The following is a 115,343-nucleotide window of genomic DNA, read 5'->3' as shown; positions in this document are numbered from 1 at the left end:
TTCAGCAACAGCCAGGACGCGGTACGGCGGCTGTTCAACCAGAACCTGGACGTCTTCCGCCCGGTGTTCCGGCACTTCCACTACGACCTCGACCACTCCCCGGTCGTCGGCTCCATCCAGAAGGCCTTCGGCTACAAGCACTCCACGCTGCTGCTGGTCGCCGCCCTGCTCCTGGCCTACGCCCTGATCGAGCTGATCGAGGCGGTCGGCCTCTGGTACGCCAAGCGCTGGGCGGAGTATCTGACGGTGGTCGCCACCGCCGCCTTCCTCCCGCTGGAGATCTACGAACTGACCGAGAAGGTCAGCTATCTGAAGATCGCCACCCTGGTCCTCAACATCCTCGCCGTCCTCTATATCGCCGTCGCCAAACGCCTCTTCGGCCTCCGCGGCGGCCGCAAGGCCTTCGAGGAGGAACGCCACAGCGCCTCCCTGCTGGAGGTCCAGGAGTCGGCGGGGCTGCCCGTCTGACGCCTCGGCGCGCGGGCGACGGTCCCGCGTTGGCGTGCTGTTGGTGATCGGTTGGCGGCAGCTGTGACCCTTGAACCACGGCGGTCACCACTGCCGCCGACCGCACCGCTCAGTTCATACGGGGGTAAGTCTCATGTTCCAGCGCATCACCGCACGCACCGGCGCGCTCGCCGCCGCGTCCCTGGCCGCCGCCACGCTGCTCACCTGCTCGGGCACGGCGGTGGCCGGCACCAACGGCCAGCAGATCGTCTACACCGACGCGTCCAACAGCCTCACCCACTCCATCCAGATCGAGGGCTACAACCAGAACGGCCAGTACCTCGACCAGTGCTTCCAGGTCAACGCCGGCGGCAAGACGTACATCTCGGGCTGGTGGTGGAAGGGCAGCGAGTACGTCAAGGCGTTCGGCAACAGCGGCTGCACCGGCTCCAGCTGGCGCTACGGCACCACGGTGAACGTCCCGGCGTACCAGTCCTCCTCCGACTGGTTCCCCGTCTGGGGTTACTGACCCGCGGGCGCGCCCAGCGTCTCGGTGAGCGCCTTCGGCAGCCACTCCCTTACGGCGCCGAAGGCGAAACCCAGCTCCGTCGCCCGGGAGTTGTCCATGCCGTAGGCGCGGCGGAAGGCGAAGGGGGAGAGGGGGCCGGAGCCGGTGATCTCGAACACCGGCTCCTTGGCGTCGAGGTGCCGCGCCAGCGCCGAGCCCAGCTCCTCCAGGGTCAGCAGGCCGTGCGAGGCCGCGTTCACCGGGCCCGTGAAGTCCTGGCCGGCCGTCCAGTGCAGGAAGTCCGCGATCTCCTCGACGTGGATGTAGGTGGCCGGCCGGGTGACCGGCGGTACGGCGAGGGGCGCGCCGGCGGCGATCCGGTCCGCGTAGTGCTGGAGCCGGCCCGTGAAGTCGTCGTCACCGCCCAGCACATGGGCCACCCGCACGGACACGAACGGCAGGCCGGAGCGGGTGAAGACCGCCTCCGCCTGGCGCTTGCCCTCGCCGTAGTGCCCCTCCAGGAACTCCGGATCGTCCCAGGGCAGCGCCGGGTCCACGGCCACCCCGCCCAGGTCCACCGCACTCTCCGCAACGAGTGCGGGCGAGTCCTCGTGCTCGTACACCTCCACCGTGGAGGTCATGACATAGCGCCCGGTGCGCCCCGCGAGGACCCGGGCGGCGATCTCCGCCTGACGCGGGGTGTAGCAGACCTGGTCGATGACGACATCGAAGGTACGGCCCGCCAGCGCCGAGGCCAGGGCCGCCTCGTCGGAGCGGTCGCAGACCAGGTGCAGCGCCCCGGCCGGCGGCGCCGACGAGCCCCGGTTCAGGACCGTGACCCGGTCGCCGGCCGCCAGCAGACGGGCGATCAGCCGCTTGCCGAAATAGCGGCTGCCGCCGATGACCAGTACCTCTCGTGCCTTTGTCATGACCATAATTCTCCGGGGCCGACCGCCCGCTCTGAAGGGGGAGACATGGGAGATACCGTCGCCGCACCGAAGGAACAGCGGCATCTGCGGGCCGTCGCCGACGAAACGCCGGTGGCCTTCGACGGCGTGGACCGGCAGATCATCCGGCTGCTCCAGACCGACGGGCGGATCAAGCTGAGCGAGCTGGGCCGGCAGGTCAGCCTCAGCCCGGCGGCCGTCGCCGAGCGGGTGCGCCGGCTGGAGGCGGCCGGAGTGGTCGAGGGATACGGCGCCCGGGTGGCCCCCGCCCGGCTCGGCTACGGCCTCCAGGCCTTCGTCCGGGTCAACCCGCACGGCGGATACACCCTCAAGCACCCGCGGACCCTGGAGCTGATCGAGCGCCCGGAGATCACCGAGGTGCACCATGTGGTCGGCGAGGACTGCTGGATCCTCAAGGTCGCCGTCACCGGCACCGGGCATCTGGAGGAGATCCTGGAGCAGATCTCGGCGCTGGGCCGTACGACGACCTCGATCGTGCTGTCGTCCCCGGTGCCCCGCAAGCCGCTGCTGCCGCCGGCCTTGCCTTGACGTCGACGTCAACACCTACGGTCGTACGCATGCGAATCGGCGAGCTGGCCGCACGGGCCGGAACCACCACCCGCACCCTGCGCTACTACGAGGCGCGGGGGCTGCTGCCCGCCCGGCGCGACGACAAGGGACACCGCGCCTACGACGAGGGCGACCTCAGGCTGCTGGAGCAGATCAGGACGCTTCAGGACTTCGGGTTCGACCTGGAGGAGACGCGGCCGTTCGTGGAGTGTCTGCGGGCCGGGCATCCCGAGGGCGACTCCTGCCCGGCCTCGCTCGTGGTCTACCGGCGCAAGCTGGCGGAGCTGGACGCGCTCATCGGGCAGCTGACGGCGGTGCGGGAGACGGTCGCGGAACAGCTGGTGCGGGCCGAGCAGGCGCGCGACGAGCTGGCCGCCGAGGCGCTGGTTCCGGGGGGCCCGGAACCCGTGTGCGAACTGGGAGGACCGACGCGATGACTGTGGTGAGCGGACTGGATCAGGTGACGGACGCCGATTTCGCGGCCGAGGTGCTCGGCGCGGAGCTGCCGGTACTGGTGCAGTTCACCGCCGACTGGTGCGGACCGTGCCGGCAGCTGGCACCGGTGCTGAAGGACATCGCCTTCGAGGAGGGCGACCGGCTGCGGGTCGTACAGATCGACGTGGACCGCAATCCGGAGACGACCATCGCCTACGGGGTGCTGGCCACACCGACCCTCATGGTCTTCAAGGGCGGTGAGCCGGTGCGGTCGATGGTGGGTGCGCGGCCCAAGCGGCGGCTGGTGGAGGAGCTGGCCGACGTGCTGTAAGACGTGCTGTAAAAAGGCCCGGGCCCCGGCCCCGGCACAACAAAATCCCCCGAGCAATTGCGCTCGGGGGATTTTGCTGCGTATATTCGGTGGTTCGCGACTTCATTTCGGACAGGTCGCGAAGAAGCTTGATGAGCAGAGTATATCCGGGCGGGAGCGGAATTGTCAAACAGGAAGCCAAACAGCGAATTTCCCGACGATGAATTGCGCCACGAACAGGAATTCATCGACGGACTGTACGCACGCGTGGACGCGCTCCGCGGCGAGACCGAGACCTCGGTCGCGGACGCGCTCGCCCAGGGCGACAAGCCCATGCAGGCCCGGCTGGAGCGGGACATCCTGGTCGCCGAGCGCTCCGGACTGCTCGCCGCGCTGAACGCCGTCGACGGCTCGCTCTGCTTCGGCCGGATCGACCTGGCCGACGGCTCGGCCCACCACATCGGCCGGATCGGGCTGCGCGAGGACGACGCCGCGCGCACCCCGGTCCTCATCGACTGGCGCGCCGAGATCGCCCGCCCCTTCTACCTGGCCACCGGGCACACCCCGATGGGGCTCAGGCGGCGCCGGCACATCACCAGCGAGGGCCGGACCGTCACCTCCCTGCACGACGAGATCCTCGACCTCGGCGACACCACCCGCACCGGCCACGAGGACCCGGGCGGTGACGCCGTGCTGCTCGCCGCGCTGAACTCGGCCCGCACCGGCCGGATGAGCGACATCGTGCAGACCATCCAGGCCGAGCAGGACCGGATCATCCGCGCCCCGCACCGGGGCGTCCTGGTGGTCGAGGGCGGCCCCGGCACCGGCAAGACCGCGGTCGCCCTGCACCGCGCCGCCTACCTGCTCTACGAACACCGGGAGCTGCTCGCCCGCCGGGCCGTCCTGATCGTCGGCCCCAACCCCGCCTTCCTCGGCTACATCGGCGAGGTGCTGCCCGCCCTCGGCGAGACCGGGGTGCTGCTGGCCACGGTCGGCGAGCTGTTCCCCGGGGTGAAGGCCACCGCCGGCGACACCCCGCGGGCGGCGGCCGTCAAGGGCCGCGCGGACATGGCCGAGGTGCTCGCCGCCGTCGTCGCCGACCGGCAGGCGCTGCCCGACCCGGTCATCGCGATCGAGCACGACCGCGAGGTGCTGATGCTGGACGACGGCCTGGTGAACGTCGCCCGCGAGCGCACCCGGGCCGCACGGCTGCCGCACAACGTGGCCCGTGAGCACTTCGAGGGCCATATCCTCAATGCGCTCACCGAGCTGTACGCCGAACGCGTGGGCACCGACCCGTACGACGGCAGCAGCCTGCTCGACGCCTCCGACATCACCCAGATCCGCGACGAACTCGCCGAGAACCCCGAAGTCTGGGACACCATCGACCGGTTGTGGCCCCGGCTCACCCCGCAGCGGCTCGTCGCCGACTTCCTCGCCGAACCGGACGGCTACCTCGGCCAGGAGGACGCCGACGCGGTGCGCCGCCCGGTGACCCGCGCCTGGACCGTCGCCGACGTCCCGCTGCTGGACGAGGCCGCCGAACTCCTCGGCGAGGACGACCGGATCGTGCGGGCCCGCGCCGAACGGGAACGCGAGACCGCGGTCGCCTACGCGCAGAGCGTGCTCGACGTGTCGTACGCCTCCCGGACCTTCGAGTTCGAGGACAAGGAGGACAGCGACCCGGAGGCGTCCGAGGTGCTGTCCGCGCACGACATCATCGACGCCGAGCGGTTCGCCGAGCGGCAGGAGGAGGCCGACCACCGCAGCGCCGCCGAGCGCGCAGCCGCCGACCGCACCTGGGCGTTCGGCCACATCATCGTGGACGAGGCGCAGGAGCTGTCGCCGATGGCCTGGCGGCTGCTGATGCGGCGCTGTCCTACCCGCTCGATGACGCTGGTCGGCGACCCCGCGCAGACCGCCGAGGCGGCCGGCGTCGGCTCCTGGGCGGACATCCTCGCCCCCTATGTCGAGGACCGCTGGGAGTACACCCGGCTCGGCGTGAACTACCGCACCCCGGCCGAGATCATGGAGCTGGCCGCGGCCGTGGTGCGCGCCGGACGGCCGGACTTCGAGCCGCCGTCCTCGGTCCGCTCCACGGGCGTACCGCCCTGGGTGCGGCAGGTCTCGGGGGACCTGCCCGGGGCGGTCGCCGAGGCGGTCGCCGAACTCACCCCGGCCGAGGGCCGCCTCGCGGTCATCGCCCCGCGCGAGCTGCACCGCTCGCTGGCCGCCCGGCTCGACGGGGTCACGGCCGGCGCCGAACCCGACCTCACCCGGACCGTCGTCCTCCTCGACCCCCGCCAGTCCAAGGGCCTGGAGTTCGACTCGGTCCTGGTGGTCGAACCGGGCCGGTACGGCACCAGCGACCTCTATGTGGCGCTGACCCGGGCCACCCAGCGGCTCGGCGTGCTGTACACCGGTGAGCCGCCCGCGGCCCTCACCGCCGTGCGCTCCAGCGGCTGAGGCTGCCGTCGACCGGACCCGGGGGATACGTGAGCGTCCCGCGTGTCCCCCGGGTCCGGGCGTCGGGCCGCCAGGGGAAAACCCTCAGGCGGGTCGCAGCCACACCGTCGCCAGCGGCGGCAGGGTCAGCCGGACGCTCGCCGGCCGGCCGTGCCAGGGCCGCGGCTCCGGCTTGACCGCCTCCGGCGTGGTGACATCGCCGCCGCCGTACCCCGCGGCGTCGGTGTTGAGCACCTCCACCCAGGCGGGTATGTCGTCCGGGACACCCAGGCGGTAGTCCCGGCGGACCACCGGGGCCAGATGGGAGACCGCGAGCAGCGGGCTGCCCTCGGCGTCGTACCGCAGGAACGCGAAGACGTTGTCGTCCGCCGCGTCCCCGACCACCCACTCGAAGCCCGCCGGATCGGTGTCCCGCCGCCACAGCGCCGGCGTCGCCCGGTACAGCGTGTTGAGGTCGCGGACGAGATCCCGCACGCCCCGGTGGTCCGCGGCGGCGCCGTACGACGGGTCGAGCAGCCACCAGTCCGGCCCGCGCGCCTCGGACCACTCGGAGCCCTGCGCGAACTCCTGCCCCATGAACAGCAGTTGCTTGCCGGGGTGGGCCCACATGAAGCCCAGATAGGCACGCAGGTTCGCCCGCTGCTGCCACCAGTCGCCCGGCATCTTCGACACCAGCGACCGCTTGCCGTGCACCACCTCGTCGTGCGAGATCGGCAGCACGTAGTTCTCGCTGTACGCGTACACCATCGAGAAGGTCAGCTCGTGGTGGTGGTACCTGCGATGCACCGGCTCGTGGCTCATGTACTGGAGCGAGTCGTGCATCCAGCCCATGTTCCACTTCAGCCCGAAACCCAGGCCGCCGAAGCCGCTCGGACCCTGGTGGTGGGTGGGCCGGGTCACCCCGTCCCAGGCCGTCGACTCCTCGGCGACGGTCACCACGCCCGGGCAGCGCCGGTAGACCGTGGCGTTCATCTCCTGGAGGAACGCCACCGCGTCCAGGTTCTCCCGGCCGCCATGCTCGTTCGGCGCCCACTGCCCCGGCTCGCGCGAGTAGTCCAGGTAGAGCATCGAGGCGACGGCGTCCACCCGCAGCCCGTCGATGTGGAACTCCTCGCACCAGTACACGGCGTTCGCCACCAGGAAGTTGCGCACCTCGCGCCGGCCGAAGTCGAACTCCAGGGTGCCCCAGTCCGGATGCGCGGCCCGGCGCGGATCATGGTGCTCGTACAGCGGACGCCCGTCGAACTCGGCCAGCGCCCAGTCGTCCCGCGGGAAGTGTGCCGGCACCCAGTCCATCAGCACCCCGATCCCGGCCTGGTGCAGCCGGTCCACCAGGTACCGGAAGTCGTCGGGCGTGCCGAGGCGGGCCGTCGGCGCGTAGAAACCGGTGACCTGGTAGCCCCACGAGCCGCCGAAGGGATGCTCGGCGACCGGCATCAGCTCCACATGGGTGAACCCCAACTCGCTGACGTACTCGGTGAGTTGGTCGGCCAGCTCGCGGTAGCCCAGCCGGGGCCGCCAGGACGGCAGATGGACCTCGTACACGGAGAACGGCGCCTCGTGCACCGGGATCTCCCCGCGGCGCGCCATCCACTCCGCGTCGCCCCACTCGTAGTGCGAGGCGTGCACGACCGAGGAGGTGGCGGGCGGGGTCTCGGTCCGCCGGGCCAGCGGGTCCGCGCGCAGGGTGTGCGAACCGTCCGGGCGGGTGATGTCGAACTTGTACAGCTCGCCCTCGCCGACCCCGGGCACGAACAGCTCCCAGACCCCGGAGGAACCGAGCGAGCGCAGCGGATGACCGGTGCCGTCCCAGAGGTTGAAGCTCCCCGCGAGCCGCACCCCGCGCGCGTTCGGCGCCCACACCGCGAACCGGGTGCCGGTCACCCCCTGGTGGGTCATGACATGCGCGCCGAGCACCTGCCACAGCTGCTCGTGCCGGCCCTCACCGATCAGGTGCAGGTCCAGCTCGCCGAGCGTGGGCACAAAGCGGTAGGCGTCCTCCGTCTCCACGGCGGCGTCGTCGTACGCGACCAGGAACCGGTACTCCGGGACGTCCCGCAGCGGCAGCACCCCGGAGAAGAACCCGTCCCCGTCGTCGTGCAGTTCGGCGTGCACTTCGTCGCCGACGACCGTGACCGAGCGCGCGTACGGCCGCAGCGCCCGGAAGGCGACACCTCCGGGCACCGGGTGCGCGCCCAGCACGGAGTGCGGGTCGTGGTGGGTGCCGTGCAGCAGCCGGTCCCGGTCCTCGGGCGGGACACCGGCCGGACGGATCGGCTTGTCGGCCTTCGGGATCACGGACGGGCCTCCTGGTCGGACGTGATGGCGAGCCGGCGGACCGCCGACAGCGGTACCGGCAGCCAGTCGGGGCGGTGGCGGGCCTCGTAGACCACCTCGTAGACCGCCTTGTCGGTCTCGAAGGCCCGCAGCAGCAGCGGATCGGAGCGCGGGTCGCGGCCGGCCACCTCCGCGTACCCCGAGCAGTAGGCGGCCCGGCAGGCCCGCGCCCAGTCCGGCGCGGGCGCGCTCGCGGAGTGGGCCGCGTAGTCGAAGGAGCGGAGCATCCCCGCGATGTCCCGCACCACCGGCTGCGGCATCCGGCGCTCGGCCGACGGCCGGGCCGGCTCGCCCTCGAAGTCGATCAGCGACCACTGCCCGGACGGCGAGCGCAGACACTGCCCGAGGTGCAGATCGCCGTGCACGCGCTGGGCGGTCCAGGTGTGGCCCTCGGCGGCGAGCGAGGCCAGCGCCGTGTAGGCGGAGCGCAGCCCGCTCTCGTACGGCCGCAGGACCGGCACCGCCTGGACGGCCGCCGCCAGCCGCTCCGTCATCGCCTCGACCATCGCCCGCATCTGCACCTGGCCCAGGGTGACCGTGGGCAGCGCGCGGGCGAGCGCGGTGTGCACCTCGGCGGTGGCCCGGCCCAGCGACCGTGCCTCGGCGAGGAAGTCCTCGCCCTTGGCCAGCTCGCGCAGCGCCAGCTCCCAGCCGTCACTGGCACCGGCCACGAACGGCTGGAGCACGGCCAGCACATACGGGTCCCCGCCCAGCTCCGCCCGCATCCAGGCGGTCGGCGCGGGCACCCGGGGGCAGCCCTCGCGGGCCAGCGCCAGCGGCAGCTCCAGGTCGGGGTTGATGCCGGGCTCCACCCGGCGCAGCAGCTTCAGGATGAACGTATCGCCGTACACCACCGAGGAGTTGGACTGCTCGGCGGTCATCAGCCGGGCCACCAGACCCTCCCGGATCTCCTGGCCGGGGTCCCGCTCGAAACAGAGCCCGCCGATGCGGGCCTGGGTGCGCAGCGCCTCCAGGAGCACCTCGGCGGGCCGGGGGTCGTACAGGGCGTCGTACACCGTGCGTCCGGCGAGCGGACCCTGTTCCACATGTCCGATCAGCGCGGGCGCCAGCCGGGGCGGCAGCGCCTCGCGCACGCCTATCAGCAGCTGGTAGCAGTCCCCGGGGTGCGCGGGCGCGCCCGGCACGGGCGGCTGGTGGACGCGCAACAGCAGGTGGTACAGGCCGAGCCGGCCGTCCGGCGGCAGCAGTTCGGTGGCGGCCACGGGGGTGAACCCGGTGACCGGACGGCCCTTGCCCGCGAACCAGCGCTGCCGGGGCAGCCAGGTGCGGAGCAGCGGTTCGAGCGAGGCGAGGAGGGGGTCGAGACCGGTGGTGCCAGAAGAGGAACTGAAGGGGGTGACCGTTTCCGCCATGGGCGTCACGTCCTTTCCCCGGTCGTCGGGGTGTTACTGATGCGTGCCCCGGGCGGGGCGGTGGAAACGCACCGCCCCGCGAGGCGGCACTACGCCGTTTCGCGGCGCAGCCGGAACCAGTAGAAGCCGTGCCCTGCGAGGGTGAGCAGATACGGCAGCTCGCCGATGGCGGGGAAGCGCACCCCGCCGAACAGCTCCACCGGGTGCCGCCCGCCGAACCGGCTCAGGTCCAGCTCGGTCGGCTGGGCGAAGCGGGAGAAGTTGTGCACGCACAGCACCAGGTCGTCCTCGTACTCGCGCAGGAACGCGAGCACCGCCGGGTTGGAGGACTGGAGCTCGTTGTAGGTCCCCAGGCCGAAGGCGGGGTTCTGCTTGCGGATCTCGATCATGCGGCGCGTCCAGTGCAGCAGGCTGGACGGGGAGGACATGGCGGCCTCGACGTTGGTGACCTGGTAGCCGTAGACCGGGTCCATGATCGTGGGGAGGAAGAGGCGCCCCGGGTCACAGGACGAGAAGCCCGCGTTGCGGTCGGGGGTCCACTGCATCGGGGTGCGCACGGCGTCGCGGTCGCCGAGCCAGATGTTGTCGCCCATCCCGATCTCGTCGCCGTAGTACAGGATCGGCGAGCCGGGCAGGGACAGCAGCAGGGCGGTGAACAGCTCGATCTGGTTGCGGTCGTTGTCGAGCAGGGGCGCGAGGCGGCGGCGGATGCCGATGTTGGCGCGCATCCGCGGGTCCTTGGCGTACTCGGCCCACATGTAGTCGCGTTCCTCGTCGGTGACCATCTCCAGGGTCAGCTCGTCGTGGTTGCGCAGGAAGATGCCCCACTGGCAGCCGGAGGGGATGGCCGGGGTCTTGGCGAGGATCTCGGAGACCGGGTAGCGGGACTCCCGCCGTACGGCCATGAAGATGCGCGGCATGACCGGGAAGTGGAAGGCCATGTGGCACTCGTCGCCGCCGCGGTGGAAGTCCCCGAAGTAGTCGACGACGTCCTCCGGCCACTGGTTGGCCTCGGCGAGCAGCACCTTGTCGGGGTACTGGGCGTCGATCTCCTCGCGCACCCGCCGCAGGAACGCGTGGGTCGCGGGCAGGTTCTCGCAGTTGGTGCCCTCCTGCTGGTACAGGTACGGCACGGCGTCCAGCCGGAACCCGTCGATGCCGAGATCCAGCCAGAACTTCAGCGCCGAGATCATCTCCTCCTGCACGGCCGGGTTCTCGTAGTTCAGGTCCGGCTGGTGCGAGAAGAAGCGGTGCCAGTAGTACTGCTTGCGTACCGGGTCGTACGTCCAGTTGGAGGCCTCGGTGTCGACGAAGATGATCCGGGCGTCCTGGAACTGCTTGTCGTCGTCGGCCCAGACGTAGTAGTCGCCGTACGGGCCGTCCGGATCCCGCCTGGACTCCTGGAACCACGGATGCTGGTCACTGGTGTGGTTCATGACGAAGTCGATGATCACCCGCATGCCGCGCTGGTGGGAGGCGTCCACGAACTCCACGAAGTCGGCGAGGTCACCGAACTCCGGCAGTACGGCGGTGTAGTCGGAGACGTCGTAACCACCGTCTCTGAGCGGTGACTTGAAGAACGGCGGCAGCCACAGACAGTCGACCCCCAGCCACTGGAGATAGTCGAGCTTGGCGGTCAGGCCCTTCAGGTCGCCGACGCCGTCGCCGTTGCTGTCCTGGAAGGAGCGGACCAGTACCTCGTAGAACACGGCGCGCTTGAACCACTCCGGGTCCCGGTCCTTGGCGGGCGTGCTCTCGAACGTGTCCGGAACGGGCTCGTTGACGATCATATGGTGGGTGACCCTCCGATCTGCGGGTTGGACGGTCGCAGGACGGTGAAGACATGCGCGGGCCTGTGACCCGGTTCGAGGCGCACATAGTTGGCCCTGCCCCAGTGATAGGTCTCGCCGGTGAGCTCGTCGCGCACCGGCACGGACTCGTGCCAGTCCAGGCCGAGTTGCGGCATGTCCAACGAGACCGTGGCCTCCTGGGTGTGGTGGGGGTCGAGGTTGGCGACGACCAGGACCGTGTTCGCTCCGCTGCGCTTCGAGTAGGCGATCACCTGGTCCTTGTCGGTGTGGTGGAAGTGCAGATCGCGCAGCTGGCGCAGGGCCGGGCTGCGCCGCCGGACGGTGTTGAGCCGGGTGATGAGGGGCGCGATGGTCCGTCCCTCGCGCTCGGCGGCCGCCCAGTCGCGCGGTCGCAGCTGGTACTTCTCGGAGTCGAGGTACTCCTCGCTGCCCGGGTGCAGCGGGGTGTTCTCGCACAGTTCGTAGCCGCTGTAGATGCCCCAGGTGGGGGAGAGGGTCGCGGCGAGGACGGCGCGGACCTCGAAGGCGGGCCGGCCGCCCTGCTGGAGGAAGGCGTGCAGGATGTCCGGGGTGTTGGCGAAGAAGTTGGGCCGCATGTAGGCGGCCGCCTCGCCGGACAGCTCGGTGAGGTACTCGGTGAGTTCCTGCTTGCTGTTGCGCCAGGTGAAGTAGGTGTACGACTGCTGGAAGCCGATCTGCGCCAGAGTGTGCATCATCGCGGGCCGGGTGAAGGCCTCGGCCAGGAAGATCACGTCCGGGTCCTTGCGGTTGATCTCGCCGATCACCCGCTCCCAGAACACCACGGGCTTGGTGTGCGGGTTGTCCACCCGGAAGATCCGCACCCCGTGCCCCATCCAGTGCCGCAGCACCCGGACGGTCTCGGTGACCAGGCCGTCCATGTCGGCGTCGAAGGCGATCGGGTAGATGTCCTGGTACTTCTTCGGCGGGTTCTCGGCGTAGGCGATGGTGCCGTCCGGCCGGTGGTGGAACCACTCCGGGTGCTTCTGCACCCAGGGGTGGTCGGGGGAGCACTGGAGGGCGAAGTCGAGCGCGATCTCCAGACCCAGGCGCTGCGCCTCGCGCACGAAGAAGTCGAAGTCCTCCAGGGTGCCCAGCTGCGGGTGCACGGCGTCGTGCCCGCCCTCGGGCGACCCGATCGCCCAGGGCACCCCCACGTCCTGCGGGCCGGCGGTCAGGGTGTTGTTGGGGCCCTTGCGGAAGGTCGTGCCGATCGGGTGGATCGGCGGGAGGTAGACGACGTCGAAGCCCATGTCGGCGATCGGCTTCAGCCGCCGGGCGGCCGTGCGGAAGGTGCCGTGCGGCTGCTCGGCGGTGCCCTCCGAGCGCGGGAAGAACTCGTACCAGGAGCCGAACAGGGCGCGTTCGCGCTCCACCAGCAGCGGCATCCGGTCCGACGCGGTGACCAGCTCCCGCAGCGGATACCGGGCCAGCACCTCCAGGGTCCCCGGCGCCAGCGCGGCCGCGAGCCGCCAGGCGGCCGGCCGGTCCTCGTCCCGCAGGGCCGCCACCGCGTCCAGGACCCGCTGCCGCTCCGGGCCCTTGGGCACCCCGGCGGCGGCACGCTCGTACAGCAGGGCGCCCTCCGCCAGGACCAGTTCCGTGTCGATCCCGGCCGGGATCTTGATCTCCGCGTGCCGCCGCCAGGTGGTGAGCGGGTCGGACCAGGCCTCCACCGTGTAGCTCCAGCGGCCCGGCGCACCGGCGGTGACCGTGGCGCCCCAGCGGTCGGTGCCGGGGGCCAGCTCCCGCATCGGAGTCCAGGGCCCGGGCCGGCCGGCGGGATCGCGGAGTACGACATTGGCGGCCACGGCGTCGTGTCCCTCCCGGAACACGGTGGCCGTCACCTGGAACGCCTCCCCGGTCACCGCTTTGGCGGGCCGGCGCCCGTGCTGCACCACGGGCCGGACGTCGAGGACGGGGATACGGCCGACGGCCGGGGCCGTGGGCGAGGGACGTGGCTTCCTGCTGTTCCGGCCGGCGGGCTTGTCGCTTGCCGGGGGCGCTGACGAGTGCTGCGTGGCGGGCATGACCGCTCCTGTCCGCTTCAACTGGGTGTGGGCGGATGGCTGTGGGGAGGTGGGTCCTGCGGGGTGCTGTGGTACGCCTGTGGGGTCGTACCGGAGGAGCCTTCCCACCCTGTTCGGGTGAGCAATCCGGAACTTTGTTAACTACTCACGCGTATGTCTACGCATACCGCAGCCCCTTTTACGGTCCCTTGTGCGACCTCTTCTTCCGGGTGCCCGGCGACCGGGACCTGACGCCCCGACACCCCCGGTCGGCAGGTCCCCACCGACGCTCCGGTAACCACTACCGTCAAGGGTGACGACGAGACGTACAGCGCCGTGCGTCTCACCCCGCGACGCGTCGAGGTGGAATGTGAAGGCGATCCGTCGGTTCACCGTCCGTCCCGTGCTCCCCGAACCCCTCCGGCCGCTGAGCGACCTGGCGCGCAATCTGCGCTGGTCCTGGCATGCGGAAACGCGCGACCTGTTCCAGTCCGTCGACCCCGAGCGATGGCCCGAGGGCGGCGGCGACCCGGTGCGGCTCCTCGGCGGGGTACGGCCCGCACGGCTGGCCGAGCTGGCCGGGGACCGCCGGTTCCTGCGCCGCCTGCGCGCGGTCGCGGACGACCTCGACGACTACCTCACCGGCGACCGCTGGTACCAGGCCCAGGCCGACGGCCTGCCCGCCGCCGTCGCCTACTTCTCCCCGGAGTTCGGCATCACGGCCGCGCTGCCCCAGTACTCCGGCGGTCTCGGCATCCTCGCCGGCGACCATCTCAAGGCCGCCAGCGACCTCGGCGTCCCGCTGATCGGTGTCGGCCTGCTCTACCGGCACGGGTACTTCCGGCAGACCCTCTCCCGTGACGGCTGGCAGCAGGAGCACTATCCGGTGCTCGACCCCAACGAACTGCCCGTCACCCCGCTCAAGGAGCCCGACGGCAGCCATGCGCGGATCTCCCTGGCGCTGCCCGGCGGCAGGGCCCTGCACGCCCGGATCTGGCTGGCGCAGGTGGGCCGGGTGCCGCTGCTGATGCTCGACTCGGACGTGGAGGAGAACGGCCCCGGCGAACGCGGGGTGACCGACCGGCTCTACGGCGGCGGCGGCGAGCACCGGCTGCTCCAGGAGATGCTGCTCGGCATAGGAGGGGTCCGGGCGGTACGGACGTACTGCCGCCTCACCGGCCACCCGGAACCCGAGGTCTTCCACACCAACGAGGGCCACGCGGGCTTCCTCGGCCTGGAACGCATCGCCGAACTCGCCGCGTCCGGGCTGGACTTCGACTCCTCCCTGGAGGCGGTCCGCGCGGGCACGGTCTTCACCACCCACACCCCCGTCCCGGCCGGCATCGACCGCTTCGACCGGGAGCTGGTCGCCCGGCACTTCGGCCCGGACGCCGAACTCCCCGGCCTCGACGTCCAGCGCGTCCTCGAGCTGGGCATGGAGACGTACCAGGGCGGCGAGCCGAACCTGTTCAACATGGCCGTGATGGGCCTCCGGCTAGCCCAGCGCGCGAACGGGGTGTCGCTGCTGCACGGCCAGGTCAGCCGGCAGATGTTCGCCGGCCTGTGGCCGGGATTCGACCCCGAGGAGGTGCCGATCACCTCCGTCACCAACGGAGTGCACGCGCCCACCTGGGTCGCCCCGGAGGTGCTGCGCCTCGGCGCCCGGCAGATCGGCGCCCAGCGCGCCGAGGACGCGCTCACCGTCGGCGGCTCCGACCGCTGGGACTCGGTCGCGCAGATCCCGGACGACGAGATCTGGGAGCTGCGCCGCACCCTGCGCGAACAGCTGGTGCAGGAAGTACGCGACCGGCTGCGCGCCTCCTGGCGGCAACGCGGCGCGGGCGACGCCGAACTGGGCTGGATCGACGGCGTCCTCGACCCCGACGTCCTGACCATCGGCTTCGCCCGCCGCGTCCCCTCCTACAAACGCCTCACCCTCATGCTCCGCGACCGCGACCGCCTCACCCGCCTCCTCCTCCACCCGGAGCGGCCGGTGCAGCTCGTGGTGGCCGGAAAGGCACACCCCGCGGACGACAGCGGCAAGCGGCTCGTCCAGGAACTGGTCCGCTTCGCCGACGACCCGCGCGTCCGCCACCGCATCGTCTTCCTGCCCGACTACGGCATGGCGATGGCGCAGAAGCTCTACCCCGGCTGCGACGTCTGGCTGAACAACCCCCTGCGCCCGCTGGAGGCCTGCGGCACATCCGGCATGAAGGCGGCCCTCAACGGCTGCCTCAACCTCTCCGTCCTGGACGGCTGGTGGGACGAATGGTTCCGCCCCGACTTCGGCTGGGCCATCCCGACGGCGGACGGCGCGGGCACGGACACGGACCCGGACCGCCGCGACGACATCGAGGCGGCGGCCCTCTACGACCTCCTGGAACAGCGGGTCACCCCCCGCTTCTACGAACGCGGCCGGGCCGGCCTCCCCGACCGCTGGATCCAGATGGTCCGCCAGACACTCACCCTGCTCGGCCCGAAGGTCCTGGCGGGCCGCATGGTCCGCGAATACGTCGACCGCCTCTACGCCCCCGCCGCGCAGTCCCACCGCGCCCTCACCCCCGACGTGGCGCGCGACCTGGCCGACTGGAAGTCCCGGGTGCGCTCGGCGTGGCCCGGCGTCAGCGTCGACCACGTCGAAACGACGGCGACCAGCCCCACGGCGGAACTGGGCACCACGGTGGGCCTCCGCGTCCGCGTCGCCCTCGGCGCCCTGACCCCGGACTACGTCGAGGTCCAGGCGGTGTCCGGCCGGGTGGACGCGGAGGACCGCATCACGGACGCGACGGTGATGCCGCTGAAGCCGACGGGCACGCCGGACCTGGAGGGCCGCGTCGTCTACGAAGGCCCCCTGGCCCTGGACCGCACCGGCCCCTACGGCTACACGGTCCGCATCCTCCCGACCCACCGCCTGCTGGCCGCCTCCGCGGAGATGGGCCTGATGACGGTGCCGTCGGAGGAGGTGGTGGAGGGGGCGGGGGTGGTGCTGCGCTGAGCGGCGCCCAGGTCTTCTTCTTCCTCAGCTCCTCTTCAAGGCCCTGATGAAGAGGTCGAAGGACCCGGCCGGGACGGTGAGGATGCCGAGGGCCGGGTCCTTGGAGTCGCGGATGGATATGTGGGTGGGGGTGGGGGCGATTTCCACGCAGTTGTTGCCGTCTCCGCCACCGGAGTAGGACGACTTCCGCCAGTTGCCGGGGATGGTCATGGTAGGTCTCACAGTTCCTTGGCCAGTCTGTGGATGAAGTCACGCGAAGGGGTGGGGGCGAGCGATGCCGCCTCCACTCTATGGAAGACCGTCCGCAGGACTTCGAGCTGAGCCTCGGAATCGATGAAGCCCGTGCCGTGTGGGGCGTCACGAGCGGCTGTGTCCAACCGTGGTACGGCACCGCCCGCCAGCATCATGGGACTCCAGGTCCCCCCGAAGCCGTCGACGTCGAAGGGGATGACCCGGACGGTGATGTGCTCTGCCTCCGACAGTTCCAGGATGCGGCTGAGCTGGGCTCTTGACGTCCTGCGATCAGCGACCCGAATGCGGAGCGCCGCCTCGTGGACGACCGCCTCGTACGGGACGGGGACCGTGCGTTCGAGGATGACTCTCCGCTGCATCCGGTGCCGGACGCGCAGCTCCAGCTCCTCTGCCGGGAGTACCGGGACTCTGGAGGAGAAGGCCGCCCGGGCGTAGTCCTCCGTCTGGAGGAGACCAGGGACGAAGAGGAACTCCACGTCGCGTCGGTATGTCGAGTGATGTTCCAACTCGGCGAGATCGAGAAAGGCGGTGGGCAGCAGCTCCCGGTACTCCTCCCACCAGCCACGGGTGCGGTCGGTTGCCATGGCCACCAGGGCGTCGATCAACCCGTCATCCGTGCACGAGTAGTTCGCGGCCATACGACGCAGCCGCTTCTCACTCACACCGGCGAGCCCGGACTCGATCTGACTGATCTGCGGAGCGGTCACCCCGAGCAGGGCCGCAGCCTCCCTCGATGCGAGGCCGGCCGCGTCACGGAGCCTGCGTAGCTCGGTGGCCAGACGCATCTGACGTGCCGTCGGCTCGGTTCTCTTCGCCATCGACTGGTCCTCTCAACGCGCCGTGCCCGGCGACCCGTTCGGGGTCAGATTACGCGACCAGCTTGCGGGATCTAAATATTGCCCCCTACCGTCAGTGACGTACTGATTGCGCTGCGGAAGTGCACCGCGCCGTCCTGCCATGACGGCTGCGGCAATGCCACCGCGCGCGAAATCCCCACTGAACGACTGGAGTTGCTGACGCATGTCCGAAAGCGCGCCCACCGAGACCTGGGACTACACGATCTACATCCCCAACGACCTCAGAGCGGTGACCGTCTGCCGCCGCACCCTGCGCCTGATCCTCACCCTGCACGGTCTGATCGGCCTGGTGGACACCGCCGAGCTGCTCGCGACGGAGCTGGTGTCGAACGCCGTACAGCACACCAAGGGCCCGGCGGCGCTGAGGGTCCGCCGCATGCCGGAGGGTACGGTCTGGATCGGCGCCTGGGACACCGACCCCGCCCCGCCGGACCCGCCCCGCCCCCTGGACCAGGCGGCCGGCCTGGAGCTGGAGGAGGGACGGGGCCTGGGCCTGGTGAAGGCGTGCGCCCGCTACTGGGGCTGGCAGCCGACGGCACGCTTCGGCGACCGGGGGAAGTACGTGTGGTGCGAACTTGCGGCGGCATGACGCGCTGACAGAACGCAGACGTGCCTGTTCAAGCGAGCCCACACCAAAACGACGGGACCGATGAGCTGCTGGTGCGCGGCATCCGGCATGCCTTGGCGGAAGCACGGTTGAGGTGGATGCGCTGGATCAACCGGGCTGGAGACTGGCCCTGATGCAGACCAGCGCTGGGCTCCGCCGGCAGCACTACGGGGCAGCAGGCAGGTGTGCGGTCTGTTCACGGGTGGCGCACGTGGATGTCAGGGTCCCAGCACTTGCTTAACCCTTCCGCCGAGCGACGGCCGTCACGTCCCGCCGAGCATCTCGTCTTCGTCGAAGCCGAGCTCCTCCTCAATGCCGAGTTCCTCGGCCGCGTGCCACTTCAGCGGCTTGGGCCAATCACCCGAGGCCACGGACCTCAGAACATCTTGCGCTTCCGGCGTATCGATATCACCGAGGGATTGGATGATCTTGATGCACAAGCTGAAGTACGGCGCATCAGATTCCATTCTTTCCTGGAGGAGCAGACCGAGTGCACCGACTGCCTCTTGGGCGTGCAGTTCTCCGAGAAACTCGACGAGGTCCTCCTCGTTCACTCGTCGCGCTTCCTTCTGGTGGGCCAGTGAGTTCTGGGAAGATCGACCAACATGCTTGCCCGATGTGAGAGCGTTCAGGAGAATTTCGGCGAGCCCGTCCGGGTGGAGGTGTAGGGCGACTGCCGCAAAGCGCTCGAACCTATGCCAGTCGCCGGTGCTGGCCATGGCCCGAAGCCAGTTAAGGATTTTCGTCCCGGATTCGGGCACCTCGACTGCTATGCGTGCGGCCTTCTCTTCGCCTATGTAGCCATTGCCGATGAGGGCGTCGACACGATCGATAAGCGGGTCCGTGCCTCCATGGTCGATGCCGAACGTCTCTTTCAGGGATACGGCACTCACCTCACTTCACGCGGCTCGCAAAGATCCAGAAGGAACTGCTCGATCACGGCTCTCCTTGGTGCTCAGATTTAGGCGAGACCATTGATAAGGCTAATCGACTCGTTTCATCACCGCCTCTATGAACTCAACCGGTGGCAGATAGTCGTGATCGATTACATAGTGGATGATCAATGTGGGGGCAGCGTAAATTTCTCCACCGGCTGCCGTGACGATGATTTCTCCGTTTCCAAGATAGGCAGTACTTCCTGATTCTTTATTCCTTACTTGCAGGGGGGATCGCCGATCGCAGAACTCGCAATGATGTACACCCCGCGTGAGATTTGCTGGGTTGCTGGCTCGGTCGATGAGGTGGTCGACAAACCCTGCTGGATAATCCCCCGTAGGGAAATCCCTGTCAGCGCTCAGCCAACCGACGTTGAGGAGCCTTTCCGAATTCTCAGGCGGATTCGGTGGCCATACAGTCTTCCAGTACTCGTGCGGAGATAGGTCTCTGTAGTATGTCATCAGTGATCCCATATTGAAGGTCCGTTGCGAAACAGCAGACCATCGTCGTCGGTGGGCGCCTTATGGCTCGGCGCACTGGGGCTGCTCTCTATCGGGTCAACTTTCCGGGGTCGCAACCTGCTGTAGGTGCTGGACAATGACATCGAGATCAGAAATTGTCGTGAGACAGAATTCCTGGTCCTGAATGGCGGTGGTGCGAATGACGTCGGAGAAAGCCGGGTCGGAGAGCCCCTGTGCCTCTTGTAGGACTCTGGTTGGCACGAGTACCCAGTTCCTCCTTGTCCGGTCGAGTGTCCATTCTGTTTGGGTGGGTGACTCTTGAATCACATTATCGATGACCTGTGCGATCTCTTCGCTAGGTGCTTTAAAGCGCCAGCCCATATATGCCACCTGATGGTAGCCGAAATTGTCGTTGTATTCCGCGGGCAGCTTGAACCAAGCTAGTTCCCCGAACCTGCTGAGTGCGCGGGTTGCTTGCGTGCTTCGAGTCGACATATCGGATCCGATCATCTCACCAGAGGGGCCCGGAGTATCCCCCGTTTTGAACAACGAGCTTCTTTCTGGGGTTTGACAGGCGAATGGCTCGCTCATAGTCGCCGTATGGGAGGGGATTCGAGCTCATTGCAGGGTCGTACACGTACCTGCCGTCAGTGTAAACGTCGTGATACCGATATCCTTGAATTTCGTCACCCATTTTCTCGGGTATCATTATTTCGGAATCATTGTGTGAAGTGAAATTGATGATCTTGCCCTCTCCTCCCGTCTCGCGGAGGATGTATTCGGCTATCTCTGAGCAGTCGATATTTCCGCCGATTGGAGCGGCTCTCATGACCTCTGTCGCCGCTTCATTCGGGGGAAAATTCGGATTTGACTTTCTGAAGTCGAAAGGCCCGCGGGGGATCTCTCCCTCAGGGTAATCCGGTGCGAGTCCGAGCGAATCAGAGTGGGTGTACGGGTTGCGGACATAGGTGACAGGGTTGGGTGCCGGAGTCAGGCCGAGAGGGTCCGGTGTGAGGTATCTGGCCGTCTCTGGGTCGTAGTGGCGGAAGTAGTTGTAATGCAGTCCCGTTTCGGGGTCGAAGTATTGGCCTGGGAAGCGTAGGGGTGTGTAGGTCGTGCTGTTTGTTGTCCAGGCCGTTGTGCCCCAGAGGGTGCTTCGGGTGCGCCAGGCTATGTTGCCCTGTTCGTCCACCAGTTCGCTCGGGGTGCCGACCAGGTCGGTGATGATGGCGAAGAAGCGGGAGTCGATCTCCGACTGGGGGGTGATGATGCGTTCCGTTTGGGAGAGGGGGCGTAGGCCCTGGTGGTCCCAGGTGAGGGTGACCGGGTGGGGGTAGTTCCCCGAGGTTGTGGTCTGTTCGCAGAGGGTTGTGCCGTCCCAGGTGAAGGTCACTCGCTCCAGGACTGTTTCGCCGTCGGCCGCCATGCGGAGTTTCGCCGTGCGGCGGCCCAGCGGGTCGTAGGTGTAGCGCCAGAGGGTGCCGTCGGGGGTTATTGCCGAGGTCAGGCGGTCTTCGGTGTCCCACTCGTAGCGCCAGGTGTCCGGCTTGCGGGACAGGCGGGTCTTCTGGCGCAGGGTGATGCGGCCCAGCGCGTCGTGTTCGTAGCGGACGTTGCCGGCTCGGGTGATGCGGGTGCCCGCATAGGAGCGGGTGCCGGTGGCCTCCGTGCCCGGGTGGTTCGCCGGCCAGGAGGCGTAGGTCTGGTTGCCTGCCTCGTCGTAGGCGTAGCGTTCGGTCCAGTTCGCCGCGTGGACCGCCGTTACCCGGCCTGTGGCGTCCAGGTCGAAGTGGCGGGCGCCGTTGAGCTGGTCCTGGATGCCGATGATGTTGCCGTCGGCTCGGTAGGTGTAGGTGCGGTGCTGGATCGTGCGGCCTGCGGTGCCGGTCACCGACTGGGTGGTCAGGCGGCCCATCGGGTCGAAGGTGTGGTCCAGGGTGACCGTGCCGGCGATCTGGCGGGTCAGTTCGCGGCCTGACTCGTCATAGGTGAAGTCGATCGAGCGGCCCGAGGCCACCATGCCGGTGCGGCGGCCCGCCGCGTCGTACGACCAGGTGGTGACCGCGCCCGTCGGCGTCGTGCGGCCCGTGCGGCGGCCCAGACTGTCGTAGGTGTAGGTCACCGTGCGGCCGTCGACCGTCTCCGAGCGCAGCCGGCCGAGGTGGTCGCGCAGGAGGGTCAGGGTCGTGCCGTCGGGGCCGGTCGCCTGGGCGAGTTGGTCGGTGAGGTCGTAGGAGTAGGTGGTGGTTCCGTCCGCCGTGTGCTTGCGGAGGATCTGGCCGAGGGCGTCGCGTTCGTACGACGTCGTCCGGCCGAGGGCGTTCCGTCTGCTGACCAGGCGGCCGGCCGCGTCGTAGGCGTAGGTGAGTGTGCGGTCGTCGAAGTCCGTCTCCGCGAGCAGGCGGCCCGCGGGGTCGTAGGTGTACTCCCAGGTCAGGCCCTGCGGGTTGGTGACCTTTGTGAGGCGGAGTTCGGAGTCGTGGGTGAACTCGTAGCGGACGCCGTCCGGGCCCGTGCGGGCCGTCAGCAGGTCGAAGTGGGTGTACTCGAAGTGCGAGACGCCGCCCAGGGGGTCCGTGTGGGTGGTGCAGTTGCCCTCGCCGTCGTAGGTCCAGGTCTCCGTCGTACCGTCGGGGGCCGTACGGCGGGTCAGGTGGCCTTCGACCGACCATTCCAGACGGGTTCGGGCGCCCGTCGGGTCCGTGATCGTGATCGGGCGGCCCTGGGCGTCTCGCTCGTAGGCGGTCACCGCTCCCAGGGGGTCCGTCACGCGCAAGGGCAGGCCCGCGCGGTCGCAGACGACCGTGGTGGTGTGGCCCAGGGGGTCCGTGACCGACATCAGGTGGCCGGACTCGTTGTAGGTGAATCGGGTGGTCCCTCCCGACGGGTCCGTGACCGATGTGCGGTTGCCCCGGTCGTCGTAGGTCTGGCGGATGACCGTGCCGTCGGGGTTGACCAGCTTCACTGGGAGGCCGAGCGCGTTGTACTCCGCCCTCGCCTCGCGGCCGTCCGGGCGGACGACCGAGGTGAGGTTGCCCTCGTCGTCGTAGTGGAAGGCCGTCGTGTGGCCGAGCGGGTCGGTGGTGGAGAGGAGGCGGTTGTGGCGGTCGCGGACGTAGCGCGTGGTCGCGCCCAGCGCGTCGGTCTCCGCCACCACCTGCCAGGCCGCGTCGATGAGGTAGCTGCGGGTGTGGCCCGCGCCCGTCGTCGCCGTTGTGGTGCGCAGCCCTGTCGTGGGGTCCGGGTCGGTGTAGGTCAGGCGCAGGGCCATGTGGCCGGCCGAGCCGCCCTCGGCGATGCAGCGGTCCTGGTCGTCGTACGCGTAGGTGTAGCTGCGGTCGTTGGTGTCCGTCCAGGAGGTGACGCGGCCCCGGTCGTCGTAGGTGAAGCGGAGGGGGAGGCCGGAGGAGTTGATGACCTCGGTGAGGTTGCCGTCCGTGTAGCGGAAGCGTTTCAGCTCCTCGCCGGTGGCGGACAGGTGGTACGCCGTGATGCGGCCGGAGTCCGTGGTGATGCGGACGCCCTGGCCGGCGCTGGTGTGGACGGCGAGGGGGGTGCCCTCCGCGTCGTACTCGAAGGTGAGGCGGTTGCCGTTGCGGTCGTCCATCTGTTGAAGGACGGCCAGGCTGTCGCCCCGGTCGGCGAAGTGCCAGGTGCGGAGGGTTTCCGGGTCGGTGATGGTGTAGCCGCCGGCCACGCGGTCCAGGGGGCGGCGGGGGCCGTGGGCCGGGAGGGTGGGCAGGCCTGGGGCCGGGTGGGGGTAGGACAGGAGGAGGCCGTCCTCCGTGACGTGGATGACGCCCTCGGCGTCTATCTCCAGGCGCTGGTCCAGCGTCGAGGACCAGGAGGGACCGAACCAGCGGCCCAGGTGGTAGCCCGATTCCACGCGCCGGGTCAGGGCGAGGGGCAGCGCGCCGGGGAGGGTGACGTCCGTCTGCGGCAGGTACATCTTGCCGGTGGCGAGGTCGACGGGGTCGGTGCCTTCGCTGCACCGTGATGCGTCGGGGCGGGAGGGCTCGTGCGGGTCCTCGGAGACCTGGTCCCGGGGAGTTTTCGCGTCCGAGTCCTCCAGGCCCTCCGGGTCCTCCAGGCCCTCCGGGGCCTCCGGGTCCTCCGGGTCCTCCGAGCCCTCTGCGCCCTCGGGAGACGCCGGGTCCGGAGCTTCGTCTTCGTGCTCGGTGCCGGTGTCGGAGGCGTCTTCGGGGCCGGTTTCGGAGTCTGCGTCCGCTGCGTTCGCGGGTTCCGGGGCGTCATCGGCGTCGGTCTGTTCGGCCTCCGGCTCCGCAGCGCCGGGTTCTTCTGCGTCCGCCGGTTCGGGAGCGTCGGCGTCGATCTGTTCAGCCTCCGGCTCCGCAGCGCCGGGTTCTTCTGCGTCCGCCGGTTCGGGAGCCTCGGCGCCAGGATGCTCGGCCTCCGGCTCCGGAGCCTCGGCTTCCTCCGCCTCCGTCGGCTCCGGAGCCTCGGCGCCGGTCTGTTCGACTCCCGGCTCCGGGGCGGCGGTCTCCTCCGGTGCGCTGTCGGCTTCCTCCGCGCCCGTCGGCTCCGGGGCATCGGCACCCTGCTCGGTGCCCGCGTCGCGCGTGTCGGTCGGCTCCGGGGCATCCACCGGCTCCGGAGCATCAACGGGCTCTGCTGACGGGGCCTCTTGAGGTGTCTCGGGCTGCTCGTGCCGACGGTCGCTCATGATCGAGATTCTGGCATTGCCACGTCAAGCAGATGGCCGACCGTCAACTCTCTCTCCCGTTCCGAGCGTCAGCAACCGTCACACCAGGGACAGGTGCGCTCAGGCCTCCGACTCCGACCCCGCGCACAGGCGCTTGAGGACCACCCCGCACCGCCGCGCATACGCGTGCTGGAGGGTGCGGGTCGCCGGGCCGCCCGCACGGGCGTACCACTTGGCGCCCTTGCTGAAGGCCGCGATCGTCAGCCAGACCGTGCCGTCACCGGTGCGTTCGACCAGGAAGGCCTCTTCGCCGCACTCGGGGTGGCCTTGGAGGGTGCCGTAGGCCCAGCCCGCGCGGCGGGGTTCCTCGGCGGTCCATATGATGCGGCAGGGGGCTTTTATGAGGCCGGCCAGGGTGACGGTGACGTCGACGCCGGGGGCCGCGCGGTCGGCGGTGGCGTCGATGCCGACGCCCATGGCGCGGTGCATCTCCCAGGTGAGGACCGCCTCGGCGGCCCGGCGGAAGAGCTCGGTGCCCTCGCCGAGGCGGGTGCGGACGAGCATCGGGTGGAAGCCGGGCGGGCAGTGGGTCAGGTCGTCGCGGGTCGCACCGACCGGCTCGTAGGTGAAAGGCGCCGAGGACATGGGTCACAAGGGTAGGGCGGTACCCGGAAGGCTCTTCTTCCGGGTACCGCCCTGGAGCAACTAGCCGTTCACTACTTCACGTTGACGCCGGTCCAGGCCGCCGCCACCGCGTTGTACTCGGTGCTGCCGGAGCCGTACAGGTCCGCCGCCGCGCTCAGGGTCGCCGCGCGGGCGTCCGAGTAGTCGGTCGTGGAGGTCATGTACTCGGTCAGCGCCTTGTACCAGATCTGAAGCGCCTTGGCGCGGCCGATGCCGGTGACCGTGGAGCCGTTGTAGGTCGGGGAGTTGTACGACACTCCGTTGACCGTCTTCGCGCCGCTGCCCTCCGACAGCAGGTAGAAGAAGTGGTTCGCGACACCGGACGAGTAGTGGACGTCCAGGTTGCCGACGGAGGAGGACCAGTAGTCCGCCGAGCCGCCGTCCTTGCTGGGCTTGTCCATGTAGCGCAGCGGGGTGCCGTCGCCGTTGATGTTGATCTTCTCGCCGATGAGGTAGTCACCGGGGTCCTTGGCGTTGTTGGCGAAGAACTCCACGCCGGTGCCGAAGATGTCGGAGGTCGCCTCGTTCAGGCCGCCGGACTCGCCCGAGTAGTCGAGGCCCGCGGTGTTGGAGGTGACGCCGTGGCTCATCTCGTGGCCGGCCACGTCCAGCGAGGTCAGCGGGTCGGCGTTGCCCGAGCCGTCGCCGTAGGTCATGCAGAAGCAGCTGTCGTCCCAGAAGGCGTTGACGTAGCTGCTGCCGTAGTGGACGCGGGAGTAGGCGCCGACACCGTCGTTCTTGATGCCGCTGCGGCCGAACGTGGACTTGTAGAAGTCCCAGGTCTCCTGCGCGCCGTAGGCGGCGTCGGCGGCCGCGGTCTGGTCGGAGGAGGAGGTGGAGGCGGTGCCGGTGCCGAAGGAGTTGGTCGAGCTGCTGACCAGCGTGCCCTTGCCGGACGTCTTGCGGGCCAGGTTGTACGTCTTGTGGCCGCCGCGCGTGGCGTCGGTCAGGTTGTACGTCCCGCTCGCCTGCGTGGTGGTGAGGCTGACGGTGCCGGAGTACAGGGTCTTGCCGGTGCCGGTGGCGTTCTCGATGCCCTGGTACTCGAAGAGCTTCTTGCCGGTGGCCGCGTCGGTGATGACGTGCAGCTGGTTCGGGGTGCCGTCGTCCTGGAGGCCGCCGACGATCGTCTCGTAGGCGAGGACGGGCTTGCCGGAGCCGGCCCAGATCACCTTGCGGGCGCCGTCCGCGGTGGACTTGGCGGAGCCGAGGGTTCTGGCGGCGGACACCGCCTGCTTCTCGGCCTTCGCGGCGCTGATCTGCGGCGTGAGCGAGGCCACCTTGATGGCCGACTTGTTCGCCTTGGTGATGCCCTTGGTCTTGCCGGACTTGGCGGTGTGCACCACCAGGTCGCCGCCGAGCACCGGCAGGCCCGCGTAGGTGCGCTCGTAGCGCGTGTGGACCGTGCCGTCGACGTCCTTGACGACGTCCTTGACGATCAGCTTCTCCTTGGCGCCGAGGCCTATCTTCCGCGCCGTCTCGGCGGCGCCGGCCTGGGCCTGCTGGATCAGGGAGGCGTGGGCGGCGACGGAGACCGCGGCCGGGGCGCCGGCCAGCGGCTTGGCCGTGGGCTGGGCGGAGGCGGTGGTGGTCACACCGGTGGAGAGCAGGGCTCCGGCGGCGACAGCGGTGGCGATGGCCAGAGTGGTGCGCTTGTGACGCGCGTAGAGGGGGCTCACTCAAAGCTCCTTCTCGTGGGGAGTCCGGTCAGCGTGGGGTCACTGGACCGGCAGTGTGGGGTTGTGAAGTTGCGGTGCTGCTGCGGCGGGTGGAGAGAGAGTGACATCAAGGGCGCGTACATGTCAGGACCCTGAAGTGATGTTGGCTGGAAATCGACGTTCAGATGAATGTTGCGGCCGTGTGAACCGGGTACCGCCCGAGCTGCTCCGTGCCTCGGGCGGCGCCCAGTTACAGGCTCTCCGGGGTGTGCTTTAGGGGAACGTCAGCTTCCAGCCGTTGAGGGTGCCGCTGTCGTAGGTGGCCTGATCCTGCACCCGCAGTTTCCAGGTTCCGTTGGCCGATTCGGCCGCGGCGTTGACCGTGTAGGTCTCGTTCACGTCGGCCGCCGAGTCCGAGGAGCTGAAGTCCTTCAGCCGGTACGCGGTGCCCGAGGGGCCGATCAGGTCGATCACCAGGTCACCCCGGTAGGTGTGCGTGATGTCGACGCTGACCTGGAGGTTGCCCGGCGCGTTTCCGCTCCTGCCGGAGACGGTGATGGACGACGTGACCGCGGGCCCGTTGTCGGGCACCGCCACCGGCGAGGTGTTCTCGTACGACGTCCCGCCCCCGGTGCCGCCACCGGAGCGCGAGCCGACCCCGACACCCGCCCAGGCGTCCTGCACCGCCTTGTACTCGGCGCTGGAGGTGCCGTACAGCTCCCCGGCCGCCGCGAGGGTGCCGGTGCGGGCGCCCGCGTAGGTGGTCGTGGAGGTGAACTTGGTGGTGAGCGCCCGATACCAGATCTGAAGCGCCTTGTCCCGGCCTATTCCGGTCACCGGAAGCCCGTCGGCGGTGGGCGAGTTGTAGCTCACGCCGCCGATGACCTTGGCGCCGCTGCCCTCGCTGAGCAGGTAGAAGAAGTGGTTCGCCGGGCCGGAGGAGTAGTGCACGTCGATCCCGCCGATGCCCGAGTACCAGCTGTCCTTGGACGAGCCGTCCTTGCTGGGCTTGTCCATGTAGCGCAGTGGGCTGCCGTCGCCGTTGATGTCGATCTTCTCGCCGATGAGGTAGTCACCGGGGTCGGAGGAGTTCTTGGCGTAGAACTCCACGCCGGTGCCCATGATGTCGCTGGTGGCCTCGTTCAGGCCGCCGGACTCCCCGCTGTAGTTCAGGCCGGCGGTGTTGGAGGTGACGCCGTGGCTCATCTCGTGGCCGGCCACGTCGAGGGCGGTCAGCGGGTGGGTGTTGCCCGAGCCGTCGCCGTAGGTCATGCAGAAGCAGCTGTCGTCCCAGAAGGCGTTGACGTACGCGTTGCCGTAGTGGACGCGGGAGTAGGCGCCGACGCCGTTGTTCTTGATGCCGCTGCGGCCGAAGGTGTTCTTGTAGAAGTCCCAGGTGACCGCGGCGCCGTAGTGTGCGTCCGCGCCCGCGGTGGCGGCGTTGGAGGTGGTGCCGTTGCCCCAGGTGTCGTTCGACTGGGAGAACAGCGTGCCGGTGCCGCTGCTGCCGTGGTTCAGGTTGTACGTCTTGTGGCCGCCCCGCGCCCCGTCGGTGAGCGAGTACGACGAACCCGACTGGGTCGTCGTCAGGGTGACCTGCCCGCTGTACTGGGTGTTGCCGATGCCGGTCCGCACGGCCTGGTACTCGAAGAGCCTCCGGCCGCTGGTGGCGTCGGTGATCACGTGCAGCCGGCTCGGGGTGCCGTCGTCCTGGAAGCCGCCGACGACCGTCTCGTACGCGAGTACGGGCTTGCCGCTCGCCGCCCACAGGACCTTGCGGACGCTGTCCGTGGCGGGCTTGTCGCCGCCGAGCGCCCTGGCCCGCCGTACGGCCTGCTGCGCGGCGGCCGTCCGGGAGACCGTCGGGGTGAGGCCGGTGCCCTTCAGGTCGGCGGGTGAGGCCTTGACGACCTCCATGGTCTTGCCGGCCCTGTTCGTGTCCACGATCAGATCGCCGCCGAGCACCGGCAGGCCCGCGTACGTCCGCTCGTAGCGGGTGTGCAGGGTGCCGTCGGCGTCCTTCACCACGTCCTTGACGACCAGCTTCTCCTGGGCGCCGAGGCCGATCGCGCGGGCCGTCGCGGCCTTCGCGGCGTCCGCGTGCCGGATCAGCTCGGCGCGCTGCGAGGGGCTGAGCCGTACCGCCGCGTGGGCCGGATCCACCTGGCCGGCCCGCGGGTTCGCCGGGGCGGCGCTGGCGGCGCCGGACTGGACGGCGGCGGCGATCAGCGCGGCGACACCGGCGAGTGCGACGGTCGCGGTACGGCGGTGGGAGAGGTGGGAGGTGGTGCGGTGCGGGGTGTGGGAGGTGCGTCCGCGAGAGGCGTTGCTTCTCAACACTGACTCCTTCTGCGTGACCGCGGGTCGCGCGGCCAGGGGAGACCGGACGGTGGGTCGATGCGTCCGGGCAGAGCGGGGCGTTGCGCGGAACCAGGTGCACAGCCGCCGTGCAGAGCGGGTGAAGCTGTGGGGTTGCTGTGAGGCGGCTCGGGAAGAGTGGCAGGGGATCACGGTGGCTGTCAGGACCGCGTCACGAACTTGGCCGGAAATGGTTCGTTGACCGGATGTTCATGTCCGCTATGCGGACCGCTTGCCCGGTGGCCATTTCCGGGCGTCCCCTAGGGTGGGCCCCGGCGCGCGGGGCGTCGGACACGGGGGGTCGTGATGAACGGTCGGGGAACACTGGGGCGCGCGGTGCGCGTGGGCCTGCTCGTGGCGGGCGTTCCGGCGCTGCCGTGGGCGGCCCTGTGTCTGGTGGTCGCCGCGGTCGAGTTCCTCCGCGGCGGGGACACCGCGCTCGCCGCCGCCGACCTGCGCGCCGCCGGTCTGCTCGTCGGCGGCACCCTGCTCGTCGGCGCGGTGACCGGACTGGTCCTCGCCGGCGTCCTGACCCTCGTCGCCCGGCTGCTGCGCGGCACCGCGGGCCTGGTCCTCGCGGGCGCGCTGCTCGTCGGGCTGCTCTTCCCCGCCGTACTCCTGCTGCTGGGCGCGGCGAGCGACGGCGGCTACGCGGAGATCGCGGTGGCGTTCCTGCTGTGGCCGGTGATGGCCGGGGTGGCCGCCTTCCACAGCCCCGACATCGTGGGCCGTACCCGCGACCGCGCCTGGCTCTGGCGCCCGGGTCCGGCGGCACGGCTGCGCCGGGGCTGACCCGGAGGACGAATCGGGCGGCGCCGGTCACCCCGGTGGGCCCGCGCGCCGCACACGCCCCCGCACCGGCCCAGCGGGCGGTCAGCCCAGGATGCCCCGGTCGTACGCCACCGCCACCGCGGCCGCGCGGTCGCTGACGCCCAGTTTGGCGTAGAGGTGGGTGAGATGGGTTTTCACCGTGGCCTCGCTGATGAACAGCTCGCGGGCGATCTCGCGGTTGGAGGTGCCCCTGGCGACCAGGGCGAGGACCTCGCGCTCGCGGGCCGACAGCGGCTCGTTGCCGGGGGAGCGGGGCGCGCGGACCGCGTGCACCAGCCGGGAGGCGACCGCGGGGGAGAGGACCGTACGGCCCTCGGCGGCGGCCCGCACCGCGGTGCAGAGTTCCTCACGCGGGGCGTCCTTGAGGAGGTAGCCGGTCGCACCCGCCTCGATCGCCGGAAGGGTGTCGGAGTCGGTGTCGTAGGTGGTGAGGACCAGCACCTTGGCGCGGGCGCCGCGGCGGGTCAGCTCGCGGATGGCGTCCACCCCGGAGCCGCCGGGCATGCGCAGGTCCATCAGGATGACGTCCGGGTCCAGGGCCGCGGCCCGGTCGACCGCCTCCACCCCGTTCGCGGCCTCGCCGAGGACGGTGAAGCCGGGCGTGGACGCGAACATGCCGCGCAGACCGTCCCGGACCACCGGGTGGTCGTCGACGATCAGCAGGGAGATGGAGGGCTCAACGGTCATCGCCCACCAACGGTACGCGAACCGACACCGCCGTGCCGTGCCCCGGTTCGGACTCCACGGTGAGGGCGCCCGCGATGCGTTCCGCGCGGGCTCGCATGCCGGCCAGCCCGAACCCCCCGGCCCTGGTGCGGGCCGGTACGGCGGCCGGATCGAAACCGGTGCCGTCGTCGCGGATGTCGAGGCTCACCTCGTCGCCCATGAAGGACAGGGTGACGCCGACGCGGGACGCGCGCGCGTGCCGGGCCGCGTTGGACAGCGCCTCCTGGGCGATGCGCAGCAGGGTCGCCGCGACCTCGTCGTGCAGCTGCTCGGCGGTGCCGGTGACGGTGAAGTCCGCCCGCACACCGGTGCGTTCGGCCCACTCTCCGACCGTCTTCTTCAGCGCCTCCGGCAGCCCGTCGGCGGCCAGCGCGACCGGCGCGAGATTGTGCACCGAGCGGCGGGCCTCGCCGAGGCTGTGCCGGGCGAGGGCGCTGGCGCGGTCCAGATGGGTGCGGGCGGTGGCCAGATCGGGGGCGTTCGCCACGACCTGGAGCTGGGCGATGATGCCGGTCAGGCCCTGGGCGAGGGTGTCGTGGATCTCGGCGGCCAGCCGGCGTCGCTCGTCCGCGACGCCCGCCTCCCGCGCCTGGAGCAGCAGTTGGGCGTGCAGGGCGGCGTTCTCGTCCAGCGCCTGCTGCAACGCGGTGTTGGTGCGTTCCAGTTCGGCGATGGTCTCGGCCTGCACGAGGGCGTGGGTCTGCTCCTGCTCGGCGTACCGGGTGAAGACGCTCACCAGGCCCATGTTGACGGCCAGGACGAGGAAGTAGCCGACCCACAGGACCGGCCCGTGCGGCGGCCAGCCGCCGATCTCGCTGCCCGCCATGGTGACGGCGGTCAGGAAGAGACCGGGCATCACCCAGCGGCGCGGCAGCTCCCGGGCCGCCGTGTAGTAGCCGGTGACGGCGTAGAAGGCGAAGAACGGGTTGGCCCAGGTCAGCACGAAGGCGATGGCCCAGCGCAGCAGATAGAGGCAGACCCCGGTCCGGCTCGGGCCCGGCCGGGTGCGCCGCACCCTGCCCCAGTACAGCTGGAGGGCGACGGCCGCGGGCACGAGGGCGGCGGCGACGACCGTCGCGGACCGGTGCATCCCGGTCAGCCGGGAGGACAGGGCCGCCGCCAGGACACCGGCGGCCAGCAGCATCCAGGGACCCCAGCTGTCGAAGGTCGCCCGGGGCTGCCCGGACGCGCCGCTCCTCGTCCCGCGGCCGCTCTTCGTCGTACCGCCGCCGCTCATGGTCGTCCCCCGCCGCTCGTCATCCCCCCAGTGTCCGGCACGGCCCGCTCACTCCCAGCGGAACCAGCGGGCCGCCGCGGCGGTCAGCAGCACGGTCCAGCCCGCGAGCACCCCCAGGTGGGACCAGCCCGGCCAGGTGCCGGCGGCCGCCTCGCCCAGCGCCCGGGCCGCCGCACCGAACGGGGTCAGCTGCACCACGCGGGCCAGGGTGTGCGGCATCTCCTGCACCGGCAGCCACAGCCCCGCGCAGAACATCATCGGGAAGAACACCGCCGAGCCGATCGCGCTCGCGATCTTCGTGGTACGGGACAGCGCCGAGACGACCGAGCCGAGGGCGAGCGCGGCGAGCGCCGCGAGGACCAGGGCCAGCAGATAGCCCCCCGGCTGCTCGGGCAGCCGTACGGCGAAGGCCAGCCGGCCGACGGTGAGCGCGAGCAGCGCCGAGGCCAGCGCGACCGTGCCCTGCACGGCCATCTGCGCCGACAGCAGCGCCGACGGCCGTACCGGCGTGAGCCGCATCCGGCGCAGGATGCCCCGCTCCCGGTAGCCCGTCAGGGCCTGCGGCAGCGACTGCACCCCGGACATGATCAGCGCGATCAGTACGGCGATGGGGACGTAGGCGTCGACCGGCCGCAGCCCGCCCAGGGACGCGTCGGGCCTGCGGAAGGAGGGGATCGAGCCGAGGATCACCAGGAGCAGCGTCGGGAACAGGAAGATCCAGAAGACGGCGCCGGGCTCCCGGCGGAACAGCCGGAACTCGGTGCGCAGAACGGCGGTGTTCATGCCGTGGCCTCCTCGGCCGTGCGGTTGGTCAGGTCCAGGAACGCGTCGTCGAGGGTGGCGTCGACCACGCGCAGCTGACGGGCGGTGATGTGGTGCCGGGCGAGCAGGGTGATGACCGCGTCGACGGTCTCGTCGGTGCCGGAGAGGGTGATCCGGCCGTCCTTGCGCTCGATCGAGGCGAGCGCGGGGAGACCGGCGAGGGCGTGGTCGTCCAGCGGGACGGACGGGGTGAAGCTGATGACGGTCGCGCCGGCCGAACGGCGGATCAGCCCGTCCGGGGTGTCCAGCGCCGCGACCCGCCCCTTGTCGATCACCGCGATCCGGTCGCAGAGCCGCTGCGCCTCCTCCATGAAATGGGTGACGAGCAGCACGGTGACGCCGCTCGCGCGGACGTCCTCGATCAGCTGCCAGGTGTCTCGGCGGGCGCGCGGGTCGAGCCCGGTGGTCAGCTCGTCCAGCACCACGACCCGGGGGTTGCCGATCAGGGCCAGCGCGATGAACAGCCGCTGCTGCTGCCCGCCGGACAGCTTGGCGAACCGGGTGCCGAGCTTGGGGACGAGACCGAGGCGTTCGGCGAGCGGCCGCCAGTCGGCGGGGCGCGGCGAGAACGAGGCGTACAGCTCCAGCGCCTCCCGGACGGTGAGCTTGGGCTGGAGCTCGCTCTGCTGGAGCTGGGCGCCGAGGACCAGGGCGACCCGGTCGTGGTCGGCGACCGGGTCGAGCCCGGCGACCCGGACCCGGCCGGCGTCGGGGACCCGCAGCCCCTCGACGCACTCCACGGTGGTGGTCTTGCCGGCGCCGTTCGGGCCGAGGATCCCGAAGATCTCGCCCTCCTCGACGGCGAAGGAGACGCCGTCGACCACGGCGCGGCCGCCGTAGGACTTGCGCAGACCGGTGACTTCGATGACGGATGGCATGCATCGAGACTCCCGCCCGGGCGGGGTCCGGCACATCGGCCGGCCCGCTCGAAACGGCATCAGCCGATCGGTTGATGCGCCGCTACGACCCATCGGTGCGCGGGGGTCCTAGGGCCAAGGGCGGAGGGTGGCCCGGCCAAAACTCGGTGGGCGATGTCAGTGCCGGTCCGTACGCTCGCGGTGATGCCCACGACACGTGCAACCACCGAGGACCGCTCCACCGTCCGCAGCCTGCTGCGGCTGTGGCCGTTCGTCCGCCCCATCGGCTTCCGGCTGTTCGGCGCCGCGCTGGTCGCGGTCACGGCCTCCTGTACGGGGCTGGTGATCCCGCTCGTGCTGAAGTGGATGGTGGACGGCCCGGTCGCCCACCGGGACCCGGCCGGGGTCTGGCTCGGCGCGCTGTACCTGCTGCTGCTCGGCCTGGCCGAGGCGGTCCTGTTCGGGATACGGCGCTGGCTGGTGGCGCGTCCGCTGTCCTCCGTCGAGGCCGAGATGCGCGGGCGGCTCTACCGGCACCTCCAGCGGCTCCCGGTGGCCTTCCACGACCGCTGGGCCTCCGGCCAGCTGCTGTCGCGGGCCACCACCGACCTGATGCTGCTGCGTCAGTTCCTCGCGTTCCCGCTGACGTTCCTGCTGGTCAACGGGGTGACCATTGTCGTGGGCGTGGTCATCATGCTGGTGCAGGACTGGGTGCTGGGGCTGGTCGTCCTCGCGCCGGCCCTGCCCGTGATCTGGACCTGCGCGCTCTTCGAGCGGCGGTACGCCGAGGTGGCCCGCCGCGCCCAGGACCAGGTCGGCGATCTGACCACCCTGGTCGAGGAGAGCGTGCTCGGCATCCGCATCGTCAAGGGGTTCGGCCGGCACCGCAGTCAGGCCCGGGCGTTCCGCGCGCTGTCGGGCACGCTGCGCGGCACCGAGCTGCGCAAGGCGCGGCTGCTGGCGGCCATCTGGGGCGTCATCGTGACCCTGCCCGAGCTGGCGATCGGGGCGGCGCTGGTGCTGGGGGCCGTTCGGGTGGCCGACGGCGAGCTGTCGGCGGGGACCCTGGTCGCCTTTCTGAGCACGGCGCTCGCGCTGCGCTGGCCGGTGGACTCCATCGGCTTCCTGCTGGCCATGAGCCAGGAGGCGGCGACGGCCACCGAGCGGTACTTCGAGGTGCTGGACGAGGCACCGGAGGAGACCACGGCCCGGGACGGCGGCGCCCACCGCGGCGAGCAGGACGGCGCCCGGCCGGGACTCAGCTTCCAGGGCGTCCAATTCCGCTACCCGGACGCACCCGCCGGCTCCGCACCCCTCCTCGACCACGTCGACCTGCATGTCCGGCCCGGCGAGTCCATGGCCCTGGTCGGCGCCACCGGCAGCGGCAAGACCACCCTCACCGCGCTGGTGCCGCGGCTGCACGAGGTCACCTCCGGCCGGATCACCCTGAACGGCGTCGACATCACCGCGATGCCCCGCGCGGAACTCCGCGCCAAGGTCTCCGTCGCTTTCGAGGAACCCACCCTCTTCTCCGCGAGCGTCGGGGAGAACGTCCTGATGGGCGCGGAGGACGGCGCGGGCGAGGAGGAGCTGGACCGCGCCCTTGCCATCGCCCAGGCCGACTTCGCGCACGCCCTCCCGCAGGGCACCGGCACCCGGGTCGGCGAGCAGGGCCTCAGCCTGTCCGGCGGCCAGCGGCAGCGTCTCGCGCTGGCCCGCGCGGTGGTCGGCCGGCCGGAGTTCCTGGTGCTGGACGACCCGCTGTCCGCGCTGGACGTGCACACGGAGGCCGCCGTGGAGGCCGCGCTGCGGCAGGTCCTCGCCGACACCACCGCGCTGATCGTGGCCCACCGCCCGTCCACGGTGCTGCTGGCCGACCGGGTCGCCCTGCTCTCCGGCGGCCGGATCGCGGCCGTGGGCACCCACCAGGAACTGCTGCGCACCAACGCCGAGTACGCGCATCTGATGTCCGGGGAGCCGGCCGGAGCACAGGGCGAACGGGAAGAACAGCGCGAACAGGGCGAACGGGAAGAACAGGGAGACCGCCGGTGACCAGCACGACCGCCTCCGCCGCCCCCGCCGGCCGTGACGACCACGACGGCGACCGGGGCGACGACCAGGACAACGCCGCCCACGCCGCCCGCGCCGACCGGGCGGCCCGGCCCGCCGGCGAGGACCCCTTCGACCGGGACGTCCTGCCCACCCCGCCCGGCGCCACCGCCGCCCTGCTGCGCTCGCTGCTGGCGCCGATGCGCGGCCGGGTCCTGTTCACCACGCTGCTCCTGCTGCTCCAGCAGGCGGCCGTGCAGGCGGGCCCGCTGCTGGTGGCGTACGCCCTCGACACCGCCGTACCGGCGTTCCGGGACCACCGGCACGGGCCGCTGGTCGCGGTCGCCGTCGGCTATCTGCTGTGCGCCCTGCTCTCCGGCGGGCTCCAGTTCTGGTTCATCGAGGCGTCGGCCCGGGTCAGCCAGGACGTGCTGCTCGACCTGCGCGGCCGGATCTTCCGGCACGCGCAGGCGCTGAGCATCGACTTCCACGAGCGGTACACCTCCGGACGGCTGATCTCCCGCTCCACCACCGATGTCGAGTCGCTGCGCGAACTCCTCAACGAGGGCTTGCAGGAGCTGGTGACCGTCGTCCTCTCCTTCGTGTACATCTCCGCGCTGCTGCTCTGGCTGGACCTCGGGCTGGGCGCGGTGGCGGTCGTCTCCTTCGTCCCGCTGTACCTGCTCGTCCGGCTCTACCAGCGGCGGGCCGGGCGGGTGTACCGGGAGCGGTCGACGGCGATCGCCGCGGTGATCGTGAAGTTCGTGGAGACGATGAACGGCATCCGGCCGGTGCGCGCCTTCCGCCGGGAGGCCGCCAACGACGCCGAGTTCACCGCGCTCAACACCCGGCACGAGCGGACGAACGGGGACGCGCTGCTGGAGATGGCCCGCTATGTGGTCGGCTCCCGCCTGGTGGCCAACACGGCGGTCGCGGGGATCGTGCTGTGGGGTGCCTACCGGGTGGCGTCCGACTCGCTGGAACTGGGCGTGCTGGCCGCCGCCGTGCTGTATCTGCGGCGGCTGTACGACCCCATCGACCGGCTCGGCATGTTCCTCAACTCCTACCAGTCGGCGGCGGCCTCCCTGGAGAAGATCGCCGGACTGCTGGCCCAGACGCCGTCCGTGCCGGAGCCCTCGGACCCGCGTGAACTCCCGCCCGCCAAGGGCGACTTCCCGGGCCGTGAGGTCGTCTTCGACGGGGTCTCCTTCGGTTACCGCACCGGCGGCGAGGTGCTGCCCCGCTTCGACCTGACCCTGCCGGCCGGACAGACCGTCGCGGTCGTCGGCTCCACCGGCGCCGGCAAGTCCACCCTCGCCAAGCTCCTCGCCCGCTTCTACGACCCCTCCGCCGGCCGGGTCCTGCTGGACGGGGTGGACCTGCGCGAGCTGGCCGCGCCGGAGCTGCGGCGCGGGGTGGTGATGGTGACCCAGGAGGCGTTCCTGTTCTCCGGGACGGTCGCGGACAACATCGCCATCGGCCGCCCGGACGCCACCCGGGAGGAGATCGAGCGCGCCGCGAAGGCGATCGGCGCGCACGAGTTCATCAGCGCGCTGCCCGACGGCTACGACACGGACGTCCGCAAGCGCGGCGGCCGTATCTCGGCCGGCCAGCGCCAGCTGGTCGCGTTCGCCCGGGCGTTGCTCGCCGACCCGGCCGTGCTGATCCTCGACGAGGCGACCAGCTCCCTGGACATCCCCGGGGAACGGGCCGTCCAGCGGGCGATGTCGACGGTCCTGCGGGGCCGTACGGCCGTGGTCATCGCCCACCGGCTGTCCACGGTGGAGATCGCGGACCGGGTGCTGGTGATGGAGCACGGCCGCATCGTCGAGGACGGCCACCCGACCGAACTGATCGCCGGCACCGGCAGGTTCGCCAACCTGCACAAGGCCTGGCGGGACAGTCTGGCGTAGCCCGCCTACGGCACCCCCAGCTCGAACAGGGCGTACCCCGCGTACGAGCCGGAGGCCAGGGCGGCGATGCCGAGCAGGGTGCACAGCAGGGGCAGCGACAGCCGGCGCATCGCGGCCGCGAGGGGCAGGAACAGGGGGAAGCAGGGCAGCAGATAGCGGGAGACGTTGGCGAAGATCTGCTGGCTGCCGAGGACCAGGGCGAGGGTCAGCACGGTGTAGACGACCAGCATGGCCGGGGGGCGCAGGCGCAGCAGCAGGGGGAGCAGGGCGAAGGCGAGCAGGACCACGGCGACGCCGATGACGTCGGAGAAGGGGTAGGAGAACAGATAGCCGCCGAAGTGGCCCACGGGCACGGACGTCAGCACGTCCAGGGTCTGCTTGCCGTAGTCGAACTCGTGCGCCCATGCGCCGGACTGGAGCTTGAAGTACCCGGTCAGGTCGCCCATCCGGTCGCCGACCCAGAGCAGATAGCCGAGCAGTCCCAGCGGGGCCAGGGCCGCCGCCAGCAGCGGGCGCGCCACCCCGTCCTCGCGCCGGCGCAGGGCGAGCAGCGCGGCGACGCCGAGCGCGGCGACCAGCGCGGCGGCGGTCGGCCGGTTGAGGCCGGCCGCGAAGGCGAGCGCCCCGGCGGTGAGCCAGCGGCGCGTCATGACCGCGTAGGCGGTCCAGACGGCCAGGGCCACGTAGAGGGAGTCGGAGTAGACCGCCCACTCCACCCCGGAGCCCGGCCACACCGCCCACAGCCCGGCCGCGGCGAACCCCGCCCGCCGGCCGCCGAAGCGTTCGGCGACGGCGTACACACCGAGCGCGGCGGCGAAGGACGCGAGGACGGAGACCAGCAGCCCCGCGCCGTACGAGCCGAGGCCGGTGACCGCGGAGGTCAGCCGCATCAGCGCCGGGTAGAGCGGGAAGAACGCCGCCGAGTTGCCCTCCAGCGTGATCAGGCCGGTGGCGCCCGGGACCGGGACCAGCTTCGGGTCGTAGCCGTGCAGCGCGATCTGCTGGTACCACCAGCCGTCCCAGGTCGCCAGCACGTCCCACACATGGGCGCCGCCGCCGAACCGCGGGTCCTTGGTGCGGTAGTCCCCGGCGGAGGACAGCAGATACATGAAGGAGCAGAAACCGGCCAGTTTCAGGCTGCCGTACAGCGCCAGCACCGGGCCGTGCCGGCGGGCGGCACGGCGGAGGCGGCCGGAGCCGGGTGCGGTGTCCACGGGCGGGGCCTCGACGGGGGGCAGGGTCGCGGTCATGCCGCCGGCCGTCCGGTGCGCGGGCGACGGCGGGCCAGCTCGCGCCGCATCCGTACGATCCCGCGCAGATCGGCCAGCGCGGTGGCGACGATGTCGACGCTGCTGTCCGGGTCGTCCACCCAGTCCACCGGCACCTCGTGGATGCGCAGGCCGGCCCGTTCGGCGTGCACCAGCAGCTCGGTGTCGAAGAACCACTCCCCGTCCCGCACCAGTGGCAGCAGCCGCTCGGCGGCCTCCCGCCGCACCGCCTTGAAACCGCACTGCGCGTCCGAGAAGCCGACGGCGAGCGTGCAGCGCAGCAGGACGTTGTAGCAGCGCGAGATGACCTCCCGCTTGGGGCCGCGCACCACCCGCGCACCGGGCGCCAGCCGGGTGCCGATGGCCAGGTCGGAGTGGCCGGATATCAGCGGGGCCACCAGCGGCAGCAGGGCCGCGAGTCCCGTCGACAGGTCGACGTCCAGGTAGGCCAGCACGGGTGCCCGGGACCCCGTCCAGGCCGCCCGCAGCGCCCGGCCGCGCCCCTTCTCCGGCAGCCGGAGCGAGACCACCTCGGGCAGCTCGTCCGCGAGCCGGGCGGCGATGGCCGGGGTGCCGTCGGTGCTCGCGTTGTCGGCGACGGTGATGCGGAACGGGTAGGGGAAGGTGTCCCGCAGATGCGCGTGCAGCCGCCGGACGTTCGGCTCCAGGTCCTTCTCCTCGTTGAACACCGGTACGGCCACGTCCAGGACGGGCTCCTCGTGGTGGGTGGGCAGCGGTGTGCGCCGGGGTGCCGGTGCCAGGGCCGAGGACCGGCCGGTGCGGAGTTTCATCACGTGTCTTCCCCGTTTGTTGCTGGTGGTCGGGCATGCCGCGGGCATGTGGCGGCATGCCGGTGACATGCGGTCGGTGGTGCGGGTCGATGGGTGGTGCGGGCCGGTCGGGTCAGCCGGGTGGTCCGGACCGTGCCGAGGAGGTGGCCGAGGAGGTGGCCGGGGGACCGGCCGGGATGGTCGTCGTCGCGGTGACCGGCGGGGCCGTGGACGGCTCCCGCGCGGTGGCGGACGCGGTGGCGGAGGCGGTGGCGGACGGAGGCCGCGGGCTCGTGGTCGCCGAACTCCCCGTCGTCGTGGGCGGGTAGGACGCCGAGGCGGTGTTCTCGGGGGGTGCCCCGGCCGTCGTCGGGGGGACCGACGGCGGCGCGGTGGGGGTGGCCGACGGCGTCGCGGGCGTGGTCGGGCTCGGCCCGGGCGTCGCGCTGCTCGCGGGCCGGGGCTGCGGGGCGCTGGGCCGGTCGTCGGTGTGGCCGTGCGGCCACAGCAACAGGCCGAGGCCCAGCCCGGCGACGACGACCACGGAACCGGCGGCCCGGCGCGCCGCCCGCACCCGGCGACGGCTGCGCACACCCGCGCGCAGCCGCTCCCGGTGCCGGGGCTCGAAGGGCGTCTGCTCCTGCGCGGTGCGCATCAGCCGGGTCAGCTGCCGCTCGAAGTGATCCGGGCCGGCGGCGCGGTCCCGGTGGTCGGCGTCGGCCCCGTCCCGCACCCGCTTCAGGTGGTCCAGCTCGTCCATGGGTCCTCCCTCACCCCACCGGCTCGATGACGTCGGCCAGCAGCAGGCGCAGCCTGGCCACTCCGCGCGCGGCATGGGACCGGGCCGTGCCCACCGGGCAGCCCAGGGCCTCGGCCACCTGACGGTCGGGCAGGTCCTGGTAGTAGCGCAGCACCACGGCGGCCCGCTGCCGCGGCGTCAGCTGGGCGAGCGCCGCCTCCAGCCGGGACCGCTCGGCCACGGCCGCCGACAGATCACCGGTCACGGCCTCCTCGGGCAGCTCCGCGACGGGCCGTTCGCCCCACCAGCGCCGCCGGGCGGAGCGGGCCGCGGCCCGCGCCAGCACCGTGCGCACATACGCCTCCGGCGCCTCCTCGGCGACCTTCGGCCACACGAACCACAGCTTGACCAAGGACTCCTGCAACAGGTCCTCGGCCCGGTGCCGGTCCCCTCCGGTGAGCAGACGGGCCAGGTGGAACAGGACCGACCAGCGGGCCGCCACGAACGCGTCGTACTCACCGGCCCGTGCCTGCTCCATCCCCACGATCCCCGCTCTCGCCGGCTGTCTCCACAAGGGGAAAGGCCCTGGACCCCCTCATGCGCTGCATCCGGCGGACGTGATCCGTGTCACGCACAGCCCGCGCACAGCATCAGACGACCCGCAGCAGCAGTGCCGTCCGCGCCTCCACCGTGAGCTCGGTCCCGGCCCGGTGGACCGTGCCCGGTGCCTCGCTCTGCTCCTCCCGGGAGGTGTCCACGAGCACCTCGTAGCCCTCGGCCCACGGCGGGCCGGGCAGCACGAAGGGGGTCGGGCGGTCGCCCGCGTGCAGCACCGCGAGGAAGCTGTCGTCCACCACCGGCGCGCCCCGCTCGTCCCGGCCCGGGATGTCCCGCCCGGAGAGGTACATGCCGAGCGTGGCCGCCGGCGCGTACCAGTCGCCCTCGGTCATCTCCGCGCCCCGCGCGGTGAACCAGGCCAGGTCGCGCAGCCCGTCCGCGGAGTGCGCGCGGCCGGAGAAGAAGGCGCGGCGGCGCAGCACCGGGTGCCGGTGGCGCAGACCGATGAGCCGCGAGGTGAGGTCGAACAGCGGCCGCCAGTCCGGGTCGTCCAGCAGGGACCAGTCCAGCCAGCCGATCTCGTTGTCCTGGCAGTAGGCGTTGTTGTTGCCGCGCTGGGTGCGGCCCAGTTCGTCGCCGGCGACCAGCATGGGCACCCCGGTGGACAGCAGCAGCGTGGTGAGCAGGTTGCGCAGCTGGCGGCGGCGCAGCGCCCGCACCCGCTCGTCGTCCGTCTCGCCCTCGGCCCCGCAGTTCCAGGAGCGGTTGTCGCCGGTGCCGTCGCGGTTGTCCTCGCCGTTGGCCTCGTTGTGCTTGCGCTCGTACGACACCAGGTCGCGCAGCGTGAACCCGTCGTGCGCGGTGACGAAGTTGACCGAGGCGTACGGGCGGCGGCCGCCCCACGCGTACAGGTCGCTGGAGCCGGACAGCCGGTAGCCCATCTCGCGCACATCCGGCAGGGCGTGCCGCCAGAAGTCCCGTACGGCGTTGCGGTAGCGGTCGTTCCACTCCGTCCACAGCGGCGGGAACGCGCCCACCTGGTAGCCGCCGGAGCCGATGTCCCACGGTTCGGCGATGAGCTTCACCCGGCGCAGCACGGGGTCCTGGGCGATGACCGCGAGGAAGGGGGAGAGCATGTCGACGTCGTGCATCGAGCGGGCCAGCGCCGCCGCGAGGTCGAAGCGGAAGCCGTCCACGCCCATCTCGGTCACCCAGTAGCGCAACGAGTCGGTGATCAGGCGCAGCACCTGGGGCTGGACCACGTGCAGGGTGTTGCCGCAGCCGGTGTAGTCGGCGTAGCGGCGGGCGTCGTCCTGGAGGCGGTAGTAGCCGCGGTTGTCGATGCCCTTGAGGGACAGGGTCGGACCCAGCTCGCCCGCCTCCGCGGTGTGGTTGTAGACCACGTCAAGGATGACCTCGATGCCGGCCGCGTGCAGCGCGCGGACCATCCGCTTGAACTCGCCGACCTGCTGTCCGGTCGTACCGGAGGCCGCGTAGCCGGCGTGCGGGGCGAAGTAGCCGATGGAGTTGTAGCCCCAGTAGTTGCGCAGGCCGCGGCTGAGCAGGTGGTCCTCGTGCGCGAACTGGTGCACCGGCAGCAGCTCCACGGCCGTGACGCCCAGCCGCACCAGGTGCTCGATCGCGGCCGGGTGCGCGAGCCCCGCGTAGGTGCCGCGCAGGTGCTCCGGGATGCCCGGGTGCAGCTTGGTGAAGCCGCGCACATGCAGCTCGTAGATCACCGAGTCCGCCCAGGGCGTCTTGGGGCGGCGGTCGTCGGACCAGTCGTCGTCATCGTGGACGACGACGCCCTTCGGGACGTACGGCGCCGAGTCGCGGTCGTCCCGGACGGTGTCCGCCACCTGCTGCTCGGGCCAGTCCCGGACATGCCCGTAGACCTCCGGCGGGAGGGTGAACTCGCCGTCCACGGCCCGGGCGTACGGGTCCAGAAGCAGCTTGGCCGGGTTCCAGCGGGCGCCGGTCCACGGGTCCCAGCGGCCGTCCACCCGGTAGCCGTACCGCTGCCCGGGCATCACGCCCGGTACGAACCCGTGCCAGATCTCGTGCGTCAGCTCGGTCAGCCGGACCCGGGTCTCCCGTCCCCGTTCGTCGAACAGGCACACCCGGACCGCCTCGGCACCCGCCGCCCACAGCGCGAAGTTGGTGCCCGCGACCCCGTCCGGCCCGACCCGGAACCGCGCCCCGAGCGGGGTCGGCGTGCCCGGCCACACGGTGGGGGCGGGTGGTACGGAGTGCCGGACGACGCCGTTCGCCCCGGCGGCCGCCGGAATCCCGTCCCCGGCCGCCGGTTCTCCGGCCGGTGCCCGCTGCTCGGCTGCGCTCGTCACCTGTCGGCCCCTCTTTCAGTGGCGCGCCAAGGGGCGGCGCGCCCGGCCGCACGGCAGTGCCGGGTGTGCCCGGCCACCGCTACGGCTGCGCCCCGACGGCTCTGCACGGGCGCGGCGGCTCCCCGATGTTGTCGTCCTTCCCTCTTTTCTGCCCAGTGCGTGGGTCGCACTCACGTTTCCCCGGAGCGGGCCCGTCGTTGAGCCCCGCGTGAGGCACGCACAAGGACGCGCACGGCGCGCGGGGGCCGCACTGGCCGCCGTACTGATGTGGACGGGGCTGCTGGCCGGCTGCTCCGCGGACGGCTCCGGGCCGCTCGGACTGGGCGGCGGGCCCGGTAGCCCCCCGGCGCCCGAGGACGTCATCCGCGTCAGCCCCGGCGACGGCAGCAGCGCCGTGCGCCCCGGGCAGCGGCTGCGGGTGCGGGTGCCCGAAGGGCGGCTGGAGAAGGTGACCGTGACGAAGTCCCAGGACGCGCAGGACGCGCCGGTCCCCGGGCACATCAGCGGCGACGGGCTGACCTGGCGGCCGGACCGGGACCGGCTCGCGCTCGCCGCCCGGTACACGGTCGACGCGGTCGCGCTGGACTCCGAGGGCCGCCGCTCGGCCCGCCACACCACCTTCACCACCTACGTCCCCGACCAGCGGTTCATCGCCTACGTCACCCCCGAGAACCGCGCCACCGTCGGCACCGGGATGATCGTCTCCCTCTCCTTCAGCCGGGAGATCACCGACCGCGCCGCCGTCGAACGCGCCGTACACGTCACCGCGCGGCCCCCCGTGGAGATCCGCCCGCACTGGTTCGGCAACGGCCGCCTGGACTTCCGCCCCGAGCGCTACTGGAAGCCCGGCACCGAGGTCACCGTCGGCCTCGGCCTCAGGGACGTCGAGGGCGCCAAGGGCCTGTACGGCCTCCAGTCCAAGACGTTCTCCTTCACCGTCGGCCGCAGCCAGGTCTCCCTGGTCGACGCGGAGCGGCACACCATGCAGGTGCGGCGCGACGGCCGGCTGCTCGCCACCGTCCCGATCACCGCGGGCGCCCCCGAGAACCCGACGTACAACGGGAAGATGGTGGTGATGGACATGCTGGAGGTCACCCGCATGAACAGCCACACGGTCGGCTTCGGCGGCGAGTACGACATCCCGGACGTCCCGCACGCCATGAAGCTCACCGACTCCGGCACCTTCCTGCACGGCAACTACTGGTCCCCGGACGCCCCGGGCCGGGTCAACGTCAGCCACGGCTGCGTGGGCCTCAGGGACGTCAAGGGCGGCAGCTCGGACACCCCGGCGGGCTGGTTCTTCGACCGCAGCCTCGTCGGCGACGTCGTCGAGGTCGTGCACAGCGAGGACAGGACGGTCGCCCCGGACAACGGCCTCGGCGGGTGGAACATGCCCTGGAAGGAGTGGAAAGCCGGCAGCGCGGTGAAGTAACCAGGTGGGAGGGCGCGTCGGAGGTCACGGTGGCAGGTTGAACTTGCGACAGAACGGTGACGTTTGTCTGACATCCCGCTCAAATCCCGACGGTTAACATGCGCACACCAAGATGTGGCGGGGAGCGGGCCCGGGGGGACCGGGGCCCGGCGAGGGGAGAACAACTTGAACGTGCGGCCGATGGCGGGGGCGTCGACGACGGGGCGGCGAGGCCGTAAGGGATGGGGGCTCATAGCCGGCGCGCTGGTGCTGTCGCTCGCCGCGTGCGGCGGCGGCGGTGACTCGGGCTCCGGCAAGGACGGCAAGGCCGAGGGCGGCGCCACCCAGCAGGGCGAGCAGCAGTCCACCGCAGCCGTCACCATCACACCCAAGTCCGGCGCCACGGGCGTCGACACCAGTGGCGCCCTGAAGGTCGCCGTGGCCAAGGGCAGGCTGACCGAGGTCACCGTCAAGGACGAGAAGGGCGCCACGGTCGCCGGCACCCTCGCCGGCGACGGCGCGTCCTGGACGCCGTCGACCCACCTGGCCGCCGCCACCAAGTACACGGTGCACGCGGTCGCCAAGGACTCCGCGGGCCGCGCGGCCGCCGAGGACTCCACCTTCACCACGCTGACCCCGAGGAACACCTTCCTCGGCTCCTTCACCCCCGAGGACGGCTCCACCGTCGGCGTCGGGATGCCGTTCTCCGTCAACTTCACGCGTGGCATCACCCACCCGGACGCGGTGAAGCAGGCCATCAGGATCAAGACCGAGCCGCCCGTCGACGTCGAGGGCCACTGGTTCGGCAACGACCGCCTGGACTTCCGCCCGGAGAAGTACTGGAAGGCCGGCACCAAGGTCACCGTCGACCTGAACCTCGACGGCGTCGAGGGCCGCGACGGCGTCTACGGCAAGCAGCACCGGACGGTGAAGTTCACCATCGGGCGCAACCAGGTCTCCATCGTGGACGCCAAGAAGCACACGATGAAGATCACCCAGGACGGCAAGGTCATCAAGACCCTCCCGGCCACCACCGGCAAGCCCGGCTACGACACCTGGAACGGCCAGATGGTCATCAGCGAGAAGCTGACGGTGACCCGGATGAACGGCGAGACCGTCGGCTACGGCGGCGAGTACGACATCAAGGACGTCCCGCACGCCATGCGCCTGACCACCTCCGGCACCTTCATCCACGGCAACTACTGGGGCGGCGACGCCTTCGGCAACTACAACGCCAGCCACGGCTGCGTCGGCCTGCGCGATGTGCGCGGCGGCTACGACAGCTCCGTCCCGGCGGCCTGGTTCTTCAACCACTCGATCATCGGCGACGTGGTCGTCGTCCGGCACTCCGACGACCGCACGGTGGACCCGGCCAACGGGCTCAACGGCTGGAACATGTCGTGGGCGGACTGGAAGAAGTGACCCCCTGACGAACGGAAGGGCCCGGTGCTGTGACCTACGGCACCGGGCCCTTCCGCGTTAGTGGCCGTTAACCTGCATCCCATGACCGTCTCTCTCGAAGTCGACGAAGGCGTCGGCACCCTGCGGCTCGACCGGCCCCCGATGAACGCGCTGGACATCGCCACCCAGGACCGGCTGAAGGAGCTGGCCGAAGAGATCACCCGCCGCGACGACGTGCGCGCCGTGGTGATCTACGGCGGCGAGCGGGTGTTCGCGGCCGGCGCGGACATCAAGGAAATGCAGAACATGGACCACACCGCGATGGTCCTGCGCGCCCGCGGCCTCCAGGACTCCTTCACCGCCGTGGCCCGCATCCCCAAGCCGGTCGTCGCCGCCGTCACCGGCTACGCCCTCGGCGGCGGCTGCGAGCTGGCCCTGTGCGCCGACTACCGGATCGCCGCCGACAACGCCAAGCTCGGCCAGCCCGAGATCCTGCTCGGCCTGATCCCGGGCGCCGGCGGCACCCAGCGGCTGCCCCGGCTGATCGGTCCCTCCAAGGCCAAGGACCTCATCTTCACCGGCCGTCAGGTCAAGGCCGACGAGGCCCTCGCGATCGGCCTGGTCGACCGGGTCGTACCAGCCGCCGAGGTCTACGAGCAGGCGCACGCCTGGGCCGCCCGGCTGGCCACGGGCCCGGCGCTCGCGCTGCGCGCCGCCAAGGAGTCGATCGACAGCGGGATCGAGACCGACCTGGAGACCGGGCTCACCGTGGAGCGCAACTGGTTCGCCGGGCTCTTCGCCACCGAGGACCGCGAGCTGGGCATGCGCAGCTTCGTCGAGGAGGGGCCGGGCAAGGCCAAGTTCACCTGAGCCTCGGCCGTGTGAACTCCACGACAACTCCCCCCGGGACACTTGCAATTGACGCGTCGTCTCATCCGGGTCCCTCGATGGGGCGGTTTATGGGAACCTTAAGGCGACCTTAAGCCTGTGCCGTCGAGGGAGCCTGACGATTGCCCGGACATGAGCCGTCTTCGCAGGTCAACCAGGCTGTTTCGGGCATCGTAATGCCTTCGGCATATGACGAACCGCGGGCGCGGGACGGGGGCGTGCGGGGGGCGTATTCCTCCGGAACGGCCCCCAAGGCGGCTGCGGACGGCCATCATGGGGGCATGGCGGGGCTGGAGGGCATCGAACAGCCGCGGGGACACAGCCGTGCGGCCGCGGCACGCTGGTCGCCCGCGGTCGAGGACGAACGGGCGCTCAAGGCGCTCGAACTGTTCGGCAACCCGACGGAGGCGGAGGTACCGCTGCCGTCCCGCCCGGAGTCCGCGGCCACCGCCCGCCGGCTCGCCCAGGTCGTCGTCCTGCGCACCTGGCGGCTGACCCCCAAGCTGACCGAGGACACGGTCTTACTCGTGTCGGAGCTCGTCGGCAACGCCGTACGGCACACCGGTGCCCGCGTCTTCGGACTGCGGATGCGCCGCCGCCCCGGCTGGATCCGCGTCGAGGTCCGCGACCCCTCGCGCGGCCTGCCCTGTCTGATGCCGGTTCAGGAGCTGGACGTCAGCGGCCGCGGACTCTTCCTGGTGGACAAACTCTCCGACCGCTGGGGCGTGGATCTGCTGCCGCGCGGCAAGACCACCTGGTTCGAGATGCGGGTCGCCGACCGCTGACCGGGGCGCCGCCTCCTGTGTCGCCTCCGCTGCGACCCGGCAACATCCCCAATTCGGTCCAATCGGCGATTTTCTTACCTATCGCCCCTTAAATGGTGCGGGTGACCACCACCAACCGACGCGAGGTGCTGCGAGCGGGTGCCGGGCTCGTCGCCGGCGGCGCGCTCGCCGCCGGTTGCGGCTCCGCCCCGGCCGGCCGGCCCCCCGCCTCCCCCTCCGCGTCCACCCCCGTGTCCCCCTCCGCGTCCGCCACCGCCCAGGCGGCTCCCGCCCCGCGCGCCTACCCCGGTCTGCCGGTCCAGATCACCCATGGCCCGCGCACCCGGCCCCAGGTCGCCCTCACCTTCCACGGCCAGGGCGACCCCGACATCGCCCACACCCTGCTCGGCGCGGCCGAGCGCGCCGGTGCCCGGCTCACCGTGCTCGCCGTCGGCACCTGGCTGGACGAACACCCGGGCATCGCCCGGCGGATCCTCGACGGCGGCCACGACCTGGGCAACCACACCCAGCGGCACATCTCCGTCAACGCCATGGCCGAGGCCGACGCCCGCAGGGAGATCACCGACTGCGCGGACCGGCTGAAGCGGCTCACCGGCTCCATCGGCACCTGGTTCCGGCCCTCCCGCTCGCCGACCGCCTCCCCGCTGGTCGCCCGGCTGGCCCGCGCCGCCGGCTATCCGCACGTGCTGTCCTACGACGTCGACTCGCTCGACTACACCCGCCCCGGCGCCGCCGCCATCACCCGCAAGGTGCTCGCCGAGGTACGCGGCGGATCGGTGGTGAGCCTGCACTTCGGGTACCCGGACACGGCCACCGCCCTGCCCGACCTCCTGCACGAACTCGACCGGCGTGGACTGCGCGCGGTCACCACCACGGAGCTGCTGAGCTGATGCGAACCACGAAAGCCGCCCCCCTGCTGGCCGCCGGTGCCGCCCTGACCGCCCTCACCCTGCTGTCCGCGTGCGACAGCGGAACGCACCACGCGAACCAGCCCGTCAACACCAGGGCGCCCGTCCAGCGGCAGGTGGACAAGCGGCTGGTGAACGTGTTGCCCGGGATGCCGCCCGTCGAGGACCCGGGCGACCTCTACGCCGCCGACCGGCCGAACCGGCTCTCCCCGGTGGTCAAGGACTTCCCGTCCCGGGTGTACGTCCCCAACACCAACTCGGACACCGTCACCGTCATCGACCCCAAGAGCTACAAGGTCCTCGAGACGATCCCGGTGGGCCGCCAGCCCCAGCACGTGGTGCCGTCCTGGGACCTGAAGACCCTGTGGGTCAACAACGACCTCGGCAACAGCCTCACCCCCATCGACCCGAGGACCGGCAGGGCCGGCAAGCCGGTCGCCGTGCACGACCCGTACAACCTGTACTTCACGCCCGACGGCAAGTACGCCGTCGTCATGGCCTCCAAGGACCGCCAGCTGGTCTTCCGTGACGCCCACACCATGAAGGTGGTCAAGGCGGTCCCGGTGACCTGCGGGGGCGTCAACCACGCCGACTTCTCCATCGACGGCCGCTACTTCATCGTGTCCTGCGAGTTCAGCGGGGAGATCCTCAAGGTGGACACCGCGGGGATGAAGGTCGTCGGGCAGGAGAAGGTGCCGTTCCCCGGGGCCATGCCGCAGGACGTCAAGGTCTCGCCCGACGGCAAGCTGTTCTACATCGCCGACATGAAGGCCGACGGCCTGTGGATCCTGGACGGGGACACGTTCACCCGGCCCCGCTTCCTCTACACCGGCAAGGGCGCCCACGGGCTGTACGTCAGCCGGGACTCCCGCGAGATGTACATCTCCAACCGCGGCGAGGGGACCATCTCCGTCTTCGACTTCACCCGCAACCGCCTCACCAAGAAGTGGCACCTGCCGGGCGGCGGCAGCCCCGACATGGGCGGGGTCTCCGCCGACGGAACGGTTCTCTGGCTCTCCGGCCGCTACAACTCCGAGGTGTACGCCATCGACACCCGCACCGGGAAGCAGCTGGCCCGGATCAGGGTCGGCAGCGGCCCGCACGGCCTGGCCGTCTACCCCCAGCCGGGCCGCTACTCCCTGGGTCACACGGGCGTCTTCCGCTGACCGCCGGCCCGGCCGAGCAGCGCCTCGCAGCCGACCGGACGGTACCCGGCCGCCTGGAACGCCCGCAGACTGCGGGCGTTCCCCGCCGCCACCTGCCCCCACACCGGCTCCCCGGTCAGCTGCCGGGCCGCCCGCACCAGCGCCCGCCCCAGGCCCCGGTGCTGTGCGTGCTCGGTCACCTCGACGGCGACCTCCATCCGCCCGGCCACCCCGCGCCCCAGCACCAGCAGCCCGCCGTCCACCGTCCACACCCGCACGTCGTCGCGGTGTCTGCGGGCCCGTGCCGCGCGGGGGTGATCCGGGTCGCGGACCTCGGTCAGCGGCAGCGCCGGCGTCCCGGGCAGCGGTGATCCCACCGAGAGGACGTCGACGGTCCCCGTCGTACGGCCCGTGCGGTCCATGAGGGCGGTCAGGAAGCGCGGGTGCAGCGGCGCCGACAGCGGGTCGGACTCCGCCGCCACCGCCCGCAGCGTCTCCCGCACCCACTCCGGGTCCTCGTCGGTGAACACGACCGAGTGCGCCGTGAAGGACACCACCCCCGCGTCCCGCTCCGACGGCTGCGCCACGATGCGGGTACGGCCGTCCGCCGGAGGGAAGCAGCCGTCCGCGGCCGCGGCCAGAATGTCCCGCAACGTCTCCATCGCCCGCCCCTCGAGTCGCCATCCGCTGGAAGGCCCAGACTCGCAGCCACGAGCGAAGACGATCAAGGGTGAGCAGGAGCCGCTGGGTGGCCGTGGCACGGAAGGCCTGGCCGGGCCGTTAATCTGACCAGCGTCAGTACGCCAGCACGGCATGAGAAACACGACCAAAAGGGGCGGATCGGTGGCGGACATCGAGGAAGCACGCAAGCAGTTCGAGCGGATCGACGCGAACGGTGACGGGTTCATCACCGCGGCCGAGTTCAAGCACGCGCTGGCGGCGGAGGGGGACTGGAACGTCACCGAGACCGTCGCGCAGGCCATCATCAACCAGCGCGACCTCAACGGCGACAAGGTCCTGTCGTTCGACGAGTTCTGGGCCTACCTGAACAAGTAGGACGCACAGCCACCGTGCCGAAGGGGCCCACCCCCTCAAGGGGAGGGCCCCTTCGGCATGCCGTCGGCCGGCCTGTCCCGGGAGCGGACTGTTCACCCGATCGCCGCAGTGGCGGAATAGTGCCGGGGCCCCACCGGTTGTCGAGCATGACGGAAGCATGCACATGCATGAAATGACCTCGGAGGGTCTGTCATGAAGATCGGCATCATCGGCGCGGGCAACATCGGCGGCAACCTCACCCGGCGGCTCACCGCCCTCGGTCACGAGGTCTCCGTGGCCAACTCGCGCGGCCCGGAGACACTGCGGGAACTGGCCGAGGAGACCGGAGCGCGCGCCGTCCACGCCACGGAGGCGGCCAAGGGCGCCGAGGTGGTGGTCGTCACCGTCCCGCTGAAGGCCGTACCCAGCCTGCCCGCCGGCCTGCTCGACGGCGCGGCCGAGGGCGCCGCGGTGATCGACACCGGCAACTACTACCCGCAGCAGCGCGACGGCCGGATCGCCGCCATCGAGGACGACGGCCTGACCGAGAGCCGCTGGACCGAGCAGCACCTCGGCCACCCCGTGATCAAGGCCTTCAACGGCACCTACGCCCAGGACATCCTGGACCGGCACCGCCCCTCCGGCGACCCCGAGCGCGTCGCCCTCCCGGTCGCCGGTGACGACCAGGCGGCCAAGGCGAAGGTGCGGGCGCTGATCGACGAGCTCGGCTTCGACACGGTCGACGCGGGCGGCATCGACGACTCCTGGCGCCAGCAGCCCGGCACCCCGGTCTACGGCCTGCGGGCGGGCGAGGCGGAGGTGCGCAAGGCCCTCGCCGACGCGAGCCCGGAGCGCCCCGCGGACTTCCGCGGCTGACCGAAGGGCGGCCTCCGGCACGGCCGGCCGCCCGGCGCTCAGGGCGTGGCCCACTCCTTCAGCGCCGCCTTGCTGGCGAAGGCGGCCACGTTCTTGTCGTGGGGCTCGCTGGTGTACTGGTGGAAGCGCCAGTGGGCCTTGATCCGGGGATGGCCCGCGCTCACATAGTCCGCGATCCACAGACCGTCCCCCGCGTAGGAGGTGGTGTCGACCGTCAGCCAGTAGTCGCGGTTGGTGTAGAGCAGGACCCGGTTGTGCGGCCGCAGCTGTTTCACCTTCCGGATGAAGGCGTCCTTCTCGGCGTTGCTGGCGTGGGTGCCGTCGCCCGTGGCCTCCCAGTCCACGGCGAGCAGGTCGCCGGGGCGGTCGGGGGCGTGCCGGAGGAAGTACTCGGCCTGGTCGGCGACATGGCCCGGCCACAGGAAGTGGTAGAACCCGACGACCAGTCCGGCGTCGCGGCCCCTCTTGGTCTGGGCGGTCAGCCGGGAGTTGACGTACGAACGGCCCTCCGTCGCCTTGATGAAGACGAAGGAGAGGCCGTCCGTGTCGTAGGCGGAGGACTGGTAGGCGCTTACGTCGATGCCGTGCAGCATGCCTGGTTTGTGCCCCTGGACCACCTTCCGGAACCTCAGCTTCGGGTGGTCACCGAACCGAGTACCGCGGCCGGTTCGGCCGACCAGTCGGCGGTGATGAGACTCGCGTGGTCCCGCGCGAGCAGGGCCAGCCGGGCGGCGACCTCGGCCTCGGTCGGGTCGGTGGAGGAGATCGCCGGGGACACGCCGGAGGCGTCCGTCATGATCAGGATGTAGTGGTTCGCCGAGTAGAACGCGGTGTCGTAGCCGTTGTTCACATAGGTGGCCGCGTCACCGTCGAAGAACACGAACCAGGGCCGGATGGAGGCGTCGTAACGGCTGGTGCGCGGGTCGCCGTTCGCCGCGCCGAGCACCGCGGGGAAGGCCTCGGCCGCGCCGATCCGGCCGGCCGCGTACAGGTCGCGCAGATGGTCGCCGTACTCCTCGTCGGTCCAGTAGGAGTCGAAGGGGTTGTTCATCTCGACGGTGCCGGGGATGACCTCGAAGAGGAACTTGCCCCGGAGGGCGTCGCGGGCGGGCCAGGCGTTCGCCCGGGCGGCCGCGTCCAGCGTGCTGTACCTCCCGCCGAGCAGGTCGGACGGCTTGTAGACGCTGCTGCCGAGCTTCTGGGCGATCAGCGTGTCGAACGCGTCCGGACCGAGCCCGATGGTGTTGTTGAAGCCGGCCTTCATCTCGATCTTGAAGACGATCGGCGGGTGGTCGGGGTGCAGCTGGTTCCAGGCCGCGATGTTGTCCAGGCAGCTGCCGAAGTCCTGGTTGCGGTCGGTGCTGTACAGCTCGCCGGGCGTCCTCGCGGCCTCGCAGTTGTTGTCGTCGCCCCACGGGTTGCTGTGGCTGACCCGCCAGCGCTTGTGCACGCTGTCCGCGTAGACGTCGATCTCCAGCAGCGAGGCTCCCGAGTCCAACGCCTGGGCGAAGTAGGTGTACTTGGCCTTGTCGTACGCGTTGTGCGTACCGATCGCCGTCGTCTCGGCGAACGTCGGCGTCGCCGCGTGGGCGTTGCCGGGCCCCATGACGAGCAGCGCCGCCGCCCCCGCCAGGGCCGCCAGCCGTCTCCGTGCGCGCATGCTCCAACTTCCTCTCATCGACGCCGAGTTGGCGGCAGCGTAGGGGCAGGCGGTTACCGGGCGGTAGCCCCCGGGGGAACATCGGTCTCCGCGCGGGCCGGCCGCGTGGCCGCACCCCGGCGGCGCGGCCGCCTCGATACGATTGCGGCGACGGCGAGTTGGGGGGAGTGCTGGGTGGAACCGCTGACGTCGATGGTGATCTCGGCTGTCGGAACGGTCGCGTCGAGCGCGCTGTCCGGGGCCGGCGGTGAGGCGGGCAGACGGGTTTCCGAACGGCTCTACGGACTGCTGAGCCGGACCCGTGCCGAGGACGGTCCGGCGCACGCCGGCGCCCCCGGCCGCTCCCCGCGGCTGCCCCGCACCGAGCAGGAGCGCGACGAGGCCGCCGCCCGGCTGCTGGAAGCCGCCCGCACCTCCCCGGAGTTCGCCCACGAGGTGGAGCGATGGGCCCGTGAGTCCGCGTGGCTGGCGCCGGGCACCGCGTCCACCGTGCCGCACGGCGCCGCCCGCCCGCAGATGCTGCCGCCGGCGACGTCGGTGTTCACCGACCGCCGCGAGGTGCTCGACTGGCTCACCGCCCTGCTGGACGAGGCGGACCGCGGCCCGGGCGCACCGGCGATCGCCGTGCTCACCGGCCCCGGCGGCATCGGCAAGACCGCCGCCGCGGTCCAGTGCGCCTTCCGGCTGGCGGACCGGTTCCCCGACGGCTGCCTGTACGCCGACCTGAACGGCGCCTCGGCCGGTACGGCCCTGCCCCCCTCCGACGTGCTGGCGCGGTTCCTGGAGCGGCTCGGGGTGCCCTCCGGCCTGGTGCCCGGCGACCCGGCCCGGCAGGCGGACCTGTACCGCGACCGCACGGCCGGCCGGCGGCTGATCGTCGTCCTGGACAACGCCCACGGCGACGCCCAGGTCCTGCCGCTGCTCCCCGCCTCACCGCACAGCCTCGTCCTGGTCACGAGCCGGCACCGCCCGGACCGCCTGGTGTCCGCGCACGGCGCCCGCCCGTACGCCCTGGGGCCGCTGTCCACCGAGGACTCCGTCACGCTGATCAGACGCGTCGTCGGAGGCGACCGCCCGCCCGCGCCGGACGCGATCGTGCGGGCCGTCGCCGAGGGCACCGGCGGGATCCCCCTCGCCGTGTGCACCACCGGCGCCGGACTGGCCGTACGGGAACACCTCACCTGGGAACGCGTCGCCCAGCAGCTCGCCCACCGCGTCCACGGCCACGACCAGGAAGGCGCCACCATGCCCGCCCCCGGACCCGATGCCCCGGCCGACCCCGTCCGGCACGCCCAGGACGTCTCCTACGCCGAACTGACCCCGGCCTGCGCCGCCCTCTACCGCGCGATCGCGGTCGGGGCCTGGCCGACCGTGACCGTGCGGTGCGCCGCGGATGCCGCCGGCGTCGGCGCGGAGGAGGCGCGGGCGCTGCTGGAGCAGCTGGCCCGGGTGCATCTGCTGGAAGAGGTCGAGGAGGAGCGCTACCGCTTCCACGATCTGACCCGGGCCCACGCCCGTGACCTCGCGCTCACCGAGGACGGCCCCGACCGGATGGCCGCCGCGGTCCGCCGGGTGGCGGTCGGGCAGCTGCGGTTCGCCGCGGCCGCGGACTTCCGGGTGCTGCCGGGGCGGTGGCGGCTCGGCCGCGCCTACCAGGGCCTCGCCCTCCCGGCCGGACGCGACCGGCAGGACGGCCGGCGCGCGCTCGCGGAACTGCGCCGGGAGCGGGAGAACCTCGCGGCCGTCGTCCGGGCCGCCGAACGCAACGGCCACGACGACCTCGTCTGGCAGCTGTGCGAGGCCATGTGGGGCCTGCACCTCATGCTCGGCTTCCACGCCCAGTGGATCGACACCCACCGGCTCGGCCTCGAGGCCGCCCGGCGCGTCGCGGCCGAGTTCGGCGACCCGCGCGCCGTGGGCCGGATGGCCGTGCAACTGGCCTTCGGCCACATGGGCGCCGGCCAGGCCGACGCCGCCGAGCGGGCCATCGAGGAAGCCCGGGCCGCGGACCGGGCCTGCGGCCACCACCGCGGGGAGGCGACCGCCGTCGAGGCACTCGGGCTGCTGCGGCTCAGGCAGTGGCAGTGGGCGGCGGCCCAGCGGTGCTTCGAGGAGGCCCAGCGGATCCTGGCCCGGATCGGCCCGGGCGAGGACGGCCACGCGGACGTGCCCCGCGCCACCGCCCTGCTGGAGCACCACCTCGGCCGCGCCCAGAGCAAGCAGGGGGAGCACACCGCCGCCGTCGCCCGGCTCAACGGCGCCCTCGTCCGGTTCCGCGAGCTGCCCGGCGGCGACCCCTACAACGAGGGCCGGGTCTATATGAGCCTGGGCGAGGCCCATCTGGACGCGGGAGACGCGGACCTCGCCCGGGTGTGCCTGGACGAAGCCGTCACGCGGATGACCGAGGCGGGTGCGGGCCTGCAACTCGCCGGTGCCGTCGAGGCCAGGGCCGACTGCCACCGCCGTGCGGGCCGCCCGGCCCAGGAGGCGGCGGACCTGCGCACCGCCGAGGCCTGCCTGGCGGAACACGGCGACGACGCCGGCCTCGTGCGGGTCCGGGCCCGACTGGCGGAACTGGAGGCGTGAGGCGCCGGTTCAGGGCCGGGCCGCGGGGAGCGGCTCGACGGTGACGCGGTGGGCCATGTCGCCGGTGCGCACGGTGAGTCCGGGGGCGGCGGACGCCACCGGCCGGCCGTTCGTTACCCAGGTGTGGAGGGCGGAGGCGTAGACGGCGGGATCGCACAGGTCGGGCCGCCCGTCGGGGCCCGCGGCGGCGGACAGCCGCAGCAGCTCGCCCGCACGGGTGCCCACGACGCAGCGGTCGGGGCCGTCGACATAGGCCGCGAGTCCGCAGTACGGGTAGCGGTCCAGCGCCTCCGCCACCCAGGCGGCCGGCGGCCCGAGCACCGGGTCGTCCGCGGCCGCGCGGCGTACCACGACATCGGCCACCGCCACCCGGCCGGGCTCCCGGGTCTCCTCGTCGACCACCGTGTGCGTGAGGTCGAACCGCGCCGCGACGGCCTCCGACGGGCCGGGCCCGTCGTAGGCCACCGGGTACCGGACGAGCGTCACCTCCGGCGTGTCGGGGCCGGCCGTCCGGGCCAGGACCCGGACCGGTGCGGTGACCCGGCCGGGGGTGTACGGCGGCAGCGGCAGCGGCTCCAGCAGGGCCGGGCGTCCCTCGGGTTCCGGGAGGTCCATGAGGTCGTAGAACATCCGGCGCAACAGGGCGGCCGACTCTCCCGGCGCGGAACTGGTCTGCTCCGCCAGCTCCTTGTACCGGCCGGGGTCGTGCGTGTCGATCGCCCGGTCGATCTGGTCGCGCAGACTGCCCCGCCGCACCAGCCGGGGAGCCGTGCGACCGAGCGCGGCCACCGGGGAGTCCGGGTCGAGGTCCGCCTGCGGGAACGCCCCGAGCAGCACCGGGACGCCGATGGACGCCGCGTAGTAGGTGACGCTCGAATGGTCGCCCAGCACGCAGTCGGCGGCTATCAGCGCCTGGCGCCAGCCGTCCAGCGGCGAGACGGCGTCCAGACCGGCCCGCCGTGCGGTGTCCAGCCAGGCGCGGACCTGTCCGGGGCCGTGGCCGTACCAGATGTTCGGATGCAGGACGGCCGTCGTGCGGTACTCGTCGGCGGGCAGCTCCGCCGCCAGCCGGGACAGCAGCCAGGGCAGCAGATCATCCGCGCCCGGCGTGCCGGTGCCGTCCGTCGCGGGGCCGCCGAAGAGGGAGCGCGGTGCCCAGGTGGAGCTGACGACGATCAGCCGCCGGCCCTCCGCCACCCCGAGCGCCCGGCGGAACCGGTCCCGCTGGGGGAGTGCGGCGAGGATGCGGTCGTAGCAGGGGTCCCCGGCGAGCACCGCGGTGGGCGCCGCCTGCGGACACGCGGCACGCAGCCGCTCCAGCTGTTCGGGGTGGGAGAGGACCGTGGCCGAGGCGAGCGGCCGGCCGTCGTGAAGCAGCCAGTCCGGCGAGAGGCCGAACACGGGCGCCTGCGGCCGGTGTCCGGTGTCCGGTGTCCGGTGTCCGGTGTCCGGTGTCCGGTGTCCGGTGTCCGGTGTCGCCAGCCTTTTATTGTAGCCAACCCCGTGCGACAGGACCGCCAACTTGCCCTGGATCAGGCCCAGTTCACCGCCGTAGCTGGCGGAGACCGCCAGGTCGAACCGGGTGGCCAGGGCCTGCTCCCAGGGCAGGACCGGGAGCCCCGCCCGGGCCAGCAGCTCGGGCACCCCGGCCAGGAACGGCGAGGAGCCGGTGCAGGTGGCGAACATCTGCACCCGGAGGTCACCGTCGAACAGCGGGAGGACGTCCAGCAGACGCGTCGCGGACGTCACGTTGTGCACGACGAACAGGACCCGACGGCAGCGGACCCGGGTGACCCAGCGCTCGGCGTCCGCGCCCACGGGCACCCGCAGCCATCCCGCCCCGCCCGTCACTCCGGTCACCCCCGCCGTCCCGGTACCCCCGTCGTCTCAGCACTCGATGATATTGACCGCCAGCCCGCCGCGCGCCGTCTCCTTGTACTTCACCGACATGTCCGCGCCCGTGTCCTTCATGGTCTTGATGACCTTGTCCAGGGACACCTTGTGGGAGCCGTCGCCGCGCATCGCCATCTTCGCGGCCGTGACCGCCTTCACCGCGGCCATGCCGTTGCGCTCGATGCACGGGATCTGGACCAGGCCGCCGACCGGGTCGCAGGTCAGGCCCAGGTTGTGTTCCATGCCGATCTCGGCCGCGTTCTCCACCTGCTCCGGGGAGCCGCCGAGCACCTCGGCGAGCGCGCCGGCCGCCATGGAGCAGGCGGAGCCGACCTCGCCCTGGCAGCCGACCTCGGCGCCGGAGATGGAGGCGTTCTCCTTGAAGAGCATGCCGATCGCGCCGGCGGCGAGCAGGAAGCGGACCACGCCGTCCTCGTCGGCGCCGGGCACGAAGTCCATGTAGTAGTGCAGGACCGCCGGGATGATCCCGGCCGCGCCGTTGGTGGGGGCGGTGACCACCCGGCCGCCGGCCGCGTTCTCCTCGTTCACGGCCATCGCGTAGAGCGTGAGCCACTCCATCGCGTGCGCCAGCGGGTCGCCCTCGGCGCGCAGCTGGCGGGCCGAGACGGCGGCGCGGCGGCGGACCTTCAGCCCGCCGGGCAGGATGCCCTCGCGGCTCATGCCGCGCTGCACGCACGCGCGCATCACCCGCCAGATCTCCAGCAGGCCCGCGCGGATCTCCTCCTCCGTGCGCCAGGCCCGCTCGTTCTCCAGCATCAGCGAGGAGATCGACAGGCCGGTCTCCTTGGTGAGGCGGAGCAGCTCGTCGCCCGTGCGGAAGGGGTACTTCAGGACCGTGTCGTCCAGCTTGATCCGGTCCGCGCCGACCGCGTCCTCGTCGACCACGAAGCCGCCGCCGACCGAGTAGTACGTCTTGGTCAGCAGCTCCGCGCCGGAGGCGTCGTACGCCCACAGCGTCATGCCGTTGGCGTGGTACGGCAGCGCCTTGCGCCGGTGCAGCACGAGGTCCTGGTCGAAGTCGAAGGCGATCTCGTGCTCGCCCAGGAGCCGGATCCGGCCCTCGGCCTTGATCGCGTCCACGCGCGCGTCGGCCGTCTCCACGTCCACCGTGCGCGGCGAGTCGCCGGCCAGGCCGAGCAGGACGGCCTTCGGGGTGCCGTGGCCGTGCCCGGTCGCGCCCAGGGAGCCGTACAGCTCCGTCCGGAGGGTCGCGGTCTGTTCCAGCAGCCCTTCGTTGCGCAGCCGGCGGGCGAACATCCGCGCCGCGCGCATCGGGCCGACCGTGTGGGAGCTGGACGGGCCGATGCCGATCGAGAACAGGTCGAAGACCGAGATGGCCACGGTCACTCCTCAAAAAGCAGGGGTGGCGGGGCCCCGGGATCGCCGGGTGCCCCACCGGGGACTTGCCTGGCCGGGTCCGTGGGTCCGGACCCGGGTACTGCGGGGGCCTGAGCTACTTGTTCAGACCCGGGTACAGCGGGTGCTTGTCGGCGAGCGCCTTCACGCGCGCCTTGAGGGCCTCGGCGTCGTAGGACGGCTTCAGCGCCTCGGCGATCACATCGGCGACCTCGGCGAAGTCCTCGGCCGTGAAGCCGCGGGTCGCCAGGGCCGGCGTACCGATCCGCAGACCCGACGTGACCATCGGGGGACGCGGGTCGTTCGGGACGGCGTTGCGGTTGACCGTGATGCCGACCTCGTGCAGCCGGTCCTCGGCCTGCTGGCCGTCCAGCTCGGACTCGCGCAGGTCGACCAGGATCAGGTGCACGTCCGTGCCGCCCGACAGGACGTTCACCCCGGCCTCGCGGGCGTCCGCGGCCGTCAGGCGCTCGGCGAGGATGCGCGCACCCTCCACCGTACGCTGCTGGCGCTCCTTGAACTCCGCCGAGGCGGCGACCTTGAAGGAGACCGCCTTCGCCGCGATCACATGCTCCAGGGGACCGCCCTGGAAGCCCGGGAAGACGGAGGAGTTCAGCTTCTTCGCGAACTCCTTCTTCGCGAGGATGATGCCGCCGCGCGGGCCGCCCAGCGTCTTGTGGGTGGTCGAGGTCACGACGTCGGCGTGCTCCACCGGGTTCGGGTGCAGACCGGCCGCGACCAGGCCCGCGAAGTGGGCCATGTCGACCCACAGGTACGCCTCGACCTCGTCGGCGATCCGCCGGAACTCGGCGAAGTCCAGCCGGCGCGGGTACGCCGACCAGCCCGCGATGATCACCTTCGGGCGGTGCTCCTTGGCGAGCCGCTCGACCTCGGCCATGTCGACCAGGCCGGTCTCGGCGTCCACGTGGTAGGCGACCACGTTGAACTGCTTGCCGGAGAAGTTCAGCCGCATGCCGTGGGTCAGATGGCCGCCGTGCGCCAGGTCCAGGCCGAGGATGGTGTCCCCGGGCTGGGCGAGGGCGAACAGGGCCGCCTGGTTCGCGGAGGCGCCGGAGTGGGGCTGCACATTGGCGTACTCGGCGCCGAACAGCTCCTTGAGCCGGTCGATGGCGATCTGCTCGGCGACGTCGACGTGCTCGCAGCCGCCGTAGTAGCGCCGGCCCGGGTAGCCCTCGGCGTACTTGTTGGTCAGCACCGAGCCCTGCGCCTCCATCACCGCGAGCGGCGCGAAGTTCTCGGAGGCGATCATCTCCAGCGTGGACTGCTGGCGGCTCAGCTCGGCGTCGACCGCGGCGGCGATCTCCGGGTCCAGCTCGTGCAGGGACGTGTTCAGGACGGTCATCGGGGTACGACTCCTCAGCCGGCGGTGAAGGCGGTGTACTCGTCGGCGCTCATGAGGGCCTCGGGCTCGTCCGTCACACGCACCTTGAACAGCCAGCCGCCCTCGAAGGGAGCGGAGTTCACCAGCGACGGGTCGTCCACGACGTCCTGGTTGATCTCGGTGACCTCACCGGTGACCGGGGCGTACAGGTCGGAGACCGACTTGGTCGACTCCAGCTCGCCGCAGGACTCGCCCGCGGTCACGGTGTCACCGACGGCCGGGAGCTGGACGAAGACCACGTCGCCGAGCGCGTTGGCCGCGTGCTCGGTGATGCCGACCGTCGAGACGCCGTCCTCGGCGTCCGACAGCCACTCGTGCTCCTTGCTGTAGCGAAGCTGCTGGGGGTTGCTCATGGCCTGAATTCTCCTGTACATGCGGGAGTGCTGATGAAGGGGGGACTGCCGGACCTGGTGCCGGGCGGGGAAATGTGCGCAGGGTCACGTCACGGGGACGTGCCGAGGCCCAGTGTCTACTTCTGCCGCTTGTAGAAGGGCAGAGCCACGACCTCGTACGGCTCGTGGGTGCCCCGGATGTCCACGCCGACGCCCGGGGTGCCCGGCGCCGCGTGCGCCGCGTCGACGTAGGCCATGGCGATCGGCTTGCCGAGGGTGGGGGAGGGGGCGCCGGAGGTGACCTCGCCGATCACCTCGCCGCCGGAGACGACGGCGTATCCGGCGCGCGGCACCCGGCGGCCCTCGGCGACCAGGCCGACGAGCACCCGGGGCGGGTTCTGCTCGGCGCGGGCGGCGGCCTCGGTGAGCGCCTCGCGCCCGACGAAGTCACCCTCCTTCTCGAACTTCACCACCCGGCCGAGCCCGGCGTCGAAGGGGGTGAGGGCGGTGGTCAGCTCGTGCCCGTACAGCGGCATGCCCGCCTCCAGGCGCAGGGTGTCCCGGCAGGACAGACCGCACGGCACCAGGCCGGCGCCCTCGCCCGCCTTGGTCAGCGCCTGCCACAGCTCGACGGCGTGCTCCGGCTTCACGAACAGCTCGAAGCCGTCCTCGCCGGTGTAGCCGGTGCGGGCGATCAGGGCGGGGACGCCGGCGACGGTGCCGGGCAGACCGGCGTAGTACTTCAGGCCGTCGAGGTCGGCGTCGGTCAGCGACGTCAGGATGCCGGGGGACTCGGGGCCCTGGACGGCGATCAGCGCGTAGGCGTCCCGGTCGTCGCGCACCTCGGCGTCGAACCCGGCGGCCCGCTCGGTCAGCGCGTCCAGCACCACCTGGGCGTTGGAGGCGTTGGCCACGACCATGTACTCGGTCTCGGCGAGCCGGTAGACGATCAGGTCGTCCAGGATGCCGCCGTCGGCCTGGCAGATCATGGTGTAGCGGGCGCGGCCGACGCCGACGGAGGCGATGTTGCCGACCAGGGCGAAGTTCAGCAGGGCGGCCGCCTGCGGGCCGGTCACGGTGATCTCGCCCATGTGGGAGAGGTCGAAGAGGCCGGCCTTGGTGCGTACGGCGAGGTGCTCGTCGCGCTCGGAGCCGTAGCGCAGGGGCATGTCCCAGCCGGCGAAGTCGGTCATCGTCGCACCGAGCGCGCGATGCACGGCATCCAGCGCGGTGTGACGGAGTTCAGTGCTGCTCATCGGTCGGTCGTCTCCCAGGGCACACGGACGGGGCGAGGAACGTTCCTCCCCATCTGTCATCGGAACCTGAGAGGTTCGCCACGACCGCCACCGGGACGATCAGGGCTTGCACCTTGGGTGGAGCCACTGACACAGCGGCCCGCTTTTCAGATGTGCCTCGCCCGCGCGGTAACGGGGCCTGAGAGATTCAAGGGAGGGACTTGCTCCTTCGGCGCCCCAGCGACGACGGCTGGGGACTCTCCCGCGCGGATTCAAGCGGCCGGTATGCAGTTGGCGCGCACATCATTGCACGGCGCGGCCGCTTTTGTAACCGACCTGTGGCAGCACCCGGACCCGCCCGCCACCACCGCCTATTACCTTCTCTTTACGGTCGACGGGAAAGAAGTTGACCGAGTCGACAGGGGAGGACGATCACGGTGAACAGGACCCCCGCGTACGCCACCGGCGTCATGGTGCCGCGGCAGCGGACCAGCGCCACCATCCGCGCCGTGCGCGATCTGCGCGACCGCGCCGGCCGCACCCCGCGCACCCTGCTCTTCGGACCCCGTGACGTGGTGGTGCTCACCGGCCTGCCCGGCAGCGGCAAGTCCACCCTCATGCACCGCACGGTCACCGGCCGCCGCATCGACTCGCAGGACACCCGCGACCGCTTCGCCGCCCGGCTGCCCCGCGGCCTCCCCTACGCCCTCTACCGCCCCCTGGTCCGCCTCGCCCACTACGCCGCGCTGCGCCGCGCCCTGCGCACCGGCGAGGGCGTCGTCGTGCACGACTGCGGCACCCAGGCCTGGGTGCGGAGCTGGCTCGCCCGGGAGGCCCGCCGCCGCGGCGGCACCCTGCATCTGCTGCTGCTCGACGTCGACCCCGCGACGGCCCGCGCGGGCCAGCGCGAGCGCGGCCGGGGCGTCTCCCGCTACGCCTTCCGCCGCCACCGCCGCACGACGGCCCGCCTGCTCGACGCGATCGAACGCGGCCAACTCCCCACCGGCTGCACCACAGCCCTCCTCCTGGACCGCCCCGCGGCAAACACCCTGCACACCCTCTCCTTCACCCCCTGACCTGGCGCCGGACCGGGCGGCTGCGGGCGGGCACCCGCGCGTGGGCTTCACCGGCTGGCGTCGGGCCGGATGGGGGCGGACGCGCACGGTCGTGGTTGGTCTTCGCGGGCGGGGGCCGGGCCGGATGGCCGCGGGCACGCACCCGCGCCGCGTGGCCTTTGCCGGTTGGGCCGGGCTGGACGGCTGGGGGCGCCGTGCGTCGCGTGGCCTGCACCGGCTGACGCTGGACCGGGCGGCTGCGGGCGGGCACCCGCGCGTGGCCTTCACCGGCTGGCGCCGGGTCGGACGGCTGCGGGTGCCGTGGGCTGCTTGGCCTTCACCGCTCGATGCCGGCCCGGACCGCCGCGGGGCCGTCCCCGGCTCGGCCCTCACCGGCTGGCGCAGCCCTGCCGGGGGCGGGCATGCAACCGCCCCGCGTGCCCTTCACCGGCTGGCGCCGGGCGGACGGCCGGGGGTGGTGTACCCGCTAGCCTTCATGCACACAGCAGTGGTTCCCAGCAGGCGGTAGGCAGATGGACTTCCCGGCGGATCTGCCCGCGGACATTCCCGCGGGCTTCCCGGCTCAGGCGCACCCCCACCCGCACGGCGGTTGGCCCGGCAACGAACTCGAGGAGGTGCTGTCGGCCTCCCTCGGGATCCCCGCGGCGGCCGGCCGGATCGTGGAGGTGCTCGGCCGCAGCTTCCTGTGGATCCCGCTGCCCTCCGGCGGCGGCCCGGACAGCGGCCCGCTGGATCTGCCCACGACCGAGATCGCGGGCCAGGTGTACGTCCCGGTGTTCAGCTCGGAGGAACAGTTCCGCCAGGTCGTCGGCTCCCACATGGGGTACACCATCGCCCCCGCCGTGGAGTTCGCCCGCGGACTGCCCCCGCAGGTCGGCATCGTGGTGAACCCCGACGGGGTGGTCGGCATCCCGCTGCCGCCGCAGGCGGTGGCCGAGCTGTGCCGCAGCGGCCGTACCCCGCTCGACGGCCCCGCCGCCGGCGGCCGCGTCCGGCTCTTCGAGCCCGACTGGCAGGACGACCCGGTGGACTTCCTCGCCGCCGCCTCCGCCGAGTTCGCCGAGATCGGTGTCGTGCACACCGCCCGCCGCTGCCTCGCCGCGATCGAGACGGACGAACCGGTACTTTTTGTCGGAGTGGAACTCTCCCAGTGGGAGGGCGACCTCCGCGCCCGTCCCCTGGAGGCGCTGGGCCGTGCCCTCGCCCGTGTCCCGGTCGCCTGGCCGGTCAACCTGGTCCTGCTGGACGTGACGGACGACCCCGTGGCCGAATGGCTGAAGCACCACGTCCGGCCCTTCTACCAGTACGGCCAGTAGAGACACCCGAGGGGCGTGGGGCGCGGGTGGCCACCAGGCACCCGCACCCGCGCACGCACAGGCGGCTCCGCGCCACCGGGCGCTTAAGCTGTCCCCGAACCCGGGCGCACTGAACAGAAGGGCACGACAAGGTGAGCGCGAGCCACAGCGGCAGCGTCGAGCACATGCTGCGTCAGGTCACCCCCGGCCGCTACGACGCCTACGAGGCCCTGCTCCGCGCCCTTGCCACCCCCTCCGCCGGCCAGATCTGGATGCTGCTGTGGCACGGCCAGGCCGGCTCCCCGGACGCTCAGTACGGGGACATGGAAGTCGGCGGCTTCCACTACGCCCCCTGTGTCACCTCCGCCCAGGAACTCTCGGCCAGCGGCTGGAACCGTTCCTACGAGGTCGTCGACGGCCTCGACGTCGCCCGCACCCTCTACCCGGACCACTACGGCCTCTGGCTCAACCCGCACGCCCCGGGCGGCGGCGTCGGCATCCCCTGGCTGGATCTGCGCCGTATCGCCACCGGCCTGGACCGGCAGCCCGCGGGACCCCTCCGGCTGTCCGAACCCGGCATCGAGATCCCGCAGTTCTACGCGCTGCTCGCGCAGAACGCCCACCGCACCCCCGCGCTGCGCACCCTGCGCCGCGCCTGGGTGCAGCCGGCGCTCGGAGCGCCGTACCTCGCCATCGGTCTGGACGTCTACGACACCTCGCCCGCCGCGGTCGACTCGGTGCGCGCGATGATGCAGCAGTCCGTCGGCGCCGTCCCGGAAGGGCTGCCGGTGTCGACGGTCGCGATGACCGACGACTACGACCCCGTGGTGATGTGGATGCGGGCCAACGCGCGCCCCTTCTACGACCGCGAGGCGCACGCGGTCGCGGCCCAGCCGCAGCCCCAGCCGCAACTCCAGGCCCAGCCCCTGCCCCAGACCCCGGCCGCCGGTTACGGCTATCCCCCGGCCCACGGCGGCTACTGACCCCCCACTGACCCCGCACTGACCTCCCGGCGACCTCTCCGCTGACCTCGCCTTTCGGTCACCGCCCGGCCGGAACGGCACCCTTGTCCGAGGGGGCGAACCCCTCCGTCACCGTCCGGTCACCGGGACTCACTGTCCGCATAACGGCGTTCACCTGCTTCCATCACGGTTGCGCATCCATTCACTGCCAAGGCTGGCGGCTGATCGCGCAGGCGTTGAAGACTCCCCCTTCAAGGGGTTCGCCCCTGTGTACGACGGACTGATTGATGCCGCTACCAGCGGCAAGTGCGGGCCGGTTACCGCCGGTTGAGAGGGGTCCCAGCCTAATGACGGCACCATTGCACGAGCCGACCGCGGAAGCGGCCCCGGGTGCGGCCGAGGAAGCGGCGACGGCCGCCACCGACGCGAAGGCCGTTCAGGGCCGTTCCCTGGGGCGGATCGCCTGGGAACGCCTGAAGCGGGACAAACTCGCCCTGACGGGCGGCATCGTCGTGCTCGTCCTCATCGTGATCGCGCTGCTCGCGCCGGTCATCGCGAACCTGGTCGGGCAGGACCCGGACCTCTACCACGAGAGCCTGATCGACCCGCTGTTCAGCACGCCCAAGGGCTCGCTGGGCGGCATGAGCGGCGACCATCTGCTCGGCGTGGAGCCGGTCAACGGCCGTGACATCTTCGCCCGCATCCTCTACGGCGCCCGGATCTCGCTGCTGGTCGGCTTCCTGTCCGCGGTGGTCGCCATCATCCTCGGCACCCTGTTCGGCATTCTCGCCGGCTTCTTCGGCGGCTGGGTCGACTCGCTCATCAGCCGTGTGATGGACGGTCTGCTCGCCTTCCCCCAGCTGCTGTTCATCATCGCCCTGGTCTCCGTCATGCCCAACGAGATGCTGGGTCTCTCCGGCACCGGCGTGCGCGTGTTCGTGATGATCCTGGTCATCGGCTTCTTCGGCTGGCCGTACATCGGCCGCGTGGTCCGCGGCCAGACCCTCAGCCTGCGCGAACGCGAGTACGTGGAGGCGGCCCGCTCGCTCGGTGCCGGGCGGCTCTACATCCTCTTCAAGGAGCTGCTGCCCAACCTCGTCGCGCCCATCATCGTGTACACGACGATGATGATCCCCACCAACATCCTCACCGAGGCGGCACTCAGCTTCCTGGGCGTGGGCGTCAAGCCGCCCACCTCCTCCTGGGGGCAGATGCTCTCGAGCGCGATCGACTACTACGACTCGGACCCCATGTACATGGTGATCCCGGGCGTGGCGATCTTCATCACGGTGCTGGCCTTCAACCTGTTCGGCGACGGCGTGCGGGACGCGCTGGACCCGAAGGGTTCCCGCTGAGGTGCCAACCCCCAAGCGTCCCGTGAGCTCTTCCACGGGGTCTCTCATCAAATCCGGAGGATCCGAGATCGTGACTACCGAACGCACCTCAGGGCGGCGCAAGCAGGCCCTTGCCGCTGCCGCAGTGGTCGCCGGCCTGCTGACCACGGCGGCGTGCGGCGGAGGCGACAGCAGCGGCGACGGCGGCTCGAAGGACGGCGCTGCCGGCTTCAACGCGGCCGTCAACAAGGTCGCCCAGGCCAACCTCGTCAAGAAGGGCGGCACGCTCAAGTACGTCAGCACGCAGGACGCCGACTCGTGGGACACCACGCGCGGTTACTACGGCTTCATGTGGGACTTCTCCCGCTACTACAGCCGTCAGCTGCTGACCTACAAGACCGCGCCGGGCGCCGAGGGAGCCCAGCTCACCCCGGACCTCGCCACGGACATGGGCAAGGTCTCGGCCGACGGCAAGACCTACACCTTCACCCTGCGCGACGGCATCACGTGGGAGGACGGCAAGCCGATCACCTCCCAGGACGTCAAGTACGGCATCGAGCGCGTCTGGGCGCAGGACGTGCTGTCCGGCGGTCCGATCTACCTCCAGCAGATGCTGGACCCGAAGAACACCTACAAGGGCCCCTACAAGGACTCCACCAAGGACCACCTGGGCCTGAGCGCGATCCAGACGCCCGACGCCAAGACGATCGTCTTCCACCTGCCGAAGGCCAACTCGGACTTCCCGCAGGCACTGGCCATGACCACGGGCGCCCCGGTCCGCCAGGACAAGGACACCAAGTCCAAGTACGGCCTGCACCCGTTCTCCTCCGGCCCGTACAAGTTCCAGTCGTACACGCCGGGCAAGGGCCTCGTGCTGGTCCGCAACGACAAGTGGAACGCGTCCTCGGACCCGGTCCGCAAGGCGTACCCGGACAAGATCACGCTGGACATCTCCACCAACCAGACCAACTCCGACCAGCAGCTGATCAACGGCGACTACGACATCGACGCGTCGCAGACCAGCCTGGGCCCCCAGGGCCGCCAGATAGCCCTGAAGCAGAACAAGGGCAACCTGGACAACCCGGTCTCCGGCTTCATCCGCTACGCGGTCTTCCCGCAGAGCGTCAAGCCGTTCGACAACATCCACTGCCGCAAGGCCGTCATCTACGCCGCCGACCACGTGTCGCTCCAGACCGCCCGCGGTGGCCCGGTCGCCGGTGGTGACATCGGCACCAACATGCTCCCGCCGTCGGTCTCCGGTGGCGAGGGCCAGAAGTACGACCCGTACCAGATCGCGACGAAGAACAAGAACGGCAACGTCGCCCTGGCCAAGCAGGAGCTGAAGGCCTGCGGTCAGCCGAACGGCTTCTCGACCACCATCGCGGTCCGCAACAACAAGCAGCAGGAAGTCGCCACCTCCGAGTCCCTCCAGGCGGCGCTGAAGAAGGTCGGCATCAAGGCCGACATCTACCAGTACGACGGTTCGCAGTCCCCGGGCATCATCGGCAGCCCCTCGAACGTCGCGAAGAAGAAGCTCGGCATCATCATCATGGGCTGGGGTCCGGACTTCCCGACCGTCCAGGGCTACGGCATCCCGCTGTGGAGCAGCAAGTACATCCTGCAGAGCGGTAACAACAACTACGCCCTGATCAAGGACAAGACGATCGACGGCCTGTTCGACCAGTACAGCGCCACGCTGGACGCGTCGAAGAAGACCCAGATCTCCACGGAGATCAACCACAAGGTCATGGAGGGCGCGTACTACCTGCCCTTCACCTTCGAGCGGTTCCTCAACTTCCGCTCCTCCCGGGTCGGCAACGTGTACACGACGAACGCGTACAGCGGCTACTACGACTTCGTCAACATCGGTCTGAAGTCCACGAAGTAAAACCGGCACACCCGCCGTACGGCACGAAAGGCAGGTGAAGGCCGGCGCGGCGAGCCGCGGGCCCCACGGACGACCTCCGGGGCCCGCGGTTCGCGGCGGGCCGTAAGCTGTGCTCGCTTACCTCATCAGGCGGCTGTTCGCCGCCGCAGTGATGCTCGTGGTCATCGTCCTGGTGGTCTTCAGCATCTTCTTCCTCGTCCCCAAGTGGGCGGGCGTCGACATCGCCACGAGCTTCGTGGGCAAGCAGGCAGACCCGCACGCCGTGGCGGCGGTGCGCGAGAAGCTGGGTCTGGGCGACCCGGTGTACCTCCAGGTCTGGCACTTCTTCAAGGGCATCTTCGTGGGCCGCACCTACGCGGCCGGCGGCGATGTCACCCACTGCGCCGCGCCGTGCTTCGGCTACTCCTTCCGCAGTGAGCAGGCCGTCTGGCCGGTGCTGACCGACCGCTTCCCGGTGACCCTGGGTCTCGCGCTCGGTGCCGCGGTGCTCTGGCTGGTCTTCGGTGTCGCGGCGGGTGTGCTCTCCGCCCTCAAGCGGGGCAGCATCTGGGACCGCGGTGCGATGCTCATCGCCCTCAGCGGTGTTTCCCTCCCCATCTACTTCACCGGTCTGCTCGCCTCGGCGATCTTCGTCTTCGGGCTGCACTGGTTCAGCGCCAAGTACGTCCCGCTCGGCGACGACCCGGGCGGCTGGTTCGCCAGCATGATCCTGCCCTGGACCACCCTCGCCTTCCTGTACGCGGCGATGTACGCCCGGATCACCCGGGCGACCATGATGGAGGTCCTCGGCGAGGACTACATCCGCACCGCCCGGGCCAAGGGCCTCAAGGAGCAGGTCGTCATCGGCAAGCACGCCATGCGCTCCACGATGACCCCGATCCTGACCATGCTCGGCATGGACCTCGGCGCCCTCATCGGCGGCGCGATCCTCACCGAGACCACGTTCAGCATCCCCGGCCTCGGCCAGGCCGTGCTGAGCGCCATCAAGAACCAGGACCTGCCCATCATCCTGGGTGTCACCCTGATCACCTCCCTCGCGGTGCTCATCGCCAACCTTCTGGTGGACGTCCTGTACGCCGTGATCGACCCCCGAGTGAGGCTCGCATGACCGAACTCAGCAAGACGGGCGCGGCCGTCGGCGAGCCCACGGAATCCTCGGCTCCGGACGCGCCGGCGTCGTTCCTCGAAGTGCGCGACCTGAAGGTGCACTTCCCGACCGACGACGGTCTGGTGAAGTCCGTCGACGGGCTCAGCTTCCAGCTGGAGAAGGGCAAGACCCTCGGCATCGTGGGCGAGTCCGGCTCCGGCAAGTCGGTGACCTCGCTCGGCATCATGGGCCTGCACACCGCCGGCCAGTACGGCAAGCGCAAGGCCCGGATCTCCGGCGAGATCTGGCTGAACGGCACCGAGCTGCTGTCCGCCGACCCCGACCGGGTGCGCCGGATGCGCGGCCGCGAGATGGCGATGATCTTCCAGGACCCGCTGTCCGCGCTGCACCCGTACTACACGATCGGCCAGCAGATCGTGGAGGCGTACCGGATCCACCACGACGTCGACAAGAAGACCGCCCGCCGGCGCGCGATCGAGATGCTCGACCGGGTCGGCATCCCGCAGCCGGACAAGCGGGTGGACAACTACCCGCACGAGTTCTCCGGCGGTATGCGCCAGCGCGCGATGATCGCCATGTCGCTGGTCAACAACCCCGAACTGCTCATCGCGGACGAGCCGACGACCGCCCTGGACGTGACCGTCCAGGCGCAGATCCTCGACCTGATCCGCGATCTCCAGAAGGAGTTCGGCTCCGCGGTCATCATCATCACCCACGACCTGGGCGTCGTCGCCGAACTGGCCGACGACATCCTGGTGATGTACGGCGGCCGCTGCGTCGAGCGCGGCCCGGCGGAGAAGGTGTTCTACGAGCCCCGCCACCCCTACACCTGGGGCCTGCTCGGCTCGATGCCGCGCCTCGACCGCGACCAGCAGGAGCGGCTGATCCCGGTCAAGGGCTCCCCGCCCTCGCTGATCAACGTCCCGTCCGGCTGCGCCTTCAACCCGCGCTGCCCGTACGCCGACATCCCGAAGGACAACGTGACCCGCACGGTCCGCCCCGAGCTGACCGAGGTCGGCAGCAAGCACTGGGCCGCCTGCCACATGTCGCAGGAGCAGCGGGAGCGGATCTGGACCGAAGAGATTGCGCCGAAGCTGTGAGTGAGAACGCCAAGGACGAGGCAGTGAGCATTCCTGCCCAGAGCGACGGTGCCGAGGCCGACTCCAGGGCCACGAAGACCTCCGGCACGGCCACCCTCACCAAGGACGCCGCCCCCGGCGAGATCCTGCTGAAGGTGACCGGGCTCCAGAAGCACTTCCCCATCAAGAAGGGGCTGTTGCAGCGGCAGGTCGGCGCGGTCCGCGCGGTGGACGGCATCGACTTCGAGGTCCGCGCCGGTGAGACCCTCGGTGTCGTGGGCGAGTCCGGCTGCGGCAAGTCGACCATGGGCCGGCTGATCACCCGGCTGCTGGAACCGACCGGCGGCAGCATCGAGTTCGAGGGCAAGGACATCACGCACCTCGGCGTCGGCGGCATGCGTCCGCTGCGCCGCGATGTGCAGATGATCTTCCAGGACCCGTACTCCTCGCTGAACCCGCGCCACACCATCGGCACGATCGTCAGCGCCCCCTTCCGGCTCCAGGGCGTCGAGCCCGAGGGCGGGATCAAGAAGGAGGTGCAGCGGCTGCTGTCGGTGGTCGGCCTCAACCCCGAGCACTACAACCGCTATCCGCACGAGTTCTCCGGCGGTCAGCGCCAGCGCATCGGCATCGCCCGCGCGCTCGCCCTGAAGCCGAAGCTGGTCGTCGCCGACGAGCCGGTCTCCGCGCTGGACGTGTCGGTCCAGGCCCAGGTCGTGAACCTCATGGACGACCTCCAGGAGGAACTGGGCCTGACCTACGTGATCATCGCGCACGACCTCTCGGTCGTCCGGCACGTCTCGGACCGGATCGCGGTGATGTACCTCGGCAAGATCGTCGAGCTGGCCGACCGCGACCTGCTGTACCGGGAGCCGATGCACCCGTACACCAAGGCGCTGATGTCGGCGGTGCCGATCCCGGACCCGAAGCGGAAGAACGCGAAGAGCGAGCGCATCCTGCTCAAGGGCGACGTGCCCTCGCCGATCTCGCCGCCGAGCGGCTGCCGCTTCCACACCCGGTGCTGGAAGGCGACGCAGATCTGCGCCACGGTCGAGCCGCCGCTCAAGGAGCTGCGGCCGGGCCAGCGGGTGGCCTGCCACCACCCGGAGAACTTCGAGGACCAGGCTCCGCAGGACACCGTCCTGCTCACCGCCGCAAAGGAGGCGGCGGAGCTGGTCGCCGACGAGGTCCTCGCGGAGTCGGCCCAGACCTCGGCGGCGGTGGCGGCGGAACTCGCCGAGGAAGCCGCGGAGAAGACCGCGGAGAAGACCGCGGAGAAGACCGCGGAGAAGACCCCGGAAAAGGCCCCTGCGAAGCCGGCCGGGGAGACCGCGGAGGAGCCGGCCGGGGAGACCGCGGCCGAACCCGCCGAGGAATCCGCGCAGGAGTCCACGGAAGAGCCGACGGAAGAGTCCACGGACGAGCCCGCCGAGGAGTCCGCTGACGAGTCCGCCGCCGCTTCCGGCGGGGCCTCCGACTCCCAGGAGTCAACCGACAAGTAGCACATGACAGCTCGGCAAAGTCATGTACATGGCTGAACGGGAGAGTGCACAGTCGTCCGTGTCCGACCACTGATCGGCACGCTCGAAAGGGACGACCATGGCATTCTCCCGTTCGGCACGTTCCGGCCTCCTCGCCACCGCGGCGGCCTCCTTCCTGCTCATCGCCGCCGCCCCCGCCCCCACCCCGGGCGCCCCCGGCATCGGCGACGCCTACTTCCCCCGGCTCGGCAACGGCGGGTTCGACGCCCTCCACTACGACCTGGACCTCGCCTACGCCCCCGACACCGGCCGCCTGGACGGCCGTACCACCCTCACCGCGCGCGCCACCCAGGCGCTGTCCTCCTTCGACCTCGACCTCCAGCAGCTGGACATCGCCGGGGTCGAGGTGAACGGCAGGCAGGCCGAGTTCAGCCGGGACGGGGACGAGGTCACCGTCACCCCGCGCGGCGCGATCCCCGAGGGCCGCACCTTCAGCGTGACCGTCCGCTACGGCGGCGTACCGCAGCCGCTCAGCGGTCCCATCGTGTTCGGCTCCTCCTACGGCTGGATGAAGACGGCCGACGGCGTCTTCGTCGCCTGTGAGCCCAACGCCGCCTCCACCTGGTTCCCGTCCAGCGACCACCCCTCCGACAAGGCCACCTACGACATCCGGATCAAGGCGCCCAAGGGCCTGACCGCCGTCTCCAACGGCCGGCTGGTCTCGCGCCACGACCGGGGCGGGTCGACGTACACCCACTGGCGGGAGTCGCGGCCCATGGCGACCTATCTCGCCACCGCCACCATCGGGAAGTTCGACGTGCGCACCGGGCGGACCCCCGGCGGGATCCCGGTCTACGTCGCCATCGACCCGGTCCTGAAGAACAGCAACGACGTCGATGTGTACGCCGTCACCGCGGCCGCCACCGACTACTGGTCGCAGGTCTTCGGGCCGTACCCGTTCGAGGAGACCGGCGCGATCGTGGACGACATGCCCGAGGCCGGGTTCTCGCTGGAGGTGCAGAGCAAGCCCGCCTACTCGGCCGTCCGCAACGAGACGACCATCGTGCACGAGCTGGCCCACCAGTGGTTCGGCGACTCGGTGAGCGTGGCGCGCTGGCAGGACATCTGGCTCAACGAGGGCTTCGCCACCTACGCGCAGTGGCTGTGGGCCGAGCACAAGGGCACCCGCTCCGCCCACGACTCCTTCCGCGCCGCCTACGACTCCCGCCCCGCCGACGCCGCCTTCTGGCAGATCGAGGTGGCCGACCCGCAGCGCGACACCATGTTCTCCTCCGCCGTCTACCAGCGCGGCGCGATGACGCTCCAGATGCTGCGCGAGCGGATCGGCGACACCGCCTTCTTCAGGCTGCTGCCCGCCTGGACGAAGCTCCACCGGTACGGCAACGCGGACACCGCCGACTTCATCCGCCTCGCCGAGCGCGTCAGCGGGCAGCAGTTGGGCGACCTGTTCGACACCTGGCTGTTCAGCACAGGGAAGCCGGCCCTGTGAGCCTGGCTTTGTAAGGTTCACACCCTTCGACAGGTGAGAATGTCAGGGTGCTCCAGCAACTCTTCAGTCCCTCCGTCCAGCACACGCTCGATGTCATCGGCATCTTCGTGTTCGCGATCTCCGGCGCGCTGCTGGCGGTCCGGAAGAACTTCGACGTCTTCGGCATCGCCGTCCTCGCCGAGGTCACCGCGCTGGGCGGGGGACTCTTCCGCGACGTGGTGATCGGAGCCGTACCACCGGCCGCGTTCACGGACCTCGGGTACTTCCTGACCCCGCTGCTCGCCGCGCTCGTGGTCTTCTTCCTGCATCCGCACGTGGAGCGCATCCAGGCGGCGGTGCTGGTCTTCGACGCGGCCGGCCTCGGCCTGTTCTGTGTGAGCGGTACGACGAAGGCGTACAGCTACGGCCTCGGCCTGACCGCGTCGGCGACCCTGGGCCTCGCCACCGCCGTCGGCGGCGGTGTGCTGCGGGACGTGCTGGCCAACGAGGTGCCCTCGCTGCTGCGCTGGGACCGCGACCTGTACGCGGTCCCAGCCATGGTGGGCGCCACGATGGTGGCCCTGTGCATCCGCTACGACGCGCTGACCCCCCTCACCAGTGGGCTCGCGGTCGTCACCGCTTTTGTGCTGCGCCTGCTCGCGATGCGGTTCCACTGGCGAGCTCCGCGGGCGTGGAACCGCCGCTCGACGGTGACCGAGGAGTAGAGCCGGGGGCCGCGCCGCTCGGTCCGGCGGCCGTTCCGGTAAGAGAATTACCGGTTCCGGTAAGAGAGGTGTCCTTGCCCTTGGCGTGGTTCTGCCCCATCTGAAGGGTCAGCCAGCGGAAGATCGTGGGCACCTGGGGCCGCCACAGCGCCATGTTGTGCCCGCCCAGGCTGCGCGGCAGGAACACCACGTGCACGGTGGTGGGTGCCTTGGCGACGGACTCCAGCGCCACGCCCGCCTGGTAGCCGTCACCGGACTCGCCGGAGATGTACAGCGCGATCGGCGGCGGGGTGGGCGACTTCTTCAGGATCATGAAGGGGTTGTTCGCGGCGCGCAGGGCGGGGGTCTGCGCGGCGAGGGAGTTGCGCTCGCCGATCGGGTCGTTGTACCCGGACATGCTCACCGCGGCGCTGTACCGGTCCGGGTGCGCCACGGCCAGCTTCACCGCGCAGTGCGCGCCGGCCGAGTAGCCCGCGACCGCCCAGCCCCGCGGGGCCGGCAGCGCGCGGAAGTTGTCCATGACCATCTTCGGCACGTCGATGCTGAGCCAGCTGTCGGCGTTGACCTGGCCGGGGATGTTGGCGCAGCCGGTGTCCACGCCGGCCAGCAGGTTGGTGCGCGGGGCGACCATGATGAACGGCGCCACCTGGCCGCTCTGCATCAGCGGCAGCAGCTGCTCGTGCGCCCTCATGGAGCCGAACCAGGCCTTGGCGGACCCGGGGTAGCCCGGCAGCACCTCCACCACCGGGAACTTCTTGTGGGCGTAGGCCGGGTCGTTGTACTGCGGCGGCAGCCAGACGTAGACCTCGGCGTTGACGCCCGAGATCCGGCCCTTGAGCTGGGTGATGCGCACGCCGCCGGCCGCGTGCATGCCGGGCCCGTCGGCCTGGGTGAAGGTCTGCTTGACCTTGGGCAACCGTTTCACCGAAATGCCACCGGTGCCGTCGCGGCCGAGGTCGGCGGCCTGCTGCACATGGTTGCCGGTGCCGAGCAGGTCGGCCCAGTTGTCGTACAGGTTGTTCTGGTTGTTGACCAGGACGAAGACCAGTGTGACGGCCGTGCCCTGGGCGAACAGCAGCATCAGTACGCGGGCCGCGGTGCGCAGGGCCTTGGGCCCGCGGATCCGCGACCAGAGGAAAAGCGGCAGAACAAGGGCGACCACCGCCAGCACGATGGTCGTGTAGAGGAACGGAGTCCCGGTGAGGCTCATGTCCCCATAGAGGGAAATACGGAGCCCGGGGTTTCGGACGGCTCGGGAGACTTACCGGGAAATTGCCCGAACCTCACCTGAGGGGCGGAGCCGGCACCCTCCCGCGACCAAAAAGCTACCGCTTAGTAGCTTTCTGTTGTACCGTTCACCCATGCCAGAAGCAGCTTCCGCGCCCGTCCTGACGGCCACGATCGGCGACAGCGAGTTCGACCGCGACACCGCGGTCACCCGCCGCGAGCCCGGCGTCTACGACATCGACCTCTCGGCCGGCTGGACCATCATCAACGCCGTCAACGGCGGCTATCTGCTGGCCGTGCTGGGCCGGGCCCTCGGAGACAGCCTTCCGCACCCGGACCCCTTCACCATCTCCGCGCACTACCTCACCGCCTCCCAGCCCGGTCCCGCGGTCGTCCGCACCCAGACCGTGCGCACCGGCCGCACCCTCTCCACCGGCCAGGCCTCCCTCTTCCAGTACGACGAGGAGGGCAACGAGGTGGAACGCATCCGCGTCCTCGCCTCCTACGGCGACCTCGCCGCCCTCCCCGACGACGTCCGTACGACGGCCACCCCGCCGGCCATGCCGCCCCTGGAGCAGTGCTTCGGCGCTGAGGACGGCCCGGCCCCGGTCGAGGGCAGCTCCGCCATCACCGACCGCCTGATGCTGAAGCTGGACCCGGCGACCCTCGGCTGGGCCCTCGGCGCCCCCTCCGGCAAGGGCGAGATGCGGGCCTGGTTCGGCCTGGCCGACGGCCGCGACGCCGACCCGCTCTCCCTGCTCCTCGCGGTGGACGCCCTGCCGCCCACCGCCTTCGAGCTGGGCCTGAAGGGCTGGGTACCCACGGTGGAACTCACCGTCCACGTCCGCCACCGCCCGGCCCCCGGCCCGCTGCGGGTCTCCATCACCACCCGCAACCTCGCCGGCGGCTTCCTGGAGGAGGACGCCGAGGTCTGGGACGCCGAGGACCGCCTGGTCGCCCAGTCGCGTCAGCTGGCCCGGGTCCGGCTCGGCTGAGCGGCGGCCGCGCTCACGGACGGCGCAGCGGTTCACGGCCCATCCAGGCCGCGAGCTGCTCGTACGCACCGGCCCCTTCGGCGGCCTCCTTGCGGTCGTCGAAGGGCACGTGCGCGTCCCGCGGGCGGGAGTCCGGCAGCGCCTGACGCGCCGCGGCCAGCGCGAACTCCGCCAGCTCAGGGTCCAGCTCCAGCGGATGCCCGAGCGCCTCCGAGAGGTCCCAGGTGTGGGTGACGATCTCCATCACATAACCGGACAGCGCCGCGTGCCCGGGCATCTCGCCCCAGGGCACCCGCACCGAGGACGTCATCCGCTCGTCGCTGTCCCACGCCTTCAGCACCCGGGTGCGCACCTCGTCGTAGGCGGCCGGCCAGCCGTCGTCGGCGACGCCCTCGGCGACCGCCTCCACCGCCATCCCGTCGCCGCCCTCGCCGACGACCGCGATCCGCCGGGTGCCGCCGACGATGTGGCTCAGCAGGGCCCGTACGTCGAACTCGGTACACGGCGTGGGCCTGCCGAGGTCGTTCGCCCCCACCCTCTCGATGACTGCGGCCGCCTGCTCGGTGGCGCGGGCGTAGAAGGGGCGGGGGTCCGTGAATCCGGTGGTGGTGCTCATGCGATGTCTCTCCGTTCGGTACGTCGGTGAGCACAGCATCGCCGGATAACCTGACAGGGAACGTCAACATTTGCCGACGCCCGGACAACGGCGCGATTCTGACGGGGTGAAGTCCGACCGGCTGCTGTCGATCCTGCTGCTCCTCCAGACCCGGGGGCGCGTCCCCGCGCACGAACTCGCCGACCGGCTCGAGGTGTCCGTGCGCACCATCTACCGGGACATCGAGGCGCTGTCGGCGTCCGGCGTCCCGGTGTACGCCGAGCGCGGGCGGCACGGCGGCATCCAACTCCTCGCGGGCTACCGCACGGACGTCACCGGGCTCACCGCCGACGAGTCCCGGGCGCTGTTCATCCTGGCCGCGCAGGGCGCCCATGCCGCGCTCGGCCTGGACGCGGCCCTCGGCTCGGCCCTGCGCAAGGTGATGGCCGCGCTCCCGGCGCCGCACCGGCCCGCCGCCGAGGTCACCAGCCGGCGCATCCTGGTCGACGCCACCCGCTGGAAGAGCGGCCCGCAACCGGCGGTCGACCTTGCGGTGCTCCAGGACGCGGTGTTCTCCGACCGCCGGCTGAGGCTGCGCTACCGGCACAGCGGGGAGCGCGCCCTGCGGACGTACACCGTGGACCCGTACGGCCTGGTCGCCAAGGCCGGGGTCTGGTACCTGGTCGCCGACCGGCGCGGCCGGCCGCAGCTGTTCCGGGCCGAACGCGTGGGCTCCGCCCGGCTGCTGGACGAACCCGTGCGCCGCCGCCCCGGGGTGGAACTCGCCGACGCCTGGGAGGTGCTGCGCCGCCAGGTGGAGGAGCGGGAGGCCGGGATCGAGGTCACGGTCCGGGTGCGGCGCGAGCGGCTGGACATGTTCCGGCGGATGGCCGCCGCGCAGCTGACGAGTCCGCCGGACGGAGACCCGGACGGAGACGAGGAGGACGGCGAGGGCGCGTGGGTCGTCCTCCGGCTCGCCTACCCGAACCTGCGCGCGGTGCGCCAACTCCTGGGCTTCTCCGACGGGGTGCAGATCCTGGAACCGCCCGAGGCCCGTGCGGAGCTGCTCGCGGCGGTCCGTTCCGTCGCGGCCCTGTACCAGGAGCCGGACCGGCAGCCCGGCTGAAAACCGGCGCTCGCCGGGGGCCGCTCAGTCCAGCCAGTGGCTGCGCCCGATGCTGATGAGCCGCAGCTGCCGGGTGGCCAGCTGGGTCACCCGCTCCCGCTCCTCCTCCGGGGCCTCCAGCGCGTCCAGGAACAGGGAGGCGGTGATGAGCATCTGGTCGACGTAGAGATGGGCGAGCATCAGCAGGTCGTCGTCGTCCCAGCCGGCGGCCTGCGGGTCCTTGGCCAGCTCGGCCTTCACCTCCTCGGCGAACCGGCCGAGTTGGGCCTGGATGGCCGCGCGCACCGGCTGGACACCGCCGTGCCGCTCCCGGGCGACGAACCGGACGTGCGCCGGGTACGCCGCCACATGGCCCGCGATCAACTCGACCGCCCGGGTGATGCGTTCATCGCTGTCGCCGGTCGTGGACACCGTCGTCTGCACCATCGGGTGCAGGCTGCCCAGCGCCTCGTCGACCAGTGCCACGCCGAGGTCGGCGGTCGAGCGGAAGTGCCGGTAGAAGGCGGTCGGGGCGACACCGACGGCCCGGGTGACCTCGCGCAGTCCCAGACTGCTCAGGCTCTGGTCCTCCAGCAGCGCGAGCGCCGCGTCCAGGAAGGCCTGCCGGGTCTTCTGCTTCTGGGCCTGACGGATGCCGAGGGTGTGACTCATGTCATCCAGTTAACAACTGTTCTCTGGAATTGAAAAGCCGTGGGACGCGCTAGACTCGAAGTCAGTGAACAACTGTTACTACAACTGTTCACTCAAACTTCACACGAGGCCTCGACAAGGCCTTCACACGAGGCATCACGGAAGGGGATCCGATCCCATGCTGTTCCTCGTCGCCGCACTCATGCTGCTCGGCGTGGTGCTGGGCACCGTCGCCCACGCACCACTGACCGTCACCGGCGTGCTGGCCGCCGTCATCGCCGTCTGGCTCGGCGTCTTCGCGCTGCGCGAGCGCCACGCCCGCCGTCGCGACCCCTCGGCCCACTGACCGCACCCAGGCTTCAAGGAGCTGAGCACCATGCAACTCACCGCACCGGCCAAGACCCGCACCGCCACCTCCGCCGGCACCTCGCCCGCGCGGGACGCCGACGGCATGGCCGTCGCCTCCTTCATCCTCGGCCTGCTCGGCCTGCTGGTCCTCAACATCTTCCTGGGCCCGGTCGCGATCGTCCTGGCCGCCGTCGCCCTGTGGCGCCGCACCACCCGCCGCGGCCGCGCCTACCTGGGCCTGGCCCTGGGCGTCGCCGACCTCGCGGTCCTGGGGATCGCCATGCAGATGTCCCACACGGTGTCCTGGAGCCTGTGACCGGTTCCGGTCCCCGGCGGCCGCCGGCCGCCCTGCGGCCGAGGCCGAGCGCCGGGTCACCGTAGAATCGGCACACCATGGCTTACCTCGACCACGCCGCGACCACCCCCATGCTCCCGGAGGCGGCAGAGGCATTCGCCGCCCGGCTGGGCATCACGGGCAACGCCTCCTCTCTCCACGCAGCCGGCCGCACGGCCCGCCGCACGGTCGAGGAATCCCGCGAGACCCTCGCGGAAGCGCTGGGCGCCCGCCCCAGCGAGGTCGTCTTCACCTCGGGCGGCACCGAGGCCGACAACCTCGCCGTGAAGGGCCTGTACTGGTCCCGCCGCGACGCCGACCCGGCCCGCACCCGGGTCCTCGCCAGCCCCGTCGAGCACCACGCCGTCCTGGACGCCGTGCACTGGCTCGGCGAACACGAGGGCGCCACCGTCGAGTACCTCCCCGTCGACGCCCACGGCCGCGTCCACCCCGACGCGCTGCGCGAGGCCGTCGCCCGCAACCCCGACGACGTCGCCCTGGCCACCGTGATGTGGGCGAACAACGAGATCGGCACCGTCATGCCGGTCCGGGAACTCGCCGACGTCGCCGCCGAGTTCGGCATCCCGCTGCACGCCGACGCGGTCCAGGCATTCGGCCAGCTCCCGGTCGACTTCGCCGCCTCCGGGCTGGCCGCGATGACGGTCTCCGGGCACAAGATCGGCGGCCCCTACGGCATCGGCGCGCTCCTCCTCGGCCGCGAGTACACCCCGGTGCCCGTGCTGCACGGCGGCGGTCAGGAACGCCACGTCCGCTCCGGCACCCTCGACGTCCCGGCCATCGCCTCCTTCGCCGTCGCCGGCCGTCTCGCCACCGAGCAGCGCGCGTGGTTCGCCCGGGAGATCGGCGCCCTGCGCGACCAGTTGATCGACGCCGTGCGTGCCGCCGTACCGGACGCGATCCTCGGCGGCGACCCGGCGCCCGAGGGCCGCCTGCCCGCCAACGCGCACTTCACCTTCCCCGGCTGCGAGGGCGACTCCCTGCTGCTCCTGCTGGACGCCCAGGGCATCGAGTGCTCCACCGGCTCCGCCTGCACCGCGGGCGTCGCCCAGCCCAGCCACGTCCTGCTCGCCACCGGCACCGATCCGGACCTGGCGCGCGGCACCCTGCGCTTCTCCCTCGGCCACACCTCCACCCAGGCCGACGTCGACGCGGTCGCCCAGGCGATCGGCCCGGCGGTGGAACGCGCCCGCGCGGCGGGACTGACCTAGCTAGGGCCTGTCTTCCGGATCTTGCCGGCGACAGAAAGGCCCTAACGCCCCTCAGGGCGCGGCCCGGCGCACCAGGCGTAGGTAGCGGTCCCAGTCCCAGTGCGGGCCGGGGTCCGTGTGGTCCGTCCCCGGCACCTCGGCATGGCCGATGACATGGGTGCGGTCCACGGGTATGCCGTACCTCCGGCAGACCACCGCCGTCAGCCGCGCCGAGGCCGCGTACAGGGCGTGGGTGAAGGAGGAGGCGTCCGCCACGAACCCCTCGTGCTCGATGCCGACACTGCGTTCGTTGTACGAGCGGTTCCCCGCGTGGTACGCCACGTCCAGCTCCCGCACCAGCTGGGTGACCAGCCCGTCCTTGCGCACGATGTAGTGCGCCGCGGCCCCGTGCGCCGGGTCCTGGAACACCTTCACCGCCGACGCGTACCCGCCCTGGGTGACATGGACGACGACCCGGTCCACCGGATAGTCGTCCGGGCGGTTCGCCCGCCGGTAGTTCGCCGGGGAGGCCGCCACCCAGCGCGCGCCCCGGAAGTCCACCGCACCCGGCACCCGGGGCTTCTCCACCCCGGGCAGCCGCCAGTACAGCCGCGTCAGCTCCCCGCGGGCCAGCGCGGCCGTGCCCGTGGCCGCCGCCACGCCCCCGACCAGCAGCGCCCGCCGCCCCAGCCGCCGGTCCCGGTCGTCCTTCGCCTCCCCCATGTGATCTCCAACGGATATCCGCCCGCCCCGGTTCCCGCGCCCCCGTACCCTGGAAGGGCTATGACTGACACCCCGCAGCGCCCCCGCCCCCTCCGCGTCCTCGCCGCCATGTCCGGCGGTGTCGACTCCGCCGTCGCCGCCGCGCGCGCCGCGGAAGCCGGCCATGACGTCACCGGCGTCCATCTCGCGCTCTCCGCGAACCCGCAGTCCTTCCGCACCGGCGCGCGGGGCTGCTGCACCATCGAGGACTCCCGGGACGCCCGCCGCGCGGCCGACGTCATCGGCATCCCCTTCTACGTCTGGGACCTCGCCGACCGCTTCCGCGAGGACGTGGTCGAGGACTTCGTCGCCGAGTACGAGGCGGGCCGCACCCCCAACCCGTGCCTGCGCTGCAACGAGAAGATCAAGTTCGCGGCGCTGCTCGACAAGGCGCTGGCCCTCGGCTTCGACGCGGTCTGCACCGGCCACTACGCCCAGGTGGTCGTGCGCGAGGACGGCACCCGGGAGCTGCACCGCGCCTCCGACATGGCCAAGGACCAGTCGTACGTGCTCGGCGTCCTGGACGACCGGCAGCTCGCCCACGCGATGTTCCCGCTCGGCGACACGGTCACCACCAAGGAGGAGATCCGCGCGGAGGCCGAGCGCCGCGGGCTGGCCGTCGCCAAGAAGCCCGACTCGCACGACATCTGCTTCATCGCCGACGGCGACACCCAGGGCTTCCTCGCCCAGCGGCTCGGCAAGGCCGAGGGCGACATCGTGGACGAGTCCGGCACCCGGCTGGGCACGCACGAGGGCGCGTACGGCTTCACCATCGGCCAGCGCAAGGGCCTGCGGATCGGCACCCCGGCCCCGGACGGCAAGCCGCGCTACGTCCTCGACATCTCCCCGGTGACCAACACGGTGACCGTCGGCCCGGCCGCCGCCCTCGACGTCACCGCCCTGACCGCGATCAAGCCCCGCTGGTGTGGCGCCGCGCCCACCGGCCCCGGCACCTACACCGCCCAGCTGCGCGCCCACGGCGGCGAGACCGAGGTGACCGCGGAGCCGGTCGACGGCGAACTGCGGGTCACCTTCACCGAACCGGTCCGCGGCGTCGCCCCCGGCCAGGCGATCGTCCTGTACGACGGCACGCGCGTGGTCGGCTCGGCGACGATCGCGACGACCACCCGCGCGACGGCCACCGCGTCCGCCTGAGCCCTCGGCGGACGGCGCCGTCGGCCGCCGGCGGGCGGAAGAACGGCTCCGCCCGGTGCGGTCACGCGCCGAGGAAGTCCGCCAGGACCGGGCCCAGCACATCCGGTTCCACCATGTGCGTCTGGCCCGGAAGTTCGCGGTATGTGCCCTCCGGCACCACTCCGGAGACCTCCCGGGACGCCTCGCGCATCCAGTCCGGGCTCGCGCCGCCCGCGACGCACAGCACGGGCACGGAGACCGTGGCGAGCCGTTCCCGGGGGAGCAGGCCGTCGCCCATGACCGTGTCGTCGTACGCGAGGCTCGGCGCGACGGCCTCCATGCCGGCCCACATCGGCGACTGCCGGGCGCCCCGGATCACCTCCTCGGCCAGGCCCGTCAGCCGCAGGAACAGCGCCACCGCGTCCCCGCGCCGGCCCTCCGACAGCGCCTTGGCCAGCTGCTCCTTGTAGGCGGCCTCCCGCTGGGCGCCGCCCTCCAGGAAGTCGGCGTAGGGCACCTCGTAGACCGCGGCCCGGGACACGGCCAGCCCGCTCGCCAGCGCCTCCAGAACCAGCGCGCCGCCCGAGGAGACCCCGAACAGCGCTGCCTCACCGCCCGCCGCGTCGAGCAGCGCCGCCAGGTCCTCGACCTCGCGCTCGACCGCGTACGGCGGGGTGTCACCGCTCTCCCCACGGCCCCGGCGGTCGTACACGACGGCCGTGCAACGGTCGGCGAGCCGCTGCGCCAGGGGCGCCAGGGTGCCGCCGGTGGACATCGCGCCGCTCACCAGGATCACCGTCGGCCCGCTGCCGGTCACGTGGTAGGCGAGGGACGTGCCGTCACGGGAAGTCGTCTTCTTGTCCATGCCCGAGGAGACTGCCGTACCGCGCCGGAGTCACCGGTCACGACACGTCGACGTCGTAGAAGCAGAGGTGGTCCTTGATGCGCGCCACGTCCGGCTTCGGATCGGGGTACGCCCAGACCAGGTCCGGCGCGTCCGGCAGCGACCAGTAGGACGCCGTGCCCTTGAACGGGCAGACGGTGCGCGTCCCCGAGGGGGTCAGCAGGTCGAGCCGTACGTCCTCGGCGGGGATGTAGTACCGCGGGGGACAGCCCGTCTCCCGCAGCACCAGCGCTCGGTCGGTCTCCGCGAGCACCAGGTCCCCGTGCACCACGCGCACGTGCCGCTCGCCCTGCTCGATGGTGATGGTGTGTCCTTCGGCCATGTCCTTAGCAGCACCGGCGGGCCCCGGACTCTTCCCGGGTGCGCACCCTCCTCCCGGGACCGGGACCGGGACCGGGACCGGGGCCGTACGGTAGAGGCCATGAACATCTGCGTCTTCCTGTCCGCGGCCGACCTCGACGAGCGGTACACGCGCCCCGCGCGCGAGTTCGCGGAACTGATCGGCAAGGGCGGTCACACCCTGGTCTGGGGCGGCTCCGACGTCGGTCTGATGAAGGTGGTCGCCGACGGGGTGCACGAGGCGGGCGGACGGCTGCTGGGCGTCTCGGTGGAGTTCCTGGCGAACAAGGCGCGCCCCGGCACCGACGAGATGGTCATCGCCGCCGACCTCGCCGAACGGAAGAAGCTGCTGCTGGAGAAGGCCGACGCCGTGGTGATCATGGTGGGCGGCACCGGCACGCTGGACGAGGCCACCGAGATCCTGGAGCTGAAGAAGCACGGCCGCACCGAGAAGCCGGTCGTGCTGCTGAACACCGCGGGCTTCTACGACGGTCTCCAGCAGCAGTTCCGGCGCATGGAGGAGGAGGGCTTCCTGCCCCGCCCCCTGGCCGAGCTGGTCTTCTTCGCCGAGGAGCCGGTCGGGGCGCTGGCCTACCTGGAGGAGCAGCTCGGCACCCGTTGATGGGAGCATGGCGGGCATGGCTACTCATGTGATCACCGGAGCCGGTTCCGGCATCGGCGCGGCCGTCGCCCGCCGGCTGCACGCGCGCGGGGACGAACTCGTCCTGCACGCGCGCGACGCGGGCCGCGCGAAGGAGCTGGCCGCCGAGTTCCCCGGGGCCCGCACCCTGGTCGGCGACCTCGCCGACCCCGACAGGCTGTCCTGGGCGTTCTCCCACCAGAGCCTCCCGGACCGGGTCGACTCCCTGCTGCACATCGCGGGCGTCGTCGACCTGGGCGAGGTGGTCGATCTGACCCCCAAGTCCTGGCACCACCAGCTCAACGTCAACCTGATCGCGCCCGCCGAGCTGACCCGGCACTTCCTGCCCCAGCTCCGGGTCGCCCGCGGCCATGTGGTCTTCGTCAACTCCGGGGCCGGTCTCGCCGCGCACGCCGGCTGGTCCGCGTACGCCGCCTCCAAGCACGGTCTGAAGGCCCTCGCCGACTCGCTGCGCCAGGAGGAGCACGCGAACGGCGTCCGTGTCACCTCCGTCTACCCCGGTCGCACCGCGAGCCCGATGCAGGCCAAGGTCCACCAGCAGGAGGGCAAGGAGTACGACCCGGCGAAGTGGATCGACCCCGAGTCGGTCGCCACGACCATCCTCATGGCCCTGGACCTCCCCAAGGACGCGGAGGTCAACGACCTGACGGTACGCCCGGGCCGATGACCGCAGCCCCCGCGTCCGCGGCCCCCGCGATCCGGGCCCGGCCGGCGCAGGACATACCCTGCCGGGGTGAGTGAGAACAGCGAGTTCAGGTTTCCGGCGGCCACCGGAGTCGGCTCCATGCCCGGCGGCGACGCCCGGGAGGCGGCCAGGACCGTCACCGGAAGCCTCGAGGACTTCCCCCACCTGCCCGAGCTGCCCGCCCGCGGCCCGGGCGCCGACATGATCGGCCGTACCGCCGGTCTGCTGGTCGAGCTGTACGCGCGCGTGGAGCCCAGCGGCTGGCGGATCGGCGACCGCCCCGGCCGGGACACCCGGCGCGCACGCTCCTGGCTGGGCGAGGACCTGGACGCCCTGGAGGAGTTCACGCAAGGGTACGAGGGCGATCTCAAGGTGCAGGCCGTCGGCCCGTGGACCCTCGCCGCCGCGCTGGAGCTGAAGAACGGCGAGGCCGCCCTCTCCGACCCCGGCGCCTGCCGCGACCTCGCCGGCTCCCTCACCGAAGGGCTCCGGCAGCACCTCGCCGAGGTCCGCCGCCGCATCCCCGGCGCCCGGATCGTCCTCCAGCTCGACGAGCCCTCCCTCATCGCCGTCCTGCGCGGCCAGGTCCGTACCGCCAGCGGCTACCGCACCCACCGCGGCGTGGACCGCCAGGTCGTGGAGGCCACCCTGCGCGAGGTGGTCGCGGCCCACGACGGCCCCGTGATCGTGCACTCCTGCGCCCCCGACGTCCCCTTCGCCCTGCTGCGCCGGACCGGCGTGGCCGCCGTCTCCTTCGACCTCGCACTCCTCACCGAGCGTGACGACGACGCGATCGGCGAGGCCGTGGAGGGCGGCACCCGGCTGTTCGCCGGTGTCGTCCCGGGCACGGACGGCCCATTGTCAGACCCTGCCGGTAGCGTCATGGGTGTCAGGACGCTGTGGCGCAGGCTAGGGCTGCAACCGGGGCTGCTCGCGGAGGCGGTCACGGTCACCCCGGCGTGCGGTCTGGCGGGCGCTTCCCCCGCCTATGCGCGGCAGGTGCTCGCCCACTGCGTCCAGGCGGCGAGATCGCTCGCGGACAACCCAGAGTAACGGGAGGACAACACGGTGGCCGGCGACAAGCAGCAGGCGGAGACGGCAGTGCCCGCCGAGGCACGGGACAGGCACGCGCAGCTCGCTGAGCAGATCGAGGAGCACCGCTTCCGGTACTACGTGAAGGACGCCCCCGTCATCAGCGACGCGGAGTTCGACCAGCTCCTGAAGTCCCTGGAGGCCCTGGAGGCCACGTACCCGGAGCTGCGCACCCCGGACTCCCCGACCCAGAAGGTCGCGGGGTCGTACGCGACGGAGTTCACGGCGGTCGAGCACCGCCAGCGCATGCTGTCCCTGGACAACACCTTCAACGACGACGAGCTGGCCGCCTGGGCCGACCGCATCGCGCGGGAACTGGGCGAGCAGGAGTACCACTTCCTGTGCGAGCTGAAGGTCGACGGCCTCGCGGTCAACCTCACCTACGAGCACGGCCGCCTCACCCGCGCGGCCACCCGCGGCGACGGCCGCACCGGCGAGGACATCACGCCCAACGTGCGCACCATCGCCGAGATCCCGGACCGCCTGAGCGGCGAGGACGTCCCGGACCTGGTGGAGATCCGCGGCGAGGTCTACTTCCCGATGGAGAAGTTCCTCGAACTGAACGAGCGCCTGGTCGCCGCCGGTGACAAGCCGTTCGCCAACCCCCGTAACGCGGCGGCCGGTTCGCTGCGCCAGAAGGACCCGCGGGTCACCGCCACCCGCCCGCTGCACATGGTCGTCCACGGCATCGGCGCCCTGGAGGGCTTCACCGGCATGACCCGCCTCTCCGAGGCGTACCGCCTGCTGAAGACCTGGGGCCTGCCCACCTCCCCGCACAACCGCGTGGTCGACGGCCTCGACGGGGTGCGGGAGTTCATCGCGCAGTACGGCGAGAACCGCCACTCCGTGGAGCACGAGATCGACGGCGCGGTCATCAAGCTGGACGAGATCCGGCTCCAGGGCCGGCTCGGCTCCACCGCGCGGGCGCCGCGCTGGGCCATCGCCTACAAGTACGCGCCGGAAGAGGTCAACACCAAGCTCATCGACATCAAGGTGGGCGTCGGCCGCACCGGCCGTGTCACGCCGTACGCCCAGGTCGAGCCGGTCACGGTGGCCGGCAGCGAGGTGGAGTTCGCGACCCTGCACAACCAGGAGGTCGTCAAGGCCAAGGGTGTGCTCATCGGGGACACGGTCGTCATCCGCAAGGCCGGTGACGTCATCCCGGAGATCCTCGGCCCGGTGGTCGACCTCCGGGACGGCACCGAGCGGGAGTTCGTGATGCCGGGCGAGTGCCCCGAGTGCGGCACCCCGCTGCGGCCCATGAAGGAAGGCGACATCGACCTGCGCTGCCCGAACGCGCGCACCTGCCCGGCCCAGTTGCGGGAGCGGGTCTCCTACCTCGCCGGCCGCGAGTGCCTGGACATCGAGCACTTCGGCGCGGTGGCCGCCGCCGCGCTCACCCGCCCGCTGGAGCCGGCCGACCCGCCGCTGGTGGACGAGGGCGACCTGTTCGACCTGACGGTGGAGAAGCTGCTGCCCATCAAGGCCTATGTGCTGGACCCGGACAGCGGTCTGCCCAAGCGGGACCCCAAGACGGGCGAGGAGAAGGTCGTCACGGTCTTCGCCAACCAGAAGGGCGAGCCGAAGAAGAACACCCTCGCCCTGCTGGCGAACATCGAGGCGGCCAAGGAGCGCCCGCTGGCCCGCTTCCTCAACGGCCTGTCCATCCGCCATGTCGGACCGGTGGCCGCGCAGGCCCTCGCGCGCGAGTTCCGCTCGATCGACCGCATCGAGCAGGCCACCGAGGAGGAGCTGGCGAGCACCGACGGCGTGGGGCCCATCATCGCCGCCGCGCTCAAGGAGTGGTTCGCCGAGGAGTGGCACCGCGAGATCGTCCGCAAGTGGAAGGCCGCCGGTGTCCCGCTGGAGGACGCCTCGACCGGCGAGGACGAGGGACCGCGCCCGCTGGAGGGGCTCACCGTCGTGGTCACCGGCACCCTGGAGCACCACACCCGGGACGGCGCCAAGGAGGCGTTGCAGACCCGGGGCGCGAAGGTGACCGGTTCCGTATCGAAGAAGACCTCGTTCGTCGTCGTAGGTGAGAACCCTGGATCGAAGTACGACAAGGCCATGCAGTTGAAGGTTCCCGTGCTGAACGAGGACGGTTTCGGCGTCCTCTTGGAGCAGGGCCCGGAAGCGGCGGCCGAAGTCGCGCTTCCGACCGGGGAGTAGCGGTTGAAGGCCACCCGATCGGTGCATATCAGTTGCATACGGGTGGCCCGGGCCTATTCGGGCAACCGTCGACGACCGGTGCCCGTGGAAGCCTTCCGCGGCCTACTGTTGGGATGTGCGCCTGCCGTGCCCGGCTGCGGTTGGGGCATCCCCGTGCCCTCCCAGGACGCGGGGAAGGTTTCTTCACCGCGGAGCTGCTGATGGGCGTCGGACATCGGGCCGCGTGGCGTGGGCACCGCCGGTTGTGAGAGGGACGGGAATGGAACCGACCGAGAGCGCCGCCCCGGACTCATGGCTGCGCCTGCGCCGTCGCGCGCTCGCCTGGCGCGGGAACCGGTGGCCGGCCCGGAGCGAGAGTCGTACGGCCGTGCCGCCGCGGCCGGCCGGAGCCGGCACCGCCACCGACGCCTGCCGGCCCATGCAACTGGCCGTCGCGCCCGCCCCCGGCCCGGCCGCCGCCGAAGCCGAGCGGCACCTGAGCTGGCCCGCCCTGCCCGCGGCCGTGGTCGCCGCCGCCGCACTCGCCCTCGGCGCCGGCTTCTACCAGGCCTTCACCGGCCATCACGCGCTCTTCCCGGCAGGCCGGGTCGGCTGGTCGCTGGCCCTGCTCATCGGCGTCATCGTCGGCCATCTCGTCATGCTGTGCCGCGCCCGCTGGTGGGGCGGCACCGGCTCCGGCGCCGCCCTCACCCTCGCCGTACTGCTGCTGTACGGCTGGGTGCCCGCCGGTCTGGTCAGCCTCACCGTGGTCGTCCTGGTCGGCGTCGCCCGCCGGCACCGCTGGCGCCAGGGCCTGCTGCACGGCTCGGTGGACATCCTCGGCATCGGCGTGGGCGCCCTGCTGCTCGGCGCGTTCGGCCGGGTGCCGACCGTCGAGGCGCCCTGGCAGACCGGCAGCTGGAGCCTGGCCACCGTGCCCGAGGTCACCCTGGCCGCGCTCGCCTACCTCGCCGTCAGCCGGGGCCTGCTCTGGTACCTGTACAGCCCGCCCGGCGGACTGCCCGCCATCTCCCGCCCCGCGCTGATCAGACAGGGGCTGGTCGCGGTGGCGCTGCTCGGCATAGCCCCGCTGGTCTGCGTGGTCGCCGAGGCCCAGCCGATCCTGCTCCCGCTGTTCGCCATCCCGCTCATCGCGCTCGACTCCACCCTGTGGATGGCCCGCGCCCGCGCCGAGGAGCAGCTCCGCGACCCGCTGACCGGACTGCCCAACCGGCAGTGGCTGCTGGACCGGATCTGGACCGCCCTCGACGACGCCGAGCGCATCGGCGCCCGCTCCGCCCTCATGCTGATCGACCTCGACCGGTTCCGTTCGGTGAACGACACCCTGGGACATCTCGCCGGCGACCGGCTGCTGCTCCAGATAGCCGACCGGCTGCGGCTCGCCCTGCCGCGCGGCGCCGAGGCCGCCCGGCTCGGCGGTGACGAGTTCGCCGTCTTACTTCCCGTCGCCGACTCCACCACGTCCGCCACGCGCGTCGCCCGCGGCCTGGTCTCCGCACTCAGCTCGCCGCTCGACCTCGACGGGCTCACCCTCGTGCTGGAGGCCAGCGCCGGCGTCGCCGTCTTCCCGGACCACGCCCTGGACGCGGAGGGCCTGCTGCGGCGCGCGGACGTCGCGATGTACCAGGCGAAGCGGGACCGCACCGGCGTCGAAGTGTACGAGTCCAAGCGGGACTCCAACACCCCGGACCGCCTCGGCCTCCTCGGCGATCTGCGCCGGGCGCTGGACGCCCACGAGGTGCAGCTGCACTACCAGCCCAAGGTCCGCTTCGACGGACAGGTCGCCGGCCTGGAGGCGCTGGTGCGCTGGGTGCACCCCGAGCGGGGCAAGGTGCCGCCGGACGAGTTCATAGCGATAGCCGAGTCCAGCGGGCTGATGCCCCACCTGACGGAGTACGTCCTGGAGACCGCGCTCGGGCAGGTCGCCAAGTGGCGCGCACAGGGCCTCAGGGTCCCGGTCGCCGTCAACGTCTCCCCGCGCGACGTCCACACGCCCGGCTTCGCCGGCTCGGTCGCCGCGCGGCTGGCCCGCCACGGGGTCCCGGCGGGTGCGCTCCAGCTGGAGATAACCGAGCATGTGCTGCTGGAGGACCCGCAGCGGGCCGCCGACACCCTCGCCGGGCTCACCGGGCACGGCGTGAAGATGTCCCTGGACGACTTCGGCACCGGGTACTCGTCGCTGGTGCATCTGCGGCGGCTGCCGGTGAGCGAGCTGAAGATCGACCGCTCCTTCGTGGCCCGGCTGGCCGTCGACACCGAGGACGCGGAGATCGTGCGCTGCACCGTCGACCTGGCGCACTCGCTGGGGCTGCTGGTCGTCGCCGAGGGCGTGGAGGACGACGAGACCTGGGAGCGGCTGCGGGACCTGGGGTGCGACGCGGTGCAGGGGTGGCTCGTCGCGGCGGCGATGCCTCCGGAGGAGACGACGGCGTGGCTGCGGGCCCGCGGCTCCCGGGGCTGGCAGCGGCCGCGCGCGGCCCTGCCGGCCGCCGAATGACCTTCCCGCCCGCCCGTCCCGCCCCGCCGGGACGAACGCCGGGACGAACGCGTCGGACATGATCGTTTGCGATGATCGGTGCCGTACCGCGCCGCGTTGACCGATCGCGTGCCCCGGGAGGGACCATGTCGCTGTTCGTGCCCAAGTTCGACGAGACCGTGCTGGTGCGGGAGGCGGAGGCCGAGGTGGCCGGGGACGATCCGGTCGCCGTCAGGCTGCTCGCCGACAGCAGCGCCACCGGCGGCGCGCTGTCCACCGTACGGGTCACCCTCGGCGAGGGCGCGGACGGCGCCCGGCCGCATGTGCACCACAACTCGGCCGAGATGTTCTACCTGCTCGACGGCGAGGCGGAGCTGCTGTCCGGCGACGACATCGTCACCGCTCACCGTGGCGACCTGGTCATCGTCCCGCCGGACCGCCCGCACGCCTTCGCCGCCGCCCCCGGCAGCACGGCCGACCTCCTGATCGTCATCGCCCCCGGCGTCGAGCGCTTCGAGTACTTCCGCCACCTCCAGCGCATCCGCCTCGGCGAGGCCACCCGGGAGAGCCTGCTGGAGATCCAGGAGCTGTACGACAACCACTTCCTGACCAGCCCCGCCTGGGACGGCCGCAGGTGACCCGGCAAACCGTTTCACGGTCACCCCGCGCCGCCCCATAGGATTGGGGCTAGTCGTCACATTCCCGCCTGCCCCGCGACGCCTGGCACGCACGCTCGCCGCGTTGCCGAATCGTCCACGTGGCTCCGCCACGAGGCCGCTCCGGCGCCTTGCGATCGCACGCACCAGACGCCGCGGGGCCCGCCCTTCGGGCGGACGACGGGAATGTGACGACTAGCCCCAGCCCCAAACCACACACACTCACCCCAGAGGATCGCTGCATGCCTGGCATCACGCGCGAGGAGGTCGCCCACCTCGCCCGGCTGGCGCGTCTGGAGCTGAAGCCCGAAGAACTCGACCACTTCGCGGGACAGCTGGACGACATCATCGGCGCGGTGGCCCGCGTCAGCGAGGTCGCCGACCAAGACGTACCGCCGACCTCGCACCCGCTCCCGCTGACGAACGTCATGCGCGCGGACGAGGTCCGTCCCTCGCTCACCCCCGAGCAGGCGCTCTCCGGCGCCCCGGCCCAGGAGCAGCAGCGTTTCAAGGTGCCGCAGATCCTGGGGGAGGACTAAACCGTCATGACGGACAGCAACATCATCAAGCTCACGGCCGCCGAGATCGCCGAGAAGATCGCCTCCGGCGAGCTGACGGCCGTCCAGGTCACCGAGGCGCACCTCGCCCGGATCGAGGCCGTCGACGAGAAGGTGCACGCCTTCCTGCACGTCGACCGCGAGGGCGCGCTCGCCCAGGCCCGTGCCGTGGACGAGAAGCGGGAGCGGGGCGAGAAGCTCGGCCCGCTGGCCGGCGTGCCGCTCGCGCTCAAGGACATCTTCACCACCGAGGGCGTGCCCACGACCGTCGGCTCGAAGATCCTCGAGGGCTGGATCCCGCCGTACGACGCGACCCTCACCAAGAAGCTGAAGGCCGCCGACGTCGTCATCCTCGGCAAGACCAACATGGACGAGTTCGCCATGGGGTCGTCCACCGAGAACAGCGCCTACGGCCCGACCGGCAACCCGTGGGACCTCACCCGGATCCCTGGCGGCTCCGGCGGTGGCTCCTCCGCCGCCCTCGCCGCCTTCGAGGCCCCGCTGGCCATCGGCACCGACACCGGCGGCTCCATCCGCCAGCCGGCCGCCGTCACCGGCACGGTCGGCGTGAAGCCGACGTACGGCGCGGTCTCGCGGTACGGCATGGTCGCCTTCTCCTCCTCCCTCGACCAGGGCGGTCCCTGCGCCCGTACGGTCCTGGACGCGGCGCTGCTGCACGAGGTGATCGCCGGCCACGACCCGCTGGACTCCACCTCCATCGACGCGCCGGTCCCGGCGGTCGTCGAGGCGGCCCGCAACGGCTCCGTCGCCGGGATGCGCGTCGGTGTCGTCAAGCAGTTCCGCGGCGAGGGCTACCAGGCCGGTGTCATCCAGCGCTTCGACGAGTCCGTCGAGCTGCTGCGCGAGCTGGGCGCCGAGATCGTCGAGCTGGACTGCCCGTCCTTCGACCTCGCGCTGTCGGCGTACTACCTGATCGCGCCGAGCGAGTGCTCCAGCAACCTGGCCCGCTTCGACGGCCTGCGCTACGGCCTGCGCACCGGCGACGACGGCAGCCACTCGGCGGAGGAGGTCACCTCCCTCACCCGTGAGGCGGGCTTCGGCCCCGAGGTCAAGCGGCGCATCATGCTCGGCACCTACGCCCTGTCGAGCGGCTACTACGACGCCTACTACGGTTCCGCCCAGAAGGTCCGCACGCTCATCACGCGCGACTTCGAGAAGGCCTTCGAGCAGGTCGACGTGATCGTCTCGCCGACGACGCCGACCACCGCCTTCCCGATCGGCGAGCGCGCCGACGACCCGATGGCGATGTACCTCGCGGACCTGTGCACCATCCCGACCAACCTGGCGGGCAACGCGGCCATGTCCCTGCCCTGCGGCCTCGCCCCGGAGGACAACCTCCCGGTGGGCCTCCAGATCATCGCCCCGGCGATGCAGGACGACCGGCTGTACAAGGTCGGCGCCGCCGTCGAGGCCGCCTTCGTGGAAAAGTGGGGTCACCCGCTCCTTGAGGAGGCTCCGTCGCTGTGAGCAAGCTGTCCAAGGCCAAGGACTTCAAGAAGTCCAAGTCCGGTACGTACCTGTCGATGGCCACCACCGCGTTCGGCGCGTTCGGTGTCGCCAAGCAGATCAAGAAGGCCCGCGCCGAGCACGACACGCTGCGGCTGATCGACGCCACGGTCTCCGCCGTGGCGATCGTGACCGGCCTCGCGATCCTCTACCGCGAGCTGAAGCGGCTGGGCGACGACGACGTCCTGCTGGGCTGAGAGGGAAGTTTTCACCGTGACCACCACGACCGACCTGGTGTCGTACGAGGACGCGCTGGCGTCGTACGACCCCGTCATGGGCCTTGAGGTCCATGTCGAACTCGGCACCAAGACCAAGATGTTCTGCGGCTGCTCGACCTCGCTCGGCGCCGACCCGAACACCCAGACCTGCCCGGTCTGCCTCGGCCTGCCCGGCGCACTCCCGGTCGTCAACGCGACCGGCGTCGAGTCCGCGATCAAGATCGGTCTCGCGCTGAACTGCGAGATCGCCGAGTGGTGCCGCTTCGCCCGGAAGAACTACTTCTATCCGGACATGCCGAAGAACTTCCAGACCTCCCAGTACGACGAGCCGATCGCCTTCAACGGCTACCTCGACGTGCAGCTGGAGGACGGCGAGACCTTCCGCGTGGAGATCGAGCGCGCCCACATGGAGGAGGACACCGGCAAGTCCACCCACGTGGGTGGCGCGACCGGCCGTATCCACGGCGCGCAGCACTCGCTGCTCGACTACAACCGCGCGGGCATCCCGCTCATCGAGATCGTCACCAAGCCGATCGTGGGCGCCGGCGAGCGCGCCCCCGAGGTGGCGAAGGCGTACGTCCGTGAGCTGCGCGAGGTGATCCGTGCCCTCGGCGTGTCCGAGGCCCGCATGGAGATGGGCCAGATGCGCTGCGACGTGAACCTCTCGCTGATGCCCAAGGGCGCCGAGAAGTTCGGCACGCGCTCCGAGACGAAGAACGTCAACTCGCTGCGCTCGGTGGAGCGTGCGGCCCGCTACGAGATCATGCGCCACGCGGCCGTGCTCTCCGGCGGCGGCACGATCGTCCAGGAGACCCGCCACTTCCACGAGGACACCGGGTCCACGACCTCGGGCCGGGTGAAGGAGGAGGCCGAGGACTACCGGTACTTCCCGGAGCCCGACCTGGTCCCGGTCGCGCCCTCGCGCGAGTGGGTCGAGGAGATCCGCGCGGCCCTGCCCGAGATGCCGCTGGCCCGCCGCACCCGGCTGCTGGCCGAGTGGGGCATCTCGGCCACCGACATGCAGGCGATCCTCAATGCCGGTGCGCTCGACCCGATCGTGGCCACGATCGAGGCCGGTGCCGACGCGGCCGCCGCCCGCAAGTGGTGGATGGGCGAGCTGGCACGCAGCGCCAACGAGTCCGGCAAGGCGCTGGACGAGCTGGCGATCACCCCGGCGCAGGTGGCCCGGGTCACCGAGCTGGTGGCGAAGGGCGACCTGAACGACAAGCTGGCCCGTCAGGTCATCGAGGGCGTCCTCGCGGGCGAGGGCACCCCGGACGAGGTCGTGGAGAAGCGCGGCCTGAAGGTCGTCTCCGACGAGGGCGCGCTCACCGCCGCCGTCGCGGAGGCCATCGCCGGCAACCCGGGCATCGCGGACAAGATCCGCGGTGGCAAGGTGGCCGCGGCCGGCGCGCTGGTCGGCGCGGTCATGAAGGCCACCCGTGGCCAGGCCGACGCGGCCCGCGTCAAGGAGCTGATCCTGGAGCAGCTGGGCGTCAGCGAGGGCTGAGCCGCCGTCAGCCGCGGGGGGGGGGGCGGGGGGGGGGCCCCCCCCCCCCCCCCCCCGCGTCGTATCGTCCCCGGCCACAGGCAGTACGCTCACCGGCCATGACTGGACGCACCGATTCCGACAGCCGGCCCGCGATACCCGAGGCGGTGACGGAGGCGGAAGACGCCGAGGAGTACGTCAGCGACGCCCGCCGGGCCCGCTGGATCGCCGCCGGGACGGGAGCGCTGCTGACGCTCGCCGGACTGGGCGCGTCGCTGCTGCGGCTCACCGGCTCCGCCCCGGCGCTGGTACCCGCCGCCTATGCGCTCGGTGCCGCCGTCTGCGCCCTGGCCGGGGTGCTCGGGGCGCGGGGCCGCACCCGCAGGGCGCTGTGGCTGCTGATCGCGGGCACGATGATCATGGCGTTCGGGGACCGCTCCGACTGAACTTCCCGTCAAACGTGTGAAGAAGCCCACGATCACCGCAAAGGATCATTTTCTCCTGCAAGAGTGTCATCCGAATACTCATGCGTTCTTTGCGGGCTGTTCAGTTCATGGACGATGGTTCCCGGCCAAAGATCCACACATCGTCCTCTGGGAGCACGTCCGTGGCAGCCCTCGCGCGCTGGTGCGTCCGGCATCGTCTGATCGCCGTCCTGTTGTGGCTGTGTGCCTTCGGCGGGGTCAGCGCGGCGGCGGCCGTGGCAGGGTCGTCGTACTCGAACGACTACGAGGTCCCCGGCACCGAGTCGGGCCACGCGGCCGAGCTGATCGCGCAGGGCTTCCCGGGCCTGGGCGGGGACAGCGACACCGTCGTCTGGCACACCACCGGCGGCACCGTGCGTGCCCCCGCCGTCAGACGGACCATGACCCGCACCCTGCACCGGATCGCCGAGCTGCCCGGGGTGGCCTCGGTGTCCGGCCCGTACGGCCGGCGACACGCCCACCGGATCAGCGCGGACGGCCGTACGGCCTACGCCACCGTGACCTTCACCCGGCGGGCCGAGGACGTCGGCAAGGCCGAGGCGCAGTCGGTGGTGCGCACCGCCCGGTCGGCGGAGCGTGCCGGGCTCCAGGTGGAGCTGGGCGGCAGCGCCATCGGGCTCACCCAGTCCGCCCGCGGGCACACCGCCGAGGCGGTCGGCGTGCTGGTCGCGGCCGTGGTGCTGTTCCTCGCCTTCGGCTCGCTCGCCGCCTCCCTGCTGCCCATCGCCACCGCCCTGGTCGGCGTCGGCACCGCCTACGCCGGGATCGGCCTGCTCGGGCACGTGATGACGGTCGCCGACTTCGCGCCCATGCTCGGCATGCTGATCGGGCTCGGGGTGGGCATCGACTACGCGCTGTTCATCGTGACCCGGCACCGGCGTGGTCTGAAACGCGGCCTGAGCGTCACCGAGGCCGCCACGAACGCCGTGGCCACCACCGGGCGAGCGGTCGTCTTCGCGGGTGCGACGGTGTGCATTGCGCTGCTCGGGATGCTGATACTGCGGCTGGGTTTCCTCAACGGGGTGGCCGTCGCCGCCAGTCTGACCGTGGTGCTCACCGTCGCAGCCTCCGTCACGCTGCTGCCCGCCCTGCTGTCGTGTCTCGGCCCGCGTGCGCTGAGCCGCCGCGAGCGGCGCCGGCTCGCCGAGCAGGGGCCGAGCCCGGAGCTGCCCACCGGGTTGGCCGCCCGCTGGTCCGCGCTGGTCGAGCGGCATCCCAAGCTGCTCGGCGCGCTCGCCGTGGTCGTCATCGCCGTTCTCGCCCTGCCCACGTTCTCGCTCCGGCTCGGCACCTCCGACCAGGGCAACGACCCCCGCACCTCCACCACCCGCCAGGCCTACGACCTGCTCGCCGAGGGCTTCGGGCCCGGGGTGAACGGGCCGCTGACCCTGGTGACCCGGGTGGACGGGGCGACCGACCGGCTCGCTTTGGACAGCCTCGACACCACCCTGCGCGCCACCCCCGGCGTCGCCTCCGTCACCCCGGTCTCCTACGCCGCCGGCGGCGGCACCGCGTATCTGACCGTCGTCCCCGACTCCGCGCCCCAGTCGCAGCGCACCAGCGACCTGGTGGACCGGCTGCGCACCAAGGTGCTGCCGCGCGCCGAGACCGGTACCGCGCTCGACGTACAGGTGGGCGGGGTGACCGCCGCGTACGACGACTTCGCGGATGTGATCGTCGGCAAGCTGCCGCTGTTCGTCGGCGCGGTGATCGGGCTCGGCTGCCTTCTGCTGCTGGCCGCCTTCCGCTCGCTCGGCATCCCGCTGAAGGCCGCCGTGATGAACATCGCCGCCGTCGCCGCCGCGTTCGGCGTCGTCGTCGCCGTCTTCCAGTGGGGCTGGGGCAGCGAACTGCTCGGCCTCGGCCGGGCCGGACCGATCGAGCCCTTCCTGCCCGTGATCATGGTCTCGGTGCTCTTCGGACTCTCCATGGACTACCAGGTGTTCCTGGTCAGCCGGATGTACGAGGAGTGGCTGGAGACCGGCGACAACCGGCGCGCGGTGCGGGTGGGCCTGGCCGAGACCAGCCGGGTGATCAACTCCGCGGCGGTCATCATGATCTCGGTCTTCCTCGCCTTCGTGCTCAGCGGCGACCGGGTGATCGCGATGTTCGGCATCGCGCTGGCCTCCGCCGTCGCCCTCGACGCCTTTGTGCTGCGCACCCTGCTGGTGCCCGCCCTGATGCATCTGCTCGGCGCCGCCAACTGGTGGCTGCCCGCCTGGCTGGAGCGCAGGCTGCCCCGCATCAGCATCGAGCCGCCCGAGTGCCGTGCCGCGCATGAGAGGCTCAGCCGGGTCCCGGTCGACGAACTGCGCGAGGAGCAGCGCCACGATGTACGCGATATCCCTGGGTGACGGCGCCGAGCTGCGGCCGCTCGAGGTCTGGCACGCCGAGGAGTTCCTCGCCCACCTCGACCGCGGCCGGGAGTTCATCGGCCGGTTCATCCCGTTCGGCTCGCAGGTCACCGATGTGGCCTCCGCGCGGGACACGCTCCGCCGGTACGCCGATCTGCGCGCCGCCGACAGCGCCTCGTACCACGGCATCTGGCTGGACGGGACGCTCGTCGGCGGGGTGCTGACGCTGAACTTCGATGCCGCGGCGGGCAACTGCGAGGTCGGCTGCTGGCTGGAACCCGCCGCCACCGGGCGCGGACTGATCACCCGTGCGATGCGGATCCTGGTCGACTGGGCCGTCGAGGAGCGGGGCATCCACCGGGTGGAGTGGCACGCGGCCTCCGGCAACCTGCCGAGCATCGCCGTCGCCCGCCGGCTGGGCATGAGCCGGGACGCGGTGCTCCGCGAGAGCCACCCGCACCACGGGGTCCGGCACGACATCGAGATCTGGTCGGTGCTCGCCCCCGAGTGGCGTGCCGCACGCGCGCGTACCGGGCAGAAGGATCATTAAGACGCCTCTCAGACAGCCTCCGTACGGTGCCGGGCATGGCAACGAAGACAGAGGCAGGCGCGGTGGCGCGCAAGGACGACGAGACGACGGCGGAGGCCGTCGGGACGGACGCCGCGAAGGAGCGGGCGGCCGAGGAGGAGACGGGCACGGCGGCGACGGCCGGGGAAGAGGCGGCTGAGGTTGCTGTGCCGGAGGCCGAGGCGTCCTCCGGGGTCGGTCAGGGCGCGGGTGCCGTCGTCTCGGCCGCGCTCGGCCTGGTCTCGCTCAGCGGCGGCTGGATCGGCACCGTCGCCGGCGCCCGCGAACAGCTCATCGGCCAGCTGCGGACCTCCACCCGGGCGAGCGTCGCGACGCAGCTCAAGGCGGTCTACGGCGACGCCTGGCACACCACCGCCCTGTGGGCCGGCCTGTTCGCGCTGGCCGCGCTGATCACCGGCGTGGTCGTGCTCGCCCGGCCCGCGTTCGGCACCCCCGGCCGCACCCAGGCGCCCTGGATCAGGTCGGTCGCCTGGGCGGGGGTCTCGCTCGGCACCGTGGGTCTGCTGCTGGCGGTGCTGAAGTACTCCGACGCGCTGCTCGCCCTGCCCTCGGCGGGCTGAGCCGCCCCCGGCCGCACATGCCTTAGAGGCCTGAGGGGTCTTAGGGGAGCCGTAGGGGTCTTACGGCCTCTCCTAAGACCCCTTACGCGTGTGGGCGGCACGCGGGCCGCCCGAAGATGCGGAACCTTCCCGATGTGGCGCACCCCCCTGGGAGACGAGAGTGGAGACATCGCAGAACGCGAGGCACCACCCCGAAGTCCCGGAAGGACACACCATGTTCGACCAGCAGAAGATCCGCACCGCCCAGCTGCTCCAGGAGGCCGCACAGGACCGTCTGGTCCGCGAGGCCACCCGGGCCCGTCGCGCCGCCCGCCGCGAGCGCAGCCTCGGCGACGGCGCCGCGGCCGCCGAGTCCCATACCGGCCGTCTCCGCGGACGCCGCGCCCCGCGCCCCGCATGAGCGCCGCGCCTGAGCCGCCCACGGGCACGGCCCCCACCCCTACCGCTCCTATTGGTACGAAAATCGCACCTGACCTGTGGAAAACAGCCGCCCCACCCTCCGCACCTCGTGCGATGCTCGGGCTCGTGGAGAACAGGTCCGTCAGTCCCGTGTTCGTCGGCCGCACCGAAGAGCTGGCCGTGCTCGACGCCGCGCTCGCCGGTGCCGCCGCCGGCGAGCCGCAGGCGCTGCTGCTCGGCGGTGAGGCCGGAGTCGGCAAGACCCGCCTGGTCGAGGAGTTCACCGCGGCGGCCGCCCGGCGGCACGCCGTGGTGGCCGTCGGCGGCTGTGTGGAGATCGGCGCCGACGGGCTGCCGTTCGCGCCCTTCTCCACCGCGCTGCGCGCCCTGCGCGCGGCCCTGCCCGCGGAGTTCGCCGCCGCGGCCGCCGGCCAGGAGGAGGAACTGGCCCGGCTGCTGCCCGAGTTGGGCGAGGCCACCGTCGGCCGCCATGACGAGCAGGGCGTGGCCCGGCTGTTCGAACTCGCCGCCCGGCTGCTGGAACGGACCGCCGCCGAGCACCCGGTGGTGCTGGTCCTGGAGGACCTGCACTGGGCCGACGCCTCCACCCGTCACCTCCTCGCCTACCTCTTCCGCACCCTGCGCACCGGCCGGCTCCTCGTCCTCGCCAGCTACCGCTCCGACGACATCCACCGCCGCCATCCGCTGCGCCCCCTGCTCGCCGAACTGGACCGGCTGCGCACCGTCCGCCGCATCGAACTCGCCCGGCTCACCCGCGAGGAGGTCGCCTGCCAGATCGCCGGCATCCTCGCCGCCGAACCGGACCCGGCCGACGTGGACGACATCTTCGAACGGTCCGACGGCAACGCCTTCTTCGTCGAGGAACTCGCCGTCGCGAGCCGCACGGGCTGCCGTACCGGCCTGACCGACTCCCTGCGCGATCTGCTCCTGGTCCGGGTCGAGGCGCTGCCCGAGTCCGCCCAGCGGATCGCGCGGATCGTCGCCGAGGGCGGCTCCACCGTGGAGCACCGGCTGATCGCCGCCGTCGCCCGGCTCCCCGAGGACGACCTCATCGAGGCGCTGCGCGCCGCCGTCGGCGCCAACATCCTCACCGCCGCCCCGGCCGGCGACGGCTACCGCTTCCGGCACTCCCTGGTCCGCGAGGCCATCGCCGACGACCTGCTGCCCGGCGAGCGCTCCCGGCTCAACCGCCGCTACGCCGAGGCCCTGGCCGCCGACCCGACGCTGGTCCCGGCCGACGCACGCGAACTGCGCCTGGCCAGCTACTGGTACCACGCCCACGACCCCGCCAAGGCGCTGCCCGCCGTCCTGGACGCCTCCGTCGTGGCCCGCCGCCGGCACGCCTACACCGAACAACTCGGGCTCCTGGAGCGGGCGATGGAGCTGTGGGACGACGCCCCCGAGGAGGTGCGCGCCGCCCTGCGCCCGGTCGGCTGCGCCGACGCCTACCCCTCCTGCGGCTGCGATCCCGCCACCACCCCGCTGCGCTACCTCGACCTGATGGCCGAGGCGGTCGTCGCGGGCCGCTCCGGCGGCGAACGCGAACGCGCGCTGAAGATCACCAAGCGCGCCCTGCGGCTGCTGGAGGACGAGCCCGACCCGCTGCGCGCCGCCTGGTTCTGGGCCCAGCGCTCCCGGCTCGTGCAGGACCTGGCGCGCGGCGACGGCTGGGCGGAACTCGCCACCGCCCAGGACCTCGTGCGCGGCCTGCCGCCGTCGGAGGTGCACGCCGAGGTGCTGGCCCTCGCCTCCAGCTGGTCGATGCTGCACCGGCCCGGCCCCGAGGCCTTCGCCGCCGCCGAGCGGGCCGTCACCTACGCGCGCATGGTCGGCGCCCGCGAGATCGAGCTGACCGCCCGGCTCACCCTGGGCGGTCTGACGGTGGAGTCCGGGGACCAGGAGAGCGGGCTGGCCGAGCTGCGGCAGGTCCTGCGGGAAGCCTGTGCCGAGCAGATGCACGACGTGGCGGCCCGCGCCTATGTGAACGTGCCGTCCGTGCTGCAAGGCCTCGGCCGCTCCCGCGAAGCGCTGCCGATGCTGCGCGAGGGCGTCGCATTCACCCGGAAAATAGGGCTGGTCGGCGCCGAGGCCTTCGTCTGGGGCAACCTCGCCGACGCGCTGTACTCGCTCGGCCAGTGGACGGAGGCCGCCGAGGCCGCCGAGGCCGCCGGGCGCGTCGCCCGGGTCGGCCACAGCGCCAAGCCCCGCGGGGCCGGCGCCCTGCGCCTGGCCCAGCTCGCCCTGGCCCGCGGCGACCTCGCCGAGGCCGGCCGGCAGCTCGCCGCCGCCCGCGCCCACTACGGCACCCATGACCCGATGCCGCAGATCTCCCTGCCCATGGCCCGGCTCGCCCTCGGCATCGCCGCCGCGGAGGGCCGCGTCGCCGACGCCCGCGCCGAGCTGCTCGCGGCCCTGGACGCCGGATTCCCGCCCGGCACCCAGCGCTACGGCTGGCCCCTGCTGCTGGCCGCCGCCACCGCCGAGGCCGACACCCGGACCCTGCCCGCCGCCCAGCCGGGCCGAGACGGGATCCTGGAGCGGCTCGCCGAGGCGGTCCGGCACCTCGCCACCGGAGTGCCCGTGTGGACGGCGTACAGCGAGTGGGCCGGCGCCGAACTGCTCCGCGCTGCCGGCCGGGACACCGCGCGCACCTGGGCACCGGTGGTCACCGCCTTCGAGTGCCTGGACCGCCCCTACGACCTGGCCCGGGTCCGTTACCGCCTGGCCGCGGCACTGCTTGCCGACGGCGCCGGCGAGGACGAGCGGGACCGCGCGGAGGAGCTGCTCCGGCTGACCTCCGCGGTCGCCGCCCACCTCGACGCCCGCCCCCTCGCCGACCAGGCCGCCCGGCTCGCCCAGCGCGCCCGCCTCACCCCCGCCCGCACCCCGCGCCAGGCCCTCACCGCCGCCGACCCGGCCGCCGCGCTCGGCCTGACCAGCCGCGAGCAGGACGTGCTGCGCCTGGTCTCGGCGGGCCGCACCAACCGCCAGATAGCCGAGGCCCTGTTCATCTCCCCGAAGACCGCGAGCGTCCACGTCTCCAACATCCTCACCAAGCTCGGTGTCTCCACCCGGGGCGAGGCGGCCGCCCTGACCCACCGGCTCGGCCTCTTCCCGGCCGAGACCGGGGACCGGGTGGCGGCGGGGTGACCGGTCCCTCCTCGACGAGGACGCACAGCCGCGCCGCTCAGCTCACCCGCAGCTCCAGCAGCCGGTCGTCCCCGGGCTTCGGGGTGCCCCGGCCGTCCGTGTTGCTGGTCAGCAGCCACAGGCGGTCGCCGCCCGCCGGGGCCACGGTGCGCAGGCGGCCGTAGGTGCCGGTGAGGAAGGCCTGCGGGGCGGCCGCGGCCGAGGTGCCGTGCAGCGGCACGCGCCACAGCCGCCGGCCCTTCAGCGCCGCCATCCAGATGACGCCCTTGACGTAGGCGATCCCGCTGGGGGAGGCCTCGTCGGTGTGCCACTCGGCCACCGGGTTCTGAAAGGCGGGGTCGGAGGACCTGCCCTCGGCCTTCGGCCAGCCGTAGTTGCCGCCGGGCTTGATCGCGTTCAGCTCGTCCCAGGTGTCCTGCCCGAACTCCGAGGCGAACAGCCGCTGTCGGGTGTCCCAGGCCAGCCCCTGGACATTGCGGTGCCCGTAGGAGTACACGGGGGAGTCGGGGAAGGGGTTGCCGGGTGCCGGATCGCCGTCCGGGGTCAGCCGCAGGATCTTGCCGCCCAGCGAGGACCGGTCCTGGGCCAGTCCGCGCCGGCCGCTCTCACCGGTCCCGGCGTACAGCATCCCGTCCGGGCCGAACGCGATCCGGCCGCCGTTGTGGATCGCGCCCTTCGGTATGCCCTTGAACACCGTGTCCGGAGCGCCCAGTTGCTCCCCGGCCGGCTTCCGGTCGTCGTACAGCACCCGGACGATGCGGTTGTCCGAGGCCGAGGTGAAGTAGGCGTAGATCAGATGGTCCGCCGTGAATTCGGGGGAGAGCGCGATGCCGAGCAGGCCGCCCTCGCCGCCGGGGGAGACCCCGGAGACCGTGCCGAGGACGGTCTTGCGGCCGGTCCTGCCGTCGATCCGGGTGATCGTGCCGTCGTCCCGGGAGGAGACCAGCAGCGCGCCGTCCGGCAGCACCGCCAGCCCCCACGGCGTCTTCAGCCCCTGCGCCACCGTGCGCAGCACCGTCACCGACCCCTTGGCCGGCGGGACCGGCTCGCCGGCCCGGGCGGAGGGGGCGGGGCTCCCGGACGTCGTACCGATCGGCGGCAGCGGTGGCCCGCCCCCGGAGGAGCAGCCCGCCGTCAGCAGCAGGGCGGCCGCGGCCAGCACGGCCGGCACAGCTCGTCGTCGCACGATCTCGGTCCCTTCGGGCACGGCCTGTCCGGCCGGTGGTCGAAAACGGCGGTGCCGCGCTCAGTCCCAGGATCCCCGGGCCGCGGGCAGTCGCGCCACCTCGGCGAGGTCCTCCGCGGTCAGCCGCAGCCCCGCCGCGGCCGCGTTCTGCGCGGCCCAGCGCTCCCGCTTGGTGCCCGGCAGGGCGATCACATGGCGCCCCTGCGCCAGCACCCAGGCGAGCGCCACCTGGGCCGGGGTCACGTCCTCGCCGTGCCGCCGCGCGATCCGCCGCAGCCCCGCCACGATCGGCTGGTTGGCGGCCATCATCTCGGCCGTGAAGCGCGGATGGCGGGCCCGGACGTCGTCCGGCTCGAAACCCTCGCCCGGGGTCAGCGTGCCGGTCAGGAAGCCGTTGCCCAGCGGCATCGCCGCGAGGAAGCCCACGCCCCGCGCCTCGCACCACGGCAGCAGCGCGGCCAGCGCCTCCGGCGACCACACCGACAGCTCCGCCTGCACCGCGGCCACCGGGAACACCTGCTGCACCCGCTGGAGTTGGCGCAGCGTCGTGTCGTACAGCCCGGTGCCCGGCCGGCGGCCGCCGCGCGCGCCCACCGCGCACAGCCCCAGCGCCCGCACCTTCCCGGCCCGCACCAGCTCGGCCATCGCGCCCCAGGTCTCCTCGACCGGGACCTCGGGGTCGGCGCGGTGCAGCTGGTAGAGGTCGATGACATCGGTCTGCAACCGCCGCAGCGAGGCGTCGCAGGCCCGCTTCACATAGCCCGGGCGGCCGTTGGCCACGATGTGCTGCTCGCCCACCAGCAGGCCCACCTTGGTGGACACGAAGGCGTCTTGGCGCCGCTCCTTGAGCACCCGGCCGAGCAGCAGTTCATTGGTGAACGGGCCGTACATGTCGGCGGTGTCCAGCAGCGTCGAGCCCGCGTCCAGCGCCCGGTGCACACATCTCAGCGACTCGTCCCCCCGCTGCCGGGACCCGCTGTACGCCCAGCTCATCGGCATGCACCCGAGTCCGACGGCCCCCACCGCGAGTCCCCCCGCGCCGATCGTCCTGCGCTCCACCTGCTCGTGAACCTCCCTCTGCCCGGCCCCCAACCTAACCTCTGCGCTCCCGGCCGCCTGACATAGCCTCCTGCCATGACTTCAGACGTATGGCTCCCGATTCCCCCGCAGGAGATCGACGGGCTGCCCGCGGGTCCCCGGTACCTGTTCTGGGACGGCGGCGCGGACGGCGAGCAGGAGTTCCCCGGCGATCCGGCGGACTGCGCCGTGTACGTCGTGCCGTACATGAAGCCCCTGCCGGTGCGGGTGCGGCCGCTGAAGGCGCTCACCGGGGTGCGGGTGGTCCAGACGCTGACCGCGGGGGTGGACGACATCACCGGGCGGCTGGCGGACCTGGTGCCCGGGGTGCAGCTGTGCAACGCGCGCGGAGTGCACGAGACCAGCACCGCCGAGCTGGCGCTCACCCTGACCCTGGCCAGCCTGCGCGGCATACCCGGCTTCGTCCGGGCGCAGCAGGAGGAGCGCTGGACGGGCGGCTTCCAGCCCTCGCTCGCCGACCGGACCGTGCTCATCGTCGGCTACGGCGCGATCGGGGAGGCCATCGAGGACCGGCTCACGCCGTTCGAGGTAGCGCGGGTCGTGCGCGTCGCGCGCTCCGCGCGCACCACCGCGCGCGGTGCCGTGCATCCGATCGCCGATGTGCTCTCACTGCTTCCGTGCGCGGATGTCGTCATCCTGGCCACTCCGCTCACCGCGGACACCAGGGGCCTCGTGAACGCCGGCTTCCTGGCCCGGATGAAGGAGGGGTCACTGCTGGTCAACGTGGCGCGCGGGCCCGTCGTGGACACGGAGGCGCTCGTCGCCGAGCTGGAGACCGGCCGGATCACCGCGGCCCTGGACGTGACCGATCCGGAGCCGCTGCCGCCGGGCCATCCGCTCTGGCACGCGCCCGGTGTCCTGATCAGCCCGCATGTGGGCGGGCCCTCCTCCGCTTTCCGGCCGCGCGCCGAGCGGCTGCTCGTCGACCAGTTGACCCGTTTCGTGAACCACGAGCCGCTGCGGAACGTGATCCTGACGACGGGAGAGGACGGCCGGTAAGCGATTTCCGGAACCCTCCGCAACTCCCCGGACGCGGCCGGTAGGCACATATCCCCTGGTCGTCACGGAGCGTAGAGAAGCTATGTCCCTGCGTGACGATCCTGGTGTATCGTCCCCGGCAGGGGATGCGCCGCTGACCACTCGGCGCCGGGGATGGACATTTCAGATTTGTGAGGGGGGCGACGGGCGATGCACGGCCTATGGACGAACGATCCGACGCGGCGGAGCCGCCGACGGCGACCCTGGCGCACGGCCGCGCGCAGACGCGGTCAGCACACCAGCCATCACAGCCATCACCCGCACAGGCCGGGCGGCCGCAGGAGGCATGCGCACCCGGCGCACCGGGACCGGCGCGACCCGGGAGCGGCGCGGACCGGGAGGCCCCGGTGAGTGCGCCGCCCTCTGTGACGCCCCCGCTCGACGGAGCCGTGCGCGCACCGCACCCGCACGAGGCGCCGCCGCCCCGCCGGCCGGCGCGCGGTGAGGGTGTGCGCACGGCGGAACAGCTCGTCCTCGCCGTGATCTGCGCGGCCTACGCCATCGGCTCCGCGTTCGACTGGGGCTCCACGGAAGTCGCCCTGGTCATGGGCGACTTCGGGCTGAGCGCCGCGGCCGGCACCGCCGCCGTCTCCTGTTTCCTCTACGCCCGCAGCGCGCGCGTGCGCTTCCGCGCGGCCTGGCTGCTGTTCGCCCTCTCCTCGGCGATGGCGGCCCTGGGCAACGCGGTCTGGGGCTGGTACGAGGTGGTGCTGGGCCGGACCGTGCCCAGCCCGAGCTACGCCGACCTGTTCTTCCTCTGCTTCGCGCCCCCCGCCATCGTGGGCCTGCTGGTCCTCGCCAAGCGGCCGGTGACCAGGGCCGGCTGGATCTGCCTCGCCCTGGACGCCTGGCTGATCGGCGGCTCGCTGCTCACCCTGTCGTGGAGCCTGGCGCTCGCCCAGGCGGCCCGCTTCGACGGGCCGAGCGTGGCCCACACCGCGCTGTCGCTGGCGTACCCGCTGCTCGACATCGCGCTGGTCAGCATGGTGCTCGCGCTGCACTTCCGGCGCGCCCCGGGCAACCGTACGGCGGTGAACACCGCGATCGGCGCGCTCGCGCTCACCGTGATGTGCGACGCGCTGTTCACCTCGCCGCTGCTGCACAGCAGTTACCACTCCGGGCAGCTGCTGGACGCGGGCTGGTTCGCCGGTTCGCTGCTGCTCGCCTACGCGCCCTGGGCCCCGCCCCGGCACCCCGGCGGGCCGGAGTCCCGCGCGGCGGAGGGGTACACGCGCGTGGTCCACGAGCACGTGCCAGGCCAGCGCGGCACCGGCCAGCACCATGTGTTCGCGACCGGTGCGGGAACCGACCCCAGCCGCTACCCGGCGGGCCGGCCGCTCAGCGGCTCGCTCGCCGCGCTCACCCCGTATCTGGCCGCCGCCGTGTGCACCCTGGGCATCCTGTACAACGTCCTCAACGGCCGCCGGCCCGACCATGTCGTGCTGATCACCGCGGGCGCGGTGGTCCTCGCCCTCGTCATCCGGCAGGGCATCATGCTGCTGGACAACATCACCCTCACCCAGGAGCTGGCGCAGAAGGAGAACCACTTCCGCTCCCTGGTGCAGGGCTCCAGCGACGTCATCATGATCGCCGCTCCCAACGGCGTCCTGCGGTACGTCTCCCCGGCCGCCGCCGGGGTGTACGGCCGGCCCGCCGAGGAGCTGGTGGGCCAGGAGCTGGCCGGCATCATCCACCCGGAGGACCTCGGCTGTGTGGTGCACGAGGTGCGCCGGTTCCTCACCGCGAGCCCGCTGGAGGAGCCGACCACGCGCATCGAGTGCCGGTTCCGCTCCGGCGACGGCAGCTGGCTCAACGTGGAGTCCACCGTCAACCGGCACCACGGCGGTCTGATCTTCAACAGCCGGGACGTCACCGAACGGGTGCGTCTTCAGGCCCAGTTGCAGCACAACGCCGAACACGACCCGCTGACCGACCTGCCCAACCGCGCGCTGTTCACCCGGCGCGTCCAGCAGGCCCTGTCCGGGCGCCGGGCCACCGACCGGGGCGCCGCGCTGCTGGGCACGGCCGTGCTCTTCATCGACCTGGACGGCTTCAAGGCCGTCAACGACACCATCGGCCACCAGGCCGGGGACGAGCTGCTCGTGCAGGCCGCCCGCAGGCTCCAGGACGCGGTCCGGCAGGGCGACACCGCCTCCCGGCTCGGGGGCGACGAGTTCGCGGCCCTGATCGTCGGGGACGGCAGCCGCGACCGCGCGGCCCGGGAGCGGAACATCCTGGAGCTGGCCGACCGGCTCCGGGTGACCCTCTCCCAGCCGTACGCCATCGACGGCAACGACGTCCGGGTCAACGCCTCCATCGGCGTCGCCTTCGCCGAGCCGGGCCTGGGCGCGGGCGAGCTGCTGCGCAACGCCGACCTCGCGATGTACCGCGCGAAGGCGGCCGGCAAGGGCCGGGTCGAGCTGTACAAGCCGCAGATGCAGCAGGACGTCGTACGCAAGGCGGAGCTGGCCACCCGGCTGCGCGCCGCGCTGCACGACGGCGAGTTCGCGCTGCTGCACCAGCCGGTGGTGTGCCTGGAGAACGGCCGGATCAGGGCGGTCGGCGCGCAGGCGCGCTGGCGCTCCTCGCAGGGGGTGCTGTTCACGCCGGCCGAGTTCCTGCGGGTGGCCGAGGACGGCGACAAGACGGCCGAGCTGGACCGCTGGATCCTCCAGGAGGCGGTGGAGCAGGCCGCCGAGCGGGCGGCGAACGGGCTGCTCGTCCCGGTGGTCGTCCGGATGAGCGCCCGGCGGCTGCTGGACCGCTCGACGCCGCTGGGCTCCGTGGAGGCGCTGCTCACCCGGCACGGGCTGCCGGGCGGTGCGCTGATCATCGAGCTGTCCGACGTCGACCCCAGGGCGCCCCTGGACGAGCTGGAGCGGCGGCTGACCGCGCTCAGCCGGCTCGGGGTGCGCATCGCGCTGGACGGCTTCGGCACCGGCTGTGCGGCCATCACGGCGCTCAGGAGGCTCCCCGTGGACATCCTCAAGCTCGACCGCAGCCTGGTCGAGGGCGTGGTCGAGTCCCCGCGGCTGCACAAGATCACCGGTGGGCTGCTGCGCATCGCCGGGGACCTCGGGCTGCTGTCGGTGGCCGAGGGGGTGGACCTGCCCGAGCAGGTGGTCGCGCTGCGCGCGATGGGCTGCACACATGGACAGGGCATGGCGTTCGCCGGGCCGCTGGACGAGTACCGGCTGCGCCGGGCGCTCGGATCCGGCCACTATCCGGTGCCGCACGCCCCGGCCGAACCGGCGTTCGCGGGCAGTGTGCGCGAGCCCAAGGGGCGTGTCGGCGAACGGGCCATGGAGCGGGGCTCGGGGGTGTACACAGGAGGTGTCACCGCTGTTCTCGGAGGCAGCCGCGGCCATCGCTCACATTCTGAGACGCCCGTCCCACCCACTTGACACGTGGTGCGCGTCGGGGGGAGGGTCAGTTCCATGCGCACCCGAATTCTCGTACTTGGACAGCGCGTCGGCTGAGCTGGGACCCACCGGAGGACGATCCGGAATCCCCAGCGACCCACACCGACGCGCTCCCCTCGCTTGCCCCTGTGGCACGAGGGGTTTTTTGTTGCACGAGCACCGGCCGTGCACCGCGTGAATCCGCCCGAACCTCGCACCAACCCTCAGCATCGAGAAGAGAATGCCGATGACCGAGCAGGCCACCGGGGCCCACCATCCGCAGCCGCGGCCCCGTTCCGGAGGACACTCCACCCCCGTCGAGCACGTCACGGGTGCGCAGTCCCTCATCCGCTCCCTCGAGGAGGTCGGCGCTGAGACGGTATTCGGCATTCCCGGCGGCGCGATCCTCCCGGCCTACGACCCGCTGATGGACTCCACCCGGGTGCGTCACGTCCTGGTCCGGCACGAGCAGGGCGCCGGCCACGCGGCCACCGGCTACGCACAGGCCACCGGCAAGGTCGGCGTCTGCATGGCGACCTCCGGCCCCGGCGCCACCAACCTGGTCACGCCGATCGCCGACGCCCACATGGACTCCGTGCCGCTGGTCGCGATCACCGGCCAGGTCGCCTCGAAGGCGATCGGCACCGACGCCTTCCAGGAGGCGGACATCGTCGGCATCACCATGCCGATCACCAAGCACAACTTCCTGGTCACCAAGGCCGAGGACATCCCGCGGGTCATCGCGCAGGCGTTCCACATCGCCTCCACCGGCCGCCCGGGCCCGGTCCTGGTCGACATCTCCAAGGACGCCCTCCAGGCGAAGACCACCTTCTCCTGGCCGCCCACCATGGACCTGCCCGGCTACCGCCCGGTGACCAAGCCGCACGCCAAGCAGATCCGCGAGGCGGCCAAGATGATCACCTCCGCCAAGCGGCCCGTCCTCTATGTCGGCGGCGGCGTCCTCAAGGCGCAGGCGACCGCCGAGCTGAAGGTCCTCGCCGAACTCACCGGAGCGCCCGTCACCACCACCCTGATGGCGCTCGGCGCGTTCCCCGACAGCCACCCGCTGCACGTGGGAATGCCGGGCATGCACGGTGCGGTCACCGCCGTCACCGCGCTTCAGAAGGCCGACCTGATCGTCGCCCTCGGCGCCCGCTTCGACGACCGCGTCACCGGCAAGCTGGACAGCTTCGCGCCGTACGCCAAGATCGTCCACGCCGACATCGACCCGGCCGAGATCGGCAAGAACCGCGCCGCCGACGTGCCGATCGTCGGGGACGCCCGCGAGGTCATCGCCGACCTGGTCCAGGCCGTGCAGAAGGAGCACAGCGAGGGCCACAAGGGCGACTACACCGCCTGGTGGAGCGACCTCAACCGCTGGCGCGAGACCTACCCGCTCGGCTACGACCAGCCCGAGGACGGCTCGCTCTCCCCGCAGGCGGTCATCGAGCGCATCGGGCAGCTCGCCCCCGAGGGCACCATCTACGCGGCGGGCGTCGGCCAGCACCAGATGTGGTCCGCGCACTTCATCCAGTACGACCAGCCCGCCACCTGGCTGAACTCCGGCGGCGCCGGAACCATGGGCTACGCGGTCCCCGCCGCCATGGGCGCCAAGGCCGGCCGGCCCGAGCGCACCGTCTGGGCGATCGACGGCGACGGCTGCTTCCAGATGACCAATCAGGAACTGACCACCTGCGCCCTGAACAACATCCCGATCAAGGTCGCCGTCATCAACAACGGCGCCCTCGGGATGGTCCGCCAGTGGCAGACCCTCTTCTACAACCAGCGCTACTCCAACACGGTGCTGCACAGCGGTCCGGACGACGTCAACCCGGAGGCGCGGGGCACCCGGGTGCCGGACTTCGTGAAACTGTCCGAGGCGATGGGCTGTGTCGGCCTGCGCTGCGAGCGCCCGGAGGACCTGGACAAGGTCATCCAGGAGGCGAACTCCATCAACGACCGCCCGGTCGTCGTCGACTTCATCGTCCACGAGGACGCGATGGTGTGGCCGATGGTCGCCGCCGGCACCTCCAACGACGAGATCATGGCCGCCCGGGACGTCCGCCCCGACTTCGGCGACAACGAAGACGACTGAGCGAGAGAGACGTAAAAAGACCATGTCCAAGCACACGCTCTCGGTCCTGGTGGAGAACACGCCGGGCATCCTCGCCCGGATCGCCGCCCTGTTCTCGCGCCGCGGCTTCAACATCGACTCGCTCGCGGTCGGTGTCACCGAGCACCCCGACATCTCCCGCATCACCATCGTGGTGAACGTGGAGGACCTGCCGCTGGAGCAGGTGACCAAGCAGCTCAACAAGCTCGTCAACGTGCTGAAGATCGTCGAGCTGGAGCCGGGTCAGGCCGTCCAGCGCGAACTCGTCCTGGTGAAGGTCCGCGCCGACAACGAGACCCGCTCCCAGATCGTGGAGATCGTCCAGCTGTTCCGCGCCAAGACCGTCGACGTCTCCCCGGAGGCCGTCACCATCGAGGCCACCGGATCCAGCGACAAGCTGTCGGCCATGCTGAAGATGCTGGAGCCCTACGGCATCAAGGAGCTGGTCCAGTCCGGCACGATCGCGATCGGCCGGGGCGCCCGGTCCATCACGGACCGTTCGCTGCGCGCGCTCGACCGATCCGCGTAAAGCTGAAGACGTACCAAGCCGAAGACGTACCGAAGCCGAAGACGTAACGCCACGGCTGAAAACGGGCGGCCGGTGACCTCCGTCCCGCCCGTATGCCGAGACCCCGAAACTTCCTCACCGCCCACCGTCATACGGTGGGACGCACCACCTGCACACAAGGAGAGAACCCAAAGTGGCCGAGCTGTTCTACGACGCTGACGCCGACCTGTCCATCATCCAGGGCCGCAAGGTCGCGGTCATCGGCTACGGCAGCCAGGGCCACGCCCACGCGCTGTCGCTGCGCGACTCCGGTGTCGACGTCCGTGTCGGTCTGCACGAGGGCTCCAAGTCCAAGGCCAAGGCCGAGGAGCAGGGCCTGCGCGTGGTGACCCCGGCCGAGGCCGCCGCCGAGGCCGACGTCATCATGATCCTGGTCCCGGACCCGATCCAGGCCCAGGTCTACGAGGAGTCCATCGCCCCGAACCTGAAGGACGGCGACGCGCTGTTCTTCGGCCATGGCTTCAACATCCGCTTCGGCTTCATCAAGCCCCCGGCCGGTGTGGACGTCTGCATGGTCGCCCCGAAGGGCCCGGGCCACCTGGTCCGCCGTCAGTACGAGGAGGGCCGCGGCGTTCCCTGCATCGCCGCCGTCGAGCAGGACGCCTCCGGCAACGCCCTGAAGCTGGCCCTGTCGTACGCCAAGGGCATCGGCGGCACCCGCGCGGGCGTCATCAAGACGACCTTCACCGAGGAGACCGAGACCGACCTGTTCGGTGAGCAGGCCGTGCTGTGCGGTGGCACCGCCGCGCTGGTCAAGGCGGGCTTCGAGACCCTGACCGAGGCCGGCTACCAGCCGGAGATCGCCTACTTCGAGTGCCTGCACGAGCTGAAGCTGATCGTGGACCTCATGTACGAGGGCGGCCTGGAGAAGATGCGCTGGTCCGTCTCCGAGACCGCCGAGTGGGGCGACTACGTCACCGGCCCGCGCATCATCACCGACGCCACCAAGGCCGAGATGAAGAAGGTCCTCGCCGAGATCCAGGACGGCACCTTCGCCAAGAACTGGATGGACGAGTACCACGGCGGTCTGAAGAAGTACAACGAGTACAAGCAGCAGGACTCCGAGCACCTGCTGGAGACCACGGGCAAGCAGCTCCGCAAGCTGATGAGCTGGGTGAACGAGGAGGCGTAAGCCTTGGATCAGGGGGTCGGGGCCAGTGCCCCGGCCCCCCTCGTCCATCTGTTGTCCAGCCCGTCCAGCCACGGACGGGTGATCTCTCCGCAGAGGCGCACTACGCCCACCGGCGCGCCACTACACTGCTTGCACAACACGCGTCAGGCCCACAGCGTCGTGCGTCTTCCGCGGCTAGCCCCCCTCCTCCGCCTGCGGCCGTCGGGACGGCCGTCCGCATGCTCTGGACTTGTGAGGACCTCACGTGAGCTCGAAACCCGTCGTACTCATCGCTGAAGAGCTGTCGCCCGCGACCGTGGACGCGCTCGGCCCGGACTTCGAGATCCGGCACACCAACGGCGCCGACCGGGCCGAACTGCTGCCCGCCATCGCCGACGTCGACGCGATCCTGATCCGTTCCGCCACCAAGGTCGACGCCGAGGCCATCGCCGCGGCGAAGAAGCTCAAGGTCGTCGCGCGAGCCGGCGTCGGCCTCGACAACGTGGACGTCTCCGCCGCCACCAAGGCCGGCGTGATGGTCGTCAACGCCCCGACCTCCAACATCGTGACCGCCGCCGAGCTGGCCTGCGGCCTCCTCGTCGCCACCGCCCGGCACATCCCGCAGGCCAACGCCGCGCTGAAGAACGGCGAGTGGAAGCGCAGCAAGTACACGGGCGTCGAGCTGGCCGAGAAGACCCTCGGCGTCGTCGGCCTCGGCCGGATCGGCGCCCTGGTCGCCCAGCGCATGTCCGCCTTCGGGATGAAGGTCGTCGCCTACGACCCCTACATCCAGCCCGCGCGCGCCGCGCAGATGGGCGTCAAGGTGCTGTCGCTGGACGAGCTGCTCGAGGTCTCCGACTTCATCACCGTCCACCTGCCCAAGACCCCCGAGACCCTCGGCCTGATCGGCGAGGAGGCGCTGCGCAAGGTCAAGCCGAGCGTGCGCATCGTCAACGCCGCGCGCGGCGGCATCGTGGACGAGGCGGCGCTGTACTCGGCGCTGAAGGAGGGCCGGGTCGCCGGCGCGGGCCTCGACGTGTACGCGAAGGAGCCGTGCACCGACTCCCCGCTGTTCGAGCTGGACCAGGTGGTCTGCACCCCGCACCTCGGCGCGTCGACCGACGAGGCGCAGGAGAAGGCTGGTATCGCCGTCGCCAAGTCGGTGCGCCTCGCCCTCGCCGGTGAGCTGGTCCCGGACGCGGTGAACGTGCAGGGCGGTGTCATCGCCGAGGACGTCAAGCCGGGCCTGCCGCTCGCCGAGCGCCTCGGCCGGATCTTCACCGCGCTCGCCGGTGAGGTCGCCGTCCGTCTCGACGTCGAGGTGTACGGCGAGATCACCCAGCACGATGTGAAGGTGCTGGAGCTGTCCGCGCTCAAGGGTGTCTTCGAGGACGTCGTCGACGAGACCGTGTCCTACGTCAACGCGCCGCTGTTCGCCCAGGAGCGCGGTGTCGAGGTCCGTCTGACCACCAGCTCCGAGTCCGCCGACCACCGCAACGTGGTCACCGTGCGCGGCACCCTGGGCACCGGCGAGGAGGTGTCGGTCTCCGGCACGCTGGCCGGTCCGAAGCACCTCCAGAAGATCGTGGCCGTCGGCGACTACGACGTCGACCTGGCGCTCGCCGACCACATGGTCGTCCTGCGCTACGAGGACCGTCCGGGTGTCGTCGGCACCGTCGGCCGCATCCTCGGCGAGGCGGGCATCAACATCGCCGGCATGCAGGTCGCCCGCGCGGCCGCCGGCGGCGAGGCGCTGGCCGTCCTGACCGTGGACGACACGGTCGGCGCCGGTGTGCTGGCCGAGCTGGCCTCCGAGATCGGGGCGACCTCCGCCCGCTCCGTGAACCTGGTCTGAGCCGTTCGCGTTCAAGCGCCGGGGCGGGGGGAGGCGCAGTAGCCCGCCCCGGGGGGATAGGAGGCGCCGGGACACACTGAAGCGGCGCGCCC

The 115,343-nt window shown here is 71.6% G+C and carries 95 protein-coding genes, 1 pseudogene and 1 riboswitch (1 of these 97 running past the window's edge); of the genes and pseudogenes, 58 read left to right on the top strand and 38 right to left on the bottom strand.

The window, feature by feature from the left end; genetic code table 11:
- Positions 1-468 carry the 3' portion of a DUF2127 domain-containing protein gene (locus tag ACFVIU_RS01585; protein WP_385839883.1) on the top strand. The gene continues 297 nt to the left of window position 1, outside the view, so the window shows 468 of its 765 coding nt (coding positions 298-765); the start codon falls outside the window, past its left edge; it ends in the stop codon at positions 466-468.
- 133 nt (positions 469-601) lie between these two features.
- The gene (locus ACFVIU_RS01580; protein ID WP_385839882.1) at positions 602-976 is read left to right on the top strand and encodes a hypothetical protein; all 375 of its coding nucleotides are present in this window, start codon (positions 602-604) and stop codon (positions 974-976) included.
- Here ACFVIU_RS01580 and ACFVIU_RS01575 read toward each other — a convergent pair.
- Entirely contained in the window at positions 970-1,884 is a 915-nt protein-coding gene (locus ACFVIU_RS01575; protein ID WP_385839881.1) for an NAD-dependent epimerase/dehydratase family protein, read from the bottom strand. The two genes, ACFVIU_RS01580 and ACFVIU_RS01575, sit on opposite strands and share 7 nt — an antisense overlap.
- Positions 1,885-1,929: 45 nt before the next feature.
- Between ACFVIU_RS01575 and ACFVIU_RS01570 the strand changes: the two genes are divergently transcribed.
- The 4 genes from ACFVIU_RS01570 (at position 1,930) to ACFVIU_RS01555 (ending at position 5,683) form a co-directional block, all read left to right on the top strand.
- Positions 1,930-2,451 (top strand): Lrp/AsnC family transcriptional regulator, encoded by a 522-nt coding sequence (locus tag ACFVIU_RS01570; RefSeq protein ID WP_385839880.1) that lies wholly within the window; start codon positions 1,930-1,932, stop codon positions 2,449-2,451.
- A 29-nt stretch (positions 2,452-2,480) separates the two neighbouring features.
- On the top strand, positions 2,481-2,909 hold the full coding sequence (locus ACFVIU_RS01565) for a MerR family transcriptional regulator (RefSeq protein WP_385839879.1): 429 nt from the start codon (positions 2,481-2,483) through the stop codon (positions 2,907-2,909).
- Positions 2,906-3,238: a thioredoxin family protein gene (locus tag ACFVIU_RS01560; protein WP_385839878.1), complete on the top strand. Its 333-nt coding sequence runs from the start codon at positions 2,906-2,908 to the stop codon at positions 3,236-3,238. Before ACFVIU_RS01565 ends, ACFVIU_RS01560 begins: the two co-directional genes overlap by 4 nt.
- A 144-nt stretch (positions 3,239-3,382) precedes the next feature.
- Positions 3,383-5,683 (top strand): HelD family protein, encoded by a 2,301-nt coding sequence (locus ACFVIU_RS01555; RefSeq protein ID WP_385840309.1) that lies wholly within the window; start codon positions 3,383-3,385, stop codon positions 5,681-5,683.
- Positions 5,684-5,767: 84 nt separating this feature from the next.
- On the opposite strand, the gene glgB is transcribed toward ACFVIU_RS01555, so the two are convergent.
- The 4 genes from glgB to ACFVIU_RS01535 form a co-directional block, all read right to left on the bottom strand.
- Positions 5,768-7,981 (bottom strand): 1,4-alpha-glucan branching enzyme, encoded by a 2,214-nt coding sequence (gene glgB, locus ACFVIU_RS01550; protein ID WP_385839877.1) that lies wholly within the window; start codon positions 7,979-7,981, stop codon positions 5,768-5,770.
- Complete coding sequence (locus tag ACFVIU_RS01545; protein ID WP_385839876.1) at positions 7,978-9,393, bottom strand: maltokinase; 1,416 nt, start codon at positions 9,391-9,393, stop codon at positions 7,978-7,980. Before ACFVIU_RS01545 ends, glgB begins: the two co-directional genes overlap by 4 nt.
- Before the next feature lie 89 nt (positions 9,394-9,482).
- Positions 9,483-11,183 (bottom strand): maltose alpha-D-glucosyltransferase, encoded by a 1,701-nt coding sequence (treS, locus tag ACFVIU_RS01540; RefSeq protein WP_385839875.1) that lies wholly within the window; start codon positions 11,181-11,183, stop codon positions 9,483-9,485.
- Positions 11,180-13,252, bottom strand: a complete 2,073-nt coding sequence (locus ACFVIU_RS01535; protein WP_385839874.1) for an alpha-1,4-glucan--maltose-1-phosphate maltosyltransferase — start codon at positions 13,250-13,252, stop codon at positions 11,180-11,182. The genes treS and ACFVIU_RS01535 overlap by 4 nt, the downstream gene beginning before the upstream one ends.
- A gap of 349 nt (positions 13,253-13,601) precedes the next feature.
- Here ACFVIU_RS01535 and ACFVIU_RS01530 point away from each other — a divergent pair, with 349 nt between their 5' ends.
- Positions 13,602-16,226, top strand: a complete 2,625-nt coding sequence (locus ACFVIU_RS01530) for a glycosyltransferase family 1 protein (protein ID WP_385839873.1) — start codon at positions 13,602-13,604, stop codon at positions 16,224-16,226.
- A 24-nt stretch (positions 16,227-16,250) separates the two neighbouring features.
- Here the strand turns inward: ACFVIU_RS01530 and ACFVIU_RS01525 are convergent, their stop codons facing one another.
- A complete protein-coding gene (locus tag ACFVIU_RS01525; RefSeq protein WP_385839872.1) occupies positions 16,251-16,436 on the bottom strand; it encodes a DUF397 domain-containing protein in 186 nt (61 codons plus the stop codon).
- 8 nt (positions 16,437-16,444) lie between these two features.
- The gene (locus tag ACFVIU_RS01520; RefSeq protein ID WP_385839871.1) at positions 16,445-17,296 is read right to left on the bottom strand and encodes a helix-turn-helix domain-containing protein; all 852 of its coding nucleotides are present in this window, start codon (positions 17,294-17,296) and stop codon (positions 16,445-16,447) included.
- A gap of 202 nt (positions 17,297-17,498) precedes the next feature.
- Between ACFVIU_RS01520 and ACFVIU_RS01515 the strand changes: the two genes are divergently transcribed.
- Positions 17,499-17,924, top strand: a complete 426-nt coding sequence (locus ACFVIU_RS01515; RefSeq protein WP_385839870.1) for an ATP-binding protein — start codon at positions 17,499-17,501, stop codon at positions 17,922-17,924.
- 281 nt (positions 17,925-18,205) lie between these two features.
- Here ACFVIU_RS01515 and ACFVIU_RS01510 read toward each other — a convergent pair whose 3' ends face one another.
- The 6 genes from ACFVIU_RS01510 to ACFVIU_RS01485 form a co-directional block, all read right to left on the bottom strand.
- On the bottom strand, positions 18,206-18,835 hold the full coding sequence (locus tag ACFVIU_RS01510; RefSeq protein WP_385839869.1) for a hypothetical protein: 630 nt from the start codon (positions 18,833-18,835) through the stop codon (positions 18,206-18,208).
- A gap of 600 nt (positions 18,836-19,435) precedes the next feature.
- Positions 19,436-19,849 (bottom strand): hypothetical protein, encoded by a 414-nt coding sequence (locus tag ACFVIU_RS01505; protein WP_385839868.1) that lies wholly within the window; start codon positions 19,847-19,849, stop codon positions 19,436-19,438.
- A 1-nt stretch (position 19,850) separates the two neighbouring features.
- Positions 19,851-24,023, bottom strand: coding sequence for an RHS repeat-associated core domain-containing protein (locus tag ACFVIU_RS01500; protein WP_385839867.1), 4,173 nt, complete (start codon positions 24,021-24,023; stop codon positions 19,851-19,853).
- 99 nt (positions 24,024-24,122) lie between these two features.
- Positions 24,123-24,647 carry a DUF1990 domain-containing protein gene (locus tag ACFVIU_RS01495; RefSeq protein WP_385839866.1) on the bottom strand — a complete coding sequence of 175 codons (525 nt, stop codon included), beginning with the start codon at positions 24,645-24,647 and terminating at the stop codon, positions 24,123-24,125.
- Between the two features lie 71 nt (positions 24,648-24,718).
- The gene (locus ACFVIU_RS01490) at positions 24,719-26,365 is read right to left on the bottom strand and encodes a M4 family metallopeptidase (protein WP_385839865.1); all 1,647 of its coding nucleotides are present in this window, start codon (positions 26,363-26,365) and stop codon (positions 24,719-24,721) included.
- A gap of 252 nt (positions 26,366-26,617) precedes the next feature.
- Positions 26,618-28,681, bottom strand: coding sequence for a M4 family metallopeptidase (locus ACFVIU_RS01485; RefSeq protein ID WP_385839864.1), 2,064 nt, complete (start codon positions 28,679-28,681; stop codon positions 26,618-26,620).
- Between the two features lie 327 nt (positions 28,682-29,008).
- Between ACFVIU_RS01485 and ACFVIU_RS01480 the strand changes: the two genes are divergently transcribed.
- Positions 29,009-29,494 (top strand): hypothetical protein, encoded by a 486-nt coding sequence (locus ACFVIU_RS01480; RefSeq protein WP_385839863.1) that lies wholly within the window; start codon positions 29,009-29,011, stop codon positions 29,492-29,494.
- Positions 29,495-29,575: 81 nt separating this feature from the next.
- Here the strand turns inward: ACFVIU_RS01480 and ACFVIU_RS01475 are convergent, their stop codons facing one another.
- From ACFVIU_RS01475 to ACFVIU_RS01460, 4 genes are read right to left on the bottom strand one after another with little or no spacing between them, the layout of a single operon-like run.
- Entirely contained in the window at positions 29,576-30,220 is a 645-nt protein-coding gene (locus ACFVIU_RS01475) for a response regulator (RefSeq protein WP_385839862.1), read from the bottom strand.
- The gene (locus tag ACFVIU_RS01470; RefSeq protein ID WP_385839861.1) at positions 30,210-31,496 is read right to left on the bottom strand and encodes a sensor histidine kinase; all 1,287 of its coding nucleotides are present in this window, start codon (positions 31,494-31,496) and stop codon (positions 30,210-30,212) included. The genes ACFVIU_RS01475 and ACFVIU_RS01470 overlap by 11 nt, the downstream gene beginning before the upstream one ends.
- Before the next feature lie 48 nt (positions 31,497-31,544).
- The gene (locus tag ACFVIU_RS01465) at positions 31,545-32,279 is read right to left on the bottom strand and encodes an ABC transporter permease (protein WP_385839860.1); all 735 of its coding nucleotides are present in this window, start codon (positions 32,277-32,279) and stop codon (positions 31,545-31,547) included.
- A complete protein-coding gene (locus ACFVIU_RS01460; RefSeq protein ID WP_385839859.1) occupies positions 32,276-33,196 on the bottom strand; it encodes an ABC transporter ATP-binding protein in 921 nt (306 codons plus the stop codon). The genes ACFVIU_RS01465 and ACFVIU_RS01460 overlap by 4 nt, the downstream gene beginning before the upstream one ends.
- 183 nt (positions 33,197-33,379) lie before the next feature.
- On the opposite strand from ACFVIU_RS01460, the gene ACFVIU_RS01455 reads away from it, so the two are divergent.
- The gene (locus ACFVIU_RS01455; protein ID WP_385839858.1) at positions 33,380-35,227 is read left to right on the top strand and encodes an ABC transporter ATP-binding protein; all 1,848 of its coding nucleotides are present in this window, start codon (positions 33,380-33,382) and stop codon (positions 35,225-35,227) included.
- Positions 35,224-37,137 carry an ABC transporter ATP-binding protein gene (locus tag ACFVIU_RS01450; RefSeq protein ID WP_385839857.1) on the top strand — a complete coding sequence of 638 codons (1,914 nt, stop codon included), beginning with the start codon at positions 35,224-35,226 and terminating at the stop codon, positions 37,135-37,137. Before ACFVIU_RS01455 ends, ACFVIU_RS01450 begins: the two co-directional genes overlap by 4 nt.
- A gap of 5 nt (positions 37,138-37,142) precedes the next feature.
- Here ACFVIU_RS01450 and ACFVIU_RS01445 read toward each other — a convergent pair whose 3' ends face one another.
- The 5 genes and pseudogenes from ACFVIU_RS01445 to glgX form a co-directional block, all read right to left on the bottom strand.
- Positions 37,143-38,387, bottom strand: a complete 1,245-nt coding sequence (locus ACFVIU_RS01445; protein ID WP_385839856.1) for a hypothetical protein — start codon at positions 38,385-38,387, stop codon at positions 37,143-37,145.
- Positions 38,388-38,416: 29 nt separating this feature from the next.
- Positions 38,417-39,196 (bottom strand): annotated as a pseudogene (locus ACFVIU_RS01440) (dolichyl-phosphate beta-glucosyltransferase); the annotation flags it as partial.
- A 112-nt stretch (positions 39,197-39,308) separates the two neighbouring features.
- The gene (locus ACFVIU_RS01435) at positions 39,309-39,935 is read right to left on the bottom strand and encodes a hypothetical protein (protein ID WP_385839855.1); all 627 of its coding nucleotides are present in this window, start codon (positions 39,933-39,935) and stop codon (positions 39,309-39,311) included.
- Between the two features lie 10 nt (positions 39,936-39,945).
- Entirely contained in the window at positions 39,946-40,452 is a 507-nt protein-coding gene (locus ACFVIU_RS01430) for a SigE family RNA polymerase sigma factor (protein ID WP_385839854.1), read from the bottom strand.
- 112 nt (positions 40,453-40,564) lie between these two features.
- Positions 40,565-42,817 carry a glycogen debranching protein GlgX gene (gene glgX, locus ACFVIU_RS01425; RefSeq protein ID WP_385839853.1) on the bottom strand — a complete coding sequence of 751 codons (2,253 nt, stop codon included), beginning with the start codon at positions 42,815-42,817 and terminating at the stop codon, positions 40,565-40,567.
- A gap of 208 nt (positions 42,818-43,025) precedes the next feature.
- Here glgX and ACFVIU_RS01420 point away from each other — a divergent pair, with 208 nt between their 5' ends.
- The 6 genes from ACFVIU_RS01420 to ACFVIU_RS01395 all read left to right on the top strand — a co-directional run bounded on the left by ACFVIU_RS01420 (position 43,026) and on the right by ACFVIU_RS01395 (position 49,376).
- A complete protein-coding gene (locus tag ACFVIU_RS01420) occupies positions 43,026-44,249 on the top strand; it encodes an Ig-like domain-containing protein (RefSeq protein WP_385839852.1) in 1,224 nt (407 codons plus the stop codon).
- A 165-nt stretch (positions 44,250-44,414) separates the two neighbouring features.
- On the top strand, positions 44,415-45,650 hold the full coding sequence (locus tag ACFVIU_RS01415; RefSeq protein ID WP_385839851.1) for an Ig-like domain-containing protein: 1,236 nt from the start codon (positions 44,415-44,417) through the stop codon (positions 45,648-45,650).
- Positions 45,651-45,731: 81 nt separating this feature from the next.
- Positions 45,732-46,499 (top strand): enoyl-CoA hydratase/isomerase family protein, encoded by a 768-nt coding sequence (locus ACFVIU_RS01410; protein WP_385839850.1) that lies wholly within the window; start codon positions 45,732-45,734, stop codon positions 46,497-46,499.
- A gap of 299 nt (positions 46,500-46,798) precedes the next feature.
- Positions 46,799-47,302 carry an ATP-binding protein gene (locus tag ACFVIU_RS01405; RefSeq protein ID WP_385839849.1) on the top strand — a complete coding sequence of 168 codons (504 nt, stop codon included), beginning with the start codon at positions 46,799-46,801 and terminating at the stop codon, positions 47,300-47,302.
- Between the two features lie 92 nt (positions 47,303-47,394).
- Positions 47,395-48,192, top strand: coding sequence for a polysaccharide deacetylase family protein (locus ACFVIU_RS01400; RefSeq protein WP_385839848.1), 798 nt, complete (start codon positions 47,395-47,397; stop codon positions 48,190-48,192).
- Positions 48,192-49,376 (top strand): hypothetical protein, encoded by a 1,185-nt coding sequence (locus ACFVIU_RS01395; protein WP_385839847.1) that lies wholly within the window; start codon positions 48,192-48,194, stop codon positions 49,374-49,376. The genes ACFVIU_RS01400 and ACFVIU_RS01395 overlap by 1 nt, the downstream gene beginning before the upstream one ends.
- On the opposite strand, the gene ACFVIU_RS01390 is transcribed toward ACFVIU_RS01395, so the two are convergent.
- Positions 49,355-50,017, bottom strand: coding sequence for a GNAT family N-acetyltransferase (locus ACFVIU_RS01390; RefSeq protein WP_385839846.1), 663 nt, complete (start codon positions 50,015-50,017; stop codon positions 49,355-49,357). The genes ACFVIU_RS01395 and ACFVIU_RS01390 overlap by 22 nt on opposite strands.
- A gap of 181 nt (positions 50,018-50,198) precedes the next feature.
- Between ACFVIU_RS01390 and ACFVIU_RS01385 the strand changes: the two genes are divergently transcribed.
- The gene (locus ACFVIU_RS01385; RefSeq protein WP_385840307.1) at positions 50,199-50,411 is read left to right on the top strand and encodes an EF-hand domain-containing protein; all 213 of its coding nucleotides are present in this window, start codon (positions 50,199-50,201) and stop codon (positions 50,409-50,411) included.
- Positions 50,412-50,603: 192 nt separating this feature from the next.
- Entirely contained in the window at positions 50,604-51,266 is a 663-nt protein-coding gene (locus tag ACFVIU_RS01380) for an NADPH-dependent F420 reductase (protein WP_385839845.1), read from the top strand.
- Between the two features lie 38 nt (positions 51,267-51,304).
- Here the strand turns inward: ACFVIU_RS01380 and ACFVIU_RS01375 are convergent, their stop codons facing one another.
- Both ACFVIU_RS01375 and ACFVIU_RS01370 read right to left on the bottom strand, forming a co-directional pair.
- Positions 51,305-51,859: a GH25 family lysozyme gene (locus tag ACFVIU_RS01375; protein ID WP_385839844.1), complete on the bottom strand. Its 555-nt coding sequence runs from the start codon at positions 51,857-51,859 to the stop codon at positions 51,305-51,307.
- A gap of 35 nt (positions 51,860-51,894) precedes the next feature.
- Positions 51,895-52,926 (bottom strand): Ca2+-dependent phosphoinositide-specific phospholipase C, encoded by a 1,032-nt coding sequence (locus tag ACFVIU_RS01370; RefSeq protein WP_385839843.1) that lies wholly within the window; start codon positions 52,924-52,926, stop codon positions 51,895-51,897.
- Positions 52,927-53,100: 174 nt separating this feature from the next.
- On the opposite strand from ACFVIU_RS01370, the gene ACFVIU_RS01365 reads away from it, so the two are divergent.
- Entirely contained in the window at positions 53,101-55,512 is a 2,412-nt protein-coding gene (locus ACFVIU_RS01365; protein ID WP_385839842.1) for a tetratricopeptide repeat protein, read from the top strand.
- Positions 55,513-55,521: 9 nt separating this feature from the next.
- Here ACFVIU_RS01365 and ACFVIU_RS01360 read toward each other — a convergent pair whose 3' ends face one another.
- The 5 genes from ACFVIU_RS01360 to gcvT all read right to left on the bottom strand — a co-directional run bounded on the left by ACFVIU_RS01360 (position 55,522) and on the right by gcvT (position 61,772).
- Positions 55,522-57,372 (bottom strand): hypothetical protein, encoded by a 1,851-nt coding sequence (locus ACFVIU_RS01360; protein ID WP_385839841.1) that lies wholly within the window; start codon positions 57,370-57,372, stop codon positions 55,522-55,524.
- A gap of 27 nt (positions 57,373-57,399) precedes the next feature.
- A complete protein-coding gene (locus tag ACFVIU_RS01355; protein WP_385839840.1) occupies positions 57,400-58,767 on the bottom strand; it encodes an L-serine ammonia-lyase in 1,368 nt (455 codons plus the stop codon).
- Between the two features lie 112 nt (positions 58,768-58,879).
- Positions 58,880-60,145 (bottom strand): serine hydroxymethyltransferase, encoded by a 1,266-nt coding sequence (glyA, locus tag ACFVIU_RS01350; protein WP_385839839.1) that lies wholly within the window; start codon positions 60,143-60,145, stop codon positions 58,880-58,882.
- 14 nt (positions 60,146-60,159) lie between these two features.
- Positions 60,160-60,537, bottom strand: coding sequence for a glycine cleavage system protein GcvH (gcvH, locus tag ACFVIU_RS01345; protein ID WP_385839838.1), 378 nt, complete (start codon positions 60,535-60,537; stop codon positions 60,160-60,162).
- Positions 60,538-60,653: 116 nt separating this feature from the next.
- Positions 60,654-61,772 (bottom strand): glycine cleavage system aminomethyltransferase GcvT, encoded by a 1,119-nt coding sequence (gcvT, locus tag ACFVIU_RS01340; protein ID WP_385839837.1) that lies wholly within the window; start codon positions 61,770-61,772, stop codon positions 60,654-60,656.
- A gap of 156 nt (positions 61,773-61,928) precedes the next feature.
- A riboswitch (glycine riboswitch) is annotated at positions 61,929-62,026 on the bottom strand.
- Positions 62,027-62,221: 195 nt separating this feature from the next.
- On the opposite strand from gcvT, the gene ACFVIU_RS01335 reads away from it, so the two are divergent.
- From ACFVIU_RS01335 to ACFVIU_RS01290, 10 genes are all read left to right on the top strand, one after another.
- Positions 62,222-62,827: an AAA family ATPase gene (locus tag ACFVIU_RS01335; protein ID WP_385840306.1), complete on the top strand. Its 606-nt coding sequence runs from the start codon at positions 62,222-62,224 to the stop codon at positions 62,825-62,827.
- A 512-nt stretch (positions 62,828-63,339) separates the two neighbouring features.
- Complete coding sequence (locus ACFVIU_RS01330; RefSeq protein WP_385839836.1) at positions 63,340-64,143, top strand: enhanced serine sensitivity protein SseB; 804 nt, start codon at positions 63,340-63,342, stop codon at positions 64,141-64,143.
- A gap of 164 nt (positions 64,144-64,307) precedes the next feature.
- Complete coding sequence (locus tag ACFVIU_RS01325; RefSeq protein WP_385840305.1) at positions 64,308-65,105, top strand: enhanced serine sensitivity protein SseB C-terminal domain-containing protein; 798 nt, start codon at positions 64,308-64,310, stop codon at positions 65,103-65,105.
- A gap of 326 nt (positions 65,106-65,431) precedes the next feature.
- Positions 65,432-66,439, top strand: a complete 1,008-nt coding sequence (locus ACFVIU_RS01320) for an ABC transporter permease (RefSeq protein ID WP_385839835.1) — start codon at positions 65,432-65,434, stop codon at positions 66,437-66,439.
- 70 nt (positions 66,440-66,509) lie between these two features.
- Positions 66,510-68,306, top strand: a complete 1,797-nt coding sequence (locus ACFVIU_RS01315; protein ID WP_385839834.1) for an ABC transporter substrate-binding protein — start codon at positions 66,510-66,512, stop codon at positions 68,304-68,306.
- Between the two features lie 109 nt (positions 68,307-68,415).
- Complete coding sequence (locus tag ACFVIU_RS01310; RefSeq protein ID WP_385839833.1) at positions 68,416-69,414, top strand: ABC transporter permease; 999 nt, start codon at positions 68,416-68,418, stop codon at positions 69,412-69,414.
- Positions 69,411-70,514 (top strand): ABC transporter ATP-binding protein, encoded by a 1,104-nt coding sequence (locus ACFVIU_RS01305; RefSeq protein ID WP_385839832.1) that lies wholly within the window; start codon positions 69,411-69,413, stop codon positions 70,512-70,514. Before ACFVIU_RS01310 ends, ACFVIU_RS01305 begins: the two co-directional genes overlap by 4 nt.
- Before the next feature lie 23 nt (positions 70,515-70,537).
- A complete protein-coding gene (locus tag ACFVIU_RS01300) occupies positions 70,538-71,995 on the top strand; it encodes an ABC transporter ATP-binding protein (protein ID WP_385839831.1) in 1,458 nt (485 codons plus the stop codon).
- Positions 71,996-72,092: 97 nt separating this feature from the next.
- Positions 72,093-73,484, top strand: a complete 1,392-nt coding sequence (locus ACFVIU_RS01295) for a M1 family metallopeptidase (RefSeq protein WP_385839830.1) — start codon at positions 72,093-72,095, stop codon at positions 73,482-73,484.
- A gap of 47 nt (positions 73,485-73,531) precedes the next feature.
- Entirely contained in the window at positions 73,532-74,188 is a 657-nt protein-coding gene (locus tag ACFVIU_RS01290; RefSeq protein WP_385839829.1) for a trimeric intracellular cation channel family protein, read from the top strand.
- Here ACFVIU_RS01290 and ACFVIU_RS01285 read toward each other — a convergent pair.
- Positions 74,097-75,398, bottom strand: a complete 1,302-nt coding sequence (locus ACFVIU_RS01285) for an alpha/beta hydrolase (protein ID WP_385839828.1) — start codon at positions 75,396-75,398, stop codon at positions 74,097-74,099. The two genes, ACFVIU_RS01290 and ACFVIU_RS01285, sit on opposite strands and share 92 nt — an antisense overlap.
- Positions 75,399-75,549: 151 nt before the next feature.
- Between ACFVIU_RS01285 and ACFVIU_RS01280 the strand changes: the two genes are divergently transcribed.
- Positions 75,550-76,410 carry a thioesterase family protein gene (locus ACFVIU_RS01280; protein ID WP_385839827.1) on the top strand — a complete coding sequence of 287 codons (861 nt, stop codon included), beginning with the start codon at positions 75,550-75,552 and terminating at the stop codon, positions 76,408-76,410.
- Between the two features lie 13 nt (positions 76,411-76,423).
- Here the strand turns inward: ACFVIU_RS01280 and ACFVIU_RS01275 are convergent, their stop codons facing one another.
- Entirely contained in the window at positions 76,424-77,026 is a 603-nt protein-coding gene (locus ACFVIU_RS01275; RefSeq protein ID WP_385839826.1) for a TIGR03086 family metal-binding protein, read from the bottom strand.
- Positions 77,027-77,132: 106 nt separating this feature from the next.
- Between ACFVIU_RS01275 and ACFVIU_RS01270 the strand changes: the two genes are divergently transcribed.
- Positions 77,133-78,131 carry a helix-turn-helix transcriptional regulator gene (locus ACFVIU_RS01270; RefSeq protein WP_385839825.1) on the top strand — a complete coding sequence of 333 codons (999 nt, stop codon included), beginning with the start codon at positions 77,133-77,135 and terminating at the stop codon, positions 78,129-78,131.
- A 24-nt stretch (positions 78,132-78,155) separates the two neighbouring features.
- Here ACFVIU_RS01270 and ACFVIU_RS01265 read toward each other — a convergent pair whose 3' ends face one another.
- Positions 78,156-78,782 (bottom strand): TetR family transcriptional regulator, encoded by a 627-nt coding sequence (locus ACFVIU_RS01265; protein WP_385839824.1) that lies wholly within the window; start codon positions 78,780-78,782, stop codon positions 78,156-78,158.
- A gap of 157 nt (positions 78,783-78,939) precedes the next feature.
- Here ACFVIU_RS01265 and ACFVIU_RS01260 point away from each other — a divergent pair, with 157 nt between their 5' ends.
- The 3 genes from ACFVIU_RS01260 (at position 78,940) to ACFVIU_RS01250 (ending at position 80,672) form a co-directional block, all read left to right on the top strand.
- Positions 78,940-79,107, top strand: coding sequence for a hypothetical protein (locus ACFVIU_RS01260; protein ID WP_385839823.1), 168 nt, complete (start codon positions 78,940-78,942; stop codon positions 79,105-79,107).
- Between the two features lie 30 nt (positions 79,108-79,137).
- Positions 79,138-79,425 carry a DUF4190 domain-containing protein gene (locus ACFVIU_RS01255; protein WP_385839822.1) on the top strand — a complete coding sequence of 96 codons (288 nt, stop codon included), beginning with the start codon at positions 79,138-79,140 and terminating at the stop codon, positions 79,423-79,425.
- A 77-nt stretch (positions 79,426-79,502) separates the two neighbouring features.
- Positions 79,503-80,672: a cysteine desulfurase family protein gene (locus tag ACFVIU_RS01250; protein WP_385839821.1), complete on the top strand. Its 1,170-nt coding sequence runs from the start codon at positions 79,503-79,505 to the stop codon at positions 80,670-80,672.
- A gap of 51 nt (positions 80,673-80,723) precedes the next feature.
- Here ACFVIU_RS01250 and ACFVIU_RS01245 read toward each other — a convergent pair whose 3' ends face one another.
- The gene (locus ACFVIU_RS01245) at positions 80,724-81,374 is read right to left on the bottom strand and encodes an N-acetylmuramoyl-L-alanine amidase (RefSeq protein ID WP_385839820.1); all 651 of its coding nucleotides are present in this window, start codon (positions 81,372-81,374) and stop codon (positions 80,724-80,726) included.
- Positions 81,375-81,434: 60 nt separating this feature from the next.
- Here ACFVIU_RS01245 and mnmA point away from each other — a divergent pair, with 60 nt between their 5' ends.
- Entirely contained in the window at positions 81,435-82,568 is a 1,134-nt protein-coding gene (mnmA, locus tag ACFVIU_RS01240; protein WP_385839819.1) for a tRNA 2-thiouridine(34) synthase MnmA, read from the top strand.
- 61 nt (positions 82,569-82,629) lie between these two features.
- Here mnmA and ACFVIU_RS01235 read toward each other — a convergent pair whose 3' ends face one another.
- Positions 82,630-83,412, bottom strand: a complete 783-nt coding sequence (locus ACFVIU_RS01235) for an alpha/beta fold hydrolase (RefSeq protein ID WP_385839818.1) — start codon at positions 83,410-83,412, stop codon at positions 82,630-82,632.
- 37 nt (positions 83,413-83,449) lie between these two features.
- Entirely contained in the window at positions 83,450-83,773 is a 324-nt protein-coding gene (locus ACFVIU_RS01230) for a DUF427 domain-containing protein (protein ID WP_385839817.1), read from the bottom strand.
- A 99-nt stretch (positions 83,774-83,872) separates the two neighbouring features.
- Here ACFVIU_RS01230 and ACFVIU_RS01225 point away from each other — a divergent pair, with 99 nt between their 5' ends.
- The 16 genes from ACFVIU_RS01225 (at position 83,873) to ACFVIU_RS01150 (ending at position 102,881) form a co-directional block, all read left to right on the top strand.
- Positions 83,873-84,412 (top strand): TIGR00730 family Rossman fold protein, encoded by a 540-nt coding sequence (locus ACFVIU_RS01225; RefSeq protein WP_385839816.1) that lies wholly within the window; start codon positions 83,873-83,875, stop codon positions 84,410-84,412.
- A gap of 7 nt (positions 84,413-84,419) precedes the next feature.
- Complete coding sequence (locus ACFVIU_RS01220; RefSeq protein ID WP_385839815.1) at positions 84,420-85,118, top strand: SDR family oxidoreductase; 699 nt, start codon at positions 84,420-84,422, stop codon at positions 85,116-85,118.
- Between the two features lie 66 nt (positions 85,119-85,184).
- Positions 85,185-86,189, top strand: a complete 1,005-nt coding sequence (locus tag ACFVIU_RS01215) for a methionine synthase (RefSeq protein WP_385839814.1) — start codon at positions 85,185-85,187, stop codon at positions 86,187-86,189.
- A gap of 15 nt (positions 86,190-86,204) precedes the next feature.
- The gene (gene ligA / locus ACFVIU_RS01210) at positions 86,205-88,400 is read left to right on the top strand and encodes an NAD-dependent DNA ligase LigA (protein ID WP_385839813.1); all 2,196 of its coding nucleotides are present in this window, start codon (positions 86,205-86,207) and stop codon (positions 88,398-88,400) included.
- Positions 88,401-88,659: 259 nt separating this feature from the next.
- Entirely contained in the window at positions 88,660-90,897 is a 2,238-nt protein-coding gene (locus ACFVIU_RS01205) for a putative bifunctional diguanylate cyclase/phosphodiesterase (RefSeq protein ID WP_385839812.1), read from the top strand.
- A 125-nt stretch (positions 90,898-91,022) separates the two neighbouring features.
- Positions 91,023-91,514, top strand: a complete 492-nt coding sequence (locus ACFVIU_RS01200; protein ID WP_385839811.1) for a cupin domain-containing protein — start codon at positions 91,023-91,025, stop codon at positions 91,512-91,514.
- Positions 91,515-91,774: 260 nt separating this feature from the next.
- Positions 91,775-92,071 carry an Asp-tRNA(Asn)/Glu-tRNA(Gln) amidotransferase subunit GatC gene (gatC, locus tag ACFVIU_RS01195; RefSeq protein WP_018531282.1) on the top strand — a complete coding sequence of 99 codons (297 nt, stop codon included), beginning with the start codon at positions 91,775-91,777 and terminating at the stop codon, positions 92,069-92,071.
- A 6-nt stretch (positions 92,072-92,077) separates the two neighbouring features.
- On the top strand, positions 92,078-93,577 hold the full coding sequence (gene gatA / locus ACFVIU_RS01190; RefSeq protein WP_385839810.1) for an Asp-tRNA(Asn)/Glu-tRNA(Gln) amidotransferase subunit GatA: 1,500 nt from the start codon (positions 92,078-92,080) through the stop codon (positions 93,575-93,577).
- Positions 93,574-93,813: a hypothetical protein gene (locus ACFVIU_RS01185; RefSeq protein ID WP_351240077.1), complete on the top strand. Its 240-nt coding sequence runs from the start codon at positions 93,574-93,576 to the stop codon at positions 93,811-93,813. The genes gatA and ACFVIU_RS01185 overlap by 4 nt, the downstream gene beginning before the upstream one ends.
- A 16-nt stretch (positions 93,814-93,829) precedes the next feature.
- On the top strand, positions 93,830-95,344 hold the full coding sequence (gene gatB / locus ACFVIU_RS01180; protein ID WP_385839809.1) for an Asp-tRNA(Asn)/Glu-tRNA(Gln) amidotransferase subunit GatB: 1,515 nt from the start codon (positions 93,830-93,832) through the stop codon (positions 95,342-95,344).
- A gap of 98 nt (positions 95,345-95,442) precedes the next feature.
- On the top strand, positions 95,443-95,769 hold the full coding sequence (locus ACFVIU_RS01175; RefSeq protein WP_385839808.1) for a hypothetical protein: 327 nt from the start codon (positions 95,443-95,445) through the stop codon (positions 95,767-95,769).
- A gap of 161 nt (positions 95,770-95,930) precedes the next feature.
- Entirely contained in the window at positions 95,931-98,162 is a 2,232-nt protein-coding gene (locus ACFVIU_RS01170) for an MMPL family transporter (protein WP_385839807.1), read from the top strand.
- Positions 98,140-98,712, top strand: a complete 573-nt coding sequence (locus tag ACFVIU_RS01165) for a GNAT family N-acetyltransferase (protein ID WP_385839806.1) — start codon at positions 98,140-98,142, stop codon at positions 98,710-98,712. The genes ACFVIU_RS01170 and ACFVIU_RS01165 overlap by 23 nt, the downstream gene beginning before the upstream one ends.
- Before the next feature lie 35 nt (positions 98,713-98,747).
- Complete coding sequence (locus ACFVIU_RS01160; protein ID WP_385839805.1) at positions 98,748-99,311, top strand: hypothetical protein; 564 nt, start codon at positions 98,748-98,750, stop codon at positions 99,309-99,311.
- A 214-nt stretch (positions 99,312-99,525) separates the two neighbouring features.
- A complete protein-coding gene (locus tag ACFVIU_RS01155; RefSeq protein ID WP_385839804.1) occupies positions 99,526-99,711 on the top strand; it encodes a hypothetical protein in 186 nt (61 codons plus the stop codon).
- Between the two features lie 113 nt (positions 99,712-99,824).
- Positions 99,825-102,881: an AAA family ATPase gene (locus tag ACFVIU_RS01150; RefSeq protein ID WP_385839803.1), complete on the top strand. Its 3,057-nt coding sequence runs from the start codon at positions 99,825-99,827 to the stop codon at positions 102,879-102,881.
- A gap of 37 nt (positions 102,882-102,918) precedes the next feature.
- On the opposite strand, the gene ACFVIU_RS01145 is transcribed toward ACFVIU_RS01150, so the two are convergent.
- Positions 102,919-104,052 (bottom strand): PQQ-dependent sugar dehydrogenase, encoded by a 1,134-nt coding sequence (locus tag ACFVIU_RS01145; RefSeq protein ID WP_385840303.1) that lies wholly within the window; start codon positions 104,050-104,052, stop codon positions 102,919-102,921.
- Between the two features lie 75 nt (positions 104,053-104,127).
- The gene (locus ACFVIU_RS01140; RefSeq protein WP_385839802.1) at positions 104,128-105,126 is read right to left on the bottom strand and encodes an aldo/keto reductase; all 999 of its coding nucleotides are present in this window, start codon (positions 105,124-105,126) and stop codon (positions 104,128-104,130) included.
- A 75-nt stretch (positions 105,127-105,201) separates the two neighbouring features.
- Here ACFVIU_RS01140 and ACFVIU_RS01135 point away from each other — a divergent pair, with 75 nt between their 5' ends.
- The 6 genes from ACFVIU_RS01135 (at position 105,202) to serA (ending at position 115,251) form a co-directional block, all read left to right on the top strand.
- Entirely contained in the window at positions 105,202-106,164 is a 963-nt protein-coding gene (locus ACFVIU_RS01135) for a 2-hydroxyacid dehydrogenase (RefSeq protein ID WP_385839801.1), read from the top strand.
- Positions 106,165-106,550: 386 nt separating this feature from the next.
- Positions 106,551-109,607 (top strand): putative bifunctional diguanylate cyclase/phosphodiesterase, encoded by a 3,057-nt coding sequence (locus tag ACFVIU_RS01130; protein WP_385839800.1) that lies wholly within the window; start codon positions 106,551-106,553, stop codon positions 109,605-109,607.
- Positions 109,608-109,851: 244 nt separating this feature from the next.
- Positions 109,852-111,699, top strand: a complete 1,848-nt coding sequence (locus ACFVIU_RS01125; RefSeq protein WP_385839799.1) for an acetolactate synthase large subunit — start codon at positions 109,852-109,854, stop codon at positions 111,697-111,699.
- A 22-nt stretch (positions 111,700-111,721) separates the two neighbouring features.
- A complete protein-coding gene (gene ilvN / locus ACFVIU_RS01120; RefSeq protein ID WP_030614411.1) occupies positions 111,722-112,246 on the top strand; it encodes an acetolactate synthase small subunit in 525 nt (174 codons plus the stop codon).
- 172 nt (positions 112,247-112,418) lie between these two features.
- The gene (gene ilvC / locus ACFVIU_RS01115; protein WP_385839798.1) at positions 112,419-113,417 is read left to right on the top strand and encodes a ketol-acid reductoisomerase; all 999 of its coding nucleotides are present in this window, start codon (positions 112,419-112,421) and stop codon (positions 113,415-113,417) included.
- Positions 113,418-113,661: 244 nt separating this feature from the next.
- Positions 113,662-115,251: a phosphoglycerate dehydrogenase gene (gene serA, locus ACFVIU_RS01110; protein ID WP_385839797.1), complete on the top strand. Its 1,590-nt coding sequence runs from the start codon at positions 113,662-113,664 to the stop codon at positions 115,249-115,251.
- Positions 115,252-115,343 lie beyond the last annotated feature (92 nt).

Origin of the sequence: Streptomyces sp. NPDC127190 (genome assembly GCF_042672505.1) — a bacterium.
In the GTDB taxonomy this organism is placed as follows: domain Bacteria; phylum Actinomycetota; class Actinomycetes; order Streptomycetales; family Streptomycetaceae; genus Streptomyces.
The sequence above is the reverse complement of the archived record's forward strand: the minus strand, read 5'-3'. Positions and strand labels throughout refer to the sequence as shown.

Coding starts and splice junctions, on each gene's coding strand:
- ACFVIU_RS01580 (WP_385839882.1), top strand. CDS start 602: ATGTTCCAGCGCATCACCGCACGCACCGGCGCGCTCGCCGCCGCGTCC.
- ACFVIU_RS01575 (WP_385839881.1), bottom strand. CDS start 1,884: ATGACAAAGGCACGAGAGGTACTGGTCATCGGCGGCAGCCGCTATTTC.
- ACFVIU_RS01570 (WP_385839880.1), top strand. CDS start 1,930: ATGGGAGATACCGTCGCCGCACCGAAGGAACAGCGGCATCTGCGGGCC.
- ACFVIU_RS01565 (WP_385839879.1), top strand. CDS start 2,481: ATGCGAATCGGCGAGCTGGCCGCACGGGCCGGAACCACCACCCGCACC.
- ACFVIU_RS01560 (WP_385839878.1), top strand. CDS start 2,906: ATGACTGTGGTGAGCGGACTGGATCAGGTGACGGACGCCGATTTCGCG.
- ACFVIU_RS01545 (WP_385839876.1), bottom strand. CDS start 9,393: ATGGCGGAAACGGTCACCCCCTTCAGTTCCTCTTCTGGCACCACCGGT.
- treS (WP_385839875.1), bottom strand. CDS start 11,183: ATGATCGTCAACGAGCCCGTTCCGGACACGTTCGAGAGCACGCCCGCC.
- ACFVIU_RS01535 (WP_385839874.1), bottom strand. CDS start 13,252: ATGCCCGCCACGCAGCACTCGTCAGCGCCCCCGGCAAGCGACAAGCCC.
- ACFVIU_RS01525 (WP_385839872.1), bottom strand. CDS start 16,436: ATGACCATCCCCGGCAACTGGCGGAAGTCGTCCTACTCCGGTGGCGGA.
- ACFVIU_RS01520 (WP_385839871.1), bottom strand. CDS start 17,296: ATGGCGAAGAGAACCGAGCCGACGGCACGTCAGATGCGTCTGGCCACC.
- ACFVIU_RS01515 (WP_385839870.1), top strand. CDS start 17,499: ATGTCCGAAAGCGCGCCCACCGAGACCTGGGACTACACGATCTACATC.
- ACFVIU_RS01505 (WP_385839868.1), bottom strand. CDS start 19,849: ATGATCGGATCCGATATGTCGACTCGAAGCACGCAAGCAACCCGCGCA.
- ACFVIU_RS01500 (WP_385839867.1), bottom strand. CDS start 24,023: ATGAGCGACCGTCGGCACGAGCAGCCCGAGACACCTCAAGAGGCCCCG.
- ACFVIU_RS01495 (WP_385839866.1), bottom strand. CDS start 24,647: ATGTCCTCGGCGCCTTTCACCTACGAGCCGGTCGGTGCGACCCGCGAC.
- ACFVIU_RS01480 (WP_385839863.1), top strand. CDS start 29,009: ATGAACGGTCGGGGAACACTGGGGCGCGCGGTGCGCGTGGGCCTGCTC.
- ACFVIU_RS01475 (WP_385839862.1), bottom strand. CDS start 30,220: ATGACCGTTGAGCCCTCCATCTCCCTGCTGATCGTCGACGACCACCCG.
- ACFVIU_RS01470 (WP_385839861.1), bottom strand. CDS start 31,496: ATGAGCGGCGGCGGTACGACGAAGAGCGGCCGCGGGACGAGGAGCGGC.
- ACFVIU_RS01465 (WP_385839860.1), bottom strand. CDS start 32,279: ATGAACACCGCCGTTCTGCGCACCGAGTTCCGGCTGTTCCGCCGGGAG.
- ACFVIU_RS01460 (WP_385839859.1), bottom strand. CDS start 33,196: ATGCCATCCGTCATCGAAGTCACCGGTCTGCGCAAGTCCTACGGCGGC.
- ACFVIU_RS01455 (WP_385839858.1), top strand. CDS start 33,380: ATGCCCACGACACGTGCAACCACCGAGGACCGCTCCACCGTCCGCAGC.
- ACFVIU_RS01445 (WP_385839856.1), bottom strand. CDS start 38,387: ATGACCGCGACCCTGCCCCCCGTCGAGGCCCCGCCCGTGGACACCGCA.
- ACFVIU_RS01435 (WP_385839855.1), bottom strand. CDS start 39,935: ATGGACGAGCTGGACCACCTGAAGCGGGTGCGGGACGGGGCCGACGCC.
- ACFVIU_RS01430 (WP_385839854.1), bottom strand. CDS start 40,452: ATGGAGCAGGCACGGGCCGGTGAGTACGACGCGTTCGTGGCGGCCCGC.
- ACFVIU_RS01410 (WP_385839850.1), top strand. CDS start 45,732: ATGACCGTCTCTCTCGAAGTCGACGAAGGCGTCGGCACCCTGCGGCTC.
- ACFVIU_RS01405 (WP_385839849.1), top strand. CDS start 46,799: ATGGCGGGGCTGGAGGGCATCGAACAGCCGCGGGGACACAGCCGTGCG.
- ACFVIU_RS01400 (WP_385839848.1), top strand. CDS start 47,395: ATGGTGCGGGTGACCACCACCAACCGACGCGAGGTGCTGCGAGCGGGT.
- ACFVIU_RS01395 (WP_385839847.1), top strand. CDS start 48,192: ATGCGAACCACGAAAGCCGCCCCCCTGCTGGCCGCCGGTGCCGCCCTG.
- ACFVIU_RS01390 (WP_385839846.1), bottom strand. CDS start 50,017: ATGGAGACGTTGCGGGACATTCTGGCCGCGGCCGCGGACGGCTGCTTC.
- ACFVIU_RS01380 (WP_385839845.1), top strand. CDS start 50,604: ATGAAGATCGGCATCATCGGCGCGGGCAACATCGGCGGCAACCTCACC.
- ACFVIU_RS01375 (WP_385839844.1), bottom strand. CDS start 51,859: ATGCTGCACGGCATCGACGTAAGCGCCTACCAGTCCTCCGCCTACGAC.
- ACFVIU_RS01370 (WP_385839843.1), bottom strand. CDS start 52,926: ATGCGCGCACGGAGACGGCTGGCGGCCCTGGCGGGGGCGGCGGCGCTG.
- glyA (WP_385839839.1), bottom strand. CDS start 60,145: ATGACCGTCCTGAACACGTCCCTGCACGAGCTGGACCCGGAGATCGCC.
- gcvH (WP_385839838.1), bottom strand. CDS start 60,537: ATGAGCAACCCCCAGCAGCTTCGCTACAGCAAGGAGCACGAGTGGCTG.
- gcvT (WP_385839837.1), bottom strand. CDS start 61,772: ATGAGCAGCACTGAACTCCGTCACACCGCGCTGGATGCCGTGCATCGC.
- ACFVIU_RS01335 (WP_385840306.1), top strand. CDS start 62,222: ATGGTGCCGCGGCAGCGGACCAGCGCCACCATCCGCGCCGTGCGCGAT.
- ACFVIU_RS01330 (WP_385839836.1), top strand. CDS start 63,340: ATGGACTTCCCGGCGGATCTGCCCGCGGACATTCCCGCGGGCTTCCCG.
- ACFVIU_RS01325 (WP_385840305.1), top strand. CDS start 64,308: ATGCTGCGTCAGGTCACCCCCGGCCGCTACGACGCCTACGAGGCCCTG.
- ACFVIU_RS01320 (WP_385839835.1), top strand. CDS start 65,432: ATGACGGCACCATTGCACGAGCCGACCGCGGAAGCGGCCCCGGGTGCG.
- ACFVIU_RS01305 (WP_385839832.1), top strand. CDS start 69,411: ATGACCGAACTCAGCAAGACGGGCGCGGCCGTCGGCGAGCCCACGGAA.
- ACFVIU_RS01295 (WP_385839830.1), top strand. CDS start 72,093: ATGGCATTCTCCCGTTCGGCACGTTCCGGCCTCCTCGCCACCGCGGCG.
- ACFVIU_RS01285 (WP_385839828.1), bottom strand. CDS start 75,398: ATGAGCCTCACCGGGACTCCGTTCCTCTACACGACCATCGTGCTGGCG.
- ACFVIU_RS01280 (WP_385839827.1), top strand. CDS start 75,550: ATGCCAGAAGCAGCTTCCGCGCCCGTCCTGACGGCCACGATCGGCGAC.
- ACFVIU_RS01275 (WP_385839826.1), bottom strand. CDS start 77,026: ATGAGCACCACCACCGGATTCACGGACCCCCGCCCCTTCTACGCCCGC.
- ACFVIU_RS01265 (WP_385839824.1), bottom strand. CDS start 78,782: ATGAGTCACACCCTCGGCATCCGTCAGGCCCAGAAGCAGAAGACCCGG.
- ACFVIU_RS01260 (WP_385839823.1), top strand. CDS start 78,940: ATGCTGTTCCTCGTCGCCGCACTCATGCTGCTCGGCGTGGTGCTGGGC.
- ACFVIU_RS01255 (WP_385839822.1), top strand. CDS start 79,138: ATGCAACTCACCGCACCGGCCAAGACCCGCACCGCCACCTCCGCCGGC.
- ACFVIU_RS01250 (WP_385839821.1), top strand. CDS start 79,503: ATGGCTTACCTCGACCACGCCGCGACCACCCCCATGCTCCCGGAGGCG.
- ACFVIU_RS01245 (WP_385839820.1), bottom strand. CDS start 81,374: ATGGGGGAGGCGAAGGACGACCGGGACCGGCGGCTGGGGCGGCGGGCG.
- mnmA (WP_385839819.1), top strand. CDS start 81,435: ATGACTGACACCCCGCAGCGCCCCCGCCCCCTCCGCGTCCTCGCCGCC.
- ACFVIU_RS01235 (WP_385839818.1), bottom strand. CDS start 83,412: ATGGACAAGAAGACGACTTCCCGTGACGGCACGTCCCTCGCCTACCAC.
- ACFVIU_RS01230 (WP_385839817.1), bottom strand. CDS start 83,773: ATGGCCGAAGGACACACCATCACCATCGAGCAGGGCGAGCGGCACGTG.
- ACFVIU_RS01225 (WP_385839816.1), top strand. CDS start 83,873: ATGAACATCTGCGTCTTCCTGTCCGCGGCCGACCTCGACGAGCGGTAC.
- ACFVIU_RS01220 (WP_385839815.1), top strand. CDS start 84,420: ATGGCGGGCATGGCTACTCATGTGATCACCGGAGCCGGTTCCGGCATC.
- ACFVIU_RS01205 (WP_385839812.1), top strand. CDS start 88,660: ATGGAACCGACCGAGAGCGCCGCCCCGGACTCATGGCTGCGCCTGCGC.
- ACFVIU_RS01200 (WP_385839811.1), top strand. CDS start 91,023: ATGTCGCTGTTCGTGCCCAAGTTCGACGAGACCGTGCTGGTGCGGGAG.
- gatC (WP_018531282.1), top strand. CDS start 91,775: ATGCCTGGCATCACGCGCGAGGAGGTCGCCCACCTCGCCCGGCTGGCG.
- gatA (WP_385839810.1), top strand. CDS start 92,078: ATGACGGACAGCAACATCATCAAGCTCACGGCCGCCGAGATCGCCGAG.
- ACFVIU_RS01175 (WP_385839808.1), top strand. CDS start 95,443: ATGACTGGACGCACCGATTCCGACAGCCGGCCCGCGATACCCGAGGCG.
- ACFVIU_RS01165 (WP_385839806.1), top strand. CDS start 98,140: ATGTACGCGATATCCCTGGGTGACGGCGCCGAGCTGCGGCCGCTCGAG.
- ACFVIU_RS01160 (WP_385839805.1), top strand. CDS start 98,748: ATGGCAACGAAGACAGAGGCAGGCGCGGTGGCGCGCAAGGACGACGAG.
- ACFVIU_RS01155 (WP_385839804.1), top strand. CDS start 99,526: ATGTTCGACCAGCAGAAGATCCGCACCGCCCAGCTGCTCCAGGAGGCC.
- ACFVIU_RS01150 (WP_385839803.1), top strand. CDS start 99,825: ATGCTCGGGCTCGTGGAGAACAGGTCCGTCAGTCCCGTGTTCGTCGGC.
- ACFVIU_RS01135 (WP_385839801.1), top strand. CDS start 105,202: ATGACTTCAGACGTATGGCTCCCGATTCCCCCGCAGGAGATCGACGGG.
- ACFVIU_RS01125 (WP_385839799.1), top strand. CDS start 109,852: ATGACCGAGCAGGCCACCGGGGCCCACCATCCGCAGCCGCGGCCCCGT.
- ilvN (WP_030614411.1), top strand. CDS start 111,722: ATGTCCAAGCACACGCTCTCGGTCCTGGTGGAGAACACGCCGGGCATC.